The organism is Pseudarthrobacter scleromae (assembly GCF_014644515.1).
GTDB classification, from domain to species: domain Bacteria; phylum Actinomycetota; class Actinomycetes; order Actinomycetales; family Micrococcaceae; genus Arthrobacter; species Arthrobacter scleromae.
In genome coordinates, this window is the sequence record NZ_BMKV01000005.1 from 284,266 (window position 1) to 399,608 (window position 115,343).

Here is a 115,343-nt window from a genome sequence, read left to right on the forward strand (position 1 = left end):
GCCAGGGGTGGCGGCCTTCGGGTAGAAGTACACGATGACGTTCTTGCCACGGTAATCGGCCAAGGCAGTCTCGCGGCCCTGGGCATCCTGAAGGGTGAAGTCAGGGGCCGGGGTTCCGGGCTGGAGCTTGGTGGTCAGGGTGGGGCTCATGGTGTTCCTTTGGAAGACTTTGTCATTACTGGCAAAACATCAAGTGAAGCGGCTTCCCGCTCAGTGGTACAACTCCGGCGTCATATGCAGTATTCCGCCGGCCCGCGGACGGTGGCGCAGGAACCGGGCACAAACTGGTAGCCGCCGCCCCTGACGGTGGCCACGGCATGGCGGGCATTCCCGAGCTTGCGGCGGATCCTGCCCACGTACACGTCGATGGACCGGGCCGAGGCGCCGGGGGTTTCGAACGAGTCCAGGAACTCCTGCAGTTCCTCCCTGCCCACAGTGCGGGACAGGTGCGTGACCAGGTACCGGAGGACCTTGAATTCGACGCCGGTCAGCGGCACCCGCCGCCCGTCCAGGAGGACCTGGTCAGCGGCGAGGTCCACCGCCATGCGGCTCACGGGGCCGGCCGACGGCGGCAGTCGGGTGCCGCCGTCGTCCTCCCCTGGTGCCCCGGATGGGGCGCCGGCAGGGTCCTCCGCCGCGGAGGGAGAATGAGAGGAGTCGTCTGCGGCTCCCCCCGTGTCAGCGGAGGACCCCGGCGTGGGAGCTCCGGCGGCGGGCCAGTGGACTTCCGCCTCCGGAGCAGTTTGAAGGGCCCTGGCCAGGACCAGTTGGGCGGCGCGGGCCAGGAGTTCCGGGCTGGTGCCTTCCTCCGGGACCACCCACACGGCGAGGCCGCGGGCGGCTGCCCCGGTGAAGGCAGGCCTGGCGATGGTTCCGGGACGTGCCCCCGTCCTCGGATGGTGGGCTTCCACTGCCATGGCGCGTCCTTAGACTCCGCCGCGGCGGATCAGCTTGCCCGTGGGGGTCTGCCCGTCCACGACGGCCCCGCGCAGGAAGGTCTTCCGGACCACACCGGAGAGGGCCTTGCCGTCGTACGGGGTGATGGGGTTCTTGTGCTTGAGCTTGGAGACGTCCACCACGAAGGCCTCATCCGGGGCGAAGACGGCGAAGTCGGCGTCGTAGCCCAATGCCAGCTGTCCCTTGGTGGAGAGCCGGGCCAGGGCGGCGGGCTTCTCGCCCATCCAGGACACCACCTGCTCCAGCGGGATGCCGCGGTGGCGGGCCTCGGTCCAGATCAGCGAGAGCCCCAGCTGGAGCGACGAGACGCCGCCCCAGGCGACGGCGAAGTCACCGTTCTCCAGGTCCTTCAGGTCCAGGGTGGAGGGGGAGTGGTCCGAGACGATGCAATCGATGGTGCCGTCCAGCAGGCCCTGCCACAGCAGCTCGCGGTTGGAGGCTTCACGGATCGGCGGGCAGCACTTGTAGGCGGTGGCGCCGTCCGGGATTTCCTCGGCCATCAGCGTGAGGTAGTGCGGGCACGTTTCCACGGTGAGCTTCACGCCGTCGCGCTTTGCGCTGGCAATCATGGGCAACGCGTCCGACGACGAGAGGTGCAGGATGTGTGCGCGCGCGCCGGTCCAGCGGGCCCGTTCAATGACCTCGGCGATGGCCTTGTTCTCGGCTCCGCGCGGGCGGGAGGCCAGGAAGGTCTGGTAGTGGTCGCCGCCGGGGTGCGGGGCGCGGTCGATGGCGTGCGAGTCCTCGGCGTGGACGATCATGAGCGAATCGAATGACTTGAGCTCGGCCATGTCCTCCTCCATCTCGTCCGCGTCCAGGTGCGGGAACTCGTCCACGCCGGAGTGCAGGAGGAAGCACTTGAAGCCGAACACGCCTTCGTCGTGCAGGGCACGCAGGTCGCCCTTGTTGCCAGGGATCGCGCCGCCCCAGAATCCGACGTCGACGAACGCCTGGTCCTCGGCCACCTCACGCTTGAGCTTGAGGTTTGCCACGGTGGTGGTGGGCGGGACGGAGTTCAGCGGCATGTCGATGATGGTGGTGACGCCGCCGGCCGCCGCTGCACGGGTGGCGGAGGCGAAGCCTTCCCACTCGGTGCGGCCGGGCTCATTGACGTGGACGTGGGTGTCCACCAGGCCGGGGATGAGGGTTTCGTCGTCAGCCAGTTCGATGACTTCCGCGCCTGCCAGGCCGTTGCCCAGCGGCTCGAGGGCCACGATCTTGCCGCCGCGGACGCCCACTTCACGGGGAGCCAGGCCGGCGGTGGTGAGGATGCGCTGGCCGCGGATGACCAGGTCAAAACGTTCTTCAGACATGGAGGTCCTCCTTGGTGGTTGCGGAGCGGGACAGCGTGGTGGCTGCCAGCCTTCCGCTGATCTGTGTGCCTAGCTGCTCCAGAAGCGGCGCTGCCTCTGCTATGCACCTGTCTACATTGCTTTCAAGCTCGGTCAAAGCGTAAACGTCCTCGAATCCGGCGGCGGCCGCTGCCAGGGTGCTTCGCCCGCAGACGGCAACCACCGGGACGCCCTGCGCCGCGGCTGCCCGGGCCACGCCCATGGGGGTCTTGCCCAACAGGCTTTGTTCGTCCAGGCTGCCTTCGCCGGTGATCACCAGGTCGGCGCCGGCCAGCCGTTCGGCGAGGCCGGTGAATTCAAGCACGACGTCGATGCCCGGGCGCCGGGTTGCGGCCAGGACGGCGATGGCTGCGTAGCCAACGCCTCCTGCCGCTCCGGCGCCTGGGGCTTCCGCCGCTTTGAAGGCCCTGTTGTACGGGCCTTCCGAACCGATTTCCCTGGCCAGGACTTCGACAAACCTGGCCAGGGCGGCGTCGAGCATGCCGACGTCCTGTTGTGTGGCGCCTTTCTGCGGGCCGAAAATCGCCGCGGCGCCCTGGGGGCCCAGCAAGGGATTGTCGACGTCGGACGCCAGCACAAAGCGTGTGTCCTTCAGCCGGGGTTCGAACCCGCTGAAGTCGATCCGGTCCAGGCGGGCCAAGGCGGCACCGCCGGCCGGAAGGTCGTTGCCGGCGGCATCGAGGAGCCTGGCGCCGAGGCCCTGCAGGACTCCGGCGCCGCCGTCGGTATTGGCACTGCCGCCCACGCCCAGGATGATGCGGTTGCAGCCGGCATCCAGGGCGGCACGGATGAGCTGGCCAGTGCCCATGCTCGTGGCCGTGGCGGCCGCCGCCGGGCCCGGACGCCCGTCCACCAGGACACTTGCGGGAAGAAGCGCCAGGCCCGAGGCCGCGGCCATCTCGATGACGGCTTCATTGCCCCGGACGGCGAACTCGGCCGTGACCGGTTCCCCTGTTGGTCCGGCCACCACGGCGCTGCGGCGGGTGAAGCCCGAGCCGACGGCGGCGTCGAGGGTGCCCTCACCGCCGTCGGCCACGGGAATCCGGATCACCTCAAGGTTCCCGCCCGCGCCCCGCTGCAGGCCCTTTTCCAGGTGCGCACAAACTTCGGGGGCGGACAACGACCCCTTGAACTTGTCCGGGGCAATGACAATGCGCATGGCTGTCTTTCTTTTGAGGGCCGCAGGGTTTAGGCCTGCAGCGCCAGGATGGCGGTGGGGGCGTCGGCGGCGGTCTCGGCCAGTTCCTCGAACTCGTTCACGGCGTTGATTTCCACGCCCATGGAGATGTTGGTGACCTTCTCCAGGATCACTTCCACCACCACGGGAACCTGGAACTCGCCCATGAGTGCCTTGGCCTTGTCGAAGGCGGCGGCGAGGTCGTTGGGGTCCTCCACGCGCACGGCCTTGCAGCCCAGGCCTTCAGCAACCTTGAGGTGGTCCACGCCGTAGCCGTTGGTCTCTGGCGAGTTGATGTTGTCAAAGGCCAGGGAAACGTTCTGTTCCATGTTGAACCCGCGCTGGGACTGGCGGATCAGCCCCAGGTAGGAGTTGTTCACCACCACATGGATGTAGGGCAGGTTGAACTGTGCGCCCACGGCCAGTTCCTCGATCATGAACTGGAAGTCGTAGTCGCCGGAGAGGGCCACCACGGTCTCGTCCGGCTTGCCGCGGACCACGCCGAGCGCGGCCGGGGCCGTCCAGCCCAGGGGACCTGCCTGGCCGGCATTGATCCACTTGCGCGGGCCGAACACGTGCAGCATCTGCGCGCCGGCGATCTGGGACAGGCCGATGGTGGACACGTAGATGGTGTCGCGGCCGAAGGACTTGTTCATCTCCTCGTACACGCGCTGCGGCTTGATGGGGATGTTCCCGAAGTGCGTCTTGCGGTGCAGGGAAGCCTTGCGGTCCTGGCACTCGGCAACCCAGGCGCTGTAGTCCGGCAGGGACCCTGCCGCCTTGCGCTCCTTGGCGAGCTCAACCAGCCCAGCCAGCGCCGCACCGGCGTCGGACGCGATGCCCAGGTCCGGCGAGAACACGCGGCCAATCTGCGTGGGCTCAATGTCGATGTGCACGAACTTCCGGCCGGCCGTGTAGGTCTCCAGGCCGCCGGTGTGGCGGTTGGCCCAGCGGTTGCCGATGCCGATCACGAAGTCGCTCTGCAGGTAGTTCTCGTTGCCGTAGCGGTGGGACGTCTGCAGGCCCACCATGCCGGCCATAAGCTGGTGGTCGTCCGGGATGGTTCCCCAGCCCATCAGGGTGGGGATGACGGGGATGTTCAAGGTCTCGGCCAGTTCCACCAGCTGCGCGGAGGCGCCTGCGTTGATGATGCCGCCGCCGGCAACGATCAGCGGGTGCTGGGCTGCGGTCAGCATGTCCAGGGCCTTTTCCAGCTGCTTGCGGGAGGCCTTGGGCTTTTCGACGGGGAGGGGCTCGTAGGTGTCGATGTCGAACTCGATCTCGGCCAGCTGCACGTCGATGGGCAGGTCCAGCAGCACGGGGCCGGGGCGGCCGGAGCGCATCAGCTGGAACGCCTTCTGGAAGGCGCCGGGAACCTGGCCGGGCTCCAGGATGGTCATGGCCATCTTGGTGACGGGCTTGGCGATGGACTCGATGTCCACGGCCTGGAAGTCTTCCTTGTGCAGCTTGGCCACGGGGGCCTGGCCGGTGATGCAGAGCATCGGGATGGAATCGGCCCACGCGGCGTACAGGCCGGTGATCATGTCCGTGCCGGCCGGACCGGAGGTGCCGATGCAGATGCCGATGTTGCCGTCCTTGGCCCGGCTGAAGCCGTCCGCCATGTGGCTGGCACCTTCAACGTGGCGGGCCAGGGTGTGGCGGATGCCGCCGTGGGCGCGCATTGCGGAATAGAAGGGGTTGATCGCGGCGCCTGGCAGGCCGAACGCCTCGATGGCGCCTTCCTTTTCCAGGATGGCAACCGCTGCATCAACGGTACGCATCTTGCTCATGGTGTGCTCCTACTAAAAGTCTGGTGGGAAAAGCCTGTTTTTGGGTGTGCTGAAGTACCCCCACGAACCGTCGCGGGGCACTTTGGGGCTGGCCGCCGTCGTAATTGACGACGGCGACCGGCGAGCCTGTGTCGAAGTGCCCCGTTTCGGCGGGGCTGGCTTAGCTGCTGCCCGGGATTACTTCCGGCCGCTGAGCTGGAGGACCTGCTTGAAGAGTCCTGAGTGGTCCAGTGCGCCGTCGCCCTGGTTGACGGTGGCGGCGACGAGCTGGGCGACGACGGCGCCGAGGGGGACGGCGACGTTGGCTTCGCGGGCGGCGGAGGTGACGATGCCCAGGTCCTTATGGTGCAGGGCCAGGCGGAAGCCGGGGTCGAAATTGCGGTCGAGCATTTTCTGGCCCTTCTGGTCCAGGACCTTGGAGCCGGCGAGGCCGCCGCCGAGGACCTTGAGGGCGGCGTCGGTGTCCACCCCGTAGGCCTCGAGGAAGGCGATGGCCTCGCCGAGGACCTCGATGTTGACGGCGACGATGAGCTGGTTGGCTGCCTTGACCGTCTGGCCGGAGCCGGAGGGGCCCACGTGGACGATGGTCTTGCCGACGGCGTTCAGGACGTCCGATGCTGCGTCGAAGTCTGCCTTGTCGCCGCCCACCATGATGGAGAGGGCGGCGTCGATGGCGCCCTGTTCGCCGCCGGAGACGGGAGCGTCGAGCGGGCGGATGCCGGCTTCGCGGGCGTCGTCGGAGAGGCGCTTGGCGACGTCGGGGCGGATGCTGGAGGCGTCGATCCACAGGGTGCCCTGCCTGGCGTTGGCGAAGACGCCGTCCTTGCCGCTGACAACACCCTCGACATCGGGGGAGTCCGGCACCATGGTGATGACGACGTCGGCATCCTTGACGGCGTCAGCGATGCTGGTGGCACCCTTGCCGCCTTCGGAGACGAGCTTGTCGATCTTGTCCTGGCTGCGGTTGAAGCCGGTGACGGTGTGGCCGGCCTTGACCAGGTTGATGGCCATGGGCAGGCCCATGATTCCGAGTCCGATAACTGCAACGTTGCTCATGATGGTTCTCTTTTCTGGAAGTCTGTGGTGGTGCGGCAGGATTCCAACTAGGTCGCAGTAGATGTTGTTTTGGGGGCCGTAAACGACATCTGCTGCTACCTAGTTGGGCGGGCGGGGATTACTTGGCGGCGTGTTCGCGGATGGCCCAGCTGAAGGCCGTTTCCTGCGGTTCCTTGTACTCGAGGCCGATGTAGCCCTCGTAACCGAGTTCACGGCTGCGGGCGATCCACTCGCCGAGGGGAAGGGTGCCGGTGCCGGGGGCGCCGCGGCCGGGGTTATCCGCGATCTGGATGTGGCCGAAGTCCTTGGCGTGGTTTTCGATGACGGACTCGACGTCGTCGCCGTTGACTGACAGGTGGTAGAAGTCGGCGAGGAGCTTGATGTTGCCGACGCCGGCCTCCGCCTTCACCCGGGCGATGACCTTGAGTGCGTCGTCGGCGGTGAGGAGCGGGTATTTGGGTGCTCCGCTGACCGGTTCGAGGAGGACGGTCCCGCCGATCCGGGCGACGCCTTCTGCTGCTGCGGCGAGGTTCTTGACCGCCAGTTCGTCCTGCTCCTCGGGAGTGAACTCCTCCTGCCGGTTGCCGTAGAGGGCGTTGAAGGCCTTGCAGCCCAGGCGCTCGCCGATGCCGGCCACAACGTCGATGTTGTCCTTGAACTCGGAGCAGCGTCCCTTCCAGGAGACCAGGCCGCGGTCGCCGCCGGGCATGTTGCCGGCGTTGAAGTTCAGGCCGGTGAGCTGCACCCCTGCGTCCTTGATGGCGTTCTCGAATTCGGTGATCTGGGCGTCGGACGGAACGGAGCTTTCAAACGGCCACCAGAACTCCACAGCGTCAAAGCCGGCTGCCTTGGCTGCGGCGGGGCGCTCGAGCAGGGGCAGCTCCGTGAGGAGGATGGAGCAGTTCACTGTGTACGTCATCGTAGGTCCTTCCAAGGAGGGCTTTGATCCATCTTCCCTTGCTTCGAGTTCTTTCAAACTTTCCGCTATGTGGAATTAAGATTCTGCTTTATGAAAAGTGTAGGGAATGAGGGGTGGGGGAGTCAAGGGGCGCATGGCCCACGCAACGTGGTCCAGGCCGCACACGACAGAGAGCCAGGGGCGGTGGCCCCTGGCTCTCTTATATTTCTGTCTACGGAAAGTCCCGCCCTGTCAGCGGCCTCTCGTAACTTCAACCACGTCGCTCTTCTTCCAGTCGGACCAGTCGGACCAGTGTCCGTTGTCCTTCTTCACCCGGTAAGACACCATGTGGTACACCTCTTCGGCGCCCCTCTTGTCCAGGTTGCGGACTTTGTCAACGCTGTGGATGATCCTGGCGTCGTCCTTCTTGTCGAATTCCTCGTAGAAGTGGGAGCTGCCCAGGAAGTCGTCCGTGCGCCGCGGGCCCTTCTCGTCCTCGTAGCGGAGTTGGCGGATATGGACGGTCTTCTTGCCGTCGCAATCGGCCTTGATCCTGAAGTCGACCTTGTTGCCGCGGAGGTCCTTGGGGTCCAGCGGCTTGACGGTACACCCGTGCCGGTCGTCACGCCGGTCGTCATGTGCCTGGACCGGGCCGGCGAATGCCACGGAACCGCCGAGCAGGCCCAGGGAGAGGAGCGGAACCAGGGCGATCCTTGCCCGGGTTGAGCGGATTCCTGTTGATGGAGTGATGGACATTTGTGCTCCTGAAAAGGATGCGATTCACCAATTGTGTTAGGGCGCGATTCCCCATGTGGGGCAGGTAAGCCAGCGCCTGACTGAGCATCGCGGTTGGTCAGCGGCGGCCGCAGCCTGCCCGTCCCCTTTTCAAACTGCACGCCCTGCTAGTGGGGGCGCGTATCCGGCCTCATTGAATGTTTGTGATCCGGTACTTAAATCGTGCACCTGCGCTTCGGCACGCGCTAGGGCCGCGTCTACCCTTTTTGGTTGCGTTTAAAGCCTGCCCCTAGTGCGTCAGGTCCTTGCCCTTGGTCTCGGGAATGGTGAACACGAACGCCGCGCTCACGGCCAGGAGCACCACTGCGTAGATGTTGAACAGCTGTGGAACGCCCATGGTGGTTCCGAGCCACTGCTGCAGGTACGGTGCGGTGCCGCCGAACACTGCCACGCAGATGGAGTACGGCACACCCACGCCGACGGTACGGATGGACGTGGGGAACAGCTCTGCGTAGACGGCCGGCACAATGGCGGCGCTCGCAGCAATGAAGACCAGCATGACGGACATGCCCACGGCCAGCTGCCAGGCTGAATCCTTGAGCAGCCAGGTCATGGGGAAGTGCATCACTGCAGACCCGATGGCGCCGGACCACAGCACCTTCTTGCGTCCGATGCGGTCGGACAGTTTCCCCCAGAAGGGAAGGGCGGCGATGAAGACGATGTTGGCGATGACGGCCGCCCAGAGTGCTTCGCCGCGGTCGATCTTCAGTGCGGTGGTGGCGTAGCTGGGCGCCACGACTCCCCAGACGTAGTAAATGACGGTCAGTCCAACCGTCAGGCCGATGACCTGCAGTGCCTGCTTGCGGTGGCGGACAATCTGCGGCCAGAGCGGCGCCCGCTTTTCGGCCAGCGATTCGCCCTCGAACGCTTCGGTCTCGTGCAGCCGTGACCGCATGATCAGCGCGTACAGCCCCATGGCCGCGCCCAGCAGGAACGGGATGCGCCAGCCCCAGGCGTTCATGGCCTCCGCCGTCAGGGTCATGTTAAGGACGGCGCCCAGCAGTGTGCCGAACAGGATGCCCACGGTTCCGGAGGTGTAGATCAGGGTGGCCCAGAAGCCGCGGTGCTCCTTGGGTGCCATCTCGGACAGGTAGGTCTGCGACGACGGCAGCTCGCCGCCGTGCGCCAGGCCCTGGATGAGCCGTGCCACCAGCAGCATCAGGGACGCCCAGGCGCCAATGCTCGCGAAGGTCGGAGCGATGCCGATCATCAGGCTGCCCAGCGAAGCGAGTCCGACGGCTAGGGTCATCGAGGTCTTGCGGCCCACCCTGTCGCCGATCCAGCCGAAGAGGAAGCCGCCGAAGGGCCGTGCCACAAAGCCGACGGCGAAGATCGCCAGCGTGGACAGTACCGCCGACGCCGGGTCGGCCTTGCTGAAGAGCTGGCTGGCTATGAAAGGCGTGAACGTGGCGTAAATGGCCCAGTCGTACCATTCGACGGCATTGCCGATGCCGGTTCCGACGATGGTCTTGGTGGTGGACACGCGTCCAGTCTGCTGCTTGGTTACTGCAATGGACATGGTTACTTCCTCAGGTTCGTGGTGAAGAGGATGGGGATGGGAGGGGCGACGGCGGGTCAGGCCGCCGCCGCCAGGGCGGCAAGGCGCGAGGTGGCCAGTTCGGTGTAGAGCGCAGCTCCATCAGCCAGCACGCCGTCGTCGAACGTTGCATAAGGGGAGTGGTTGAACGGTGAGGCGGCCGGATCGCCGCCCGGGGCGACGGCGCTGAGGCCGACGAACGTGCCGGGCACCTCGGCGAGTACCCGGGAAAAGTCTTCCGAACCGCTCAGGGGAGTGGCCCAGCGGGAAAGGCGGCGCTCGCCGAAAAGTCCAGCAATGACCTTCTCCGCCGTGTGCGTTTCGTCCTCGTTGGTGATGGTGAGGGGGTATTCCTCCTGGTAGTCCACGTGGACCTCCACCCCGTGCGCGGCCGCTATTCCCTGGAGCAGGCGCGGCACGGCCTCCATCATCCTGAGCCGGGAGCTTTCCGAGAAGGTTCGGACCGTCGCCTCGATGCGGGCAGTCTCGGGGATGATGTTCCGTTTGGTGCCGGCGTGCAGCACACCCACCGAGAGCACCACCGGATCGAACATGTTGAACTGCCGGGTCACCATGACCTGCAGGGCGGTGACCATCTCGGCAACCACTGTGACGGGATCCTTCGCGGCATGCGGGGCGGAACCGTGGCCGCCCGCTCCCAGCACCGTGACCTCCAGCCCGTCCGAGGCGCTAAGCATCACGCCGGGCTTCGTGCAGAACGTGCCGTGGGGCTCGAGCGAGGAAAACACATGCATCCCGTAAGCCGCCTGCACGCGGGTTCCGGCGGAATCCAGGACGCCTTCGCGGATCATGTAGCTGGCACCGTCGCATCCCTCTTCGCCGGGCTGGAACATCAGGACGACGTCGCCCTGCAGCAGGTGCTGCTTCTCGGCAAGGAGAGTGGCGGCTCCGGTGAGCATCGAGGTGTGCAGGTCGTGGCCGCAGGCGTGCATGGCGCCGTCGGCCTGGGAAGAGAACTCCACGCCCGTCTTCTCCTGGACGGGAAGGCCGTCCATGTCGGCGCGGAGGAGAACCGCGGGCCGCTGGGCGCCCGTGCTGCCTGCCGCGGCCTTGCCCCCGCGAAGCACTGCGGTGACGGAGGAGGTTTCCTCGCCCAGGGTGATCTCGAAAGGAAGCCCGTCGAGGGCCTGGAGGACTTTCTCCTGGGTCCGCGGGAGGTGCAGCCCGATTTCCGGGTGCCGGTGGAGGTCGTGGCGGAGACGGATGAGGTCCCCATGCAGTTCCTTGGCGTCTTCAATTACGGGCACTGTGCGGCTCCTGGGCTTAGCTTTCGTGGTCTGTGGACTATTCTGGAGTGGCGCAACTCACATCCAGAGAAAGCGCTGGAAATATCCTTCCTGTACCGGCTATGTGCAGGATTCGTGCATGAGGAGGTGGACCTGATGGAACTCAGTGAGGAAGACCTGGCCCTCATCCAGGTGCTGCAGACGTATCCCCGGCTCGGCTGGGCGGACGCCTCCAAGGTGCTGGGCGTGCACGCCACCACCCTTGCTGCCCGCTGGGAACGGCTGACCTCAAGCGGGGCAGCGTGGGTGACGGCTCACCTCGCGGGGGATCCACAGCAGATGCTCCTGGCCTTCGTGGCGGTGGACTGCGACATGAACCTGCGGGACAGCGTGACAGCGCAATTGGCCGGCATCCCCGGGATCATTACCGTCGAGGAAGCGGCAAGCAACCGGGACCTTATGCTGACCGTGGTCACCAGGTCCCTGGAGGAGTTCAGTGCCTCGGTGGTCGCCCAGTTGAAGGGCATCGAGGGGCTGATCAAGTACCAGGCGGCCCTGTGCACGCGGCTTCACACCAGCGCCGACGAGTGGCGGCTGAATATCCTGGACAAGCATCAGCTGGCATTGCTTCGGACGCTCGGGCGCCAAAGCGGCCCGGACGCCCGCCATGCGGAAGCCGGGCAGTTGCCGCAAAGCCACCTGGACCTGTTGCCGTTCCTGGCCCGCGACGGAAGGGCAACCGCGGCCCAGATAGCTCGGGAATTGGGGCGTCGTCCGGCAACGGTGCAGCGGCAGCTGAACCGGGTGCTGGCCAGCGGCGTCCTGCTGTTCCGCTGTGAAATTGCGCAGGCCTTTTCCTCCTACCCCGTGACATGCCAGTGGTTCGCCAATGTTCCCGCGGGACAGCATGAGGAAGCGGCTGCCGCCATCCGGACCATTAAGAATGTTCGACTGAGCGCCTCCACCACAGGGCCCACCAACTTCGTGATCATCATGTGGCTGCAGTCCCTTGCGGACGTTATGACCGCCGAACTTTCCCTCCAGCAAAAGGTCCCCGGCATACACCTGGTGGAAAGCGTGGTGATGCTGCGGACGGTTAAACGGGTGGGCTGGATGCTGAACGAGGACACCACGTCCAGCGGCGCGGTGGTGGTCCAGTCCGCGGCACTGCCGGCTGCGGACTGAACAGTGGACGTCCCGGCCCGCCTCCCGGGAAGGAGGCGGGCCGGGGGCATTGGCGCTGCTACTGGGACAGCTCGGCCACCTCATGCGCCTCGAGGCGGCCCCGGCCCTGTGGAGCGGGTGCAGCCGAAACCTTGCCGCGCGCGCTCTTGGCGAACGGCTTCCGGGACTTGGACGGATCAACAGAAATCGGCTCGGGGACTTCGCCGGCCGGGTTCGCGGGGCGCCGCAGGTGCCAGTCGGTCACCGCCTGGTAGGCGGCGGCCACGGCCAGCAGCCGGTCCTCGGCGAAGGGCTGGCCGCCAAGGATGGTGCCCACCGGGACGCCGGCCGAGTCAAAACCGATGGGCAGAGCGAGCTCGGGCAGCCCAATCGCGTCGAAGGGGTTGGGGCTGGTCTGCAGCACCACATCGCACTGCTCGAACAGATCGTCCAGGACGCGTTCCAGCAGCAGGACCTTGGCGCGTTGGCCCAGGACGTACTCGTTGGCGCCCAGCATAGAGCCCTGCAGCCAGCCGGTCACAGACACCCCAAAGCTGCGGAGATCCTTGCGCAGTATGGGCAGGAACGGCTCACTCCGTTCCGGCAGCCGCACATTGTTGAAGGCTGTGCTTGTCAGTGTGTCCCAGTCCTCGGGCAGTCGAACGTCCACAATCTGGATTCCTTCAATGCCGGCGAGCTTGTCCAGGAAGGCCTTGCGTGCCGCTGCGGTTTCCGAGGATCCTGCGGTGAAGTCCGGGATCACGCCCACCCGGGTGCCCCAGCGCATAGCCACCTTGTTGCCACGCTTGACTGGAGTCGCGGCCGTGATCAGGTCCGGGACGGGCGGAAGCCCCAGGGTGCGAGGGTCGTTGGGATCCTCCCCGGCCATTGCGCTCAGCATGATGGCTGCGTCCTTCGCATCCCTGGCGAGCGGTCCCGGGTGGTCGCGGGTATAGCTCAGCGGGATGATGCCGTACAGCGAAACCCGGCCCATGGTCGGTTTAAGCCCCGTGAGGTTTTGGGCGTTGGACGGCGCGGTGATGGAGCCGCCGGTCTGGGTTCCCACGCTGGACGTTGCCATCCGTCCGGCCACTGCAGTTGCTGAGCCGGACGAGGATCCGCCCGGATTTGTCCGTGGATCCGCAGGGGTCCAGGCATTGACGGTGGTGATGCGGCCGTCCGGAGTGGTGGCACGGGTGGTGGCCAGCGGACCCATCTGGGTTTTTCCGAGGACAATGCCGCCGGCGCCGGTCAGCTTGGACACGGGCGTTGCGTCAAACGGGGGCGTGAAGTCCTTGAAGATGTATGAGTTGGCTGTGGTGGGGTAGGCGCGGGTGTAGTAGTTGTCCTTGATGGCCAGCGGGATGCCATGAAGGGGTCCCTTGTAGGCGGCGCCGGCCAGGGCCCGGGCGCTTGCCAGGGCATCGTCTGCTGCCACCAGGTTGAACGCCTGGTAGTCCGCGTCGAACGCGCCGATCCGGTCAAGGTAGGCCTCCACCAGCAGTTCGGCGCTGAGCCGGCCCTGCCGGATGAGGCTTGCGGCTTCCGCGATGGTCAGCTCGGTAATGTCCGCCAGGGCTTCGGGCCGGACGTCCCCGTACGCGTTCGGGTTGATCCCGGCGGGCACCACCGCTGTTGGCGCGGCGTGGGCAACAGCGGGAAGCGCCACCGCACCCAGCGACGTAGCTGCTGCAAGAACGGCAAACCTGTTGACGAAGGACCGGCGGTCAATGGTGCGGTCCGTCGGCTGGCTGTCCACGCTGTCCACCGGGTTCATGCCGTCCTCCGTGCAGTATCGATTGAGGGGTACAGAGCGGGAGGAGCTGCCTGCTGGGACAGGAGCGCGGGGTCCGCAGTTCCTGCCGCGCCGGCAAAGGGCACCTGGTAGGCGCTCAGTTCAGCGACCGTGGTGCGCATGAAGGAACGCAGGCTGGCCAGGACCGACGCCTGTCCGGGGCTTCCGGTCTCGGGGTCGCTGGCGGTTCCGGCGGGAAGCTGGTTGAGGTCGATGCCGAGGGATGCCAGTCGTGCCCGGATCATGATGTCCAGTTCGGCGTCGGATGGGGGAGTGAGGGGCATGATGCTCCTTCTTCTACGTTGCTGGTGTTGCAGCAGGTACAGCTGAGACACAGTGATACTTCCACTGGCTCGTGGCGCTGTCATGTCATGGAAGTTGCGGGCAGATTTCCCGCCGCGTGGCTGGCGCGGCTTAATAGTTCCGCATTATGGATTTATCTTTCCGGAAACATGCGGTCCCTAACGTTGCTCGTGACCCTGCGGCATCCTATGTGCCGCCGTCCTCCAACGAACAGGCAACGGCATGAATGTCACCGCGCCCACGGCAGCACCTCCCGCTTCCAGGAAGCCGCTCTACAAGTCCCTTTTCTTCCAGATCCTGGTGGCTGTTGTGGCCGGTATCCTCATCGGACACCTCTGGCCGGACATCGGCGCAGGGCTTCGCCCCCTGGGTGACGGCTTCATCCAGCTGATCAAGATGATCATCGCTCCGTTGATCTTCCTGGTGATCGTCACCGGCATCGCCGCGGTCAGTGACGTCAAGGCCGTGGGCCGCACCGGCGTCAAGGCGTTGATCTACTTCACGGCGGCCACGCTGTTTGCCCTGGTCTTTGGCCTGGTGGTGGGGAACGTGGTCCAGCCTGGCGCGGGACTGAATATCGATCCGGCGTCGCTCTCCCAGGACGCCCTCAACGCCAAAACCGCCACCGCGCCGCCGAAGGACGCTGGCGCCTTCATCCTGGGCATCATTCCCACCAGCGTGGTGGGAGCTTTTGCCAGCAACAGCCTGCTTCAGGTGTTGTGCTTCGCCGTCTTCTTCGGCGCGGCGATCGTCGTCGTCGGCCGTGAACGCTGCATGCCGGTCGTCACGCTGATGGAGACCGTGCTGGAGCTGTTCTTCAAGATCATGGGCTGGGTCATGCGGGTGGCGCCGGTGGGTGCTTTCGGTGCCATGGCATTCATCATTGGCCAGTACGGCCTCAGCTCCCTGAGCACGTATGGCCTGTTGATCGCGGCCTGCTACGGCGCGGCGATTGTGTTCATCGGACTGCTGTTCGTGGTGGCGTGGGTTTATCCGCGGGTGCCGCTGTGGCAGTTCATGAAGTACACCCGCGAGGAATTCCTACTCGCTTTGGGCACAGCCTCCACCGAATCCGTGCTGCCGCGCATCATGACCAAGCTGACCAACGCCGGTTGCTCCCGCGCCACCACCGGCCTGGTGGTCCCCACCGGGTATTCCTTCAACCTCGACGGCGCCGCGCTGTACCTCTCCATTTCCCTCCTGTTCCTGGCGCAGGCCTTCGGCTACAACCTGGATCTCGGCCAGCAACTGGCCGCTCTGGGCATCCTCATGCTGACGTCCAAGGGCATGGCCGGTGTGCCCGGATCAGCGTTCCTGGCCCTGTCCGCCACGGCGGGTGCTTTGGGAATCTTCCCGGTGGCGGGCGTTGCCCTCCTCCTGGGCGCGGACCGGCTGATGGACTCCATGCGCGTGGTGGTGAACCTGCTGGGCAACTGCGTTGCCACCTTCGTGGTGGCCAAGTGGGAAGGCCAGTTCGACCGCGCCGCCATGCTCCGCGCCTTTGCAGGTGAAACCACGACGACGGATGCGGCCTTGGAGCCGGCCGGAACCAGTGTGCCTGGCAGCGTGGCGGCGGGGACCGCCGTCGAACAGTCGCCGCTGGGGACGTCGGCGCCGGCGGTGCGGTAGCCTCCGGCCTTTGCCGCCCTTGTACTGCACACTGTTTCTATGACCTTTGCGAATGTGGGAAGCCTCGAAACCAAGCCCGGCCAGCGCGATGCCGTCCTCTCAATCCTGGTCCGGCCCATGGCGGGGCTGAAGGAGGCCGGCTGCCTGCTGTACGAGGTGGGCGTGAACGACGCCGTGCCGGACACCGTGTTCGTCTGTGAACTGTGGGAATCGCCGGAGGCGCACCGGGCGTCCCTGGGGCTGGAGAGTGTGCAGGCGGCGATTGAGGAAGCCATGCCCCTGCTCACCGGTGAAATGGGCGGCAACCAGTTCACGGTGCTGGGTTCCCCGCTCCGTTAGGTTTTGCGCCGGTAGCTGTCTGCGCTGGCAGGGTTATAACCCAAGGGGCCCTGTGCTGCGCCTGCTCCGGCAAGTAAGCTTCCCGGCATCGACTGGACATGGAGCAAAGGGGTAAGGGAGACACATGAAACCGCTGCCTGCACTGGAACTTGTTACCCGCCTGGAAGATGCGGAGTGGCTGGACCCCGTTTCCAAGAAGGTCCGAAAAGTGGTGAAGCGGGCCATCCGCCCCAAGTGGGCACGCGACGTCCTGCATGGCGTTCCCATTGGACACCCCGTGCATCCGCTGGCGGTCCAGGTGCCCATGGGTGCGTGGATCTCCGCGGCCGTGCTGGACGCCCTGCCTGGTAACGACAAGGCCTCAGCGCTCCTGATCGGTGTGGGCGCCGGAGCCGCCGTGCCCTCCGCGGTGGCTGGCTTTACCGACTGGACGCAACTGCACCCCCAGCAGCAGCGGGTGGGGCTGGTCCATGCCGCTGCCAACATCACGGCCACGGGCCTCTACGCTGCCTCGCTGGTTGCCCGGGCCCGGGGCAGCCGGGGCGGAGGCAAGGTGCTTGCCTACCTCGGCCTGGCCGTTGTGGGTGCGGGCGGGTTCTTGGGCGGCCATCTCACGTACCGGCAGGCGGCGGGCGTGAACCACAGCGAGGAGATCCCGCACCGCTTCCCGAGCGGATGGCAGCCGCTGGCTCCGCTCGCGGATCTGCCCGACGGGAAGCTCCACAAGATTGTTGTGGCCGAGATTCCGCTGCTTGCCTATCGGGAGGGGGAGGCCGTCAGCGTGCTGTCCGACGTCTGCAGCCACCTTTCCGGGCCGCTGCACGAAGGCAAGGTCAAGGGCGGCGGGCTCCGGGACACGGTCGACCAGAACGGCGGCCCTGGTGACGGTGGCGACCCGTGTGTGGTGTGCCCCTGGCATGGAAGCACCTTCTCGCTGCGCACGGGGGAAGTGCAGTCTGGCCCCGCCACCGCGAAGCAGCCGCTTTTCGAGACGCGGGTGAGCGGTGGCCTCGTGGAAGTCTGCCTGCCCGGGGCTGAGTAGGCGCTCGCTGATTCGTTCGTCCGGCGTACTTGGGCTGTCTTTCCGGCTCGGGGCTGGCGACCCACGTGCGCCGGGCTGCCCGTGTCTGTGGGCGTTTGGTGCCGGCTAGGTCAGTGCCGGGTCCCAGTCCGTTATTGCGTCCCAGTCACTTATGGGGTCCTTTGGCAGGACGGGCGGCAGGGCGTAGAAGTCGTCCCATAAGGGGTCGTCCGCTGGTATGTCGTCCAGGTCTATGAGGTTGTCATCTTCAGGTTCCTCCGGTGGAGGTTCCAGGTGCAGGAGGTCTGCGGCAGGGCAGGCCTGGGCGACGGCCATTGGCGGATAAGGCAGCACGCCGGGAACTTGCCCGTTGTGATGCTCCTCCGGATTCAACCGCGCCGGCATGGCGGACAGGACAGATTCGGGCCAGTGGGGTGGTTCCCAGTCCTGATGTTCGCTTTTGTAGTGCCGGCCGGTGGGTGAGGTCCAGCCGGGTGGTTCGTTTGTGGTGGCTGGTGTTGGTGTCCAGCCGGTGGTGTGCCGGAGTTTGTGGTGCTTCGGGCAGGGGTGTCCGAGGTTGCTGATGCCGGTGGTTCCGCCGTGCTGCCAGGCCAGGAGGTGGTCTGCCTCGTTATCCAACGACGGGTTGTTGCAGCCGGGGAAGGGGCATTTGCCGTCCCGCAGCCGCAGCCAGTTCCGCATGGCTTTGGTGACCCGGTAGCTGGTCCGCCCGATCTCCAGCGGCGCCCCGTCCCGCGGATCGACAAGGACCCGGTGGAACGAATCCGCCCCGTTCGCGACCAGGTCCCTCGCCATGGACGCCGGGATCGGCCCGTACCCGTCCAGCATGGCGGGCTCGTCCGTTACTCCCATCAGCGCGACTACCGGGACCATGACGAGCACCTGCGCCCGGACCGCCGACGACAGCCCGGCAAGATCCGTCCCTGCACCTGCCCCGTCGCTGGTACCCAACCCGTCACCGTCGCCGTTGCAGTTACTGGCCCGGTCGCCGTCGCCGTTATTGGCGCCGCCGTTGCGGGCGGTGTTGCCTGCACGGAGGCTGGAACTGTCTCCATTACCGCGACTGCTGCTGGTATTGGTGCCGCTGGTGAGGATGGCTGCGGCGAATTGGTCGGCCCGGATTTGGGTGAGGGTGCGGAGTTCGTCGGGTCCCTGTATGCCCCGGGCGACGGCGTTGAGCCGGTTCCAGCCCGCCATTGCCCGGTGGGCGGGGAGGTAGGCCGAAAGCCAGGCCATGCCGTCCTGGTCCGGCCTGTACTCCACCCTCCGGTCCGCCAGGCCCTTGGCATGGCGCTTCTCGATCGATTCAGGGTGGTGGCGTTCCCGCCAGATGCGGGCCTTGTGCCGGAACCGATAGGCGGGCATCTCCCCGATCGCGGCCGCGGTGGCAGGCCTGGGGGTGTCGGGATCGAGGAAGTGGGCCTCCATGGCGGCGGCGCCTGCCGGATCGAGGGTGACTGCCTCGTCCACCATCCCCCGGGCATGCGCCCAGGAGATCGAACCGCCCTGCAAAGCTGCGAGCGTCCGGGGCAGAGTGGTGGTCAGTGCGTGGGACTCGGCCAACAGGGCACCGGCGGCACGATCACCGATCACCAGTGCACACCCGACCTCGGCCACCAGGCTCCGGTCCTGCGCCGTAGCCTCATGCGGCGAGGACGCCGGACCGTTCAGCACACTCGTGGCGGCAGCGAACACCTGAACCGCCTGCGCCTTCAATGCCGCCAGCTTCGCCTCGGACCGTGCCAGCCCTGCAAGAACTTCCAACGCCCCGTCAGCAATCCGCTGCAACGGATCATCACCAGCGCCAGCACACGCGCCAGTGACAGGCTCAGCGGTACCAGTACCGGAAACAGCCGCAGCGCCGCTGAGCACGGCCGTAAAGGCAGCCACAGAAGCGTCAACCGCTGCCTCCGCCTCCACCACCGCCGTCGTGCTTTCCATAAACCCATCTTGGCAGTGGGGTCTGACATTCAACGGTCAGGCAGTCGAACAGCGCTAACCCAGCGGCCTGACCCACTCGCCCCCGCGCAGGACTCCTGCAAGATCCAGGTCCCGGTCAACAATGACGAGGTCAGCCCGCATGCCGGCACGGAGATCGCCTACCTGCGTGGAAAGTCCCAGCACGGAGGCAGGAACGGCCGTCGCCGCCTGGACCGCATCCTGGAGGGGCACGCCCGCCGCCACCGTGGACCGCACCACGTCGAGCAGGGTGGCGGTTCCGCCGGCGATCGCCCCAGTGCTGTCCACACGCGCGACGCCACGGTCAACGGTGACGGCCAGCGTACCCAGCCGGTACTGGCCATCCTGCAGGCCGGTTGCGGCCATCGAGTCAGTGACCAGTGCGATGTTCTCCGCCCCCACCAGCTCGAACACCATCTTGACCGTCTCCGGGGCCAGGTGGACGCCGTCGGCAATCAGCTCCACCACTGCATCGCCGGAGTGGGCGGCGCTGATGCTGGCTGCTACCGGGCCGGGGGAGCGGTGGTGCAAGCTGGGCATCGCGTTGAACAGGTGCGTGACGGTTGGGCGGATCCTTCCAGTGGAGTTCCCCGGCCCGGCCAGCCCAGCGGCAGCCTGCTCCAGGAGGGAAGCCGCGGTGCCGTGGTCCGCAGCAGTGTGGCCCAAGGATGGAATGACCCCGCGCGCAGTGAGCATGTCCACCAGGGCCGTGGCGCCCGGAAGCTCGGCTGCGAGCGTCATGGAAACCAGCGAGGAACCGGCCGCCTCAAACAGGTCGGCCACAAGCCCGGCGTCGGGTTCGAGCAGCAGCGTGGGATCGTGGGCGCCGCACTGTCCCGATGCGAGGAACGGACCTTCAAGATGGGAACCAGCGATCAGCCCGTCATCCGCCAGCGTCTTCAGCGCCATGAGGTTCCGGACCAAGTGTTTCGGTGACCCCGTGACGAGGCTTGCGAGCAGCGTGGTGGTGCCGCGGCTGCGCAGATACTGTGCCGCTGACCGGGCGCCCTCGGCGGAACCTTCAGAGAAATCCGAACCCAGCGCGCCATGGCAATGCAGGTCCACCAGTCCGGGCAGGATGATGCGCGCATGGTCCGTGGGCCCGGGGTCGCCGGGAAAGTCCGACGCCGGACCAGCATAGGTGATCACGCCGCCGTCGATCGCTACTGCACCATCGGGGACGTCCATGCTTCCGGTGACGATGCGGCCGCGAAGTATCAAAGTAGCGCTCATGGTTCCAGGCCTCCGGTTTTCAGTGCTGCCGCCAGTTGGGCTGCCAGGGCAGGATCGGCGTTTTCTACCCGGTCCGTACCGGAACCGCCACCCAGACGTTGCCGTGCCGAGGTATGCACGGCGTGGACGCCGATGCCGAGCAGCGACGGTACCAGTCCAAGCGTCACTCCTCCGCCGGCCATGATCTGGACCGTCGGAGCGTATGTGCGTCCCAGCTCCACCAGACGGCCCAGCATAACCAGGCCGGCGGCGCAGTCCGGGCTGCCCCCGCTGGTCAGGACGCGGTCCACGCCTGCCTGCTGGAGCCGGGCCAGCGCGTCAGCAGGGTCGATGCCAGCCGCGAGGGCAGCATCGAACGCCCGGTGGAACGTGATTTCCGCAGCCGGGTTGGACCGGCCTGCCGCTGCAACAATCCGGCGGAGGGCAGGAACGTCCGGCCCGCCGTCGGGCGCGAGAACTCCCACCACGACGCCCGCGGCACCGGCGGCCAGCGCAGCAGACACGTCGCGCTCGATGACGTCGAGCTCGTCACTCGAGTAGGCGAAGTTGCCCGGCCGCGGCCGCACCAGGACGTGGACTGGCAGCCCAACGCGGCAGGCCTGTTCCGTCATCCCGATGCTTGGCGTGATGCCCTCCGTTTCGGCGAGGGCTGCGCAGAGCTCCACGCGGGCCGCGCCGACGGCGGCAGCCAGACGCACGCCGTCGGCATTTTCCACGGCAAGCTCCAGCTGGGGCCGGCTGACAGCAGCGACCGGCGCGCCCTGGCCCGTGCTCAGAGTCCCTGCCACGCCGGCTTCCGCCCGAACGTGTCCGTGTAGTAGTCCCGGTGGGCCAGCCGTGAGGCCGCGGCCTCGTCCACCAGGACAGAGACGTGCGGATGCAGCTGGAGCGCGGACGCCGGGCAGATAGCGGCGACCGGGCCCTCGACGGCGGCCGCAATGGCTTCCGCCTTCGCCTCGCCCATGGCGAGCAGCAGCAGGTGCCGGGCCTCCCGGATGGTGCCAAGACCCTGAGTCAGTACGTGGTCCGGGACGTCGTCCGCGTGGTCGAAAAAGCGGGCGTTGTCCTGCCGCGTCTGGCGGGTGAGGGTCTTGATCCGGGTGCGCGAGCAGAGCGAGGACATGGGTTCGTTGAAACCCACATGCCCGTCCGTGCCGATGCCCAGGATCTGGAGATCCACCCCTCCCGCAGCTGCAATCCGCGCCTCGTACTGCTCTGCCTCGGCCTGCGGGTCCTCAGCCATGCCGTCCAGGCCATGCACCGCGTCAGCAGCGAAATCCACGCTGGCCGTGAACTCGTCCCGGATCACCGAGTGGTAGGACTGCGGGTGAGCACTAGGCAGGCCCACATACTCGTCGAGAAGAAAAGCCTGCGCCTGGGCGAAGCTCAGGCCGCCGGTCCGGTGCCGTTCGATGAGCTCCTGGTAGGTGCCCAGCGGGGTTGACCCGGTAGCGAGGCCCAGGACGGACGGGCCACGGCGGACCTGCTCCTCGATGGCGTCCGCGGCCGTGCGGGCCACGTCGGCAGGAGTGGGAAGGATGATGATTTCCATGCGGTGAAACTGCTTTCGGTTGCTGGTGCTGGTGCTGGTGCTTGTGCGGCCGCGGCGGCGGGGTGAGCGGGAGGGGGAACGCCGCTACTTGGCGGCGTCTGTCTCCACGGTGACCTCGTCGTCCTCACGGCCGGGCGTCCGCAGGTTCCAGCGTTTGATGACGATGGAGAAGAGGAAGTAGTAGATCACGGCGTAGCCCAGTCCGATGGGGATGAGCAGCCAGCCGTTCTCCGACTTACCGAAGTTGAGGACGAAGTCGATCAGCCCGGCGGAGAACGTGAATCCATGGTGGATGTCCAGCGCGTTGACCAGGGCCATGGAGGTTCCGGTGAGGACTGCGTGGACGATGTAGAGCGGGAAGGCGACGAACATGAAGGAGTACTCAAGCGGTTCGGTGATGCCGGTGAAGAACGCGGTGAGGGCGGTGGAGAGCATGATGCCGCCCACGATCTTCTTCTGCGAAGGCTTGGCGTGGCGCCAGATGGCAAGGGCTGCTGCCGGCAGGCCGAACATCATGATGGGGAAGAATCCGGTCATGAAGATGCCTGCGCTGGGGTCGCCGGCGAAGAAGCGGTTGAGGTCGCCGCGGACCAGCTGGCCGGACGCGTCGGTGTAGTCGCCGATGAGGAACCAGACGGCGGAGTTAAGGATGTGGTGCAGGCCGGCCGGGATGAGCATGCGGTTGGCGAAACCATAGACGCCGCCACCAACCACGGCGTTGCCGGCTACGGCTTCACCTACTGCCGAGAGGCCGGCGTTGAAGAGCGGGTAGAACAGGGCAAGGACGACGCCGGCTGCCAGGCTGGTGACGGACGTCAGGATGGGCACCAGGCGGCGGCCGCTGAAGAAGCCCAGGAAGTCCGGCAGCTTGGTGCGGTAGAACCGCTGCCAGAGCATGGCGGACAGCAGGCCCACCACAATGCCGGCCAGGACTCCGTAGTTGATCATGGCGGGCTTGCCGGCAGGGTCAACCTGCCCGGCCAGGACCAGCGGGGACATGGCTTTGAAGACGCCATCGATCACCATGTACCCCACCACGGCCGCCAGCGCGGTGGAACCGTCGGACTTCTTGGCCCAGCCGATGGCGATGCCGACGGCGAAGATGAGCGGCAGCCAGGTGAACACAGCATTGCCTGCGGCGGAGATAACGGCGGCGCCGCCTTCGAAGCCGGGGATGGCGCCCAGCAGGTCGCCCTGCCCGATGCGCAGCAGGATGCCGGCTGCCGGGAGGACGGCTATGGGCAGCATCAGGCAGCGGCCCAGCCGCTGGAGGGTGGCGAAGGCCCTGTTCGGCTTCTTCTCGGGAGCCAGGGCGGCGGTCTCGGACGTTGACATGGTTACACCTCTGCGGGATCGGTGGGGGCTTGTGGAGAAACGGTTCCAGCCGGTACTGTCTGGTTATGACCAGTTCAGTGTGATTCATCCCACGAGCGCCTGTCAAGGGAGAAGATCTTCCAGACGGGGCGCTGACAGTTCGGACGAACGGGCACATAATTGGTCGCACCCGGGCCGCCGGTCCTGGTGCTGAAGCAGTGCTCCCCGGGGCACCGTCAGAAAGGGCAGCCATGTCCAAAGCAGAAAAGATCATTGAGGGCCTGGGCGGAGCCGCCAACATCGTGGAGGTCGAGGCCTGCATTACGCGCCTCCGCACCGAGGTCAAGGATGGGTCGCTGGTCAACGAAGCAGCCCTGAAAGCCGCCGGAGCCCATGGCGTCCTTGCAGCCGGCACGGCAGTCCAGGTCATTGTGGGGCCGGAGGCGGACAACCTGGCCGAAGACATCGAGGACCTGCTCTGATGCCGGAGACGCTGGTTGTCCATGCGCCCATCAGCGGCACCGTGGTTCCTCTATCCGACGTCCCGGACCCTGTCTTCGCAGGCCAAATGGTGGGTTCGGGCGCGGCGGTTGAGCCGCCGCCAGGCGAGGCGTTCGACGTCGTGTCCCCCGTCGCCGGGAAAGTGGTCAAGCTCCTGCCGCACGCCTTTGTTGTGGTGGAGTCAGCCGGGCGGGGAGTGCTCACCCACGTTGGCATCGATACGGTCAAGCTCAAAGGCGAAGGCTTCAAGCTGCTGATTGCCCAGGGCGACACCGTTGGCGCCGGCGAGCCCGTGATGCACGTGGACCCCACCGCCGCCCTGGCTGCCGGTTACTCGATGGTGAGTCCCGTCGTCGTGCTCGACACCAAGCCGGATACGGCAACGCTCATGGCAACCGGTGCAGTATCCGCCGGCGCCGCCCTGTTTTCACTGGACTAAAGCTTCACTGGATTAAAGCGCTGACCGGGCAAGCCTGCTAAAGCCGCACTTCCATGGTGAGGGAGTAGCGGTCCGAGCGGTACCAGGAGCGTGAGTGCTCGATGGCAAGGGGGCCTGAGTAGGACACCCGGTCGAAGGCCAGCACCGGTGCACCCGTTCCGGTTCCGAGGAGCGCCCCCACATCGGCGGGGGCGCCCTCGGACCGGACGCTTTGCCGGGCCCGGTCAATCTGGTGGCCAAACTGCGCCGCCAGCGCTTTGTAGACCGAGCCCGTCAGGTCGATGTCCAGGAGGCCGGGGGCGTGCTCCGGGTTGTACCAGGCGTCATCGACGCTGACCGGGCGCCCGTCCGCCAGCCGGAGGCGCCTCAGGTGGATGGCCTCGGACCCCGGTGCCAGGCTGAGCGCTTCCGCGGTGTCCTCCGGAACGGCAGCGGCTTCCGCCACCAGCACCACGGTGCTGGGGACATGGCCCATCGCCTCCATTTCCTGGGTGAAAGAGGCGAGGTGCAGTGTGGACTGCACGGGGGAATCCGCCACGAACGTGCCTTTGGCCGGAACCCGGACCAGGTGCCCCTCGTTGACCAGGCGTCCGATCGCGGCACGCACCGTGATTCGGCTGACACCGTAGGAATCCATGAGGGTCCGCTCGCTAGGAAGCCTGGCGCCCGGCTCCAGCTCTTCCCTGGCGAGCTTGAGGATGATTGTCCGCAGCTGTTCGTGCTTGGGGATCTGGGAGTTGTTGATGGCCGTGCCCGCCGCCTCGGCGGTGCTCCTTGGTGTGACGGACAATGTGGCCCCTCCTAGTCCTGGAGCGGTCCGGTAAGGACCACTCCTCGGATTATTCCACAGCAAGGGTCCCGGAAGGACTTTCCATTCCCGGCCCGCTGCCGCCCTTAGGCAACCGGCTCGGCATCGGAGGCAAGCGGGGCTGGCGGCATCCGGGTCCAGCGGAGGCGGACCAGCCGGGTGCCTGATCCAGGCGTTGCGGTGTGACGGGGAGTCCCTTGAAAGTTACAGCCCCGTTATGTCCGGCGGCCGCCAAACCCCTTAGGCTGATAAACACTAAGTATGCTTCCTATCTCTAAAGGGGTTGTACCAATGCGAAAAGTACCAGCGCTTGGATTGATGACGGCAGCAATGTTGGCCCTTGCGGGCTGCACGGGCGGTGGCGGAGAAGCTGCGAGCCCCTCGGCCTCGGAAACACCCTCACCAACGGCGGAGGCAAAGGTGTACAGCGAGGACGAGCTCCGCGAGTTGATCTCCGGCATGACGGACGACGACGGCAACGAGCTCATGCTGTACTCCAAGGAGCAGGTGGACCAGGGAGGCAACATCGCCAACCTGCTCCTGAGCACCGCGACCATTGACCCTGAAGACTGCAAGGACATCGCCACAGCGGGACTGCTGGACACCGTGGAAAGCGGCGAGATCGCCGTCGCGCTCTCCGAAGGCGACCAGCCGCGGACGCTGTCCGCACAGTCCGGCAGCGAGGGGCCGGACGCCGTCGAGGTCCTGGATGAGATCAGCGGCAAGATGGACCAGTGCGCCAACTTCTCGGTCCAGGCACTGGGGCAGACCTACGAGGTGACCAGCGAGGAGGTCCAGGCGGACACCGACGCTGAAAAGACCTTCGCCACCCTCAGCTCGCGCAGCGGCGAGAACCAGCAGAAGCTGATGCAGGTCTCCGCTGCCGAGGGCACGCTGCTGGTGGTTGCCACCAAGAGTGGCGCCAACCTGGGCGATCCGGACCAGAAGGAACTTGAGGACCTCATCAATGAGGTGCTGGAGAAGGCCGACGGCGGCAGCGCCACGTCCAGCCCGACGTCCACCAGCACGTCCGGTTCCACGAGCACGTCGTCACCGAGCGGGTCGGCCTCGCCGTCCGAGACGGAGAGCGAGCCAGAGGAAAGCGAAATGTCCTCGCCTTCGCCGACTGCCTCGAGCTAGTAACTGCACGTCTTGGGGAAGGCGGGTGGACCTTGGGTCCACCCGCCTTCCGTGTATTACAGCCTGCGCCCGCTACGTGGAGGCCGGGTGGCGTCCCTCCACAGGGGCCGTCCCAGACCGCGCACCACTTCGGCCAGGCGGCGCGCCAACTCCGGACTGGAGATCGAGGCATCCACCTTTTCGAAGCTCCCGTACTCGGGCAGTTCGCGGTAGGCGCGGGCGAAAGCAATCAGGTCCTCCAGCGCCTCGGCATCCGTGCCGCGGGCGGAGATGCGCCGATGCGCAACGGCCGGGTCCACGTCCAGGTGCACCACGGCGTCAGGGGCAGGGAGTGCACCGAGCAGCCAGGGAAGCAGGCGGCCGCGCGGCAGCCCCTTCGTGGCGCGCAGGGCCAGCTGGCAGTACAGGTGCCGGTCCATCACCACCAGGCCGTCAGCCCGGTTGGCCCGCAGGTGGTTCACCAGCACGTTCCACACCCGGAACGTGGTCTCCAGGGCATCGGCAACGCGGGGCGGCAGACGGATGCCCAGCCTGGTGCCCAGGACCGACATGCTGCGCCGGCCCGCGTGGTTGTTCAGCAGCGTGGCTGTGCCGCCGTCGGCACGGATGGCGGACACCAGGGCCTGGGCGGCCGTGGACTTCCCGGAACCGTCGATTCCGGTCAGGACAATAAGCAAGTGGCCTCCTTCCGCCATGGGGTTTAACGCAGGGTGTGCCGTGGAAGTCCCGGCTGAGTCCCAATTCACAGGTTCACCGCCCAATTCACAGGTCCAGGCCGGCGACTCATGGCCCGGGCTGCGGAAAAACCAGGGCTGGCGCTTCCTGCTGCCGGCAGCGCCAGCCCGTAGGCTGGAGTGCGGTGCGGGGACAACCCCGGCCGAACGCCGCAGTTCCCGAGCGAAAGGCAGAACCATGACTGCTAGCAATGACGAGCCGCAGAACGCCGCAGACCTTCGGGGGCCGGGTGATCCGGACGAAGCCAAGGAGCCCAAGCAGGCCCCCCAGAGCGGCCAGCATCCGGAACTGCCGGGTGCCAGCAATATCCGCGAGGAGCAGCAGGGCCACGCCGCCGGGACCGTCCCCGCGTCCTACTCCGGCAGCGGCGACCCGTCCCAGAAAGACAAACCGGAGGATGCCCTGCAGGAACCGGGAACCTGGGACGACGAGGTCTGATACACCGATGATTACCCGCGCCGACGTGGAACAGGCAGCACGAAGGACTGCCGGCCTGACCCGGCTGACGCCTGTCCTGGAAGGCGACCCGGGAGACTTTCCCGGCCCGGTGTGGTTCAAATGCGAATTCATGCAGCACACGGGAACTTTCAAGGTCCGGGGCGCCCTGAACCGCGTCCTCGCCGCCAAGGAACGCGGTGAGCTGAAACCGGAGATCGGAGTCGTGGTTGCCTCCGGAGGCAACGCCGGCCTGGCCAATGCCTATGCGGCCGCACAGCTCGGCATCCCTGCAACAGTGTTTGTCCCTGCCGCCGCCCCTGACGTGAAAGTTCGCAAGCTGAAAGCCATCGGAGCGACGGTGGTGCAGGGCGGCGCCGAGTACGCGGATGCCTACCAGGCGGCCGTCGGGCATGCCCGGGAAGCGGGTGCCGTCTATTGCCACGCCTATGACCAGCCCGAAATTGCCGCCGGCGCCGGAACCGTGGGACTGGAACTTCTCGACCAGGTGGGCGGGGTGGACACCGTGCTGGTTGCAGTGGGAGGAGGCGGCCTGATGGCAGGAATCGCCGCGGCCGTGGAGGGCAGGGCCAAGGTGGTGGCCGTGGAGCCGGAATCGGCTCCCACGCTGAACACCGCGCTGGTGGCGGGGCAACCGGTGGACGTCCCGGTGGCAGGAATTGCGGCGGACTCCCTCGGGGCCCGCCGCATCGGCGACATCGGATACTCCGTGGCGGTCCGCGCCGGCGTCGAAAGTGTCCTGGTGTCCGACGGTGACATCATCGAAGCGCGTACGAAGCTGTGGGACGGCTACCGGATCGTCGTGGAACACGGCGCGGCCGCGGCCTATGCCGCGCTTACTTCCGGCGCCTACACGCAGGGCGTGGGCGAACGGGTGGCGGTCATACTGTGCGGGGCGAACACGGACCCGGCCACCCTCAAGTAGCCGGGTCCGCTGGCACATTACCCGTCTGCAGCAGGAATCAGCTGCAGAACTGGCTGTACGTGCTGCCGGCTTCCTCGTAGTCTGCCGTCAGTTCGGCGAGCTTGTCCTCGTCCGGAGTCTCTTTCGCCTGCTCATCCGTGTATTCGATGATCGACTCAAGCGCACCCTTGAGGTCGTCCGAGGCAACGGCGTGGATAGGCCGGATCTGGTTGGCCAGGCGGTTCATGCCGGTCTTGCCGGCGTTGTTGGCCGGGTTCGACACAACGGACTGGATCCGCTCGCAGGTTTCCGCGGTGGTGAGCTGGTTCGAGGCGGTGCAGGCCGTTGCGGAGGCAACGAGGCCGGCGGCGATCAGGGCTGTGGCGAATTTCTTCATGGATCCCTCAGTAGTTGATTGAGGTTTCGATTGTAAGCAGAATCCTGAACTGTACGCCGGTTTCCGGCGCTGCCCCCTCCACTGTGAAGGGGGCACCACGCTCTGGCGGGGCCTTCGTGGGGGAGCTTAAAATGGGATCACCATCGTGCGGAGCTGCCGCAGATTGGGCCCCGCGCATCAGCCCAATTCCAGGAAACTATTATGCGCAAAACAGTACGACGCCGTGCCGTTGGTGGACTCACCGCACTTCTGGCCTTGCTGCTGCCCACGGCAGTGCCGGCAGGCGCATCCATTCCTTCCAAGGACGATGTCATCGTCCTCCGCGGAGCCACTTCCGCCGAAGGCATCGCGGCGGGCGGGGGAACAACCTTCTACGCCGGAGAACTGCTTACCGGCGACATCTTCCGCGGCGACATCCGTGATGGAAAGGCCAAGCGGTTCATCGACGTGCCGGAAGGCCGGATGGCCGTGGGCATGAAGGCGGATACCCGCAACGACCTGCTGTTTGTGGCAGGTGGTACCACGGGCAAGGCGTACGTGTACAACACTGACACCCGCAAGCAGGTCAAGGAATACGACCTGGCCCCCGGCTTCATCAACGACGTCACCCTCAGCAGCGACGGCGTCTGGTTCACCAATTCGGCCGCTCCCGAGCTCTATTTCGTCCCCGTGAGCAGGCAGGGCGAGCTGGGAGGAGCAGCAGATGTAGAGACACTGAAAGTGGGCGGTGAGGCGGGCAAACCGCTGCAACCCGGCCAGTTCGGATTCAACGGCATCGCAGCAGCCGACGATGACGACGTCCTGATTGTGGCCCACACACAGAACCAGGCCCTTTATGCCGTGGATCCGGACACGGGAAAGAGCAGCAGGATCAAGGGGCCGGACCTGCAGTTCGTCGATGGCATCCTGGTCAAGGACCGCACTGTATGGGCGGTCCAGAACATGGCTAACCAGGTCAGCCGCCTCAAACTGTCCGAGAACTTCTCTTCCTTCAGGGTTAAGGACGTCATCACCAGCAAGCACTTCAATATCCCGACGACGGTGGCCAGGTTCGGGGACACGCTCGCCGCGGTCAACGCCAAGTTCGGACAGCAGCCACCGCCAACCCAGTATGAAGCAGTCCTGGTTCCGGCCTGGGACTAGGACTGGGCGCCGGTTGTTGTGTGTCCCTGGTGGAGGTTATGCCCGCCAGGACGCTCCCGCTCCTGCAGGCGGCAACCGGCCGCCCCCGCGGCCACGCTGGCGCGAACTGAACGCAACGGAACAATATCTCCCATATAGTCCCGTCAAACCCTTGACCAGACTTGTAAAGCGCTGATAGAAGTTAAGGGCAGAAAACGCTTTCCGCCGCATCCTAAACCTCACCCCTCCTTCGTGGTAGGCGGCCCTTGAGGTGCAGTGAAACGTTCCAAACTGTCGTGCGGCAGACTCAGCTGCCGCCGCATCAAAGGAGATGTTCTTTTGGCTTATCCCTCGAAATGTTCCCCCACGCTCCGCCCAGGTTTGCGGTCCGGCCGCGCCTGGAAAGCCGCCCCCCTGGCGGCGGCTGCTTCCCTTACCGCCGCTGCGCTGGCGTTTACCGGCGTACCGCTCGCGCAGGCCAACCCCAGCACCGCACCCGGGCAGTCCGGCAAGGCAGAGCTGAAGCGCCAGGTGGAGAACCTGGACCGGGCACCTGTCGCCGTGCTTACGGACCAGGGCGTCACGCTGGGCTGGCGCATGCTGGGCCTGGACCAGGACAGCGTGGGCTTCCACGTGATCCGCGACGGCGTCCAGCTCACCGAACAGCCCATCCGCAACACCACCACGTTCGTTGATCCGGCCGGAACCGCAGCCTCCACGTATGTGATCAAAACCGTGGGCAATGGCAACGGGCAGGACAAGCTCAGCGCGGAATTCACCCCGCTGGCCCAGAACTACCTGTCCATCAAGCTGGACAAGCCCGCCGACGGCGTCAGCAAGGACGGAAAGCCCTACACCTACGCGGCCAACGACTCCAGTGTCGCGGACCTGGGCGGGGACGGCAGCTACGAGATCATCCAGCTCTGGAACCCCTCCAACGCGCAGGACAACTCCAAGTCCGGATTCACCGGAAACGTCTACGTGGACGCCTACAAGATGGATGGCACCAAGCTGTGGCGCATCGACCTGGGCCACAACATCCGCGCCGGTGCCCACTACACCCAGCTCCTGGCGTATGACTTCGACGGCGACGGCAAGGCCGAGGTGTCCATGAAGACGGCGGACGGCACCAGGGACGGGGCCGGAACCGTGATCGGCGACCCCGCAGCGGACTACCGGAACAGCGCCGGTTATGTCCTGTCCGGTCCGGAGTTCCTCACAGTATTCAACGGAGCAACCGGCACGATCATGGACACGGTGGCCTACGATCCGCCGCGCGGCAACGTCTCAGCCTGGGGAGACGGCTACGGCAACCGCGTGGACCGTTTCCTGGCCGGCGTCGCCTACCTCGACGGCGAAAAGCCGTCCATGATGTTCAGCCGCGGCTACTACACCCGCACCGTCCTGGTCACCTATGACCTGGTGGACGGCAAGCTGGTGAAGCGCTGGACCTTCGACTCGGACATCGCCGGCGCCGAATACAAGGGCCAGGGCAACCACAACCTCTCGGTCGCTGACGTGGACCAGGACGGCAAGGACGAGTTTGTCTTCGGCTCCATGACCATCGACGACGACGGCTCTGTCCTCTACAACACCAAGCTGGGCCACGGCGATGCGATGCACACCAGCGATTTTGATCCTTCCCGCCCAGGGCTGGAGGTCTTCGCCGTCCATGAAAGCATGAGCCAGAGCGGCAACCGTGGCGCCACCTTCCGCGACGCCGCCACCGGTGAGGTGCTCTGGAGCATCCCCGCCCTCCGGGACACCGGCCGCGGTGCCGCCGGCGACATCGATCCCCGCTACGCCGGCGCTGAGGGCTGGGCGGTAGGCGGCGACGCCTCCTGGAACTCCCCGCGGGGCCAGCTGATGTCCGCCCGGGGCGAGCTGATTGCCGAGAGCATCCCCGCCGCCAACTTCCTGGCCTGGTGGGACGGCGACCTGCTCCGCGAGATCGTCGACCACGACTTCGACGCTGCCGCCGGCGTCGGCGTGCCCACGATCTCGAAGTGGAACTGGGAAACGGAGTCCAGCGACAGGCTCCTGACTGTCACCGGCGCACGCACCAACAACCACACCAAGGGCAACCCGTCCCTGCAGGCGGATTTGCTCGGTGACTGGCGCGAGGAGCTTGCCTTCCCGTCGTCGGACAGCACTGAGCTGCGGATCTACACCAGCACCTCACCCACCGAGGTCCGGCTCCGCACCCTGATGCACGACACCGTCTACCGCACCGCGGTGGCCCGCGAGAACGTGGCCTACAACCAGCCGCCGCACCCGAGCTTCTTCATCGGCGAGGGCATGGAAACCCCGGCCGCGCCGTCGGTGGTTTACACGGGCGCCGTTAAGTAACACGGCCTGCACGGACGGTCCTGCCCCGCACGAACGGTGCCCGGCAGGACCGTTCGTGCGGTCCCGGGCCGTCTTTAGGACCTGCACAAAAGCGCCGCCCGCCTCTGCAATGAGGCGGGCGGCGCTTTTTATTGCGCTGTGGCTAGACCCGGTTAGTGCGTTCCGAGGTTTCCGCCGATGGGCGGCAGGCCGCCATCTCGACGGCGGTCGTCGCCTTCGCGCTCGGCGGCGCTCAGGTTCTCGCCTTCGGCCGTCTCGTCCGACTCGCCGCTCGTGTCCACCAGGCCGTTGGTCTGGTCGAACTGGTGCCCAATCCTGTCATCGCCCAGATCGGCGACCGAACCGGTGGAGCCGGCTGCCGCCGTCGTACCCGCTGACGTGTCCGTGGTGGTGGTGGTGGTTGTGTCCGTCGGAATCGGGGTGACGGTGACCGGCTCTCCGGGAGTCGCTGGAGTTACCGTTTCGTCGGCAACCGCAGTTGTCTCCTTGTTGCCGCCTGCTGCCATGGCAGCTGCCGCGCCGGCTACTGCGGCAACGCCCAGGCCCGCGGCAACCTTGCCGGAGACGCCTGCCTTGCCGGAATCGCCCCGGGATCCGGCAGCATCCTCCACGCCCGGCGTGCCAGCCGGTGCACCCGTGCTCACGCGGCCGCGCCAGGCACCGCTGGCGTAACCCTCATCCTCGATGAATTCCTTGAACCGCTGCAGGTCGGCCTCGGCCTGGCGGTCAACCACGTTGAGCTTGTCGCCCACCTTTTCGATAATTCCTTCGGGCTCGTACTCCAGCGTCAGCCGAAGGGAAGTCTGCCCGCCACCCACGTCCTCGAACTCAACCGCACCGGCGTTCGTGGCGCCGTCCGTAGCGGCCCAGGCGACCTTCCGGTCCGGGACCTGCTCAAGGATCTTCGCTTCCCACTGCCGGCGGATGCCGCCGATCTCAGCCACCCACTCCAGCCTGTCGTCGCTGACCTGGGTCACGCTCTTGACGCCGCCCATGAAGTGCGGGAACTCCTCGAACTGCGTCCACTGGTTGTAAGCCGTGCTTACCGGTACGTTCACCAGAATGCGTTTTTCCACCTTCGTGCTCATAACGTCTCCTTCGCTTTGTTACCGGAAGCCGATGTTTCAGTAAAAATCATCAGCATGCTTACCAATGTACCTGCTGGGCACGCCGGATTCCAGAGCGTGGGTTCACACGTCCCGTCGGCCAGTGGGGAGTCAGTGCTGGCCCAGGCTGCCGCCGAAGGGTGGGACATTGCCCTCGTCATGGCGGCGCCGCCTGCGTTCACCGGAACTGTAGTTCTCGCCGTCGGCGGTTTCGTCCGATTCGCCCTCCAGGTCCACCAGGCCGCCGGTCTGGTCGAATGGGTGCTCGAACCTGTTGTAGGGCCGGCTTTCCGGGGCGTTGTCCACAGTCCCTGCTGCAGCCTCACCGGCGGAAACACCGCCAGCCGTGGTGGTGCGCGGCTGGCGCTCGATGTACTCCTTGAATTTCTTCAGGTCGTGCTCAGCCTGCCGGCCCACCACGTGGAGCAGGCTCCCCACCTTCTCCACCACTCCGGCGGGCTGGTACTCCAGCGTCAGCGCCAGTTCGGTCCTGCTGCCGCCGAGGTCCCTGAACTCGATGCTGCCGGAGTTCGTGGCGCCTTCGGTGGAGGCCCAGGCAACCTTGCGGTCCGGGACCTGCTCAAGGATCCTTGCCTCCCACTGCCGGTGGACTCCGGCGATGTGCGCCACCCACTTCAGGCGATCGCCATCGAGCCGGGTCACACTCTCCACGCCGCTCATGAAACGGGGGAACTCCTCAAAGCGGGTCCACTGGCTGTATGCCGCGCTGACCGGTACCTCCACCACGATCCGCTTCTCCACTTTGGTGCTCATGATGTCTCCTTCGACTGGACCGAACCTGATGAGAAAAATGAGGTCATCAGTAGTTTCAGTTTGCTCCGCCCGGACCCGCCTCACCACCCCAACTAAGTAGCAGCAGATGTCGGTTTGAGGGCTCATAACAGCATCTGCTGCTACTTAGTTGGGATGGGAGGGGGAGCGGACGACGGCGGCACCTGGCTGGTGCAGGCACCGCCGCCACCAGCGCGCAGGACTACGGCAGGTGGTTGCCGATCAGCGCAAGGTTCTGGATCACGGCGAGCCCGAACTGGGAGGCGTCGTTGGTGGACACGGTGGGGGCCTCATCCACCGGCAGCAGCACGTGCGGCGGCTCGATCGTCCGCAGCGAGAAGGCCGACTCGTGGTTGAGGTGCTCGCCTCCCTCGGCGAAGCTCGTCCAGGCGCGGGCGGCCAGGTCCGGATCATCCAGCCGGGCGGCGGCGTAGGCGGTGAGCCGGCTGTGCGCCTGGGTGAGGTAGATGCCCTCCAGCGGCTGTCCCACGGCCGCCACCTGCTCCTCCTTGGTGGCCAGGAAGAGCCGGCAGTACTGCAGCCAGGCGCGCTCGAAGTCCGGGTCCGGGACCAGGTCCACCAGTTCGCTGCAGATCTCCACCAGTCCGAACACAGCGCTCAGGTGCGAAACCTGGATCAGTTCCCGGCCGGTGTCGAACCGCCCCTTGTCCAGGTCGTAGAGCGCTTCGCCGGTGAGGAAGCCGTACTTGAGGGCGCCGATGTCCGCCATGGTGCCCAGGAGCCGGTCGCGTGAGCGGGGATTTCCGGTGCGTTCCCAGTCGGTGAGCCAGGTGGCGGCGAGCGAGCCCCAGTCCGTTCCCAGGCCCACGCCCAGGGCGCCCCGGTTGGGCCGGTAGGTGGCGGCGTCGGGGCGGACCTTGCGTACGGGGTCCAGGCCCAGGAAGTTCTGGTCGCTGTCCACCAGCTCGGTCAGCAGGTCCCCGGTCCGTTCATCCGCCGTGAGGTAGTAGTAGAACCGGCGGTAGGCGGGCGTGCTGATGCGGAGCTGCTTGGCGCTGCAGCCCCAGTGCTGGACGTTGTGCCGCGAACCGAGCCCGCGCCACGGGCCCACATGGTAAACGTCCACCTCGCCGGTGTGCCGGGTCATGGCCTCCGCGAACCGGAAGATGTCCGCCCGGCCGGAGCGCAGGTAGGAGTACCAGAGCCAGAGGTCGGGGGAGAGCTCGGAGTTGTCCCACGCATAACCGCCCACGTCGTAACGCCACACGTGCCGGTCGTGATCATAGGTGTGCATCACGTCGCCGTAGTTCCAGAACCCGTACCAGCGCCGCTGCTCCACCTGGCCGGCATAGAAATCGAAGAGGAAGTCCAGATGGTCCTCAAGTTCAGCGCGGGCGGGGGTGCCGCGGTCCACGGGATCCCAGTCGCCGAATACGCCCACGGAGTGCAGGTACTCCGGGGTGGCCTGCAGCAGGGCAGGGGCGGAGGCCGCAGCGGCGTCGGCCGCGAGGCTCTCGGTTGCCGGCGTTCCGTCGTAGGCAAACAGCGTCAGCTCATGGGTGCGGGCAATCCCGTGCGCGTTTCCGAAGCCCGGCTCGTAGTCCTCATAGGTGATTTCGAGCCCTTCGAGCTGTTCCTCGAACGTGTCCTGGCCCAGGCCGTCGTGGTAGAACCGCAGGTCCATGGGCTGGGCTTCGGGGGAATACAGCCACGCGGTCAGGGTGGCGTTGTCCGCAGCGGCATTGCGGATGTCCAGCTGGCCGGGGTGGGACTGCCAGAAGTCCTTGACGCCCACGCCGAAACCGCCGCGGGTATCGGTCAGGGAGCAGAAGCCGGCAGACCGGGTTCCGCCGGAGATCCCCACCCAGGCCCGGCCGGGGGAGGTGCGCTTGCGCAGTTCAAAGCCGTCGGCGCTGAGCTGGCTGAGCGTGTAGTCGCTCCAGGCCGGAACCAGGTGCAGCCGTTCTGACACCTCCGGGTTCCAGCCGGCCAGGGGTGGCGTGGCGCGGCCTTCCACCTGGGCCTGGCGGACGTCCTCCCCGGGGTCCCGGCGCAGGCCGGTGAGGCCGCGGACCGCCTCGGTGAGGAAGCCGCCGTCGGCCCCTGCCATCCGGATATGCCTGTTGTGCAGCTCTGCCTGCAGCGGGACCGTGAAGCGCACGCCGAGCCCGGCGAGGAAGTCCCGGTCCGCGTCGCCGTCCCAGATGAAGGAGTGCACCATGCGGACGCTGCGGGCATTGGCGTGGAAATAGAACCTCACCACGAAAGGCAGCCAGCTTTCCTTGCCGCTGTCCCTGCTGATTCCACTGTCCTGTGCATCCGGCCGGTGCTGACCCTCCAGCCGCACCACCGCGCGGACAGGTCCGTGGTGTTCAAGCACGACGGCGGTGACCTCGCCGGTGAAGGCGTCCCGGGTGAAGGTTCCCGCGCCGTCGCCGCCCTGGTCATCAGCCAGGCCGTCCTGCAGGTGGCTCACCAGGCGCGCGTCCCGGGCCACCTCGACGCCGCCGCGGGTGAGGCTGCTGAAGAGGGTGGAGCCGCCGCGTTCGATCACCATTTGCAAGGTTCCGGTGTCCACGGTGAGGGCGCGGTCGGTTTCGGTGACGGTGACGCTGGTACCGCCCGACGGTGCATGGCTGGCGTCGCGGGGTGACGCGCCGCCGTCGGACACCACGTGGTAAACCTCCGACGGCGAGCTGGTGGCGGGGAGTGCGATGCCCGCCCATTTGAGGGAGCCGTCCGGCCAGGTGGCCAGGGGCCAGGACTGGGAGGCGACGGTGCTGCCGCCGGCATCCGTGACGGAGAGGGCCTCCGCCGCCGGCACGGAACCGCGCGCAAAGGGCATGCCCCACGTTGTCCCGCCGCTGATTTCCGCCGGTGCTCCGCCGTCGATCCACTTGATGGGGGTGCTGTCCGTCATGTGATCCAATCCTGTTGTCTTCACGTCCGCCGGGCGCAGCTGGCCCCGCCAGCAAGCCAAGGCGGCTCACCGGAAAGCGGTTTCTGATTCGTTTCAAAATAGGCGAGTCAGCGCATGACCGCAAGGGCCGGCCGGGATTCGGAAGGTTTCCAGCTGCCCTGCGCCACCCCGAAACCCTCTGGCACTGCAGGGGCTTCTGTGCTGGACTGGTGGGTGCAGTGACCACCGGCCGCAGCCTCAACATGACGGGCGGCACCAGCTCCAGATGAACATGGACGGCCAGTGTTGACCGTCCGTTGGAAGGAACACTCATGGCACCGTTTAAGATCGGATACTTCGTAGGCAGCCTGGCCACCGGCTCCATCAACAGGGTCCTCTCCAAAGCATTGATCAAACTTGCTCCGGAAGACCTCGAGTTCACCGAGATCCCCATCAGGGACCTTCCGCTGTACAGCTACGACTACGACTCTGACTTCCCGCCCGCAGCACGCGCCCTCAAGGAGGCCATCGAGGCGTCGGACGGCATCCTGTTCGTGTCCCCGGAATACAACCGCTCGATTCCCGGCGCCCTCAAGAACGCCATCGACTGGGGCTCCCGGCCGTGGGGAAGCAACTCCTTCGCCCGCAAGCCCGCCGGGATCATCGGCGCTTCCGTGGGCAGTATCGGGACCGCGGTCATGCAGTCGTCCATGCGGAGCGTCCTGAGCTTCCTGGATGCGCCGCAGTTGAATGCCCCGGAGGCCTATATCCATTACGACGCCGCAGTGTTCGGCGACGACGGCGAGGTCAAGAATGAGGGCACCGCCAAGTTCCTGCGCCACTACATGGACGAGTACTGCGCCTTCGTTCAGCGCGTCTTGGCTGCCAACGCGCCGGGCCACATCGGTGACCTTGAGCCTGATACGGCCAAGCTGACCCGCTAGTTTTACGGATGCCCGCCGTCCCAGCAACGGCGGGCATCCGAGCCTTAGTCCAGCGGCAAAGTTACCGTCACGCTGGTGCCCTGCCCGGGGGCGGAACGGATGTCCACGGTGCCGCCGGCCTCGTGGACGGCCACCGACATGAGCCGGAGGCCGTAGCCGTGGTGGCGCCCGCCGGTGGCGAGCTTGCTCTCAAAGCCCGCGCCGTCGTCGGCTACCACCAGGCGGATGCCGTGGTCCACAGCGGCGAGCTGGACGGTCAGGTGCGACGCCCCGGAATGCTTGTAGACGTTGCTGAGGGCCTCGCGTGCCGACTGGTAAAGAAGGGACGCGCAGTCCTTCGGGATCTCGATGCCCCAGTGCGGAGTGTCCCAGCGGACGCTGGTTCCCCGGTGGCGGAGGGGGCCCGTGAGCCGGTCGATGCAGCCGGCCAGTCCCAGGGTGTAGAAGTCGAGCGGATGCTGATCCGTGAGCACGCCGTCCACGGCGGTGACTTCCCCGTCCAAAGCTGTTCTATTTCCCATTGTCTCCTGCTCCCCACAAGCTGGTTGGTCCATGGCTCCAGCGTGGACCCGCAACTTCAGCGGACGGCAAGGTTTGCCGCAAGATCAGATCAATTCCTGGCGCCGCGCGGAGTTCCACTACTCTGGCTGTTTAGCGCTCACCGGCTCCGGGCAATCAGGGGCCGGCAACAGGTCAGTTGGCTTCCGCAGGGGAGCCGGGAAGCGGTGCACATGCCGTTGTGGTTGCAGGCTTTAGGGTGGGGCACCGCGGCAGGAGCTGCCCTGGTCCTCGGCGCGGCATTGTCATGGCGCTGGAACCTGCCGAGCAAGCTGGTCTCCTCGATCATGTCCTTCGGCGCGGGTGTGCTGATTTCCGCCCTGGCCTTCGAGCTGGTGGGCGAGGCCGTGGAGGGCGGCGGGCTGTGGCCTACCGTGGCCGGGTTCTTGGCAGGCGCCGTGGTGTATGTCGGCGCGAACATGATGCTGTCCCGGGCCGGCGCAAAGCACCGCAAGCGTTCCGGCAACCAGCAGCCCTCGGAAGCCGACAGTCCGGGCAGCGGCAGTGCCATTGCCGTGGGCGCGCTGCTGGACGGTGTGCCGGAATCCGTGGTCCTTGGCGTTGGACTGCTGGCAGGTGGTGCCGTCAGCCCCGCGATGATGGCCGCCGTCTTCATCTCCAACGTCCCCGAGGGCCTCTCCGGAAGCGCCGGCATGAAGAAGGCCGGCAGGAGTGCCCGCTATGTTTTCGGTTTGTGGGGCGGCATAGCGGTGCTCTGCGGGGTGGCCTCGCTGATCGGGTATGTGGCGCTGGAGAACGCTCCAGGCAGTGTGGTGGCCTTTATTACCGCCATAGCAGCGGGAGGAATCCTGGCCATGCTGGCGGACACCATGATTCCTGAGGCCTTCGAGGAACACCACAACCTCACGGGCCTTACGGCCTCCGTCGGTTTTCTGGCGGCCTTCACCATCCATCACCTTGGGGGATAGGGCCGCGGCGGGACATGGCCCCGGCGGGACATGGCTCCGGCGGATTTCCCGCCGGGGCCGTCCGTGCCTCAGACGCCGGTCAGCACGGGGGCGGTGAGCGCCCCGTCCCGCATGGTGGCCACCGCATCGGTCAGCGGAACAAACTCCGTGTCATGCGTGACCAGCACGGTGCCCACGTTGAACTCAGCGGTCACCCGGCACAGCAGCCGGATGATCGAAGCGCTGCGCTCGTGGTCCAGTGCCGCCGTCGGCTCGTCCACGAGTAAGACTTTCGGGTTCCCCATCAGTGCCCTGGCGATGTTGACCCGCTGCCTCTGCCCGCCGGAGAGCTGGTGGGGGCGCTTCCCGGCGCTCGCGGACAGGCCGACGACGTCAAGGAGTCCGGCGGCCTTCTTCCGGGCGGCTTTTACGGGCTTTCCGCGGAGGTGGTCGCCGATGATGAGCTGTTCGGCAGCCGTGAGCGACGGGAGCAGGTTGGGCTGCTGGAAGATGATGCCCACCTTGCTGCGCCGCAAGGCCGTGAGGGCCCTGTCCGGAAGGCCTGTTGTGTCAGTGCCGTCGATGATCACCTGCCCGCTGGTGGGGCGGACCAGGGTGGCGGCTGCGGCAAGAAGGCTCGATTTCCCGGAGCCGGACGGACCGACGAGTGACACCACGTGCCCGGCGGGGACTGCCAGGCTGACGCGGTCCAGCGCGGTGGTGGTGCCGCCGCCGTCCGGGTATTCGAGGGTGACGTTGAGCAGTTCCAGCGGAGCAGGGGTGAAGCAGGCACGCATCGGGTTCCCTTTCACAGGATTGGAGTTTGGGGAGGGGGTTGGGGTGTCAGTTCCCGCCGAGGGCCAGCAGGGCATCGACTTTGGTGACGCGGCGGACAGCCAGCGCTGCCCCGGCCAGGCCCAGGGCAACAATCCCGACGACGGGAAGCAGCGTGGTGGCAGGGCTGAGGAGGAAGGGGGCCGCCTGGGCGGCAAGCAGGCCGGCCGCGACGCCGACAACCCCGCCCAGGCCCGCGCCGGCCACCAGGACGATTGCCGCCTGCGTGATGGCATCGCGCAGGATGTAGGCCCCCGGCGCTCCCATGGCTTTCAGGACGGCGATGTCGCGGGTCCGCTGGATGGTCCACACGGTCAGGAACGCCACGATCACCAGGGATGAGATGCCGTAGAGGAAGGCCTGCATCAGGGTCAGCGAGCCGTTCTCGCTCTTGAACGAGCCCAGCGCCTGGAAGGACTCCGTCCGTGAGGCACTTACCGTATTCGCCGCGGCATCCGCGGCAGCCTCGTCCACTGCCGTGCCGTCCTGGTGGGTGACGGCAATAACAGTGGCAACCTGGCCGCCGTCGGACACGTGGGCCAGCCCGGACCAGGACGGAAGCGCCGTCCACACGACACTTGTATGGGCGTACCACTGGTCCTCAACAACCGCGGCCACAGCAAGTTCCACCCCGCTGATGCTCAGTGCGTCGCCCTGCTCCAGGGACAGGGCTTCGGCCACAGAAGCGCCCACCACAGCGGTGCCGGCGGCTACGTCCACGGGCGCCAGCCCGCTGCCGGGCGCCACCCCGAACACGGCCACATTGGTGGTGCCCGAGCCGGCGCCCGCACCCTGGGCCCGGGTCTGGGTGATCCCCACCGGCTCGGCAGCGCGGACACCCGGCCGGTTCCGCCAGCTCTCCGCCTGGGCGGCCGTCACGGAGCTTTCGGTGAAGGAGGCTTTGGGGGTGTTGGAGCCGGGTGCGCCGAACACCACGGTGTCCACGGGCGCGCCGGCGGCAGCCCCCAGCTTTCCGATCGCGGAGGTTGACTGTTCAGCCAGCCCGGCGGTCAGGCCGGACAGCATCACGAGGAGCAGGGTGATCAGGGCCACCACGCCGCCCATCATGGCGAACCTCCCCTTGGCGAAACGGATGTCGCGGATTGCCAGAAACACGTTGTTCTTCTCTCGGTTGGTTCCGGTGGATAAGGTCTCCATCCACTGTCCCGGCAGCCCGCCCGCGGTCCATCGGGCGGGCAGTTGATCTGCCAGGGATGAAAGGTTGAACCGGGGGTCAACCTTTTGATTGACCCCCCGCCGGCCGGGCGCGCATAAGCTGGTGGCATGTCCGCCACCCCTGCCCTGCACTCTTCCGGCGGACCCGGCGCCCACGCACCCAAGGACCCCCTGAGCGCAGTGGAATCGGCGTCCTCGGAAGCGATCCTGCGGGTGCTGAGGGTGACGCTCCACACCGGGTTCGCAGCCCTGCTGGTAGTGGGCGTGGTCCGGCTGCTGGCACCCGGCTCCCGGGACTCCTTCCCGTTCTTGTGGGCGGGCCTGGCGCTTGTCCTGGCGGCGGTGTACCTCACCGGGACCGTCCTGGAACACCGCCATGCCGCGGGCCGGATCCGGTTCAATCCCCGCCGCTACGGCCTCCAGTGGCTGGTGGCCGTGACAGCGCTTTGGGTCCTCCTGCTGGTGGGGAGCGCCGACTTTGCCTGGCTGGCGTTCCCCCTGTTCTTCCTCCACCTGCACCTGCTGCCGCGGCGGGCCGCGCTGCTGACCATCGCACTGATGACCGCCGCGGTCATCGCCTCCCAATGGTCCGCCAGCGGTGACCCCGTTCCGCACGCGGCCGCCGTCGTCGGCCCGCTGTTTGGCGCCGCCTTCGCCGTCATTACCGGCCTTGCGTACGTTGCGCTGTACCGGGAGGCGGAGAACCAGCGGCGGGCCGCGGATGAACTGCGCCGCACCCGCCAGGAACTGGCGGCGTCCCAGCACGAGGCCGGGGTGCTGGCGGAACGGGAGCGGCTGGCCCGGGAAATCCACGACACCCTGGCGCAGGGCCTCTCCAGCATCGTGCTGCTTGCACGGGCTGCGGAGCAGTCGCTGGCCCACGGGGATCCGGTAACCGCAGCGTCGCGGGTGGCGCTGATGCAGCAGACGGCTGCAGGCAACCTGGCCGAAGCCCGGAGCTTTGTCCGCGGCCTCTCCTCCCCGCAGCTGCACGACACCACGCTGGTGGAGGCCCTGCGCCGGCTCTGTGAGGAGACCGAACGGAGCGCAGCGGCCGGGGGTGCGGCGCTCCGCTGCCGGCTGGAGGTGGACGGGGAGCCGGCCGAACTGCCTCAACCGCACCAGGTGGCGCTGCTCCGCGCGGCCCAGGCGAGCCTCGCCAACGTCCGCGACCATGCCAACGCCGGCAACGCCGTGGTCACGCTCACCTTCCTGGGCACGGAAGTCACCATGGACCTTTACGACGACGGCGTGGGCTTTGACCCTGACCTCACCGCCGGGGCAGGGGCTGCTGGGGCAAGAGCCGCGGGGACAGGAACTGCCGGGGCAGGAACTGCAAGGGCAGGAACCGCCGGGAAGAGGCACGACGGCGGCGCTGACGGCGGCGGATTCGGCCTCCGTTCGCTGCGGGAAAGGGTAGAAGCCCTCAGCGGTTCCCTGGAGTTGGAGACCGCCAAGGGCGAAGGAACCGTGGTGGCCATCCGCCTGCCGCTCGATCATGCCGGGGGAGACGTCCGTGACTGACGTGCGTGTCCTGTTGGTGGACGATCATCCGGTGGTCCGCGCCGGGCTGAGGGCCATGCTGACCGAGTTTGACGGCATCTCCATCGCCGCGGAGGCTGCGGACGGGAAAGCCGCCCTGAAGGAACTCTCGCGCCTGGCGGTCCTGGGCGAAGCCGTGGATGTGGTGCTGATGGACCTGCAGATGGGTGCGGGCATGGACGGGGTGGCGGCCACCGCCGCGATCCGGAAGCTCGCTGCGCCCCCGCCCGTCCTCATCCTGACCACCTACGACACCGACGCCGATATCCTCTCTGCCGTGGAGGCCGGCGCCAGCGGCTACATGCTCAAGGACGCCCCTCCGGAGCAGATCCGGCAGGCCGTGTTCGCTGCGGCGGCGGGGGAGACTGTCCTGGCACCGCGGGCCGCCGCCCTGCTCATGAACCGCATCACCAACCCGGGCACCTCACTCACCCCGCGGGAGGTCCAGTTGCTGGAACTCCTGGCCACAGGGCTGTCCAACCGCGCCATCGCCAAACAGGTGTTCATCTCGGAGGCCACGGTCAAGACGCACCTGGTCCACATCTACGGGAAGCTTGGCGTGGACAACAGGACGGCCGCCATCGCGGCCGCCACCCGGCGTCGGATCATCCGTCCGCCGGGGCAGGCAGGCTGAGCGGCCTTCAGCGCACGGGAAGGAAGACCCTACTCCCGCCGGTTCACGGAGGCCTAGACTTCGGGCCATGGAGAACTCACCCTCGGGACCCAAAACCGAAATCCTGCCCGAGGAGGAATGCTGGAAGTACCTGCGTTCCTCCTACATCGGCAGGCTGGCAGTCATTAACGGAACCACCCCGGAAATCTTCCCCGTGAACTTTGTGCCCGCTGAAGGGGCCCTGTTCTTCAGGACCGCCCCCGGCACCAAGCTGTACTCCCTGCTTGCAGGACCCCTTGTGGCCCTGGAGGCAGACGGGCTGAACGCGTACAGCACGGAAGTCTGGAGCGTGGTGGTCAAAGGGATACCCGAGCCCGTGGCAGACGGCAATGTGCCCCTGGAACTGTCCGATCCGGATCGTGAACCGTGGGAGTCCGGCCTCAAGGAGCACCTCATCCGGATCAATCCCACGGAAGTCACCGGCCGCAGGTTCCACGTCCGGGCGCGGACCCGGTGGTGGCCGCCGCAGGATTTCTCCGCTGACTGGATCTAGGAACCCTGGATCCAGGGAACGTGATGCAGGAACCCCTGTCTAGAGATCCTGGCGGGACAGGTCCTCGGCCACCAGCCGCGCCAGTTCGGAGGCGCCGGCCCGGTTGGGGTGCAGCGTGTCGCCGGTCATGAACAGTGCCAGGGTGGCGTCCGGGCCAATCTCGGTGAAGTAGGCGGACGCCAGGACGTTCAGGTCAACCAGGTGGACGCCTTCCTCCTCCGCCAGGGCAACCGTTGAGTTGCGGTACCAGCGGTTGACCGAGGTGTGCACACCGTCCACGAAGTCCGTGGCGCGGCCCTGCGGGGTGACCAGCACCGGCGTCGCACCGGTGGCAGCCACCTGGCGGACCATGTCACGCATGATCTCCTTGAACTCCGCCTCGGTGGTGGCGTTCTTGGCTGCCGTGTCGTTGATGCCCATTTCCAGCAGGAACAGGTCGCACGGCTTGATGTACTGGAGGATGGCTTCGAGCTGGCCGTCATTGCGGAATCCGCGGGCAATCTGTCCGCCGGTGGCCATGTTCCGGATGTCGAACGCCGCCGGGTCAACGTACTGGGGGAGCATCTGGCCCCAGCCTCCCTGGATGCTGTTTTCCAGGGGGTAGTAGCTGGCCACGGTTGAGTCCCCGCCCACCCAGATGGTGGGGTCCATCTCCGGGTGGCGTGAGACCTTGTCGACCTCCAGCGAGCTCAGGGTAAAGGACGTACCAACCTTGCCCTCCGTAACCAGGAGGTTCAGCTGGCCGTCAGTAATAGGAATTTCAAAGGAGGCCGTGGCGCCGTTTCCGGTCAGGTTCATCTCCTGGAACACGCCTTCGGCCGCGATGCTGGCCCGGGAGGTGTCGCCCAGGGTGACGGTGACCTTGTAGAGGCCTTCCTTCAGGTCCACGTTGAACGTGTTGGCGCTCTTGGTCCCGAACTGGAGAAAACGTACGGCATCGCTTCCGGCTCCGGCGCCCTTGGCGGAAACGTTGGCCATGTGCTCCGGGGTGTTGAAGCCATAGCGGGTTTCGGGGCTGTAGGCATCGGTGGCGCCAACTCCTGTGTACCCGTGCTCCACAGGCCCGTTCCCGAAGTCGAAGCGGTAACTGCTGGGTTCGGCGTAGGCGGCCGGCGCGGTAACGGCCACGCCGGCCCCACCCAGCAGGGCTGCTGCGGCGAGGCCGGCGGCCAAGGATTTCCTGGCCGACCCGCCATGGGTGGGTGAAGAGCCTGGGTTGTTCGATGTTCGGGCAGCAGCGGTCACTGTCATCTCCTTTGATGAGGACAAGGGTTTGTATCGTTTCAGCACGGGTGTTACACAAGTTGTAACAGCGCTCGCTGTGAGCAGTCAAGAGTTTTTGTGCGTTTCTTGTGCGCTTCTGCTTCTTCTTGTGAACCCCTGGGCGGGGCGCTTGCTGACATCGGGGACACTGGTGCCCGCCCTCAACCTCAGTGCTACCGCATCCTGAGCTTGAGGTGCGTGCGGCCATCTTGATTGAAGCTTGCAGTTTTGTTGCCGCTTCTGTGCAAGCGATTTGAGTTGGCGTTGAAACACTCAAAGCCAATAGAACTTCAAATGGTTTCAGCGGGGAAAAATGTGCGCGGCGTCGCAATTGCAGGCATCATTCATGCTTGAGCTTCTGGCAGGGGAAACCCTGTGATCACGGTCATCATCCCGGCCCACAACGAGGCCGCCGGAATCGGCGGGACCCTTTTGTCCCTGCAAAACCAGACAATTACCCCGGACCGGGTAATTGTGGTTGCAGACAATTGCACCGATGAAACGGAAGCTATTTCCCTGGCGGCCGGCGCCGAGGTGGTGTCGACCGTTGGGAACACGGACAAGAAGGCCGGTGCCCTCAACTTCGTGCTCGCTGATCTGCTGCCGGAGGCTGCGCCCGAGGACATGGTCCTGGTGCAGGACGCCGATTCGCAGCTCTCACGGGACTTCATTGAGCGCTCGGTGAGGCACCTCACGGCTGATTCGCGGCTGGGTGCCGTGGGTGGTGTCTTCCGGGGAGGGGACGGCGGTGGATTTGTTGGCCACCTGCAGAGGAATGAATACGCCCGGTACGCCAGGGACGTGCGGCGGCTGCACGGCAAATGCCTTGTAGTCACCGGCACGGCCGCCCTGTTCCGGGTCCGGACGCTCCGCGACGTGTCAACGGCCAGGCTGGACGGCACGCTCCCTCCCGGCAACGGCAGGGGCGGCGTCTACGACACCTCGGTCCTGACGGAGGACAACGAGTTGTCCTTCGCACTGCTGACGCTGAAGTACCGGATCAAATCCCCCGCCGATTGCACCCTGGTCACAGAGGTCATGCCCACCTGGCGGGAACTCTGGGCGCAGCGCCTGCGGTGGAAGCGCGGGGCGGTGGAGAACTGCGTCCAGTACGGCTGGACGCGGGTCACCAGGCCCTATTGGGGGAGGCAGGTTCTTTCGGTGGCGGGTGTCCTGGTGACGCTTGGCTATCTCAGCACGGTGGCGGTTGCACTGGGCACGGGGGCAGGGCTGCACATCCAGCCGTTCTGGCTTGCCGTGACCGGTGTCTTCGTGATCGAACGGGTGGTAACGGTGCGGCTCCGGGGATGGAAGTACATGCTCGCGGCCGCCACCATGTACGAGCTGGTGATCGACCTTTTCCTGCAGTTGGTTCACGCGAAGGCGTACACAGACGCAGCCTTTAACAGAAAGAAAGCCTGGTAAGAACCATGTATAACAATCCAGCAGTTCCCGCAGCAGCCGGAGCCGGTTCCGGAACCCTCGCAATGACCGGCGCGGGGGACGTGTTCTGGTTCGCCCTTGCAGCCTTTGCGCTCCTTGCGCTGGGCCTGGCCATCAAGAGGATCGTCCCCGTCCGCGGTACCAAGGCCTAGGCATTAGGCGGTCCCTGGGCTCAGCCCAGGGAAAAACGCAGGGCGTCCGCACGGGCGCCCTGCGTTTCCCATGCCGGGCACGGTGGCAGGTTTGCCAGGTAGTCCAAGCGGGTCAGGTCACCACGCTGACCATATTGGAGCAGCCCGCGGCATCGCACACTTTGTAGGACGTGGTTTTTGCACCCTTGATTTTGTTGACGTAGGAGCCTGTATTGGGCACGGACTTTTGTGTCCCGTTGATCCACAGCGTGACGCTGGTGCCGGTGGCCCCTGTCCACGCCAAGGTGGTAGTGCTGATGGACTTTGCCTTGGTGGTGGCGGCACTCAGCTTGATGGCCGAGACAGGTTCCGCGGGCGCTGGACCGGAAGCGGCGACGAAGGAGAAATCCCTGATCACCACGCTTTCCGGTTTTACATGCGCAGGATCCCCGCCGCCGCCCCCGGTGACCCAGAGGTTGAAGTGGACCTGTTCCTGGGCCGGCACCGGGACAGTGGCCCCTTCCAGGACGGTGCGCTTCAGCAGGCTCCCGGCGAATCCTTCGCCGGCGAAGGATTCGAACGTGATCTTCCCCGGCTCCCACACCATCCGGTGGGTGGTGATCGGGTCCGGCGTGACATCGAAGACCGTGGTGTTGTTACCCTCGCCGGGAGGCTTGGTGGCATCAAACCAGTAGCCGTGGCCCTGGGTCACAGGCCAGGATTGCCCGTACGCGGCGCCGCCGCCCCACGCGGAGGCCTCACAGAGATCGATTTCGTTGTATCCCGGTTCGGCCAGGGGATCGTAGGTGAACAGGCAGCCCCACACCACCTCTTTCTGCAGAGTTTCCAGGTTCTTTTCCACGGTGGTGCTGTAGGTCCCGTAGCCGAACCCTTTCCGCGTGGACTGGAACTCGGCTCCCACAGGGGCACCGCCGGTGGGATTGGTCAGGTTCATCGTGATGTGGCCATTGGCGTCCGGGTTGCTGACGTTCGCGGCTGCGAAGGCCTTGTTGTACTGCGGGGCGCCGCCCCAGAACCGTTTCTCCCAGTTGAATCCCTTCCAGGCGAAGTTGCCTGAGGGCCCCGGATTGGGATCCATCGGCGTGGTGTCCGCTGCCTGGGCGGGCGGCACGCAGGCAAGCATTGCGACGGCGGCCGCTGCCAGCATTGCCAGCGGTGTGGTCCGGCGCTTGGGATGTGAGACAAAAAAGCGAAAGTCAGCCATGAAACGCCCCTTTTCGGTTGCTCCCAGCGAGCAATTGCGCCCCTGAGGAGCACAGGTTGATCTTCAGCCAGGAACTCTGCAGAAGGCAATAGCTCAACGGACTTAATTTTTAGTGAGGCAAATCTCAGTAAATACGCAATATTTGCCAAAGCTCAAGAACTGCTCAATTTAGACGAAGCAAATAAGCCCACTTGCAATTCCTTGGGCTAGGCTCATAGCGGTCCCACGGTGCGGAATAATAAAAGCAATCCATATTGCCCGTTTCTCCGAATGTTCCTTGAATGTGCCTGAGGAAAACCTGGGCGCAAAATGAAGTGAAGCTTGGGGGAGTGCATGGTGGAGCGCGGTGTTGCCGTGGTGGTGGAAGACGACGACGACATCAGGACAACGCTGACGGAAGTGCTGCAGCAGTCGGGGTTCGCCGTCCATTCCACAGCCTCGGGCGTTGCAGGCGTGGATGCCGTCCGTGAACACAACCCGGACATCGTCACCATGGATGTTGGCCTTCCGGACTTCGACGGCATTGAGGCGTCCCGGCGGATCCGGACGTTCAGCGACGCCTACCTCATCATCGTCAGTGGCAGGGTGGACGAAGCCGATACCCTGATGGGGTTCGAGGCCGGCGCGGACGACTATCTCACCAAACCCTTCCGCCCCCGCGAACTGCGCGCGCGGATTGCGGCCATGCTCCGGCGGCCGCGGACCCTGCGGGAGGCGCCGGCGGAGCGGCCGCTTCCGCCGCGAAGAGGCGAACGGCTCTCACCGGCGCAGGCCTCGCACGGTGATCTTCACGGGCCGCACGAGGGGCCGGAGGGTGAAGCGGGTTCGCCTCCGGCGCCGGGCTGCTGCGATTTCGCCCACCGGGGACTGACCCTCCATGAGGCGTCCCGCCAGGCGTCGATCAATGGGGAGCCCGTGGACCTGACGCGCACCCAGTTCGACATCCTCTTGGTCCTGATGGAGAACGGGCGGACCGTCCAGACCAAGGCGGACCTGGTGCGGCGGCTCCGCAACGAGCCGTACAACACCGGATCCTTTGTCACCGCCGGGGAAGAACGCGCCGTCGAGGTCCATCTTGGCAACCTGCGCAAGCGCCTGGGTGACAGCTCGCAGAATCCACGCTGGGTAGAGACCGTCCGCGGTGTGGGCTACCGGATGACGCCGTAGCAGCAGAGTTCCTTGGCGTACCCTCAGTCAGTAGCCGGCGTCCACCACCGGCCCTGTGGAAGAGGCGGAAATGACCTGGGAAACCGTCGCCGGGGTTGCGGCCGGCCTGCTGCTGGCGTACGCCGTGCTCCTTGTGCTCCTGTGGATCTACGCGCGGCGCCACCCCGAGACCGTCACCATGAAGGACGCGCTGCGCCTGCTCCCGGACCTGCTCCGGATGGTCCGGAGGCTGGCCGCTGACCGGACGCTGGCCGCCGGTGTGCGGGTGCGGCTGGTGCTGCTGCTCGCCTACCTGCTCCTGCCCATCGACCTGGTGCCGGACTTTGTTCCGGTGATCGGCTACGCGGATGACGCCGTGATCGTGGCGCTGGTGCTGCGTTCGGTGCTCAAACGGGCGGGTCCCGGGGCGCTTGAGCGGCACTGGCCCGGAAGCCCCGCGGGACTGGAGATCATCCTCCGCGCGGCGGCGCCGGTCCGCCGTCGGCCTTAAATTCTTTTGCTGTATCCGCGCCTTTCCTGGCGGGGGCTGTTAGCGTGAAGGACCGGTCAATGAAGGAGGAGCGATGACTGTCAACTCACCAGATTCACTGCCTGAGGATGATCCGCAGGAGGGTACGGCCACTGCGCAGGGAAAGGGCGACGGCGGTGTTCCCGGCCAGAAGGATGGCGTGGGGATCGGTGCGGATGCCGAACCGAACACCTTTGAGCCCGAAGAGGATCCGGACGCCACGGAAGCGCCGTAAACCGATTAGGGCTTGACGCCCGCAGCGTTCATTTACCGTTGCCATGGACAAGCGGTGCGCCGCTTGATTCGCGGGGGATGAGCGAAGGCATTGACTTCCGGACCTGCGGTTCCGCACCCGGCTCAACGATGAGGTCGATCGCCGTCCTCGCGATCTGGTCCAAAGGCACGTGGACGGACGTCAGGGGAGTGGGGAGCCTGGCCGCCAGGGGCGTGTCGTTGTACCCCACCAGCGCCAGGTCCTCCCCAATCTTCAGTTCGTGCCTGTGGGCCGCGGCCATGATCCCCATGGCAATGTTGTCGTTCGCCGCAAAGACGGCTGTGGGGCGGTTATCCCGACCCAGAAGTGCCTCGCCGGCGCTGAATCCATTTTCGATGCCGTAGCCCCCGGTGATGATCCACTCCTCGCGGGCCGTGAGCCGCGCTTCGCCCAGGGCCCTGCGTGCCCCGGCCAGGCGGGCGATTCCTGTTGACGTGAATGTCGGCCCGGTGACCACGGCAATGTCGCTGTGTCCCAGGTCGACGAGGTGCCGGACCGCGAGGTAGCCTCCCACCTCATCGTCTCCGAGGGCCGAGGGGCTGACTCCGTCGGTGCGGAGCACCAGCGCGTGCGCCACCTTGCGCTCACGCAGCCGGCGTGGAAGTTCGTCGTCGAGCCTTGCCGTTGCCAGGATCAGCCCGTCCACGTTCCGGTCCAGCAGCGTCTCTGCCGCGCGGCGCTCGTCGTTGGGGTCATCCCCGCTGGTGGCCACCATGGCGAAATATCCGCGCGAGGACGCTGCCCGCTCCAGTTCTTCGAACATGAGCGCCATGACAGTGTCGCTCAGGCGGGGAACAAGGACGCCCAGCGTCCTGGTTTCGCCCCGGCGGAGGCCGGAGGCGAAGGAGTTCCGGCGGTAGCCGAGCTCCTCGGCGACCTTCCTGACATGCGCCGCCGCGGCAGACCGCGAAGCTGTCCGCTCGTCCAGTGCGCGGCTGGCCGTGGAAATGCTGACGCCGCTGGCTGCAGCAACATCCTTGAGCGTGACGATCGAGCCGGATGCCACGGGTTCCATGACGGTTCTCCTCTTCTGCAGCAAGCGTGTACAGACACTCTATTCCCACTTTCTGCAAACGTTCTCTTGACAGCGAGCTGCGACACGCGTCACAATGAAAACGTTCCCGCAAACGTTCTCACAAGGAGAAGAAACACTGGCGGGACTGCCGACCATCAATGAAGACAGAGGTAGTGAAATGACCATCGATCTCCGCGGGCTGGTTCCCGCCCCCGTCACCCCGTTCAACCGCGACGGCAGCGTCGACGTCGACGCCATCCACCGGCTGGGAGGCTGGCTGGCAAGCGTCGAAGGCGTCAAGGGCCTGGTGGTCCTGGGCCATGCCGGTGAGGGCACCTTCCTCACCCAGGACGAACAGGCCCTGGTGATCCGCGAATTCAAGAACGCCGTGAACGGCGAGATCCCGATCATCGCCGGCATCACCGGCGAAGGAAACACCGTCGCAGCCCTCGAGGCCAAGCGCGCAGTGGAGGCGGGCGCGTCTGCCGGCCTGGTCTACCCCTCGCACGGCTGGCTCCGGTTCGGGTACCAGAAGGGCGCGCCCCAGACCCGGTACAAGGAAATCTACGAGACGTCCGGCCTGCCGCTGATCCTTTTCCAGTACCCGGACGCCACCAAGGCCACCTACGACCTGGAAACCCAGCTGGAGATCGCCGGCCAGGAAGGTGTGTTCGCCACCAAGAACGGCGTCCGCAACATGAAGCGCTGGGACACGGAGATTCCCGTGCTCCGCGCCACCTATCCGGACCTGCAGATCCTTACCTGCCATGACGAGTACCTGCTGCACACCATGTTCGACGTCGACGGCGCCCTGGTGGGCTATGGCGGACTCGCACCCGAACCGCTGGTAGAGCTGATCGCGGCAGGCAAGGCCAAGGACTACCCGGCAGCCCGTGCCATCCATGACCGCCTGCTGCCCGTCACCAAGAACGTGTACCACCGCGGTTCACACATGGAGGGCACGGTGGCGCTCAAGGAGGGCCTCGTTGCCCGCGGCATCCTGGAGCACGCCACGGTCCGGCCCCCGCTGCTTCCGCTCGCTGAAGGCGCCGGCGCAGAGATCGCCCTTGCCCTGAAGTCCGCAAACCTCGGCAGCGTCACGGCCACTGTCTGATCCTTCTTCCGGATCCTTACGGGGTGGCGGGCCCACCGCCCGCCACCCGGTCCCCGCTTTTACTCTCCACCCGGTCAACGACGACCCACAGCACTGCAGCTGTAGAAGGAGGACTCGCAGATGCGCGAGCACAATAGGACCATCATCCATCCCGGACAGATGGAGCAGCAGATGGCCGCCCCGCACGTACACCCCGCGCCCGCCGGAACGGGAAAGCGCCGAACCTTCCTCGGCTACCTGGCCCTGATGGGCCCGGCGTTTGTGGTGGGCGCCTGGCAGTTCGGCCCCGGAAACCTGACCACCGCCGTCCAGGCCGGCAGCCGTTTCGACTACAGCCTCGTCTGGGTCATCGCGGTCTCCACCATCCTCATGATCTTCTTCACGGACATGAGCGTCCGGCTCGGAATCGTCACCCCGACCTCGCTGATCACCTCCATCAAGGAGCATCTCGGCAAGCCTGTGGGCATCCTCGCAGGCTTCGGTGTCTTCGGCATCACGCTGATGTTCTCGGTGGGCAACGCTGTTGGCTCCGGACTCGGCCTGTCCCTGGTGTTCGGCGGCTCCCCGGTGGTCTGGACGGTCGTCTGCACGGCCGCCGTCGGATTTGTCCTGGCGTTCCGCAATGTCTACGGCCTGGTGGAAAAGGCCCTGCTGGTCATCGTGGTTCTTATGGGGATCGCCTTCATCGCCAGTACCGTCGTGGCCCAGCCGGACTGGTACCGGTCCATGGAAGGCATGGTTCCGTCCCTTCCGCCCGGAAGCGAAATCCTCATCGTGGCACTGGTGGGAACCAACTTCTCCATCAACGCTGCGTTCTACACCTCGTACGGCATCAAGGAACATCGCCGCACCCGCGCCGACTACCGGGACATCACCCTCGCCGACACCATTCCGGGGATCATCGCCCCAGGCATCATGACAACGCTGGTCATCCTGGTGGCCGCGTCCGTGCTGGGCAAGACCGGCGCCGAGGCGGGAACCATCAACGCCCTGGCCTCCGTTTTCGCACCCCTGGCCGGTCCGGTCGGATCCATGCTGTTTGCCCTGGGCCTCTCCGGTGCCGCCTTCTCCTCAATGATCGCCAACGCCACGGCCGGGGGCACCATGCTCTCCGATGCCATGGGCCGCGGCACCCATGCCGGATCACCGGCAGCACGCATCGTCACGGGGATGATCCTCGCTTTCGGGCTGATCATCACCCTCTCCTTCCAGTCCTCCCCGGTGGGACTGATCGTCATCGCCCAGTCCCTCACCGTGCTCATCGCCCCGCTGCTGGGCGTGCTGATCCTCGTCATGGCCAACAGGTCATCGCTGATGGGAGAGCTCCGCAACCGCTGGTGGCAGAACGTCTTCGGCGCCATCGGCCTGATCGCGATCGTGGCCTCATCCATCCGCCTCATCACGCTCCTCATCGGCTAGGACGGCCAGGACCACCCAGCAGCAGTGCCCCCGCCGTCCTCCGGCTGGGGCACTGCTGCTTGTGTAGGGCGCGGCGTGTGGAGGTGCTGCGAGTGGCAGCAACTGCATGTGGACACACTGCTCGTACGGGCCCTGCTCAATGTTTAATCAAGATTTGCGGCAACCCTGCGAAATGGACGTTCGGGGCAGAGTAGGCGGCTGTAAGTTCTATCTGTTTCCACGTTATTCCCCAACACGGAAGCACAGGGAGCCCCCGCGCTCGAGCCAGACTCGCGCGGGGGCTCCGCCTCATGTGGCAGGTTCCCCTGCCGGAGCAGCGGGGAGCAGCTTCTGGAGCGCCCCGGCGAGGAGCTGCGCCGTCCCGGCATCCGGGTGCCCCGGATTGCTGCTGCTCTGCTGTTCCAGGGTGAACCGGAGTATCCCCGGAATGAGGTGGGCTATCAAGGCGCTCTGGGTCCGGGTTTCCTCCGGAGGTTCAGTTGCGGGCGCGGAGCGGCGCAGCCGGAGATAGAGGACGTCCTTCAACTCCTCGTACACGTCGGAAAGCCGTTCAATCTCCTTCTGCATCAGGGCCGGAGTGCGGCTGATAATGCCCATCCGGTCTGCTGCCAGGGCCCTGTCGTCGGTGCCCACCGGAGCGAGGGTCGCCAGGAGATCGAGGATTCCAGCCAGCAGATCAGGTGAGTCCGAGGCCAGGAACTCCCGTACGCGCCGTTCATCCAGCCTGCCGGGTTCGGCCCCGAGGATCGCCTGGTCCTTTGTCTTGAAGTAGTTGAAGAATGTCCGCTGTGAGACACCGCTGGCAGCGCAGATCATGTCCACTGTGACGGCCTGGAAGCCGTGCTCCTGGACCAGGGCCACGGCGCTCCGCTCAATGGTGAGCGCCGTCGCGGCCTGCTTGCGCTGGCGCAGGCCGGGTTCCCGCTGGTCTGTCATGCGTGGTTCCTGCCTCTTATTCGTAGCGAAGGGAGTCGATGGGGTTCTTCCTGGCAGCCCTGCTCGCCGGCAGGGTCCCGGAGATAAAGGCAATAGCCATGATGAGCAGCATAATGCCCATGATGGCGCCCGGCTCGAACAGGAGGATGTTCAGCCCGGGCAGGGAAGACAGCGGTCCCGCGGACAGCGCCGCGTTCAGCGCGCTGCCTGCCAGCACCGCTGCCGCGACCCCGATCAGGCTGCCGAGGAAGCCGATGAAGGCAGCTTCGAGGCTGAAGAGTGCGAAGATTTTGCCGGCCCGCATGCCCATGGCTTTCATGAGCCCGATTTCACGGGTGCGTTCCTGCACGCTCATCAGCAGCGTGTTGACAATGCCGAAGGCCGCGGCCACCAGGGCGACGATGGCGAAGGCGTTGAGTACGCCGATGATCCCGTCAATGACCGTTTTGATGACGCCCAGCTGGTCCTGGATGGTCTGGGCCGCAAAACCGGCAGCCGCCACACTGTCCTGGAGGTCGCTTACCTGGGCGCTTGAAAGGGCCGGATCGAAGTAGGCGACGGCGAGGGGGTACCGGGCGGGGCCGGTGTCGATGCCGGCGCTTTGCGCTTCGGCCAAGGCTGACACCATGGCAGGGTTGGCCCCGCCGCCGGAGGACAGCAGGCTCTCCTGGGAGATTCCGACGACGGTTCCGTCCACCTGGTGCCGCGCGCCGAGCACGTCCGTGATGCCCAGTTGGACCACCGCGCCGACGGCGTCCTGGGCGTCGGCGAACCCCAGCGCGTCTACATAGTCGGCGGGAAGGACCAGTTCGCGCGTCCCGGAGGACTCGGAGAGCTGAGTGCCGGCGAGGAGGTCTGCCCGGGTGATCGAGGATGTGGGATTGACGCTGAGCTCGAATTGCCCGCCGCCGTTGTACTGCACAAAGTCAACAGCCACCGCCTGGACAGGTTCAACCCGGGAAATGCCGCTTATCCCTGCGAGTTTTTCCAGGTCAGCCTCCGTCAACGGGTCGCTTTGCCCGGCCCCGGGGAGGGCGGGGCCACCCGTGGCGGACGATGCGCTGGATGTCCTCGGGTCATAGGCGCGGGGGCCTTCCGTTGTCTCCTCGGCGGTCCTGGTGACAATGAAAACGTCATCGGCTCCCAGTGACGCCACCTGTTTGGTGACGTAGTCCGTGACACCCGCACCCACCGCCGTCGTCAGCGTCAGGGTGAACGCCCCGATGAACAGGGCCAGCACTGTCAGCGTGGTGCGGAGCTTGCTGCGCAGGGTGTTGCGGGCAGCGGACCCGACCAGATCGGCGGCTTTCATGCGGCACCCACTCCCGCCCCGGAGGGAACAACCACGCCATCGCGGATGAAGACCTGGCGGTCGCAGCGGGCGGCGAGATCCTCGTCATGGGTGACGATGACCAGGGTAATGCCGCGGTCCCGGTTCAACTGGAAAAGGGCGTCTTCAACAATTGCTCCTGTTGCGCTGTCCAGGTTGCCGGTTGGTTCGTCGGCAAAGATGACCGTTGGCTCGTTGATGAGGGCTCGGCTGATCACCACCCTTTGCTTCTGCCCTCCCGAGAGGTCATTGGCGTTGCTTGCGGCCTTGTCCTCGAGTTCGAACTGCCGCAGTACGGCCAGGGCGCGTTCCCTGCGTGCCCTGGGGGACACCCCGGCGATCTTCAGCGGAAGGGTCACGTTGTCCATGACGCTGGTCCCCGGCGTCAGGAAAAACTGCTGGAAAACGAACCCGAACTCCTTGTTGCGGAGCTCGCTGGCCTTCTTCGGCGGCAGCGCCAGGGCGTCGCGGCCGTTGAACGAGAGGCTGCCGGAATCCGGCGTGTCCAGCAGCGCGATGATGTGCATCAGGGTGGTCTTGCCGGACCCGCTCTTCCCGACGATGGCTACGCATTCCCCTGGCGCCACCTGGAGCGTGACGTCCTTGAGGGCGTGGAACGTGCTGGATCCCTTGCCGTAGCTCTTGCTGATGTTCCTGGCGTCGATGACCAGCGGGGAGGTCATTCCGGGCGCCTTGGGAAACCTGACATGTCGTTCTCCTGTCAATCAAGGTGCAGTAACTGCAATTTAGCATGCAGTGACTGTAATTTTCTAGAGTAGGAGGTATCAGGGGCTCAGCGGACCACCCGGACGTCAGCCATCTTTCCGGCGGACCATCTCGTTGATCCACGCGGGGGCGAAGGGGGACGTGCAGCCCGGAGACGTGGGATAGTCCTTGAGCACCTCCAGGCGCTCGCCGATCTCCAGTGCCCGGGCCCGATGCCCCGCGTGGTGGATCCCGATCTGGGCGAGGCAGGTGTTCATGGCCCACTGCAGCCGGTCCGGGGCGTTCTTCATCTCCGCCTCGATGACGTCCAGCAGCCCCGGAAGGTCCAGGCTCTCGGGCGCTTTGGCCACGCGCTCGCTGGTCAGGGCCCAGCCGGCAGCGGCCACCACGGGATCCGGGTCGGCCAGCCAGGCCACGCGCAGGTCTTCGGCGTGCGGGCCCTTCTTCACCACGTAGTTCACCAGCCAGTCCTGCACCTTGGCCGCGCGCGCCTCGCGCAGCATGGCATCCAGCTCATCCCGCCCGAAGGCCTTGGGCCGGCAGACAAGGAGCGCCAGCAGCCTGGCCGCTGTGTCGCCGGTGGCCCACAGCTCGCGGGCAAGGTCCTGCTGGGTCTTCAGCCGCTTGGCGATGGCGCGGAGCTTGCTGAGGTTCACGCCATGGTCATCGCCGTGCCGCTCGTTCACCTCGCGTGCCCTCGGGTCCTCGAGCTCCGCCAGTTCGGCCATCAGCTCCGCCACCGTTGTTCCTGTCAATGCTGTCCCGGCCACCGCTTGTCTCCTGTCCGCCGCCTGCGGTTTCAGCCTACGGCAGCCCGGGCAGCCCGAAACCTAGTCCCGCCCCACCTAAAGCGCAACCAGTCGAAAGACCCTACTCGCCCGCCGGAGCCGCACCTACCGTGGCAGCATGGCTGAGGAGCGTTTTGTCCCGGGGGTAGACGGAGCAGCATCGGATGCAATGCTGAAGGTGGGCAGGTTCTTCACGAAGTGGGACCAGACCGACGACGGCAGGGCAGTCTTCCGGGAGGGCGGCCGCAAGGGGGACATCTTCTACCGCGACAGGTGGAGCCACGACAAAGTGGTCCGCTCCACCCACGGCGTGAACTGCACCGGGTCCTGCTCCTGGAAGGTGTACGTCAAGGACGGCATCATCACCTGGGAATCCCAGCAGACCGACTATCCCTCGGTGGGGCCGGACAGTCCCGAATACGAACCACGAGGCTGCCCCCGCGGGGCGGCCTTTTCCTGGTACACCTACTCGCCCACCCGGGTCCGCTTTCCCTACGCCCGCGGGGTCCTCGTGGAGATGTACCGAGAGGCGAAGGCCCGGCTCGGCGACCCCGTGCTCGCCTTCGCCGAGATCGCCGCGGACCCGGACAAGCGGCGCCGCTACCAGCAGGCCCGCGGCAAGGGCGGCCTGGTCCGGGTGTCCTGGCAGGAGGCCATCGAAATTGCCGCCGCCGCGCACGTGAACACCATCAAGACCTACGGCCCGGACCGCTGCGCCGGCTTCTCGCCCATCCCGGCGATGTCCATGGTTTCGCACGCGGTGGGCACCCGCTTCATCCAGCTCATCGGCGGCGTGATGACCTCCTTCTACGACTGGTACGCGGACCTTCCCGTCGCAAGCCCGCAGGTGTTCGGGGACCAGACGGACGTGCCCGAATCCGGCGACTGGTGGGACGCGCGCTACCTCATGATGTGGGGCTCCAACGTTCCCGTCACCCGTACCCCGGACGCCCACTGGATGGCCGAGGTGCGCTACCGCGGCACCAAGGTGGTCACCGTCAGCCCGGACTACGCGGACAACACGAAATTCGCGGACGAGTGGCTCCCCGCCCAGGCCGGAACCGACGCGGCGCTGGCCATGGCCATGGGCCACGTGACGCTCAAGGAATTCTTCGTGGACCGGCAGGTGCCCTTCTTCACGGACTACGTGAAGCAGTACACGGACCTGCCGTTCCTCGTCAGGCTGGAAAAGCGCGACGACGGCGCCCTCACGCCGTCGAAATTCCTCACCGCCGGTGACCTCCCGGGGGAGTCCGGGGCTGAGGACGCTGCTTTCCGCACCGTCCTGTTCGACAAAAAGGCGGCCCGTCCCGCCGTCCCGAACGGTTCCATGGGGTTCCGCTACTCCGGCAGCGGCGAGGGCAAGTGGAACCTGGACCTCGAGGGGATGGAACCGGCGCTTTCGCTGCGGGAGGTTTCGGGGGAAAGCGCCGAGATCCTGCTCCCGTGCTTCGAGCAGGCGGACGGCACCGGCAGCGTGCTCCGGCGCGGCGTGCCCGTCATCGAAGTGGAAGGCCAGCTGGTCACCACCGTGTTCGACCTTATGCTCGCGCAGTACGGCGTGGCCCGGGAAGGCCTCCCCGGGGACTGGGCCGCAGGGTACGATGACGCCGCCACCCCCTACACCCCGGCCTGGCAGGAGGAGATCACGTCCGTTCCCGCCCAGGCCTGCATCCGCGTGGCCCGCGAGTTTGCCCGCAACGCCGAGCAGTCCAAGGGCCGCTCCATGATCATCATGGGCGCCGGTATCTGCCAGTGGTTCCACGGCGACACCACGTACCGGGCCATTCTGGCGCTGGTGATGCTGACCGGCTGCATGGGCCGGAACGGGGGCGGCTGGGCGCACTACGTGGGGCAGGAGAAGACGCGCCCCATCACTGGCTGGGTGTCGCTGGCGAACGCCCTGGACTGGTCCCGGCCGCCGCGCACCATGATCGGCACCGGGTACTGGTACATGCACACGGACCAGTGGCGCCAGGATGGATATTCGGCGGATGCGCTGAAGTCCCCGCTGTCCACCGGCGCCCTTGACGGCCTGCACACCGCGGACGCGATCGCCCAGTCTGCCCGGCTTGGATGGATGCCGTTCTACCCGCAGTTCGACCGCAACCCGCTGGACCTGGCAGATGAGGCGGAGGCCGCCGTCGCCGCCGGAACCGCCAAGGACACCCCCACCTACATCGCGGACGCACTCAAGAACCGGACCCTGAACCCGGCCATCGAGGATGTGGATGCCCCGGAGAACTGGCCGCGCACCCTGGTCCTGTGGCGCTCCAACCTCTTTGGGTCCTCGGCCAAGGGCAACGAGTACTTCCTGCGGAACCTGCTGGGCACCCACAACAACGTTATGGGGGAGGACCATGCGGAGGGGCTCAAGCCCACGCACGTGAAATGGCACGAGCAGGCGCCGGAAGGGAAGCTGGACCTGCTGGTCTCCGCCGACTTCCGGATGACCTCCACCACCCTGCTGTCCGACGTCGTGTTCCCCGCCGCCACCTGGTACGAGAAACACGACCTGTCCTCCACGGACATGCACCCGTTCGTGCACGCGTTCACCCCGGCCATCGACCCGCCCTGGGAAACCAAGACCGACTTTGACACCTTCCACCTGCTGGCCCGCGAGTTTTCGAAGATGGCCAAGACCCACCTGGGCGTGAGGCGCGACCTTGTGAGTGTGCCGCTGCAGCATGACACCCCGGGCCAGCTGGCCCAGCCCGGCGGGACGGTCCGGGACTGGCGGGAGACGGACATCCCCGCCGTTCCCGGGCAGAACATGCCCGTCTTTTCCGTGGTGGAGCGGGACTATACAACCATCGCGGACAAACTGGCCGCCGTTGGGCCCCTTGCGGACAAGCTGGGATTCACCGTCAAGAACATCACCTACAAACTCGAGGGGCCGCTGAATCGGCTCAGCCACTCGAACGGCGTGATGCTCGGCGGCGCCGCGGACGGCCGCCCGGCCATGGACACCGACGCCAAGATGGCGGAGGCCATCCTGGCCTTCTCCGGCACCACCAACGGCGCACTGTCCGTACAGGGCTTCAAGGACCTGGAAGTCCGGACCGGGCGGAAGCTGGCAGACCTGTCCGAGGGGTCCGAGGAAAAGTTCATCACGTTCGCCCAGACCCAGGCGGCCCCGGTGCCGGTGATCACGTCGCCGGAATGGTCAGGTTCTGAGACAGGCGGCCGCCGGTACGCGCCGTTCACCATCAACATCGAACGGCTCAAGCCGTTTCACACCCTCACCGGCCGCATGCACTTCTTCCTGGACCACGACTGGATCACGGACATCGGGGAGGCGCTGCCCATCTACCGGCCGCCGCTGGACATGCACCGGCTGTTCGGCGAACCCAAACTGGGCCCGAACGGTCAGCTGGAGGTGGTGGTCCGGTACCTGACGCCGCACTCCAAGTGGTCCATCCACTCCGAATACCAGGACAACCTGCTGATGCTCTCACTCTCCCGCGGCGGACCCACCGTCTGGATGAGCCCGGCTGACGCCGACTCCATCCAGGTTCGGGACAACGACTGGGTGGAATGCCTGAACATCAACGGCGTCCTGGTGGCACGGGCCATCGTCAGCCACCGGATGCCCTCCGGTGTGGTGTACGTCCACCACGCCCAGGAGCGCACCATCGATGTCCCGAAGTCTGAGGCCACCGGCCGGCGCGGCGGCATTCACAACTCGGTGACCAGGCTGCTGGTGAAACCCTCGCACCTGATCGGCGGCTACGCCCAGCTGGCGTACGCGTTCAACTACCTCGGCCCCACCGGAAACCAGCGCGACATGGTGGCCACGGTCCGCCGCCGCTCACAGGAGGTGCAGTACTGATGCGAGTCATGGCTCAAATGGGCATGGTGATGAACCTGGACAAGTGCATCGGCTGCCACACGTGTTCGGTCACCTGCAAGCAGGCGTGGACCAACCGGGCGGGCACCGAATACGTATGGTTCAATAACGTGGAAACGCGTCCCGGGCAGGGGTACCCGCGCCGCTATGAGGACCAGGACAAATGGCGCGGCGGCTGGGATCTCAACAAGCGCGGCAAACTGGTGCTGAAGGCCGGTGGCCGGGTGAAGAAGATGTTCGGGCTGTTCGCCAGCCCGGTCCAGCCCGAGCTCAAGGACTACTACGAGCCGTGGACGTACGACTACAAAACCCTGGTGGACGCGCCCCTGGGCGACGACTTTCCGGTGGCCCGGCCGAAATCCCTGATCACCGGGGAGGACACCAAGGTCACCTGGTCCGCAAACTGGGACGACAACCTGGGCGGCTCTGCGGAGCACGGCCACCTGGACCCGCTGGTGGAGAAGGTCCGGCGGGAGTCCGAGGACAAGATCAAGTTCGCGTACGAGCAAACTTTTATGTTCTACCTGCCGCGGATCTGCGAGCACTGCCTGAACCCGTCCTGCATGGCCTCCTGCCCTTCCGGCGCCATCTACAAGCGGGTGGAGGACGGGATTGTGCTGGTGGACCAGGACAAGTGCCGCGGCTGGCGGCAGTGCGTCACCGGCTGCCCGTACAAGAAGATCTACTTCAACCACAAAACCGGCAAGGCCGAGAAGTGCACCTTCTGCTACCCCAGGGTGGAGGTGGGGATTCCCACGGTGTGCTCGGAGACCTGCGTGGGCCGGCTGCGGTACCTGGGGCTGTTTTTGTACGACGCCGATGCGGTCACCGCGGCGGCGTCCGTCACCGACCCGAAGGATCTCTACGACGCCCAGATGGACGTCCTGCTGGACCCGAACGATCCCGCCGTCCAGGCCGAGGCCCGGGCGCAGGACATCCCGGAAGACTGGATCGACGCCGCCAAGCGCTCGCCGGTGTACGCCCTGGCCAAGGTGTACAAGGTGGCCCTGCCGCTGCACCCGGAGTACCGGACCATGCCGATGGTCTGGTACGTGCCGCCGCTCTCCCCGGTGGTGGACCTGCTGCGGGACCAGGGGCACGACGGCGAGGACCACGGCAACCTGTTCGGCGCCATTGATGCCCTGCGGATCCCGGTGGAGTACCTCGCCGAGCTCTTCACCGCCGGGGACGCAGACCGGGTCACCGCGGTGCTGAAGAAGCTGGCGGCCATGCGTGCGTTCATGCGCGGCATCAGCCTGGGCAACGATCCGGACGAGTCCATCGCCGAGGCCGTGGGCATGGACGGGCAGACCATGTACGAGATGTACCGGCTGATGGCCATCGCCAAGTACGACGAGCGGTACGTCATTCCCAAGGCGCACGTGGAGCAGGCGCATGACCTGGAGGAGATGGGGTGTTCGCTGGATTTCGACGGCGGCCCGGGCATGCAGGATTCCTCGCCTTTCGGTGAGGCGAGCGGCAGGCCGGTGCCGGTTGCCGTGGACACCTTCAACGCCCTGCGCGACCGGCAGACCAGCGATGAGGTATCAGCGGGAACGAATCTGAAGGGCAGGGTGAACCTGCTGAACTGGGACGGGCGCGGGGCGCCGCCGGGGCTCTTCCCGGACAAGGGGCCCGAACCGGGAACCCTGGCCGCGGCGGAGGACCAGCCGTGAGCCGCCGGGACCAGGTGGTGTACATGGCCTGTGCGTGGTGCCTGTCCTACCCGGACCAGGACCTCCTGGGCAAGGTGCCGCTCATGCGCGCCGCGCTCGCGGAGTTCGCGGGCGCCGTCGAACCCTTCGGGGAGGTGCTGGACGCGCTGGAAGCCACGCCGCTGATGGAGGCCCAGGCTCACTACGTGCGGGAGTTCGACCTCAGCCGGCGCCACGCCCTGCATCTGAGCTACTGGACGGACGGTGACACCCGGCGCCGCGGCGAAGTGCTGGGCAGCTTCAAGAAGGCCTACCGGCAAAGCGACATCCTGGTGGACACCCAGGGGGAGCTTCCGGACTACCTGCCCATGGTGCTCGAGTACACCGCGCTGGTGGATTTCGCCGCAGGGCGGGAGCTGCTGATCCGGTACCGGCCAAGCCTGGAGATGCTGAAGTTCGGGCTGCTCCGGGACAAGCTTCCGCACGCCCGGATCCTGGAGGCCATCTGCGCCACACTGCCCGGAAAGTCGCCGGCGGATGAACAGGCCGTGATGCGGATGGCAGGCTACGGGCCGCCCACTGAGGCGGTTGGCCTTGACCCCTACGATCCGCGCCTGCTGCCCGTGAAGGGGGCCTGACCATGGTGGCCCTTGAAACGCTGCCCTTGGAAACACAGCCCGGTGCCGCCGTCGAACTCACCGCCCTGGACATTGTGCTGTGGGGCGTCCTGCCCTACGTGATGGTGGTGGTCCTGGTGGGCGGACTGGTCTGGCGCTACAGGTACGACCAGTTCGGGTGGACCACCAGGTCCTCCCAGCTCTACGAGTCCAGGCTGCTGCGGATTGCCTCGCCGCTGTTCCACTTCGGCCTGCTCGCCGTGGTTGCCGGGCACTTCTTTGGGCTGGTGATCCCGATGTCCTGGACGGAAGCGGTGGGGATGAGCCAGGACTTCTACCACTTCAACGCCCTGTTCGTGGGCGGGATCGCCGGCATCGGTACGCTGGGCGGGATCATCCTGCTGATCTACCGGCGCCGCACCACCGGGCCGGTGTTCATGGCCACCACCAAGAATGACAAGGCCATGTACGTGGTGCTCACGGCCGCCATCGTGTTCGGTTTGTGGACCACCCTGGCCAGCGTGTTCGAGGGCGAACACGGGCATAACTACCGCGAAACCGTGGCGCCGTGGTTCCGGTCCTTGTTCATCTTCCAGCCGGACATTGCTGCCATGGCTGCCGCGCCGTTCTCCTTCCACCTGCACACGCTGGTGGGGATGGCGCTGTTCATCATCTGGCCCTTCACCCGGCTGGTCCACGCCTTCACCGCGCCGTTCCACTACCTGTTCCGCCCGTACATCGTGTACCGCTCGCGGGATCGCGACGGCGGCAGGACAGGCGGGCGCGCGGGTACACGGCCCGCAGGGAGGGCCGGGAGCAGGTCCCGCGGCAATGCCGCGCAGAACCCCAACGCCCCCGCCGGCAAACGCGGCTGGTCCGCCGTCGGGACCGAGGACCGGGACACCCGGAACCGGTGAGGGGAGCACACCATGACTGAAGCCGCACGCCCCGCGAATCCCGTGCCGTCCGCGGAGACGTCCCATCCCGGCAAGGGCCTGAACCTGGCGCTCGCCACCAGCGCGTCCGTCATGGCCTTCTGGGCGTGGAACATCGTGGCGCCCCTGGGCGCCCGGTACACGCAGGAGATGGGGCTGGACTCCACCGCCACCGCGGTCCTTGTGGCCATGCCGATTTTCGTCGGATCGCTGGGCCGGATCGTGGTGGGCGCCATGACGGACCGGTTCGGCGGGCGGGTGATGTTTACGTTTGTCCTGCTGGGCAGCGTGCCTCCCGTCCTGCTGGTGGCGCTCGGCGGCACGCTCGGTTCCTATGCGGTGGTGCTGGGCGCCGGCCTGCTGCTGGGGATCGCAGGTACCGTGTTCGCCGTCGGAATTCCCTTTGTTTCCGCCTGGTACGAGCCGTCGCGGCGAGGTTTCGCCACCGGCGTGTTCGGTGCCGGGATGGGCGGGACCGCGCTGGCGGCCTTCCTGACCCCGCGGCTGGTGACCTGGATCGGGTACCTGCCCACGCACCTGCTGATTGCCGGGCTGCTGGTGGTGATGGGGGCCGTGATCTGGTTCAACCTGAAGGAGTCGCCGGACTGGCACCGGAACACCGCGCCGGTGATCCCCAAGCTCAAGGACGCGGCCGGGCTCGCCGTCACCTGGAAGCTGTGTTTCCTCTACGCGATCGTCTTCGGCGGGTTCGTCTCCTTCGCCACCTACCTGCCCACGTACCTCCGGGACATCTACCAGTTCGATCCGACCGCTGCCGGCACCCGGACCGCCGGGTTTGCCCTGGCGGCGGTGCTGTTCCGGCCCATCGGGGGAGTGCTGGCGGACCGGATCGGGTCCAAGCCGGTGGTGCTCTCGTCCCTGGCGGGCATCGCGGTGCTGGCGTTTGTGGTGAACCTGCGGCCCGACGGCGAAATACCGGCCGGACTTACCTTCGTGGCGATGGCCGCCGCACTTGGCCTGGGCACCGGCGGCGTGTTCGCGTGGGTTGGGAGGCTCTCACCGCAGGGGAAGGTGGGCAGCATCAGCGGCATTGTCAGCGCGGCCGGGGGGATGGGCGGCTACTTCCCGCCGCTGGTCATGGGCGCCACGTACAACGCGGCGGACAACAGCTACTTCATTGGGCTGATGCTGCTGGTGGTCACGGCCACGGTCGCCTTCGTGTTCACGCTGGTTGCCATCCGCTCACCCAAACAGCCCGCACCGCAAGGTGCGTTGAAGGGGACGTAGATGAACGACGGCGGGCGGCCAGCCCGGCCGGGCTTGGTTTCGTTACGCGCTGCAACAGTTCGGCTCCAATGGGTTGACTAATGGATCCCGCGAGCCGCCGCAGCTGCACAATGGGAGGATCACAACGGCTTCCAGGGAGGCGGACATGCAGCGGTCACGGCGGCCCGGCGTGGCAGTACTACTTTTACTTTCGCTCACTGCCTGCGGTGGGCCGGCCGGCTCACCACAGGCGTCGCCGTCGAGCGTTACCTCCCCGGTGACGGCGACGGCAACGGCAACAACTACGGAAAGAGCCCCGGCGTCAGCGCCGCCGACTGAGACAACAAGCGCCCCGGCGCCGGCCTCCTGGACCACGTACACGACGGCGGCCGGCGACCTGGCGTTCGACCTGCCGTCCAGCTGGAACATCACGGACCCGGCGGGGGAGCTGGCTGAAGGCGGCGGGGCGTTCGCGGAGGTGACCAGCGAGGACGGGCGGCTGCTGGCGACGCTTCGCACCAACATGGCCACCGGGTCCACGTGCACTGAGAAGTACCCGTACTCGGTCCTGGAGTCCGAGGAGATGCCGCAGCTGGCCCAGTACGGCACCGTGCCGCGGTACACGTTCGAGACCCGCGGCATCGACGCCGCTGCCGGCCCGCCGGACACCCCGGCAGCGGCCTACGGCATCACCACTGCGCCCCTTCCCGAAGGTGACTCGGCCTGTTACATGTTCCACTTCTTCAACTGGCCGCCCAACGCCGCCATGTTCGGCGCGTTCTACAACCCTGAACTGAACCTGACACCGGGCGACCCGTCGCTGCCGTACCTGGAGAAGGCCAAGCTGTATGCGGGGACGCCGGAGTACGCGGACATCAAGCGGATGATCACGTCGTTGCGGCCGGCGGGGTAGAAACGGAACCGTCGTCGCACATGCTCTGGAACCGCGACTTATCCAGAGACTTGAATAATTCTTTCGGGTTGGAGGCGCGCCCTAAAGGACCCTATGAATGGCGCTTGAGACTGCTCTGACCAGCCACGACAGGTATTTGAGGCCGCACCGGTGGTTCCCAGTTCCCCGCCGTGATCCTCTCGGAGTTTGCGGAGACCGTAGGCGTACCAGCGTTTAGAGCGTAGAGTCCGCAAGTATCGCTCCCTCACAATTTGTCAGGCAGTGCTTCGGGGCGTTTGCCCGCTGGGGGAAGGAACTGCCATGCAACATTGCTCTGCGCAACAACGCGGGTCACAGCGACACACTTCGGGGCTGTCCCGACGCCGGCAGACGGCAATGGCAGGGGGTGCGGCAGGAGCCGTTTTCCTGGCGGTTGCTTTGGTTTGGCAGCAGTCACCCGCCTTCGCTGCCACTCCGGTGGGCTTGGGCACTGCCGCCTCCTACTCCGTACTTGCCGGCTCAGCCGTGACGAACACCGGCCCATCCACCCTTCAGGGGGACCTGGGCGTCAGCCCCGGGACTGCGATCACAGGCTTTCCGCCGGGCATTGCGGCGGGGGCCACTCACGCGGCAGATGCGGTTGCCCTGCAAGCGCAGTCGGACTTGACCACCGCCTATAACGCCGCAGCAGGACAGCCGTTGACCACCAGCGTTGCAGGGGACCTTGTGGGCATGACCCTGACGGAAGGTGTTTACAGGTCCACCAGTTCGCTGGCCCTCAGCGGACAGCTCACCCTGGACGGGCAAGGCAACCCCGGCTCGGTATTCGTGTTCCAGGTGGCATCGACCCTGATCACCGCTTCGGCCAGCAGCATCATCCTCATCAACGGCGCCCAGGCCTGCAACGTGTTCTGGCAGGTTGGCAGTTCAGCGACCCTGGGTACCGCGTCGAGTTTCAAAGGTTCCATTCTTGCCCTCACCTCAATAACGGCGGAGACCAACGCCGTTGTGGAGGGCAGGGTGCTCGCCCGTAATGGTCAGGTCTCCCTGGACACTAACGTGATCACCAGCCCGGCCTGCACGCCAGCCGCAACCACGCCGCCCATTTCGGGCACCCCGACTCCAACGACCACGGAGACCGCCTCCCCGACGCAGACAGCATCAGCCACGGCGTCGGCGACTGCGACCAGCACACCAACTGCTACGGAAACCGCATCGGGGTCCGCCACAGCGACGCCAACTGCAACAACCACCGGGAGCCAGACGGCGACGGCCACAACAGCGCCTGGCACCGTTACCGAAGCGCCGGGTTCCAACGGCAGTGAATCTGCTGCTCCTGCAACGGCAGTGCCGCTGGCCGGGACTGGTGGAGGGGGCAGGAACCAAGGGACGAACATCGATACGGCCGCGAGCCTCCCAGTGGGAGGTCCGGCGGCCCTCGGAATACTCATGGCAGGCCTTGCCGTGACCGCGGCAATCGTCTTTACAGCCAGGCTGGTGCTCGGAAAGCGTCGGAGCAGTTAGGACCAAGGGCTTGCGGCGGGGAGCCGCGCTTTCCCTCCTCGGAGCGGCAGGTTTAGCGGCGGCTCTCCTGGGCGGCGGGTCCGCGCAGAGCCCGAGTCCAGAGGCCCTGCCGCAATCGTCCCTGTCGGCTGGACCGCACACTCCCGGTCCAGCAATTCCTCCGCGGCCGGCGGCGGCCAGTTCGTCGACGCCCCCGCCGGTCGCCGCAAAACCGCCGTCCCCCGTGCCGGAACATGAATCAGTGCAGGAAGCTGCCGCCTCACAGCCTGTGCACATCGCTTATCCCGCGGTGGGGATGGACCAAGCCGTCCTGCCGCTCTCTCCTACGGAGCAGGAAGCGAGCCTTGGCTCCCTTATTCCTCCCCCTACTCCGGACGCTTACTGGCTGACCCCGTACGGCACACCTGGTCAAGGTTCCACCAACACCACGTACATCGTCGGGCACAGCTGGGAGGGGCGTCCTTCCCCCTTCAATGAGATCAGTTCACGTGCGCAGCCTGGTGATCAGTTGACCATATCTACCGCGCAAGGGCCGCTGGTCTTCACCGTCGATGAAATCACCACGGAGTACAAGGACACCCTGAGGGACAGCGCGATCTGGGACAGGGTCCCGGGCAGGCTAATCCTGATTACCTGCTTTACCGAGGATCTGTGGGGGACCAACATCATCATCCAGGCCAGCCCCTTGCCCGCGGGTTAGCGCAGACCAGCGGCTGGAGCATCGAGGCGACGTGCGGCATGTGCCGACAGGCCTGTCGGCGGACGGATTACACCGTGTGGATCCAGTAGCGGCGCTTGCCGTTGCGGCTGTCCTCGTAGACGCCGCCGTTCCTTTCGATGGTCGCCCGGGAACCAAAGTTGTCCTCATCGCAGGTCAGGAGCACCCCGCGGATTCCCAGTTCCCTGGCAATGGGCAGGGCGTCAGCCAGGGCTTTGGCGGCGTGGCCGCGGCGCCGGGCGGAGGGCCTGACGCTGTAGCCGATATGGCCACCCTCGTTGAGGAGGAACTCGGTCAGTTCATGCCTGATGGCCAAAGACCCAAGGAAGGTGTCATCTTCCACAATCCACAGGTAGGTGCAGGGCACGTGCTCCGGTTTCCGCGGGGTCTCCGGCAGTGCGTCCTTGACGAGCCAGTCAACAAAGCGGCTGAACGTCTGGGGGTCTCTCAAATCTTCCAGGGGCCAGTCCTCGGCGCCAGCGCCGTCCCGACGGGTGCCGTTGAAATCCGCCGCCCCTTCCAGCCAGGAGGAGTGGTAGCTAACGTCCGGAGCGATAAGGCGGGCCATCACACGAGCGTACTTGAATCATTCTCCGCACCTGTTCCTGCGCCAAGAAGCGGGATAAGTTCTGAGAGGCTTTGGATCGTGCCTTCCGGTCCGCCAGCGTCCCGGTTGAGCAGGATCGCATGCAGCCCCGCGTTCCTGGCCCCTTCGACGTCAACGCGGAAGTTGTCACCGACGTAGAGGGCTTGGGCCGGGGAGATTCCGAGGATTTCGCAGGGTTGCATGAATGCCTCGGAAGAGGGTTTGGCATGGCCCATGGACTCCGAGCTGAAGATACGGCCTATCACCGGGCCGAGGCCTATCTCGCTGACTTTGAGTGCCTGCTGGCGGTGGTTCCCGTTGGTTATGACGCCGACCCGAATGCCGCCGTCGTGAAGGCTTTGCAGGGCGGGCCCCGCGTCCGGGAACGCGGCCCACGCATCCTGGTAACTCTGAAGGTAGACGTCGAAGAGTCCGTCCAGCAGCCTGTCCGTTGTGGGTACGGCGAGCCCGGTGAGCGGGAGAAACTGTCGGAGCCGTTCCCGGCGCTGTTCGTGGAAGGAAAGTTCGCGGGCAAGAAAGCGGTCGTAGGTGGTTCCCTCCAGCTGGAACCACGCACGTGCCAGATCGTCCGTGGACGTCGTTCCGAGGTGTTGAAGGAAAGCATCCAGGCCTGCACGGGCAGAAGCTGCATGGTCGAACAGGGTGTTGTCCAGGTCGAAGAGGACAGCTCGAATTTCCACTCCCCAAGGCTAGCGGCGGTTCTCCTCCAACGCTGCCCCTGGACGCTCCGCCGGTCACGGCCGGGCGAGGGCCTGCTCCCACGCCGATTGATGCTGCCGGACATATTGGGCAGCGCCACGCCAGTGCTCCCCGTGGCCGTTGACGAACATGTCCGCCCACGGCTGGAACCCGGTCTCGTGAGCAGACTCCAGAAGTTTGAACATTGCCGCAGTTCGCTGCACCATAGCGGCCGGCAACGCGCTGCGGAGCGATTCGTCAGCCTGGTACCCGTCAACAAGGGCGGACAGTCTCGCTGCCGCGTCTTTCACGGGCTGTCCTTCGAACAGCATGCCGAACGACTGGGCGGCGTAGGCCAAATCCCACAACCGCGTGCTGGGGCCGGCCCCGTCCCAGTCGATGAAAACCCACCGGTCGCCCCTGACGAGGTTCCAGGGAGCGAGGTCGTTGTGGCACATCAGGTCCGGGTTCTCGGCGGGCAGCAGCATGTTCCACGCTCCTGGATTAGGGATCACCACAGCTTCGCTTGCGTCGTGGATCCGGCGGATCATGCGGCCAACCCGCAGAAGATCGACCTGGGTGAGCGGCAGCTCCTCCAGCGCGAGGACGCCTGCCACGAACTCCACAACGCTCCGGCCGTCGTCGTCCTTTCCCAGAGGTTGGGGAACATCCACCCCGGACGAGCGAAGCACGGCGAGATAATCCTGCACGGCTGCTGAGTTTTCCAGCCAGGGTTTCCTTACGGTGTTACCGACGCGCACAACCCTGCCGGACCCGTTTCCGCCTGCAAGTTCCTGCTCGTCCGGGACCATCACAGCAGGCTATCGGTGGAGTCCCGTGTCCAAATAATCCAACTCGAAACCATCACCGACAACGACATCGATCCAGCCGCCCAGATTGCCGGTAGGTGCCGCTCAATGAGGGGCCCGTTGGGCTGCGGCACGTCCTAGCCTGACAAACTGCCAGTTCCCGAACAACGGTGCGAAGGCCATAGTTAGAGTACAGAGCCCTGCGATTAGAATCGGAGGCTGCCATGCTCCAGGCCCTGCTGTGCAAGCTGAACATTCGACACGACTGGCATCTCGAACATGCCGAAGACGGCGGTGTGTATAAACGCTGCCGCCGATGTGGCAAGGATGACGATCAGCGCGGCGAAGGAACAGGAGGCAACTACAGCGCCTGGATAGGGCCGACGGCAGGAGGATGAGGCCGGCCGTCCGCACGTCGCTACCCGGCAGCTCTGAGGTGTTCCAGCTAGCACATGCGCCTGGCTGTCTGTTGGATAGCGTCCTCCATCTCGGGGACGAGCGGAGGCGCATCTGTGACGTTCAGTTCCCGGGGCGGAAGGACCGTAGCCACCGTCACCTGCTGGTGCCCTTCTAAGGAGGAAACAGATTGGACACTGTACGGGCCCCCGCCCCCGGAGACGAAGACGTGTCGTGTGCCCGGGCAGATGTCGTCGCTCAGACGGATGCCTCCTAAAGGAGATGGCTCGGCCTCGATCATGCTCTTCCACGTTTCCTCGCGAATGAATCGGCCCGTGGTGAGCGCCGCCACGAACCTGCTGAGGTCTTCAACCGTTGAAATGACCCCTGAATCGGCTGATCCGGCGATCGCGTCAATACGCGTGAAGTCGCGCCTGTTCCCGTCCTCCAGCACGTACCCATGGAGCATGGGTTCGGGCGGCTGCCCTCTGGCCGCCAAGCGGGTGTTGCCCATTCCTGCCGGCTCGAACACATCCTCGGCGAGAATCTCGTCGAGTCCGCGGTTGTGTTTGCTTTCCAGCAGCCAGCCCAGCACTTCCCAGTCCGTTGCAGACCACGCAAAGTAGGGCACGGGCCCTGGCGGAAGGTCCACCCCCGCTGCAATCCTGAGCCGTTCCTCGAAGGTCAATACGCGCGTTTGGAGCTCGTCCAGGCTCGCGGATTCAATCAGGGGTGGAAAGTAGTCAGGGAGGCCGGAGGTACTGCCCAGAAGGTCCCGCACCGTGACCCGGTCCCACGCCGGGAAGATTGCTGTGAACTCGGGCAGATGAGCGGAGACGGGATCGTCAAGGTGCACGGCGCCGGCCTCCACCAGCTTCATCACGGACACGGCGACCATGGGCGTACCCGCCCCGATGATCCACGTTTTGTCCGTGGGGATCGCCATGCTGTTGGACTTCAGGTCTCTCACCCCGGTGGCCATTAGCTCTTCTTGGTCTCCGTTCCGAACATGGAAGACCACAGCAGGCGCTCCATGCGCGGACGCGTCGGCCGCAAAAGCTTCCAGCGTCGCGGCGAGGTTTTCAGCCGGGGTGGTTGCTGCTTCGTCGGGGGTGCTAGACGAGCAGCTCGAAAGCACAAGAGCCACGGCCAGCACCGCAGCGTGCTTGTTCATCAGGGAACCGGCCCCATCGGATTTCGTGGCCGGTCTCCAGCCTCCAGGTGCCCCGACCATCTCTGGCCGCGGCGACCGTACTTCCCACACTTAGTGCAACGCCGACGGAAGCCGCCGTCGGGCGTCCTTTCCACCAGCCAGTGGTGCCCGACATTGAGCCTGCACATTAGGGCCCGGATCATGACCACTCCTCTCCGAGAATGTGTCGCCCAGCCCACTTCCAATTATGTTCCCGAAACTTGTCATTGGGTCCTTCGGGAACCGAGCTCTTTGACTGCTTCCTCGATCGGGATTTACTCGCTTTCGTCGGTCGAACCGGTGGGGATTGGGCTCGGAATAGCGGCATGCACAAAGTGCCAGCGCCGTCGCGGCCAGCGCGCTGAGGAAGGACCTGAGTGCCGTTCGCATGACGCCCCCGGGGGAGAAGCCGCAGTTGTGGGACGGGCCACAAGCGCGCAGCCCCCGGGTCAAGGGTTGCCCGGCGCAGCAGTCCCAGCTCCTGAAGTTTAGGAGTGGTGTGACGCGGGGTCGAGGAATATCTCCCCGTGCCAGCGGCTTGCAGCTAGAGGCCATTGCGCGCACGCGTAATTCAGCAGCACATACCAGAAGGAGCTCCATGACTATTGGCGCAGGAACAACCGCAGGGACCGAAAAGACTGCTCTTGTTGTGGGAGCGACCGGCATAGCGGGGTCTGCCCTGGTCGATACGTTGTCACGCCAGGGGTGGAGCGTGCTCGCCCTCTCCCGGAAGCCCGGTACTGAGCGTCCCGGAGTTCGGTGGCTCTCCGCGGACCTGACCTCGGCTGCGTCGCTGGCCGCTGCGCTCGGTCCGGAGAACCCCTCCCATGTCTTCTTCACAGCATGGTCGCGGCAGGACACCGAAGAGGAGAACATCTCCGTCAACGCCGGCATGGTGCGGGACCTCCTGGCGGCACTCCGCGGCAAGGACGTAGCGCACGTTGCATTGATGACCGGACTGAAGCACTACCTCGGTCCCTTCGAGGCGTACGCGGCGGGGGAAATGCCGGACACTCCTTTCCATGAGGAGGAGCCGCGCCTGCCGGTCCCGAACTTCTACTACGCCCAGGAGGACGAGCTCTGGGCGGCCGCGGCGGCGCAGGGCTTCACCTGGTCCGTGCACCGCGCACACACGGTGATCGGGCACGCCGTCGGCAACGCCATGAACATGGGCCTGACGCTCGCCGCCCAGGCCACCCTGTGCCGGGATAGCGGTGAGCCGTTCGTCTTCCCGGGTTCCGAGACACAGTGGAACGGCCTGACGGACATGACGGATGCGGGCCTGCTCGCCGAGCACATGCTGTGGGCGTCCACCACGCCGGCGGCCGCGAACGAGGCCTTCAACATCGTCAACGGCGATGTGTTCCGCTGGCGCTGGATGTGGCCGAAGCTTGCCGCCTACTTCGGCGTGGAGTGGGAGGGATACGAGGGATCACCCCGCCCCCTGGAGCAGTCGATGGCGGGCCGGGAGGACCAGTGGCGGGACATCGCCGCGCGCCATAACCTCAGCGAGCCGGACCTGAACCGCCTGGCGTCCTGGTGGCACACGGACGGCGACCTGGGGCGTGGCATTGAGGTAGTCACTGACATGGGGAAGAGCCGGGACACCGGGTTCACCGGATACCGGCGGACGCTGGATGCCTTTACCACGCTCTTCGACCGCTACCGGGCGGAGAACCTGATTCCCTGAGTTGCTGCTAACCAGTGGCAAACGTCCGGGCCGGCCGCAAACGCAGCCGGCCCGGACGCAGTGGTCAAAGGAATAGGATCACTTCAGGTCGAAGCGGTCCAGCTCCATGACCTTCACCCACGCCGCCACGAAGTCGTTGACGAACTTCTCCCCGGCGTCGTCGCTCGCGTAGACCTCGGACATCGCCCGGAGCTGGGAGTTGGAGCCGAACACCAGGTCCACCGGGGTGGCGGTCCACTTCAGCTCGCCGGTGGCGACGTCGGTGATCTCATAGACGTTCTCCTCATTCTCCGACGCCTTCCACTTGGTGCCGGGGGAGAGCAGGTTGACGAAGAAGTCGTTCGTCAGGACCTGCGGCCGGTCCGTGAGGACTCCATGCTTGGAGCCGCCGATGTTGGTGCCGAGCGCACGCATGCCGCCAACGAGCGCCGTCATCTCCGGTGCGGACAGGTCCAGCAGGTACGCCTTGTCCAGCAGGAGGGTTTCCGGCTGGAGCTTCTCGCCGGGGCGCACGTAGTTGCGGAACCCGTCAGCCCGCGGCTTCAGGTACTGGAACTGCTCGACGTCGGTCTGGTCCTGGGCGGCATCGGTGCGTCCCGGACGGAACGGCACGGTGACGGGGAAGCCGGCGTCGCCCGCTGCCTTCTCCACCGCGGCGCAGCCACCGAGGACGATCAGGTCCGCCAGCGAGACCTTCCTGCCTCCCGCCTCGGACGAGTTGAACTCCTGCTGCACGCGCTCAATGGCCTGCAACGCCGTCGCAAGCTGCTCAGGTTCGTTGACCTCCCAGCCGCGCTGGGGCTCCAGCCGGATCCGGGCACCGTTGGCGCCGCCGCGCCGGTCGGTCTTGCGGAAGGTGGAGGCGGCGGCCCATGCCGTGGTGGCCAGCTGGGAGACGGACAGTCCCGAGTCCAGGAGCCGGGCCTTCAGGGATGCGATGTCCTGCTCGCCGATCAGTTCATGGTCGACGGCGGGAACGGGGTCCTGCCAGAGCTGGGCTTCCGGAACCCACGGCCCCAGCATGTGCGGGCCGACGGGGCCCATGTCGCGGTGCAGCAGCTTGTACCAGGCCTTGGCGAAGGCGAGCTGGAACTCGTCCGGGTTCTTCAGGAAGCGCTGCCCAATTTCCTCATAGACAGGATCGAAGCGAAGCGACAGGTCGGTGGTCAGCATGGTGGGCCGGTGCTTTTTGTTGGGGTCGTGCGCATCCGGGATGATCTCCGGGGCGTCCTTGGCAACCCACTGATGGGCGCCGGCGGGGCTCTTGACCAGCTCCCACTCGTACTCGAACAGGATCTCCAGGAAGCGGTTGCTCCACTGGGTGGGCTTGTCGGTCCAGGTAACTTCCAGGCCCGAGGTGATCGTGTCGCCGCCCTTGCCGCTGCCGTACGTGCTGAGCCAGCCCAGGCCCTGGGCCTCAAGGTCGGCGCCTTCGGGCTCTGGACCTACGTGCGCGTCGGCGTCGCCTGCGCCGTGGGTCTTGCCGAACGTGTGGCCGCCAGCAATCAGCGCGAACGTCTCTTCGTCGTTCATGGCCATCCGCTTGAACGTCTCGCGGATAAACGCTGCCGCGAGCTTGGGATCCGGGTTGCCCATGGGCCCCTCGGGGTTGACGTAGATCAGGCCCATTTCCGTGGAGCCGACTTCCTCCGACATCTGGCCTTCGCCGATGTAGCGCTCGTCGCCCAGCCAGGTGTCCTCCGGACCCCAGAAGATCTCCTCGGGCTCCCACACGTCCTCGCGGCCGAAGGCGAAACCGAAGGTCTTGAAGCCCATGGACTCCAGGGCGACGTTGCCGGCGAGGACCAGCAGGTCGGCCCAGGAGAGCTTCTGGCCGTACTTCTGCTTGACCGGCCACAGCAGCCGCCGGGCCTTGTCCAGGTTGGCGTTGTCCGGCCAGCTGTTGAGGGGCGCAAACCGCTGGCTGCCGTCCCCGGCGCCGCCGCGGCCATCGTGGACGCGGTATGTGCCGGCGGCGTGCCAGCTCAAGCGGATCATCAGGCCGCCGTAGTGGCCGAAGTCAGCGGGCCACCAGTCCTGGGAGGTGGTGAGGACCTCGGTGATGTCCTGCTTCAGTGCCTCGACGTCGAGCTTCTGGAACTCCTCGCGGTAGCTGAAGCCCGGGCCGAGGGGGTTGCCCTTGGGGTGGTTGGCGTGAAGCACGGAGAGGTCCAGCTGGTTGGGCCACCAGTCTGCGACGGTGCGGGGCCGGTGCCCCTTGGGCTGGGGTGAGTCGATGGCCGGGTTTTCACTCTCGCTGCCGTGCGAGGTCACGCTGCCATGGTCCACCGGGCATCCGCTCTCGACCTTGCTGTCCAGGCCTTGGGCGCTTCCGGGAGTGGGTATCGGAGGGTGTTCCGGACGATCGGTCATGTGCTTCCTTCCATCTGGCCGAGGCCGTGGAGCGGACTCGGGCGGCCGGTTCAACCTTCCCATTTGAACACAGTCGGCTGGACTGGGGGAGGGGGCAGTCACATGGCGGGTGGGTGGCCCTGCTGAGGGACCGAACTGACCAGGTTGTAGTGCTCGACGACGGGAAACGGCTCATAGAACCGGTGCAGGAGGGCGCGCCACTGCTGGTACTCAGGGGATCCCCGGAAGCCAACGGTGTGGTCCTCCAGCGTGTCCCACTCCACGAGCAGCAGGTACGTGCCGGGGGACTCGACGGACCGCGAGAGGGACAAGGAGAGGAACCCTGGCATGGAGGCAATGATGGGCTGGGCTTGGGCGAACGCTGTCTCGAATGCCTCTTCCCGGCCGGGGACAACAGGCAGCAGGGCGTGTTCAGTAATCACCCAGCAAGTCTTGCAAACTTCCGGCGCGGGAATTGAGTCCATGGCCAGGACCGGCCGTACGGCCCGGACACGTGGGACCGGTTTTCTGGCTAGTGCGCCGCGCCCAGCTCGATCAGCAGGACCCCGCCGATGATGAGGCCGAGTCCCAGCATCATGACGGGGGTGATTGTCTCCTTGAAGAAGACACGGCTGGCCAGGGCGGTCAGTGCGACCCCGGCCGCGGCCCAAATGCCGTAGGCGACTCCGAGGTTCATGCCCTGTTCGAGGGTCAGCGTCAGGAGGGTGAAGGCCAGGAAGTATCCGACGGCGACAGGCACGTACCAGCGCCGCTTGCCAGTGGACGCGACCCGCAGCAAAAGGGTGGCGGTCACCTCGGTGAGGATTGCGGCCGTCAACAACAGCCACATCATGAGCGGACCATTTCTTTTGCGGGTTCTGCTGCTGGCTCCTTGTGCGACCCCAGTTCAACGCAGAGCACGCCGCCGATCACCATGGCGACGCCGACCATCATCACGGGAGTCAGCGCTTCACCAAACAGGAGGGCAGCCAGCAGCACGGTGAGTGTCACTCCCAGCGCGGCCCAGATGCCATAGGCGACGCCGAGACCCAGGCCTTTACGGAGGACTCCGGCGAGGAAAGCGAAGGACGCGGAATAACCGAGAACCACCACGATGAAGAAGGCAGGATTATCGAGGGCCGCTTTCAGGGAGAGGGACGCCGTCACCTCACTCAGGATCGCGCCGGCGAGAAGAATCCACTTCATTTTCAGTCCTTGAATTTCGTTGGGGCTTGGTCCCCGGTGGGTGCAACGGCAGGAGTGCTGCTGGTGTTCCCGGGCTTCCCACGTGCGATGGCAGGCGGGAGGCCCGGGACGGCTAATTACACCTGCGGGACGAGCTCCAAACCGGCCACAGCGGAGCTGCCCAGGTCACTCCCTGCAAGGGCCTGATTCGCAGCCAGGGCACTGGTCCAGGTGTCAGTATCCGCTACGGCTGCCCAGTTCGAGTTCAGCAGCGCGAGCAGGGTGGTGTGCACGGTCTTTGCGTCGGCGGAGCCTGCGTCGTTGGCGAGGTTGATGGCGCCGGTGGCATCGGAGAGAACTTCGGTGGTGAAGCCGAGGAACTCGGCCTCCACGGCGGAGGCGAGCACGCAGTTGTTGGTCATGTAGCCCGCCATGGTGACCGTGTCGACATCGTGCTTCCGCAGCCATTCGGCGAGGTCCGTGCCCGCGTAGACGGAGCCGAACTGCTTGACCAGCGACTTCCATTCGCCGGTCCTGCGGCGTTCAATTTCGGGGTGCAGTTCGAACTCGGGTGTGCCGGGTGCGAACACGGGTGCACCTTCGCCGGCGGAATGCTGGATCACGGCAACGGGAATGCCCGCGGCGGTGGCGGCGTCCACTGCCTTCGCGATCGCGGGCAGGGACTCCTGGTGCGGCGGGTACTGGATTTCGAGGGGGCCGCTGAAGTACTGCTGCTGCACGTCAATGAGGATGAGGGCGCGGCGGGGGGTGCTCATATCTTTGTTCTCCCTGGTGGTTCTCTGGGCTGCCTTCTGGCAACTGTTCCAGTCTTCCGGCTGCCGGTCTCCGCCAACAGTGGCACGGCGGCCGATGTACGATGGATTTGGGCCAAGATGCTTGGAAGGGGCCGGATGAAGATTGCGGTCTATGCGTTCGATGGGGCAACGATGTTCCACCTCGCCGTTCCGCAGATGGTCTTTGACGAGGTTGCCCGCCAGGGCCTTGCCGGCTGGAAAACGGTTCTGTTCTCTGACCGGGAGGGCGAGGTCACCACCGCTGAGGGCTATCGGCTGGGCGAGGTGGAAGGGCCGGAAGCCGCAGAGGCGGCGGACGTGGTGGTGGTGCCTTCATGGTTCGACGACGGGCGCCTGCCGAGTGATTCGCTGCGGCAGGTGCTCCAAGAGGCGCACGGGCGCGGGGTGCCGATCTTGGGTTTGTGCCTTGGGGCAATCCCCGTGGCCGACGCCGGCTTGCTCGCTGGGCGTCGGGCGGTCACGCACTGGCAGGCGTTCGATTCCCTTGCCGGACGGCACCCTGATATCGCCCTGGACCAGTCCGTGCTCTACATCGACCACGGCGACGTGCTGACCTCGGCCGGAACCGCCTCCGCGCTGGACGCATGCCTGCACCTGGTGCGGGCCCGGCTCGGCGCGGAGGCGGCGAACCAGGTGGCACGCAGCCTGGTCATCGCACCGCACCGGGAGGGCGGGCAGGCGCAGTACATCGAGCGCCCTGTTCCTTCCCGCTCCACCGACGATCCGATCTCGCGCCTGCTGGAATGGGCCCTGGGCCGCCTGGGTGAACCCCTGACCATTGACCTGCTGGCGGCGCAGGCGCACCTGACCCGCCGGACTTTCGTCCGTTCCTTCCGGGCAGCAACAGGAACGACGCCCGCCGCCTGGATCCGGGCCCGCCGCCTTGACGCAGCCCGGCGGCTGCTCGAAACCTGCGACCTGTCCATCGAACAGGTCGCAGCCGACTGCGGCTTCGGGAACGCCGTCACCCTCCGGCAGAACTTCGCGGCCGCCTTTTCGACGACGCCAACGGAGTACCGGCGGCAGTTTGATACCCGGGCTGGTTAGCACCTCGCTTTTCACACGGCGCTCAGGTGCGGTCCCGGGCCATGGCCGCTTCCGTATTCCGGGTTCCGGTTGCTGCTCCGTGGGGTGAGGCTTCGTCGATTTCGGCGAGGTCCTCCGGTGTGAGCTCGACGTCCGCTGCGGCCGCGTTCTCTTCCACCCGATGGGTCTTGGTGGTCCCTGGGATGGGGGTGGTGCCATTGTGGATCACCCAGGCAAGCGCGAGCTGCGCCGGTGTGATGCCCTTGCGCCCGGCGAGCGTCCGCAGCACGTCGACGATCCGGAGGTTGGCCTCGATGGCTGAGTCCGAGAATCGGGGCAAGTTCCTGCGGGCATCGCCTTCCGGCAGGTCGTCCTTCCTGGTGATTGTCCCGCCGAGGAAGCCCCGGCCCAGCGGTGAGAAGGGAACAAACCCGATGCCGAGTTCACGTGCGGTATCAAGGACGCCGTTGTGCTCCGCGTCCCGCTCGAACAGGCTGTATTCCGACTGGATGGCAGTGATCGGGAACGTCGCGTGGGCCTTTCTCAGGGTTTCGGCGGAAGTTTCAGATACGCCGATGTAACGGACCTTTCCGGACTCTACCGCCTGCCCCATCGCCCCGATCGTTTCCTCGATCGGTGTGGCCGGGTCGACGCGGTGCAGGTACCAGAGATCGATATGGTCGGTTCCCAAATGGCGAAGGGACCGGTCGAGTGCCCTGCGTGCGTACTCAGGGGAACCGTTCGGCCCATGAGGCGTCCCGTCGTCGTCGAACTCAATGGCGAACTTCGTGGCAATGCCCACGCGATCGCGGTCTCCGCCAAGCGCCTTCCCCAGCAATTGCTCATTGGCGAAGGGGCCATAAGCCTCTGCAGTGTCGAACATGGTCACTCCGAGGTCCAGCGCACGGCGGATGGTCCTGATGGATTCGTTCTCCGCGGCACCGCCGTAGAAGGCGCTCATGCCCATACATCCAAGTCCCATGACTGAGCTGGTCAGGCCCTGCGCGCCCAATGCAACCTGTTTCATATGCTGTCCTCCAAACACAAGCTCCGGAACATCCGGATGCGTCCAGCGTCGATGCTGGTGTGCACACCATGTCAAATGCGAAACTTGGAAGCATGCCTTCCCTGACACCGGCCGGACCCGATGCTGGCCTCACGATCAGTGAGGCTGCAGATGCCCTCGGCATCACCGTTGACACCATTCGCTATTACGAGAAGGAAGGGATCGCCCCCGCGCCGGAGAGAGGCCCGAGCGGATGGCGCCGGTACGATCCTTCCACCATGAGCTGGCTCGCGGGCGTGCTCATGCTTCGCGGTACCGGCATGAATATTCAACAGATGCGCGACTACGCCGCCGCATACCAGGCCGGGGCATCCACCGAAGACCGGCTGGCGCTGCTTGAACAGCACCACGCTGCCGTTCTTGAACGTCTTGCCGGCGTGCACCGGCACCTCAGTGCCCTGGAACGGAAAATCGATGCCTACAGGGAAGCCATCCACTCCGGCAGGCAGGTGCCAAGCCCTTAAGCTCCGTCAGTCACGCCGAGGTCCTTGCCGCAGTTCCACGGCCAGCAAGTCCTCGGTGGCGAAGCCGGGCTCAGCGTGCACCGCGAACACGAGTGCCACTGAATCCTTGATCCGTGCTTCCACCGGAATGGCGTACTCGGTTACTTCGCAGTCATAGTCTGTTCCGGAGCGCAGTATCTTCGTCAGCGGTGAGCCGTTGAGGGTGAGCCGCTGGTGGCGTCCCGGATTCCGCCGGACCTTGACCCTGAGGAAAGCTGCTTCACAGTTGGGATCCTTGAGGGTATAGGAGAACCAGCCTGTGGCGGTTCGCCAATGCAGCCCGTCCTGCCCTCCGGCCTTCGTGCCTTCGCCGGCAAAGAAGTGGTCAGCTTCTGGTTGCTGCTCGCCGGCAGTGACGGCGTCGACGACGGCGGCCAGTTCCGCTGCGTCGGCGTCCATTGCGGCGAGTTCGGCAGTCCGCGCGGAGGGAACGGAGCCGGTTGGCCAGTAGACCGTGTAGCGCTCATCGTGGATCCCTGCGAACGGTTCGAGCCGGACCCGGATGGGAGAACCATCCTGTGTGGCGGTGAGTTCCGCGGAAAGCGCTTCGCGGTTGACCATGACGACGGCGTCTGCCGGCTTTTGCGCGGAGACCACCGGGGTATGTGCCAGCGCCAGCTGGCGGCCGCTGGCAACATGGCCCATGCGTTCGTCGGGTGCTTCGAAGCTTTCCAGCCCGGCGTTTCCTTCCCTGGCGGCAAGGACCACTGGTCCGTAGCGGAAGGAGACCCAGGGCGAGCCGTCCGGAAGAGTTTCGGCCCGGACTTCCGCGCCGAGCCGGATGGAGACCGTGGTGGTGCCTTCCCAGACGCGCTGGATAAGTACGGAGTTTCCCTCTTCATCGGGTCTGGCCTGTGGAGGGATGGCCCCGATGCTGTCGGGTACGCGGACTTCCATATCGGTGGCCCACGCGGGGCGTCGAAGCCGCAGGATGAACTCTGTGGGGGCGTCCGCGGTGACGGTCAGTGTAGCGACGTCCGAGTGCGGGAAATCTGTCTCCAGTTGAACGTGTATTCCGCGTTCGGACCAGTCCAGCGTGGAGGCAATGTAGAGGTTGACGGAGAGGCTGTCGCCGCTGTGGCTGTAGATAAGTTCTCCGTAGCTGGCATGGTTCTCCATTCCGGAGCCCACACAGCACCACATTGACTCATGGACTTTGGAGTACACGCGGTAGTGGGTCGGCCTCATCGGAGTGAAGTACACGAAGCCGCCCCGCTCGGGGTGCTGGGAGGAGAGGATGTGGTTGAAGGTGGCGCGCTCGTAGAACTCCACCGCCGCGGGTTCACCGGTTCGTTCGAAGCGCAGCTTGGCGAGCTTCAGCATGTTGTACGTGTTGCAGGTTTCCGGGCCCTGGACGTCCAGGACCATGGGAGTGAAGTCCCGCGAGGGATGGAAATGCTCGCGCACGCTGTTGCCGCCGATCGACACGGTCCGCTGCCGGGTGACAACGTCCCAGAAGTGATCGGATGCCTTGAAGTAGTGCGCGTCCCCGGTAGCCTGGGCAAACCGTTCGTAACCCACAACTTTGGGAATCTGCGTGTTGGCGTGAAGTCCATCCAGGCGGTCGTCACCCGCAGCCAGCGGATCAAGGAGTGCCTGGTGCGAGAAACGGCGGGCCTCGCGCAGGTAGTCTGCCCGGCCGGTCAGCCGGGCAAGGGATGTCCAAGTGTCGTTCATGCCGCCGAACTCCGTGCTGAGCACTTCCTCGAATGAATCGTCGTCGAGGTGGCGCGAGACCGTGAGCCACCAGTCCGCCAGCCGGGTGAGTACGGTCAGGGCTTTTTCGGAACGGGTATAGGTGTAGGCGTCCAGGAGGCCGGCAAAGGTCTTGTGCAGGTTGTAGAGCGGGACCCACCGGCCGTTGAGCGTAAAGAGATCAGCGTCGATGTTCCCGGCCGCCAGCTCTTCGCCGAGCCGGCGTCCACCGGGAACGCCGCCAAGGTAGCCGTTTCCGGCTGCAGCCTGGCATTGTTCCAGGACCTCCACAACGTACTGCACCCGTTCGAGCAGCCGGACGTCGCCGGTGGCGGCGAAGAGCCGGGCGCAGGCCGTCAGGTAGTGCCCGCCGATGTGTCCGCCCATGCCGTCGGATTCCCAGCCGCCGTAGGGTTCCGCTGCCGTCTCAAGTCCCGCTTCCTGCAGGTATGGCGCGCAAAGACGGTCGGCGTCGAGCTCGAGGACGTAGCGGACGTCAACGTCCTGCGCGGTCTTGAATTGGCCGGGCAGCAGCCGGATCCGGTCCAGGGGAAAGGACGACGGCGGTAGTTGCGTGATTGCCGGGGGACTGGTGAGGTGCATGGTTGCTTTCTTGGGTTGCTTCGGCGGCGTAGGAGGACGTGTGCGCTCAGCCCTTGACGGCGCCGGCTACGAGGCCGCGCACATAGTATCGCTGGACTGCCGCGTACAGGATGATGCAGGGAAGCATGAGCAGGACGGCCCCTGCGATGACATAGCCGTGGTTCACCACGCCGAACGCACCGGAGGCGAGGTTCTGGACGGCGACGGGAAGAGTGAACAGTTCCTGTTTGGTGAGGAACGTCAGCGCGCCCAGGAAATCCCCCCATCCGCCGAGGAAGGCGAAAAGGAACACCGTGACGGCGCCCGGAACGATCATGGGCCTCAGCACCGAAAGCAGGATCCTCAGTGGACCGGCACCATCAATCCGTGCTGCTTCCACCACTTCCCTGGGGATCTGGGCGAAGGAGTTCCGCATCAGGAAGACACCAAAGGGCAGGTTGAAGGTGATGTGGAAGACGATGATGCCGGCAAGTGAGTCCGTGAGGCCGAGGGCGTTCATCTCCAGGAAGAGCGGCGTCAGGATGGCCTGGAACGGGACCATCATGGTCAGCAGGATGAGCGCGAAGGCAATGTTGGACCCCTTGAACGGGAAGTTCACCAGGGCGTAGGCGGCCAGGGTGGTGATGATGACGCTGAACACGGCGGCGCCCAGGGCAATGGCCAGGCTGTTCCAGATGTAGGACCCTGCCCCGATGTTGGCAATGAGCCCCGTGTAGTTTTCGAAGGTCAGGTTGTCGAATGACTGTTCCGATGAAGGGGCCGCGATCTGGGATCCTGGCTGAAGGGACCGGAGGAAGGACCACGCCACCGGGACAACAAAGGCTATGGACACTGCGGTGCCGATGACAGCATAGATGGCGGTCCTCAACCGGGCAGCTGTCCGTGCCCGGGAGGCAGTTGGAGGTGTGGTGGGGCGGGGCTTGTGCTGCGTCACCTGCGGCGGCGCTTCGACGGACGTTGTCATGGCATCTCCTGTTCGGGGCTGGGCCAAAGAAGTGGGTGGGTCAGTCCTCGCGCATGACGCGGAACTGGATGAGCGTGAGGATCGCCGCGATGATGACCACCACGAAGGACAGGGCGGTTGCGTAACCCACCTGCAGGTCGCCGAAGGCTTTGTTGTAGACGTAGAGCATCACGGTCAGGGTGCCGGTTCCCGGGCCGCCGCCGGTGATGATGAAGAACTGGGTGAAGGCCAGGATGGCCCCGATGAATCCCATGACCGTCAGGAGCCCCAGGTAGCGCTTGACCAGCGGGACCGTCACCTGGAATTCCTGCTGCCACCGTCCGGCGCCGCCGATCTGCGCCGATTCGTACAGTTCGTCCGGGATGCCCTGCATGCCGGACATGAGGATGATCATGGCGAAACCGGACCCCACGTAGGCACCCAGCAGGACTATGAGGACCGTGGCGCTGGTTGCGTCCAGAAGCCAGGGAGTAGGCGCAGAAGTGATGCCGAGCGCCAGCAGGATCTGGTCCAGGACGCCGCTGTCCGGCCGGAACTCCAGCAGGGCAACGAAGCTGAATGAGGTGATGCCGATGACGTACGGAAGGAAAACGGCGGTGCGGATGAGCCCGGCACCCCGCCGGTTCGAACGAACCAGCACGGCCAGGAGGTAGCCGACCACCACCCCCAGCACGGTGGAGACCACCGCAAAAAGGAGCGTGTAGAGAATGGATCCCCAGAAGGTGGTGTCGGTGAAGGCAGTGAGGTAGTTTTCGACGCCGGTGAACTCAACGTCGCCGACGAGCGGCCAGTTGGTGAGTGAGATGACCACTGCGAACAGCAGCGGAAAGACGACAAAGGCGGCGACGAGGAGCATGGCCGGCGCGAGCATGAGCATTCCGGTATAGGAATCGCGGCGCGAGGCAGGCCTTGGGGCGCGTGTGCGCTTGTCCCGGCTGAGGGAGGGGGTTGCTGTGGTCATGCCTGGTTCACCTTCAAAACTCGGGCGGTTTCCTGATGCCCGCGTTGGAGGATGTCCTCCATCGCCTCCTGGCCGAAAACTGCTTCGCGGAACATCGCAGGCCACGGTGACTGTACGGTGTTGGTGAGTTGTGTGTAGAGCGTTGTGGGAGCGGCGAACCCGTCGTTCATCCGTTCCATGCCCGGGACCATCAGCGGGAATTTCTCGCTGAAATCCGTCTGCAGGATGTCGCTGCGGACCGGGTACCAGCCCAGCGCCGCCAGTTCCGACTGCTGTTCAAGTTCACCCACAAAGCGGATGAAGTCCCACGCCGCCCCAGGGTTGGGGGCACCCCGAGGGATGGACAGCACCGCACCACCGGAAAACTGGGAAAAGTTTCCGTCCGGCCCTGGAAACGCACTCACGCCGAGCTTGTCCAGGAACTCCGGCTTGGCGCTGCCCACCACCAGGTCGTAGGAACCCGGAAACAGTCCCACGGTTCCGGCGAGGAAGTCCTGGCCCCAGGCAGCTCCGGAGTCTGCTGCTGCCCCTGGTTGCGAGAGACCCTTCCTGTGGAATTCCCGGTAAAGTTCCAGGGTCCGGCGGAGCGGATCATTGCCCAGCACTGCTGCTTGTTGCCGGCCCAGTGGCCCGTCGTAGAAAGGGCTGTGGTCTGCCCAGAAGTGCGGCTGGATGACATAGCCCAGGATGCCGGCGGAGTTGCCGGTGAAGGTCACTCCGGAGACGCCGTCGATCCCCTGCAGGGCCGTGGCGTGCTCCAGGTACTCTGCGAAGTTTCCGGGTCCTTTCTCAGGGTCCAGTCCGGCCTTCGCGTAGAGCTCTTTGTTCCAGAACAGCTGTGAGACGTTGGAAAGTGCCGGTAGCCCGTAGATCTTTCCCTCGTAGGAGGCAACGTCCAGGAGCGGCTTGTTGAGGTGGGCGGCGTAGGGGAGTCCCGTCACCAGGGAGGTGAGGTCCGTGAATGCTTCCCGGATGGTGAAAACCGGACTTGTGACGGAATCGGGGGCCACAACGTCCGGAACGGCGCCGCTCCGGATGGAGGTGGCGAGCTTCGTTGTCATCTGCCCCTCCGGCAGCACGGTGAGCTGGATCCGCACCGCCTGCTGGGCCTGGTGGTATTTGTCCACAATGAGCTGCGCCGGTTTGAACGCCGTGCTTCGGCACCAGAACCGGATGGTGCCTGATGGGTTCTTCCCGAAGCCGGCGGCGGTGACGCTGGCTTCCGGCAGCACGGCGGAACATCCCGTCAGGCCAAGGGCCGCGGCTGCGGCTCCCAGGGTAAGGACGGAACGCCGGCTGGGGCCGCTGATGCCATCCGCGCGGCGTTTTTGGGCGCGCTGAAGGGAGGGTGGTGGGTACATCATTGTTCCCTCGTGTTCTGTAGGGGTGAATGGAAGGGGCTAGGTGGAATCGCGCACGATCAGCTGGCAGGGCAGCGCATCTATCCCGGGCCTGGAATTTCCGGTGATGGCTTCGAGCACGCGTGCTCCTGCCGCGCGGCCCAGTTCTTCGAGGTTCATGTCGATGGTGGTCAGGGCGGGGCGGCTGTTCAGGGCTGCCGCTGCCCAGTTGTCAAAGCCGATGATTGAGACGTCATGGGGTACAACGATGTTTGCCTCGCGCAGACCATCAGCTACGCCGCGGGCGATTTCGTCGCTGCCGCAGAGCACCATGTCCACGGGTTCCACCCGCTGGCGGAGCATCTGGGCAGCCTGCCGGCCCCACGCCTCGGACCAGTTTCCGTAGAGTGCTCGTTCGCCCACGAGGGTGAGCCCGAAGGTCGGGGCGTGTTCCTGGACGGCCTGGGCGCGGATCCTGGCAGAGTAGTCCTGGCGGGGGCCCGCCACGTAGGCGATGTTCTGGTGCCCCAGGTTGGCTGCATGTTCCAGGGCCAGGAGCATGCCCTGGACCTGGTCCACCACCACTGACATGTCTTCGGGGTCTGAAGACTGTCCCATGACATAGACGATCGGCACTGATGTCTTGGGTAGTGGGGCGCGGGGGCCGGTGTGGTTGGTCATGACGACGATTCCGTCGACATTCCGCGAGGCGAGCGTTTCAACGCAGTGGCGCTCGCGGACCAGGTCACCCCGGGAGTTGCTGATGAGCACCGACGCCTGGTCAGGGCCGAATGAATCCTCGAGGCCGTACATCACCGGAATGCTGAAGCGCCCGATGTCATCCGAGGTGACCAGGCCTATGGTGATCACCTCGCCGCTGCTGGTTTCGGCAGGCAGGGTTTCGAAGCCAAGCTTGTGTGCTGCAGCCAGGACCCTGTCCCGGGTATCTTCCCGGAGCTGGCCCCGATTGTTGAGTGCCTTGGAGACCGTGCCAATTGATACCCCGGAGGCATTGGCGACGTCGGCCAGGGTGACCCGGCGGGAGGGAAAGCTCACGGTTCTCCTGAGATGGGGGATGTGCTCGCGAAGCAAGCCTATGTTGCCGTCATTTTCCTGTCAACGGAAATGTTTCTGGATTTTTCCGTATTGGACTGATACGTTTCACAACGTGTAATCCAGGTCACCTCACAGAGGAATGTCCGGACCATCAGGCAACACACTGAGCAAGGAGGCTCCCATGATCAACAGAAGGCATTTCCTCACCACCGTGGCCGTCGGCACCGCATCTGCCGCAGCTTTGGCTGCGTGTGGAACGGGATCCAGCACCAGCGCTGGAGAGACGGGCTCCGCGGAGAACCCGGTTACCATCAACTACACCTGGTGGGGTAACGACGACCGCGCCGAGCGCACCCGCAAGGCGATCGCGCTGTTCGAGGAGAAGAACCCGGACATCAAGGTCAACGGCAACTTCACCGACTTCGCCGGCTACTGGCAGAAGCGCGCCACCGAGGCCGCCGGCGGCGGGCTGCCCGACGTGATGCAGTGGGACCTGTCCTACCTGCGCGATTACGGCCAGCGCAACCAACTCCTGGACCTGGGCACCGTGAACATCAACACGGACGCGTTCGAGAAGTCCCTCCTGCCCTCCGGGCAGATCAAGGGCAAGACCTACGGCATCCCCACCAGTACCAACGCGTTCGCCGTCTACTACGACCCCGCCAAGCTGGCGCCCCTGGGCATCGCGGAGCCCACCGGCACATGGACCTACAAAGAGTTCAACGACTTCATGACGGAGGTAGGCACTAAGAGCAACGGCGCTATTTACGGCGGCGGCGACTACACGTCCGTCTGGTGGATGTTCAACATCTGGCTGCGCCAGAACAATATCGAGGCCTTCACCGAGGACGGCAAGCTCGGCTTCACCAAGGACGATATGAAGAAGTGGTGGAACCAGACTGCTGCCCTGCGCGGCACCCCGGCCATGATTTCCGAAGAGCGCGTCACCCAGCTCGCCCCCAAGTCCCCGTTCGGCTCCAACGTCACCGCCACCGAGGTCACCTGGGACAACTTCATGGCCGGCTACCTCTCGGACACCGGGGCGAAGGAGCTCAAGCTGGTGCCGCCGCCGTCGGACGATCCGGACAACCTGGGCCTGTTCCTGAAGCCCTCCATGCTGATGGTTGCCAGCGCCAAGACCAAGTACAAAGACGCTGCCGGCCGGTTCATCGACTTCATGGTCAACGACCCCGAGGTGGGCCAGATCTTCAAGACCTCCCGCGGTGTCCCGGCGTCGAAGACCCAGCGCGACGGGACCACCTTCGAAGGTACGGACAAGCTCGTGGTCGATTACGAGAAGTCCATCGAGCAGTACCTCAAGGACGCACCCGAGCCGCCGATCGTCGGTTTCGGCACGCTCGAGGCGTCCTTCAAGCGTGTTGCCTCCGACTTGAACTTTGGCAAGCTGACTGTCGACGGCGCCGCCGACGCATGGTTCAAGGAAGCCGAAGACCTCATTAAGCAGAACGCCTGACCAGGCGCTGTCGCTGGACCGTGGCGGCGCCACCTGGCGGACGGCGCCGTTACGCGGGCATTCTCAAATGATTCTTCGAATAACGCCACGCGGGCATCTTTGATGAGTCAACGCGGGGGGTTGTGGGCCTGTTGACCGGCTGCTACTTTGTTGGCACTCACTCACACAATGGCGTGCGGAGGGCCGGAAAATGAGCGAACCGTCCAGGAGGGTAATTCCCGAGCAAGGTGAGTTCGACGAGGAACCCGGCGAAGGCCGGCCACCCCGCCGGGCAAGCCGTACATGGCTGGTCCGCGGCCTTGGAGTGGCCCTCGGCGTCATCGTCTACTTCCTCCTCAGCGGCTCCGGACTGTCCAACGACGCCCGCGTGGTGGCCGGCGTCGGCACCCTCATGGCGGTCTGGTGGATGACCGAGGCTGTGCCGTTGTCCGTCACGTCGCTGCTGCCCATCGCGCTGATGCCCGTGTTGACGGAACGGACCATTGCCGAGACCACCGCTCCCTACGCCAACCCGATCGTCTTCCTGTTCCTCGGCGGCTTCCTGATCGCCATTGCCATGCAGAAGTGGAACCTCCACCGCAGGATCGCGCTGCTGACCCTGCGGCGCGTGGGAACCCACCCGCGCCAGATCATCCTGGGCCTGATGATCTCCACCGCCTTCCTGTCGATGTGGGTGTCCAACACCGCCACTACGCTGATGATGCTGCCGATTGCCCTGAGCGTGCTGACCCTCGTGGTGGAGAACAGCAAGCATGGCGCGGAAGCCGCCGTCGGTACTGGTGGAAGAGACGTTGGCGAGGAACTCCGGGCGGGCGGGGCCGTCAGTGACCTCATCGAGAACCGCGAAGTGCGCGTCTTCGGCGTCGCCCTGGTCCTCGCGGTGGCATGGTCCGCCACCATCGGCGGGCTGGGAACCCTCCTCGGCAGCCCTCCCAACGCCATTGTGGCCGGCTACATCAGTGACGAACTTGGAAAGACCGTCGGTTTCGCCCAGTGGATGATGCTCGGGGTCCCCATCGTTGTGGTGTTCATCGGACTGGCGTGGCTGCTCCTCACACGGTTCATCTTCCGTTTCCACCTGGACGAGGTGCCCGGCGGCAAACAGCTCATTAATGACGAAATTGCTGCCCTGGGACCCATGAGCCAGGGCGAGAAGATTGTGCGTGCGGTGTTCGTTGGCGCCGCATTTTTCTGGATCGTGCCAGGCCTGCTGTCCAACATCGGCGACCTGGGTGACCAACTGCCCTTCCTGGACATCTTCGACGACACCGTGGTAGCCATCGCGGCCGGTGCGCTGCTGTTCATTATTCCCGGCGACAAGCAGGGGAACATGACCCTCAACTGGAAGGACGCGGAAGAGGGTCTGCCCTGGGGTGTCCTCCTGCTGTTCGGCGGCGGGCTGTCGCTGGCTGCGGCGGTGGCGGGCACCGGCCTGGACGCCTGGTTCGGTGAACGGGTCAGTGGCCTCGGGGCACTGCCGATCATTCTGCTGCTGGCCACGGTGGTCCTTATTGTCCTGTTCCTTACCGAGATCACCAGCAACACCGCCACAGCGGCCACCTTCATTCCCATCCTGGGCGGGGTGGCCATCGGCATCGGTATCGACCCCATGGCGCTCCTGATCCCGGCGGCACTGGCGGCAACCTGCGCGTTCATGCTGCCGGTGGGAACACCTCCCAACGCCATCGTCTTCGCAACCGGCAACGTCAAGATCAGCGAGATGGTCCGCGGGGGCATCGTGCTCAACGTGGTGGGCGTCCTCCTGATCACCATCTTCACCGTGCTCATTGGCCCGTTCGCGTTGGGCCTGGTGCTCTAGAGAACTTCCCAGCCTCCGGACGTAAACTGACCTTCGCACCACCTCTTGTGGACACTGTGTCAGGAGCCGCCCATGCTCTGGAAGCTGCTTGTTGAATACTTGCGGCCGCACCGCACGCTGCTGCTCGCCGTCGTTATTTTCCAGCTGGCACAGTCCGTCGCGTCCCTGTACCTGCCCACCCTGAACGCGGACATCATCGACGAGGGCGTGGCCAAGGCGAACATCGGCTACATCCTCAGCCTGGGTGCCGTGATGTTGGGGATCACCCTGCTGCAGATCGTGTGCGCGGTGATCGCGGTGTACTTCGCGGCGAAGGCGGCCATGGGCGTGGGCCGGGACCTCCGCGGCGCGATCTTCAAACGCGTGGGGGAGTTCTCCGAGCAGGAAGTCACCAGGTTCGGCGCACCCAGCCTCATCACCAGGTCCACCAACGACGTCCAGCAGGTCCAGCAGCTGGTGCTTATGTCCGCCACCATGCTGGTCACCGCGCCCATGCTCAGCATCGGCGGCGTGATCATGGCCGTGCGGCAGGACGCGCAGCTGTCCTGGCTGATCGCCGTCGCCGTCCCGGTGCTGCTCACCGCCGTCGGCCTGATCACCGCCCGGATGGTGCCGCTGTTCCGCAAGATGCAGAAGCGGATCGACACCGTGAACCGTGTCCTCCGCGAGCAGCTCACCGGCATCCGCGTGGTCCGCGCCTTCGTCCGCGAGGACATCGAGACGGAACGCTTCGCCCGTGCCAACGAGGACGTCACGGACACCGCCCTCCGCGCCGGCCGGCTGATGGCGCTCGCGTTCCCGGTGGTGATGCTGGTGCTGAACGTGTCCAGCGTGGCCGTGATCTGGTTCGGCTCGTTCCGCATCCAGGACGGCTCCATGCAGGTGGGCACGCTCATCGCGTTCCTGAGCTACCTGATCCAGATCCTGATGTCCGTCATGATGGCCACGTTCATGGCCGTGATGATCCCGCGCGCCGCCGTCTCCGCGGACCGGATCGGCGAGGTGCTGCGCACCGAGTCGAGCGTCCGGCCGCCCGCCAACCCCCTGAGCAGTGCTGTGTCTCCCGACGGGCGGCGCCGCGGCGAGTTGGAAATGCGCGACGTCGGATTCGCCTACCCGGGTGCCGACCAGCCCGTCCTCTCCGGCATCAGCTTCACCGCCAGGGCGGGGCAGACGACGGCGATCATCGGCAGCACCGGCTCCGGCAAGACCACCCTGGTGAACCTCATGCCCCGGCTGTTCGACGCCACGGAAGGCTCGGTGCGGATGGACGGCGTGGACGTGCGCGAGCTGCACCCGGACCTGCTCTGGGGGCACATAGGCCTGGTCCCGCAGCGGCCCTACCTGTTCAGCGGCACGGTGCGCAGCAACCTGCTCTACGGCAAGCCGGACGCCACCGAGGACGAGCTCTGGACTGCCCTGGAAATCGCCCAGGCCAGGGACTTCGTGGAGCGGATGGACGAAGGACTGGACGCGCCCATCAGCCAGGGCGGCACCAACGTCTCCGGCGGGCAGCGGCAGCGGCTGGCCATTGCCCGGGCCCTGGTGAAGCGGCCCGAGCTGTATATCTTCGACGATTCCTTCTCCTCTCTGGACACCGGCACCGACGCCCGGCTCCGCCAGGCCCTCAAGCGCAGCACCGCCGGCGCCACGCTGGTGATCATCGCCCAGCGCGTCTCCAGCATCGTGGATGCGGACCAGATCCTAGTGCTCGACGACGGCAGGATCGTGGGGCGCGGAACGCACAGTGAGCTGCTGGAGACGTCGGAGACGTACCGCGAGATCGTCTCCTCCCAGCTGGCGGCGGAGGAGACGGTATGAGCCGCCAGCCCTCGCCCGGAACCGGCACCAAAGCCGCACCCGCCTCCGCAACCGGAGGCGCCGGCGTCGTACGCATTCCCCGTCCGGTGGGCGGACCGGGAAGGGGCGGGCCGTTCGCGGGAATGAACGTCCCGGCGGAGAAGGCGATGAACTTCTGGCCGTCCGCCAAACGGCTACTGGGGAAGCTGCGGCCGGAGCGGGCGTGGCTGCTGCTGGTGTTCGTGACGGCGGTGGCCGGGGTGGCGCTCTCGGTGATCGGACCGCGGCTGCTGGGGGAGGGCACCAACCTGATCTTCGCCGGGGTGGTGTCCCGGGAGCTGCCCGCCGGGGTGAGCAAGGAGCAGCTGATCGCGCAGCTGCGGGCGTCCGGGGAGGGGCAGCGCGCGGACATGCTCAGTGCCATGAACCTGACGCCGGGGCAGGGGATCGACTTCGCCGCGCTGGGCAATGTGCTGACGTGGGCGCTGGTGCTGTATGTGCTGTCGTCGGCGTTTATGTGGGTGCAGGCGTATGTGCTGAACGGGGTGGTGCAACGGACGGTGTTCGGGCTGCGCGGGGAGGTCGAGGCGAAGATTCACCGGCTGCCGCTGCGGTATTTCGACTCGATCCAGCGCGGCGAGCTGCTCAGCCGGGTGACGAACGACGTGGACAACATCTCGCAGAGCCTGCAGCAGACCATCAGCCAGGCGGTCACGTCCGTGCTGACGGTGCTGGGCGTGCTGGTGATGATGTTCATCCTTTCGCCCACGCTGGCGCTGATCGCGCTGGTGACCATTCCGCTGACGCTGGGGATCACGGCGCTGATTGCCAAGCGCTCGCAGAAGCTCTTTGTGGCGCAGTGGAAGAACACAGGTGAGTTAAATGGGCAGATCGAGGAAACGTATACCGGGCATGCGCTGGTGAAGGTGTTCGGCCGGCAGCGCGAGGTGGAGGAGCGGTTCCGGCAGAAGAACGCGGAGCTGTATGAGGCGAGCTTCGGCGCGCAGTTCATTTCCGGGCTGATCATGCCGGCCATGACGTTCATCGGGAACCTGGTGTACGTGGGGATCGCGGTGGTGGGCGGGCTGCAGGTTGCGTCCGGCGCGATGCAGCTGGGCGATGTGCAGGCGTTCATCCAGTACTCGCGGCAGTTCACCATGCCGCTGGCGCAGCTGGGGTCCATGGCGAATGTGCTGCAGTCAGGGGTGGCGTCGGCGGAGCGGGTGTTCGAGCTGCTGGATGAATCTGAGGAATCGGAGGATCCTGCCCCTTCTGCCGGGCCGGTGTTCGGGCGGGGGCGGCTGGTGTTCGAGGACGTGTCCTTCTCGTATTCGCCGGACAAGCCGCTGATCTCCGGGCTGTCTTTGGTGGCGGAGCCGGGGCAGACGGTGGCGATTGTGGGGCCCACCGGGGCGGGCAAGACCACGCTGGTGAACCTGATGATGAGGTTCTACGAGCTGGATGCGGGGCGGATAACGCTCGACGGCGTGGACGTCACCTCGGTGCCGCGGCGCGAGCTGCGCTCGCGGCTGGGGATGGTGCTGCAGGATACGTGGCTGTTCGGCGGGACCATCCGGGACAACATTGCGTATGGTCGCCCCATTGCTACTGAGGACGAGATTCTGGAGGCGGCGCGGGCGACGTATGTGGACCGGTTCGTGCGGTCGCTGCCCGACGGGTACGACACCGTGCTGGACGACGAGGGCGCCAACGTGTCCGCGGGGGAGAAGCAGCTGCTGACGATCGCGCGGGCGTTCCTCGCGCAACCGTCGGTTCTGATCCTGGATGAGGCGACGTCTTCGGTGGACACCCGGACCGAGGTGCTGGTGCAGAAGGCGATGAGTGCGCTGCGGTCCGACCGGACTTCCTTTGTGATCGCGCACCGCCTCTCCACCATCCGCGATGCCGACCTCATCCTGGTGATGGAGGCCGGCCAGATCGTGGAGCAGGGCACGCACGCGTCGCTGCTGGCTGCCGGCGGAGCGTATGCGCGGCTTTACGAGGCCCAGTTCGCGGCTCCGGCGGCGGAGGTGTAGCTCGATAGAAACAGGGTGCCCACAGTTCTGCCTGTTGCATGTTTAGCCAAGTTAGGTGGAGTCGTATGTGTGTGAAGCCGCGCTGACTCCGTAGCCTCGTTAAGGATCTTGCAACCATCGTCAGGAAAAGTGACGCACATATTCCTAATGCCAGTCAGTGCATACAGAGTGCTTGGGAAGGTAGGGCACGCCGACCATCGGCTCAGTCCACACAGTCATAGCGGCTGGTTGCGATGCACTCTGAAAGACACGGGTACGATCAAGCTAAAGAATCACGTATGCAGGAGGAATGACGTGGCGCTAACAGCCTTGGAGACACGTCTTCAAAGAGTCAGCAAAGCTCCCTCAAAAATGTTGGAGCTCTGGAAGGAAGGCGTGACAATCGAGGCGGCACTGTCGCGGCCTCTGGACGACGTTATGGCACAAACTGTCGCCGACCGTCTTGATCTCGCTGATGAGTTCATCGACATGGCTGAACGTCTTATGCGATCGAGATTTGATATGTCGCGCCCCGCTATAGCTAGGTACTACTACGCAATGTACCACTCGATGCGGGCTGCATCATTTCAAAGCCTAGGTGGGGACGATCATGAGCAGCACACGGTGTTGTCCCAGAAGGGCGTACCAAATGATTATCCGAATCAAAGTCTTGCAAGCAATGAACTTAAGAACGCGCGCTTACTACGCAACGAAGCCGATTATGAGCAATATCCAAAGGCTAGTTCTTACTTCAAAGCTGCGGCAAGGGACCTACGTCCAGTCGCGCTGGCGTTTGTCCAAAATTCTAGACATTATGTCACTTCGAAGGGCAATCCCTACTCATGAGAAAAACAGCGATCACAATTGATGAAGCTCTTCGCACGGTCTTCGCTCGTGAGGGGATTGAGCTATCTTCGATTGAATTAAAGCCATACCCTGATGAAATCAACGTCGTTGTATACGTCAAGGCATCTGATTTTCCTCGAGCTGTGGATATTTCTGGCAGTATAGAAAACGAATTCCAAGACGAAGACTCCCTGCCAATATTTCTGGTGATTCGAAAAGTCAATGAAACTGGTCCAGTATCTAAGGCGAGTCAGCTTACGGGGATGAATGATCCTCGCGTTGATGACCTCATACGCTTGATCAGCGCAAAGTCGCGCGTCTCAAGCGTGGAGCCCAGCCTCGTCTACGTTCCCGATGCGAGAGCAAGCCTTTCTACTGTTACAGCAAGCCGGCATCATCTCGTGTTCGGTCGCCGTGGAGCTGGAAAATCTGCTTTGATGATGGAGGCGCGCAGGCAGCTTGTTGGTGAGGATGCAGTGATGTCTTGGACGAACGTCCAAACCCTCCGGCATGAAACACCTCAACGAATTTTCCTATTCATCCTTGACGATATTTTCAGTTCAGTGATTGCGGAGCGGCAGATGGTTTCTGCGCGCTCGTCGCTGGCGTTAACTCTCACTGAAATGCACGAACAGATACGCTCAATGTTGGCCAAGGATGTTACCTCAACTGATGAGGCTCAGCGGCTAGTCCCTCGTGCTCAGCGTGCACTTGCCCAATACCTAGGGGTTGAGGGTGTACGGGTCTTCGCCTTCATTGATGATTTTTACTACGTGCCCAGGGATACGCAGCCGCTACTCTTGGACATGATCCACGGTGCTGTGCGCGACTCGAATATTTGGTTGAAGATCGCTTCAATCCGACATCTTACAAATTGGTGGCAAGCGTCCCCGCCGATGGGGCTGCAGAGCGGTCAGGACGCCGACTTGATTGACTTGGATGTGACGCTACAGGATCCAGAAAAAGCAAGTAATTTTCTCGAAGGAATACTGGCGGAATACGCGCGCCGCGTGGGAATCTCAGCGCTTTCACGCATTTTCACCAGGTCTGCACTTGACCGACTAGTCTTGGCGTCCGGGGCAGTCCCGAGGGACTACATGGTGCTAGCTGTGAGCGCCATAAACCGGACGCGGCGACGGGTGAATGCTCGGGCTACTGGTGTCCAAGACGTCAATCAGGCCGCAGGGGATGCCGCAAGCTCAAAAATACAGGAACTTGAAGAGGACATGGCCGTGAATAGCGGGGTCGCCGAGCGAACTCTCTTGACGCTCAGGAAGGTCAGAAGTTTCTGTCTGGACGAAGAGTCCTATACGTACTTTCTGGTTGCATATCGAGACAAGGAACAGGCCCCCAAGCTATACAGTCTCCTGACGGATCTAATGGATGTCCGAATGATTCATCTTGTAGACTCAGGTGTCTCAGATGCGCATCAGGCGGGTTCGCGCTTTGAAGCTTACATGTTGGATCTGAGCCAGTTTTCCGGGTCACGGCTCAAACAGCGAATCACTGTACTTGACTTTGAAGACGGTCACTTTGTGAGCAAACAAACTCGAAGTGGCGTAGCCCCACAGCGTGGGGGGACTTCTTTGCAACTGATTGGACTTCTTCGAAAAGCCCCGGTGTTGCCTCTCAAGCGACTCTTGTAGTTGACCGGACATAGATAAGGTGTTTCACGGAGCGCCCACGCCCCGAAGAGTCGGTATCGTCCGCAGGGCTTCTCCTTGTTACAAGTCAACAGGACGGGTATTTGAGGAGTAGTCGACTGTAGGAAGGTCGACCCGCAAGTTTCGTGAGCGACCTGTACGAGCAAACATTGACTTAGCAGCGTGAGCTTCCCGTTCAAGCAAGCTTCAGAAAGAGTTGCCGGAGGTCCTCGTCCGTGCCGTCGAGGTCCTGTGACGACCGCTTCGGATTCCAGCCAGGGGAGTCATAGTCAGGTTGTGAAGACCCCTTAATTTCATCGATACGTTCCTGGATTGAATCGAGGTAGACGGGGACGTTCAGTTGTTCAGCGACTGAAGCCAGTTCGTCGAGCATGGATTGCATCAGTTCAGCGTCGGGGCTCTGTTGTCGGATTGCGTCCTCCTCCCAGTCAAGAGCTTGTTGCAGGTTATGGTCGCCCGCTTCTTTGTACGGTCCGTTCCGAAACCAGGCAGGGACGCCCTCGTAGGCCAGAAGTTCACTCGATTGAGTCACATTTTCAAATGCCTTGTCCAGCAAATGAGGAATCGCGGCCAGAGTCAAGGCTGGAGCATTCTCGGATGCAAGGTATGAGGCCAGACGGAAGAGTTGTGGAGCATCCGGCGCTGCCCTGCCATCCAAAAGTTCGTCGAGAATCACTAGTTGGCGTTGAAGAAAAGCAATACTGCGTGATAAATCAAACGGAGAGTCAAAGACGATGGCAGCGACTTCCGTCAAAGCAATAAGCCGTTCAAGATGGGATTCTAACGACCAGTGTCCAGATTCGCCTTTAGCCAGTGCCTCCGATCGTTTCAGCTGCCGGTTGATCTTGCGAAGGCTCTCCTCGCGCTCGGCGTTGTTGATCTGCTTGACTCCCGTGTCGCGAACGAGCTGGTCCAATTCCAGCAGATGATGAGAGAGACTCTGCTTCAATTGGGATCGCGGGGTCTGCAATGGTTCGGAGAGACGATCTTCCAGATAGCCGGACAAACGAAGGAGATAGGCGAGCTGACCGCAATCTGCCAGGCTGCCCAGCACCGCTTGGAGATAGTGTGGTTCTTCTATTCGGCGAAGTAGGAAGTCTCTTCGGCTGGCGTCGAAGAGTGAGACGAAGGCGACTGGACCGGATGTGGGATACAGGCGAATCCAGGTTGACTCAAGAATCTTCAATGCAGGAATCCAGTCACGTTCGTCGGTGATCGATACTGCTAGGCGAAGCTCGTCAATCCGCATATGCGTACCGGGGTGTGCCGCTAGCTGCAACAAAATATCGACGGCCAAGCGAGGCAATTGCTGAAAGCTTCCAGACCAAATCAGGTCAGGGTTCGCTAATGCTCCAAGCATTGCCGTATAGAACTCATCAACGGTCTTGTGTTTAGTTAATAGGGTAACGGATTCAAGTATTCGCGGATTGAACCCTCCATGGTCGACAACTTCCCTGTATCGCATATCAGTAGATAGCTGAGTGCGCACGTTTTCATCTTCGAAGCCAAAATATAGGTGATTGAAAAGCATTTCTGCCTTATTTTGCCGACTGACAGCTGAAAGTTCAATGCGGAGTTTTGACCCGTTATCCGCCATTCGCCTCAAGCGATCATCGCTTCCTGTTATAGCTGCACCAAACAATTGTTCGCGGCTAGTCAAAATAACTCTGGATCTTCCTCCGTGGCGACGAACGGCATCTAGGAGACTGGATATTTCACCGCCTTCGTTCTTGTGCAGTTCTGCGGTGCTTGCCTGACCGAGAAAGTCATCGTAAAAGAAGATGATCCTTTCTTCATCGTCGCGGATCTGACGCCAAGCTTTATCGACGTCAGAAGTTATATTGGCAACACGCCAACCGTTGTGCCAGTGAGCCAGTAACAACATCTCGGCAATGGTGCTTTTTCCCACCCCTGGAGGCCCGGTGATTATCAGAGAATTGGTTTCATCGAGGATTCTTAGTGCTTCGCCGTATGCCGGGGTATGGACGTAAAGGCGAGCTCTTTCCACTACCCGATGGACCAACTCTTCGCTTCGTTTCCAAGCGCCTCCGTTAACCAAGCGGTCCAAAGCGGTGGAGCTGCACAACCATAATTTAAAGTGCGTCTCTTCGACCCGCCGATTATCGGTTAGTACTTGGTTCAACTTGCCTTTATGCCAGATTTGGATGCTTGTGGTGTCCAACTCGGCAAGCTCATTTAGAATTTCTAACTCTGCATCAGGACTCAACGCCGCTGAGACTACGAACAGGTATTGGGCGAGCTTGGTTCCCTCAAGCTTTTCCACTTCCTTGCGGGCAGCTGCTTTCAGGGCTGCCTTAGTCGCATCAGGTCTATGTTTGCACTGTGCCACTATTGGAAGTTTGTGAGTCGTGGCATCGCGTAGGTCAATCCCGCCATCGGGCCCTATAGCAAAAGTCACCATCTCCAGCCCTAGGTGGGCATTGACTAGATCCCGCACAAAGACTTCAAAATCAATGGGTGAGAGCGAGCGGAAGTCATAGTCAGGCATAAGCAAGATCCTAGTCCTTGCCACTACTAATAGATCTCCTCGACGAGCAAGTCCTCCCGTAGGCACACGACTGGAATACGCCCGAAAGTCGATGGAGCGGCTGATGACGCTGCCGTGCGCACGTACGGCAGTGAGGACGGCTTATCGTCGTGGGAATCAAATCGTGGGCGATGCCGGCAAACACGGTGCCGGAGCCCTCTGATGTGGCGGGGACGGTGCTGGAACTACCGGATGACGGAGAAGCCGGGGGAAGAGGAATGCCACCTTACGTATCCGCACTTCATTCCCTCGGCTGTAGGCGTGGTTCTCGCGGGCATCCCACGAGAACCACCCTCCCCCGCCGTCGTAGCACACTGACATACGAAGCAATGTTTCGGCGTGTCGCCCGTAACCTGTTTAGATGCCTCGTTTTGCGCTTGATATTGAGTCCGTGCCCTGCCCTGCCCGTTCGCAGGAACTCCTGGACGCCGTGAACCACCGGGTCGTTATTGCCGATGGCGCGATGGGCACGATGCTGCAGGGCCGGGACCTGTCGCTCGAGGACGACTTCCAGGGCCTGGAAGGCTGCAACGAGATCCTCAATGACACCCGCCCGGACGTCCTCGCGGATATCCATGACGCCTACTTCGCCACGGGCATCGACGCCGTCGAAACCAACACCTTCGGCGCCAACTGGTCCAACCTCTCGGACTACGGCATCGACGACCGCATCGAGGAACTCGCCCGCAAGGGTGCCCAGATCGCCCGCGACCGCGCCGAAGCGGCAGAAAAAACAGACGGGCGCATGCGCTGGGTCCTGGGCTCCATGGGCCCGGGCACCAAGCTCCCCAGCCTCGGCCACACCACCTACGACTACCTTAAGCAGACCTTCGCCCTGCAGGCCGAGGGCCTCATCGACGGGGGAGCGGACGCCTTCCTCATCGAGACCAGCCAGGACCTCCTGCAGACTAAAGCCGCGGTCAACGGCTGCAAGCAGGCCATCGTGTCCCGCGGCATTCGGCTCCCCATCTTCGTCGAGGTGACCGTCGAGACCACCGGGACCATGCTGATGGGCTCCGAGATCGGCGCCGCGCTCACCGCGCTCGAGCCGCTCGGCGTCGACGCCATCGGCCTGAACTGCGCCACCGGCCCGGACGAGATGAGCGAGCACCTCCGCCACCTCTCCAAGCAGTCCTCCGTCGCCATCGCCTGCATGCCCAACGCCGGCCTGCCCATCCTCGGCGCCAACGGCGCGCACTACCCGCTCACTCCCACTGAACTCGCCACCGCACACGAACAGTTCGTGCGCGAATTCGGCCTGGGCCTGGTGGGCGGCTGCTGCGGCACGACGCCGGAGCACATGGCCGCCGTCGTCGAACGCCTTGCGCCCTTCCGCAACGCCGCCAGAGGCACCAACACGGCCGCCGCCGGGGACGGCAAGACACAGCCCGCCCGCGTCCCCACCGAGCGGGAAGCCGGCGTCGCCTCCCTCTACCAGCACGTGAATTTCGACCAGGACGCCTCCTACCTCGCCATCGGCGAACGCACCAACGCGAACGGCTCGAAGGCGTTCCGCCAGGCCATGCTCGAGGAGCGCTGGGACGACTGCGTGGACATCGCCCGCGAGCAGATCCGCGTCGGCGCGCACCTGCTGGACGTCTGCATCGACTACGTGGGGCGCGACGGCGTGGCCGACATGAAGGAGATCGTGTCGCGTTTCGCGTCGGCCTCCACCCTCCCCCTCGTCATGGACTCCACCGAACCGGCCGTACTTCAGGCCGGGCTCGAGCACATCGGCGGGCGCCCGGTGGTCAACTCCGTCAACTACGAGGACGGCGACGGCCCGGACAGCCGCTTCGCGCGCATCATGCCGCTCGTGAAGGAACACGGCACCGCCGTGATCGCCCTGACCATCAACGAAGAGGGCCAGGCACGCACCACTGAGGGCAAGGTGGCCATCGCCTCCCGCCTCGTTGACGCCCTGGTGGGCGAATGGGGGATGCGCGTCGAGGACATCATCGTCGACTGCCTGACCTTCCCCGTCGCCACCGGCCAGGAAGAAACCCGCCGGGACGGCATCGAAACCATCGAGGCCATCCGCCAGATCACCGCGAAGTACCCCGGCATCAACACCACGCTCGGCGTCTCCAACGTGTCCTTCGGCCTGAACCCCGCAGCGCGCGTCGTCCTGAACTCCGTGTTCCTGCACGAGGCCGTGCAGGCTGGCCTGACCAGCGGCATCATCGACGCCGCCAAGATCGTGCCGCTCGCCTCCCTGCCGGAAGAACAGCGCAAGGTGGCCCTGGACCTTGTCTGGGACCGCCGCGAATACGATGCCGACGGCAACACCACCTACGATCCGCTGGCCATCATGCTGGACATGTTCGCCGGCGTCGACACCGCAGCGCTCAAGGACCAGCGCGCCGCCGAACTCGCGGCGCTGCCCACGGGCGCCCGCCTGGAACGGCGCATCATCGACGGCGAGGGCAAGGGCCTTGAAGAGGACCTGGACCTGGCGCGCAGCGAGGGCATGACCCCGCTCGGCATCATCAACGACCACCTGCTCGAGGGCATGAAGGTGGTGGGCGAGCGCTTCGGCGCCGGCGAGATGCAGCTGCCGTTCGTGCTGCAGTCCGCCGAGGTGATGAAGAACGCCGTCGCCCTGCTCGAGCCGCACATGGAGAAGTCGGATTCCTCCGGCAAGGGCACCATGGTGATCGCCACCGTGCGCGGCGACGTGCACGACATCGGCAAGAACCTGGTGGACATCATCCTCACCAACAACGGCTACAAAGTGGTCAACATCGGCATCAAGCAGGGCATAGCGGAGATCATGGCCGCAGCTGAGGAACACAACGCGGACGTGATCGGCATGTCCGGCCTGCTGGTGAAATCCACCGTGGTGATGAAGGAAAACCTCGCCGAGCTGCAGTCCCGCGGCCTGGCCAAGAAGTGGCCCATCATCCTCGGCGGCGCAGCCCTCACCCGGGCCTACGTGGAGCAGGACCTGGCCGAGCAGTTTGACGGCGTGGTCCGGTACGCCAAGGACGCCTTCGAGGGCCTTTCCCTCATGGAGCCGCTGGTCCGCGTGGCCCGCGGCGAATCGCCGGACGACGTCGGCCTGCCGCCTTTGAAGAAGCGCATCCACAAAGGCGGCGCGAAGTTCACGGTGACCGAGCCGGAAGCGATGCCCGGCCGGTCCGACGTCGCCACCGACAATCCCGTGCCCGCCCCGCCGTTCTGGGGCACACGCATTGTGCGCGGCGTCTCGCTCCACGACTACTCAGCATTCCTCGACGAGCGCGCCACGTTCATGGGGCAGTGGGGGCTCAAGCCCGGGCGCGGCGAGGACGGCGCCTCCTACGAGGAACTGGTGGAACGCGAGGGCCGGCCGCGCCTGCGCTACTGGCTGGACCGCATCCTCGGTGAGGGCATGCTGGACGCGTCCGTCGCCTACGGCTACTTCCCCGTCGTCTCCGAGGGGGAGCAGGTGGTGGTGCTGCACCACGGGGAGGATCGCGACGGCGTCCTGGGCACTGCGGGGCTCCTCGCCCCGGACGGTGGTTCAGGCGGTCCGATCGGCACCGACCGGCTGAGCTTCGATTTCCCGCGCCAGCGCCGAGACCGGCACCTGTGCCTTGCCGACTTTGTGAAGTCCCGCGAATCCGGGCAGATCGACGTGCTGCCGGTCCAGCTGGTCACCGCCGGCTCGAAGATCGAGGAGTTCACCTCCAAAATGTTCGCCGCCAACCAGTACCGCGACTACTACGAGCTCAACGGCCTGGTCATGCAGCTCACCGAGGCGCTGGCCGAGTTCTGGCACGCCCGCATCCGCAAGGAGCTGGGCTTCGCGGCCGAGGAGCCGAAGGACACGGCAGGGTATTTCAAGCTCGACTACCGCGGTGCCCGGTTCTCGCTCGGCTACCCCGCCTGCCCGGACATGGAGGACCGCCGCAAGGTAACGGAGCTTCTGAAGCCGGAGCGGATGGGCGTGATCCTCAGCGACGAGCTGATGCTGCACCCTGAGCAGTCCACGGACGCGTTCGTGTTCCACCACCCGGAGGCGAAGTACTTCAAGGTGTGAGTGCAGTTGCCGCTGTGAAAGGCTGCAGTTATGGACACCTCATCTCGGGAGTATGACCTCGTTCTCTATGGAGCGACGGGTTTCGTTGGCAGGCTGATCGGCGCCTACATCGCCGAGCATGCACCGGCCGGTCTCCGGGTTGGACTCGCGGGCCGGTCCACGTCCAGGCTCGAGGCGGTTCGGTCGCAGTTGCCGGCCGCGGCGCGCGGATGGGCAATTATCGAAGCCGACTCGGAGGATGCGGACTCAATCGCCGCCCTGGCTGCGAGCACACGCGTGCTCTTCACTACCGTCGGTCCCTACGCGAAATACGGACTGCCCGTCGTCGAGGCCTGTGCCGGGGCCGGTACCCATTACGCCGACCTCGCCGGTGAGGTGTCCTTCATCCGGGAGGCGATCGATCGCTATGACGCCCTGGCCAGGGCGACCGGGGCCAGGATCGTGCACTCCTGCGGCTACGACTCCGTGCCGTCCGACCTCGCCGTACTGCTGCTGCATCAGGCGGCAGAAGCCGATGGCGCTGGCGGTTTGGTCGAGGTCCAGCTCGTTGCTAAGGCCAAGGCCGGCATCAGCGGCGGCACACTCGAATCGATGCGCGGGCAGCTCGATGCGATGCGATCGAGCACCGCCCTACGGACATTAGCCGCGGACCCCTACGCCCTGAGCCCCGACCGCACCCGGGAGCCGACAACACCACAGCCGCCTGACACAGGTCCTGTGCGCCGTTCCGCTGACGGCACCTGGACCGCACCTTTCATCATGGCCCCGTTCAACACCCGGATAGTGCGCCGCAGCAACGCACTGCAGGGCTGGGCCTACGGCCGCTCCCTTCAGTACGGCGAGGTGATGGGGGTGGCCCCCGGGCCGGCAGGAGCGGTCATAGCCAGGGCAATGGCACTCGGGCTCCGGGCATTCACGGGCGCGATGGCCTTCCCGCCCACCCGCAGGGTGCTCGACCGCTTTCTTCCGGCCCCGGGGACGGGTCCGAGCACCAGCACGCAGCGCGCGGGCTGGTTCCACTCCCAGGTGAGCGCCCGCACCGAGCACGGCCAGCGTTACCAGGCGATTGCTGCTGGCCCCGGTGATCCCGGCTATGCCGCCACCGCCGTGATGGCAGGAGAGACTGCACTCGCTCTTGCCCTCGACGGTGACCGGCTGCCGCCCGCGAAAGGGTCGCTGACACCGGCCACCGCACTCGGCAACCTGCTCACAGAGCGACTCCGCGCGGCCGGCCACACGTACCAGGTAACCAAACTCGCCTGAACCCGGATCCTGCAGGTCACCTGTCAGGAGTGGGTGTCGAGGTAGTGCAGAATCGCCCGGGCCGTTTCCTCCGGGGCGCTGACATGGGGGCAGTGTCCGGTGGCCTGGAGCTGCACTATGGTGCTGTGTTCCAGATTCTCGTGCAGGTAGGCGCCCACTTCCGGCGGGGCAAGCCGATCGTTGGAGCACTGCAGAATCAGGCAGTTGGTGTGTAACTTTTTCAGTTCAGGGCGGGTGTCGGAGAAAAAGGTTACCCCGGCGAAGTGCCGTGCAATAGACGGATTTGTCTGACAGAAGCTGACGCGCAGGTCCTCCGCTAATTCCGGCTCCTGCGGGTTGCCCATCACCAGCGGCGCCAAGGCCGCGGCCCAGGCGAAATAGTCGCTGTCCAGGGATGCCAGCATGCCCTCGATGTCTTCCCGCGAAAAGCCGCCCACGTAGCCGTCGTACGGGTCATCCGTATGACGGGGTGAAGGAGCAAGCAGCACCAGGTGGGAGAAACGGTTGGGGTCCTGCACTGCGGCGATCACGGCGATCATCGTGCTGACACTATGGCCCACCAGGATGACGTCCTCAAGTTCAAGGGCGGCGCAAATCTCCAGCAGGTCCGACGCGTACCCGTTCAGGGACCCGTACTTCTCCCAGTCATAGGCGCTGATGTCGGAGTGCCCTGCACCTACATGGTCAAAAAGCACCAACCGGTAATCATCAACGAAATAGGGCAGCAGCTTCCGCCACATAGCCTGATCGCAGCCGAAACCGTGGGCAAACATCATGACAGGCCCATCATCCCGGCCGGATATGGTGACGTTGTTCCGGCCGATTACGGCAGCAACTGCTTCCATCACGTTCTCACTGACCCTCCGTCGGGTGGCGTCCTGTCCCAGACTATCCACGGGAAATAGCGAATCCTAGGGATCCTCCTTTATGACCTTCAAGGCGACGTCCCTTCAGCCCATTGAATGCGACGCGGCTTGCGCGACTCCCCGACAGGGACCAGGGTGTCCGGTGTCGGGTGTCCTCAAACTCCAATGTGCAGCCGGTCCCTGTCCTGGTCGGATGAAGCCCGCGCGGCGTGCCCGCCGGCACCTCCGCCCGCGCTGGAGACCGGCTTCACCCGCCGCAGCGCCGCGAGGATCGCGCGCCCCACCACGGCGATGCCGATGATGGTGGTGACGGCGCGCAGGGTGTCCCAGCCCGCCGTCGACGTCACCAGCGAGTACAGCAGGAAGCTGCTCAGGTTGGTGCCCAGCGGCGCGCCGGGCACGTAGGAGATGCCCGTGCCGGCGCCCACCGCGAACGGCCAGAACCACAGGTTGGTCAGCAAGCCGAACAGGTAGGACGCCACAATGCCGTAGCCGCACAGCATCCACAATTCCGCCTTGCCCCGCACACGGCGGGGGAGCAGTCCGGCACCGGCGCCCACCCACGCACAGGCGAAAATCTGGAAAGGTGTCCACGGGCCGATCCCGCCCCACAACGCACTTGAGAGGGCGATGGTGGCGGCACCGAGCAGCATGCCGAACTGGGCGCCGAACGCCCGGCCGGCCAGGATCAGCAGGATAAACACAGCCTCCACACCCCCGACGCCGGTGCTCGCCAGCCGCACCGCCGAACCGACAGCTGCCAGGACGCCGAGCAGCGCCACCGTGTGCGCCGAGCGGACCGAGCCGTCCAAAGACACAACAATGGCGACGACGGCGAGCGGCGCGATTGCCAGCGCCGCGTAGGGGAGGGCGGCGGCTGCGTCCTGGGGAAGTGCCGCGGCGAGCAGCGGCCAGCAGAACGCGGCGAGGGCCAGGAGGTTTGCGGCGGCGAGGACGGCGAGTTCGACACCGCGCGGCATCCGGAGGCGGCGCTTTCGTGCCGCGCTGTGGGTGTCTGGTTCGCTGCGCCTCGGTTCCGGTCCGGTGGCTGCGTGCCGGGGGAGCGGGAGGAGCGGCTCGGGTTCTTCGGCGGGTGCCGCTTCGGACGAAGGTGCGACGCCGTCACGCATCGGCAGGGTCCGGGCGCCGAGGCTGTGGGCAAAGTCGTGGTCATGGGTGGCGATCAGGACCGCCGCGCCGGAGTCCGATGCCGCCTGGAGCGCCTCCGCGACGGCCGTCCGTGCCGCAGGATCGAGTCCGCGGGTGGGCTCATCGATCAGGAGGACCTGGGGATCGTCCATGGTCTGCAGCGCGATGGCAAGGATCCGGCGCTCGCCTGCAGAGAGGTCCCGGGGGTGCTCGTGTCCGATGGGGACCGTGACGCTGCCCCGCAGCCGGGCCAGGCGCGACGCCGCAAAACCGGGCGCGGGCTGTCCGCCGTTCTTTCGTCGCGCAAGGCGACGCTCGGCCGCATGCAGCTCGCCCGCCACCGTATCCCTGGTGAAGAGGTCGTCCGAGGCGTCCGGCACCAGGGCGACCCGGCCGCCGTCGGCCATTCCTTCACCTAGTGTTCCTTTTTTTCCGGTGCCCTCGCCCAGTGCCAGCGCCACCAGGAGGGACGACTTCCCGGCACCGTTCGGTCCCACCAGGGCCACCACTTCACCGCGGTGCAGGGTCAGGGACGCGTCGCGCACCAAGGGGGTGCCCTTGCGGTGGACGGCGAGGTTAGTCGCCGTCAGCACCGGTGCGATGTCAGCGGGCGGAGAAAGGATCTGGCGGGCTTCGACAGGCTGCGAAGTTGACGTTGCGGCACCCGGAACCCCTGCAGCCGGGATCAAGGTGCCGCCGTCGATGGTCCACCAGGAGTCGGCCACCGGGACGAGCGCTGACGCCCGGTGCTCCGCCACGATGACGCAGACGCCGGCGTCGCGGGCCAGGGTGTTGAGCACGGCGATGACGTGCCTGCGGGCTGTGGTGTCGAGGTCGGCCAGGGGCTCGTCCACCAGGAGCAGGGCCGGATCTTCCACCACCGCGGCGGCGATAGCGACAAGCGTTGCCTCGCCCGCGGAGAGGGTGCTGACGTTCCGGTCCAGGAGTGCCGTCACGCCGATGCGCTCCGCCACCTCCAGCACCCGGGCTTTGGCGGTCCCGGACGGCACGCCGCGCAACTCAAGGGCCAGGGAGATTTCGTCCCGGACCCGCGTGGTGGCGAAGGCGGCACGGGGATTCTGCAGGACGACGCCGACGGCTTGGGCGGTATCGCGCGGCGGCGTGGTGGCGCGGTCCAATCCGGAAACGCGCACTGTGCCGGAGATGTCTCCGCCGTCCACGTGGGAGAGGAGCCCGGCGATGCCCCGCAGGATGGTGGATTTACCGGAACCCGTGGGCCCGGTGATCACCGTGATGGACCCGCTCCGCGGTGTGAAGCCAGGGACATTGACCCGCGCATCACCAATGCGGAACTCGGCGTCGCGCACGTGAAGCGGGCCGCCGTCGTCGTTCCCGGGCCGGTGCGCGGCACTGCTCCCGAAGCCGCGCAGCTCCAGGGCCGCGGCAACCCTGCCCGCGTGCTCAAGGGTGCGCTCGAGGACGGGCACCAGGGCGCGGGGGCCGAAGCGTTCGCCCCGCAGCCGGAACGCCAGGCGGACGGAGGCGACGGCGTCGGCCAGTGCGGGGAGCGCCGCCCAAGCCACCACGAGCATCCGCCCCACGCCCTGCATCGGGCCGCGGCGGGCCAGGTGGACAAAGCCGCGGGCCACGTCCACAAAGGCGTTGAGCAGGCCGAAACCGAGGAACATCGCGGCAATCGGCAGGGCGGACAGGACCGCCGACCACAGTCCGGGTCCGCTCACCGGGCCGAGGAAAACCACATGGGCGTACGGGGCAGGCAGGCGCATTGCCGGCAGGTCGAGCAGGACCGGCTCGCCGATGCCCGCCCCGTTGAAAAGGATGCGGTAGATGACCCGCGCCACGATGAAGACGACGGCGAGAGCCGCCGCGGCGCGTAATGGCGCGGGCCGGAAGGTCATGCCGCGGGGGCGGCCGGTTCGCCGTCGACCGTGAAGAGGAGTTCCAGGCTCTCGCCGGGGCTCACCTTCAGGGTGGCCAGGCCTTCCTGGGCGTAGGCCCAGTCACCGGAGGCCGGCTTCACCCAGAGTGCCCAGTAGGCGAAGGCGGCGGGCATGCTCTGGCATTCTTCGCGGTATGTGCCCTCCTTGTGGGTGATGTCGAAGTCCGCGGCGGGCACGCCGTTGACGCGGCACACCAGTTCGCTGGGGTACTGCGTGGTGCCCTCGGTTTCCACGTCTGCCTCTTCGAGGATCTCGGCAGCGACCGTGGGCCCGTCCACGGGCACGCAGACGTTGGTGTCAGCGGCATCCTGCTTCAGGGCGCCCGAATCGACGATGACCTTCACGCCGTCGCAGGGACCGGAAGCATCGCTGGAGGAGGCAGCGGCCGAGGGCGACGGTGCGGAGGTGGTTGGCTGGGTGGTGGCCGGCGCGGAACAGGCGGCGAGGGAGAACAGGAGACCGGCGGCGGCGAGGGAGCTCGCGGCGGCGGTGCGCATCTTAGTCAAAGTCACCTGTTAAGGGTAGGGCGTTGCCTGGCCGGATCCGGAGGCGGTCGCGTTTTGTGACGTTGGGCTTCAGGCAGGCTGGCAGGTGCACCTCTTGACGCCAGCGGACGACGGCGGGAGGTGCCGCCGTCGTCCTTTTGCTTCCTTGGGGACGCGTTCCCGCCGGTGTGGGCCACAATGTCACACCCTCCTGCCATGCTGTGGTTATGGAAACCGGTGTGGTGGTTGAGGCAGGGGGCAGGGCCGAATTGGCGGCTGCCGTCGGCTCGATGGCCGGGCTGGTTGACGAGCTTGCCGCTGTTGTTGCCTTCCCTCCGGCCGCCCCGGATGGGCCCAGCCGCCTTCCCGGCTCTGATGCTGATCCGCTGCAGGAATCTTCCGCGGCGTGCCTGGACGGTTTGGGACTGGTGGCTCGGCTTGAGGCCGTGACGGCGGCTCTAAAGGTCCGGCTGGTGGCCGCCTACGCGGAGGCCACGGACGCGATGGAAGGCCCGGCAGCCAGCGCTTATGAGTCAACGGCGCGGGAGGTGAGCAAGGTGGCACAAGTCGCCTGCGCGCTCACCATCGGCGAACGCGCCGCATCCGCCCTGGTGGGAGAATCCCACGCGCTGACCACCTCGCTGCCGGCGGCACTCGATGCGCTGCAAACCGGCGCCATCGGCTGGCAGCACGCACGCACCGTGGTGGATGAGACAGCCGGACTCACTCCCGCAGCAGTCTCCGCCCTGGAGGCCCACTTCTTCGGCCCGGACGCGGGCCGCGGCGCCGCGCCCGGAGAGCTGGTGCCCGCCCGGTTCCGGCGGAAGCTCCGGGCCTGGCGTGAACGCCACCACCCTGAGTCCCTCGAGGAACGCCATGCGAAGAGCGTGGCGGACCGCCGAGTGGAGTTCAGTCCGGACCGGGACGGCATGGCCTGGTTGTCGCTCTATCTTCCCGGCGACACGGCCTTAGCCGTCTGGAACAAGTCGACGGCACTGGCCCGCGGCCTGCAGGGCCCGCGGGAACCCCGCAATCTCAGCCAGTTGCGCGCCGACATCGCGGCAGGGCTGCTGCTGGGCAGCGCGAACCAGGACGTTGGAGACGTGCCTTCCCCCAAGGCTGATGTCCTGGTTACGGTTCCGGTCCTCTCCTTCCTCGGCGTTACCGACGAACCCGCCGAGATCGACGGGCTGGGGCCGGTCCCGCCGTCGATGGCACGCAGGCTCGTTGCCAACGGTGCCAAATCCTTCTACCGGGTCCTGGTGGATCCACGCGACGGGGCTCCACTGGAAATCGGGCGCACCAGTTACCGGCTCCCGGAAGCGCTGAAGCGCTGGCTCAGGATGCGGGATGGCCGATGTACCTTCCCGGGCTGCAGCAACCACAGCCTGGACAATGAGGCGGACCATCTCACCGCCTGGCAACACGGCGGAGTTACCGGGATCAGCAACCTCGGACAGGCATGCCCAAAACATCACCGGCTCAAACATTGGCGGGAATGGACACCAACGGCGGCTACGAAGGATGAGCCACCAGGCTGGATTTCACCGGCCGGCCGGTACTATCCGGCCGAGCACCCGGACCGGGAACCTCCGCTCATCCCACCCGACTGCCTGCCTGTTGTTAGCCCCCTCGAGCAGCTGTTGCTGACGCGGCTCGCTGCCTGACGGGTTGCGGTCTGATCGCTGAATTGCTGCCTGACCGCTGTGCCGCCTGACATTCCGCGCTGTCTTGTCGGTCTCCGCCGTGCCTACTGGAGCGCGTCCTACAGGCGGAGCTCCATGAAAACGCTGTTGGGATCAAGGGTGTAACCGGCAAACGGCGGGCACTCCGTGAAGCCGTTGCGGGCATAGAGGCGCCGGGCCGGAGCGAAGTAGTCCTCAGTACCGGTCTCAAGGTAGACGCGCTCGAGGTTCCGGGCGCGGGCGTCGTCGAGGATATGGCGGAGCATCAGCGTGGCCACGCCGCGTCCCCGTGCGCTTGCCGCAGTGCGCATCGACTTGATCTCGCCGTGCACCGGCGAGCAGGGAGGGGAATCAAGGAGCTTGAGTGCGCCGCACCCCAGCAGCCCGCCGTCCTCACGGGCCGTCCAAAACGTGATCGACGGCGCGGACAGCGCGGAGTGGTCCAGGGCGTGGACGCTTTCGGCCGGCGAGGTGGCGAACATGTCCGCCAGGTGTTCGCTGAGGAGCTGATGGACGTCGCCGCGTGAGGGGTCGTCCCGGTCAATGGAAATCACCGAGCCAAATTTACCGGCTGACGCCGCGGACTCCATACGCCACTAACCGAGGCCGGTTCGCCGCAGGGACCCTTTCGCGTCGTGTCCCATGGGGGCTCTGGCAGAACCAGCCTCAGCAGGGACTCCCGCCGTCCATCCCGGCCGTGGTCTGCTCGAAAGGACGACGACGTCCAACCGCATACGTAACCGACGAATCACGAGGATGAAGACGATGAGCACGGACTGCAACGCAAATAACACCACTTCTCAAGGAATCCAGGCCGGCGTGTCACGCCGCAACATCATCAAACTGACAGGTGCAGGCGCGGCTGCAATCGGGCTCTCCAGCGCGGCAGGGCTGGCAGGAGCCGGGCCGACTTTCGCCGCCCCCGCCTCCCGGAAGGACCTGGAACCGGGCGACACTTCCAACGGTGCCGACAACTTCTACACCAGCGACCAGGTCACGGTGAAGAAGATCTCGTTCAAGAACAAGTACGAAATGAAGGTCGTCGGCAACCTCTTCGTCCCCAACAACCTGGACCGGGGGACCACCCACCCGGCGCTGGTGGTGGGCCACCCCATGGGCGCGGTGAAGGAACAGAGCGCCAACCTCTACGCCACCAAGATGGCGGAACAGGGCTACGTCACGCTCTCCTTCGACCTCTCGTTCTGGGGTGAGAGCGCAGGCAAACCCGGCAACTCCGTTTCACCGGACATCTACGCCGAGGACTTCAGCGCCGCCGTCGACTACCTGCGGGCGCAGGCTTTCGTTGCCAAGGAACGCGTGGGGGCCATCGGGATCTGCGGCAGCGGCAGCTTCGTGATCAGCGCGGCAAAGATCGATCCCCGGATCAAGGCGATCGCCACGGTGAGCATGTACGACATGGGCGCCGCCAACCGCGACGGGCTGAACAAATCGGTATCCCTGGAACAGCGCAAGGCGTTCATCGCCACGGCCGCTGCCCAGCGTGACGTCGAGTACGCCGGCGGAGCGATTGAGTACACCGGCGGCACACCGGAAGAGCTCACGGCAGACTCCACTGCGGTGGACCGGGAGTTCTACGACTTCTACCGGACTGCGCGCGGCTACCACCCCAACACCACCACGCACCCGGCCCTGGCCACCAACACCAAGTTCATGAACTTCCACCCGTTCAACGATCTGGACCTGATCGCCCCGCGGCCGCTGCTGTTCATCACCGGTGACCAGGCACACTCACGGGAGTTCAGCGAAGAGGCCTACCGGCTGGCCACCGGGCCCAAGGAACTCTTCTGGGTTCCCGGTGCCGGCCACGTGGACCTCTACGACCGCACCGGCCTCATCCCCTTTGACAAGCTCACGGACTTCTTCCGTTCACAGCTCTAGGAAGGAAGGGGGCATCGGGGAGGGGGTCCTGAAAGGGACTCCCTCCGCCGCAAGACTTGGCCTAGCGTGAATGGCATGGACAACCGAGCTGAAGTACGCGAATTCCTCGTTTCGCGGCGGGCCCAGGTTTCCCCGGAGCAGGTTGGCTTGCCTGCGGGGGCGAACCGGCGTGTCAAGGGTCTACGGCGAAGCGAAGTAGCAATCCTTGCCGGTTTGAGCGTTGAGTACTACACCCGCCTGGAGCGCGGCGCGATCAGCGGCGCCTCTGGCCAGGTGCTCGAGAGCATCGCCAGGGCTTTGTGCCTGGACGACGCCGAGCGGGCGCACCTGCTCAACCTCGCCAACGCGTCCAGCCCGGCTGCCCGGCGGCCGCGGCGCCGAACGTCGAAGTCCTATGTGCCGCACCAGAGCCTGCAATGGGCGCTTGATGCGATCACGGCCGGTCCCGCGTTCGTCCGCAACGGCCGGATGGATCTGCTCGCGGTCAATCCGTTGGCACGCGCGTTCTACAAGGACTGCTACGAGATGCCCGGCCAGTCACCGAACATCGCCCGGTTCACGTTCCTGGACGAACGTGCCTACCAGTTCTACCCGGACTGGGACGCCTTCGCGGAGGTGACCGTTTCCATCCTGCGGACTGAGGCTGGCCGGGATCCGCGCAACAAAGACCTCCATGACCTTATTGGTGAGCTGGGAACCCGCAGCGAGGAGTTCCGCCGACGCTGGGGTGCGCACAACGTCCGCCACCACGGCACTGGATTCAAGACGTTCAACCACCCCATCGTGGGCGAAATGACTCTCGCTTTCGAGGGGTTGGAGATGGCCGCCGAGCCGGGACTGACGCTCACCATCTACACAGCAGAGCCCGGATCGCCGTCGGCTGAGCGCATGCAGCTGCTCGCCTCGTGGGCGGCCAGCGAGTATGGGAATGCCTTCCAGGCTGCACCCGCTAAGACCCGGACGGACGGCTGACGGTGCCGGCCACCAGCTACGAAAAACGGCCGACGCCGGGCATCACCGCCGGGGGCACCGAGGGGTCCCTGCCAGTACCCCTCACAACAGGGGCTCCTACACTTCTTCTCCAACTGCTTTGCTGGAATGGACCGAACTTTTCTGACTGGAACGGATCAGCTCCCATGCACCTGAAGACATTGGCCCTGGCTGCGATCATCGCGCTCGCGTTGCCCCTGGCCGGGTGCAACACTTCGCCAAACGGACCGGCCCCCATCACTGAGCCGCCGTCCTCACCGCCGGAAACATCTTCGACGGCGGCCGACGGGTCCTCGTCGCAGCCTTCACCTGTCCCGTCCGCCGCGACAGCGGCAGACGGCACACCGATCACCATCGACATTGATGGCGGGACCGTGACAGGTACCCTTTCCAGCAACGCAACTGCACGCTCCCTGATCCAGCAGCTTCCCTTGACGCTCTCCTTCAGGGACTACGGCGGCCAGGAAAAGATCGCCGACCTGCCGGAGGCGCTTTCGCTCGACGGCGTGCCCGCCGGCGACAGCGCAGAACCACTGACCATCGGCTACTACGCGCCCGATCAGGCCCTCGTCCTTTATTACGAGAGCGTCGGGTACTCCCGCGGAATTGTGCGGATCGGATCGTTCGATGACCTCGCGGCCATCCGAGACCAAACAAGCGGTTTTACCGCCAGGCTGGCTCCCGCTAACTGAGCGGGATGACACGGCTCCTCCAAACATTCTCCACAAAAGAACGGAACCGTTTTGACTCGAGCAACCCTTGAGGATGGCGCCCGCGAAGCGCCCATCGATGCCCTGCACCACGAGAACATCAGCACTATTGAAGAAACCAAGAGTTCCGCCCCGGCAAGCGATCCTTCCGTGCCGGCCGGGCGCTTTCCTTGGGCGGCCCTGCTGGTCATGGCCTTGATGGGATTCCTCCTGATTTCCACCGAGACCATGCCCGCCGGACTGCTGCCGCAGATTGCCTCGGGACTGGACGTCACCGAGGGGACCGCGGGACAGTTTGTCAGCGCCTACGCCCTTGGAACAGTCCTTGCGGCCATGCCCGCCATCGCGTTGACGCGGGGCCTGCGCCGGAAGCCTGTTTTCCTCGTCGGGATCCTCGGCTTCCTGGCCGCGAACCTCGTCACGGCATTCTCCACGGACATCGTCCTCTCCCTGGGGGCGCGGCTCCTGGCCGGTGCATTCTCCGGCCTGCTGTGGGGGATGACTGCCGGCTACGCCCGGCGTATCACGGCGCCGCACCATGCCGGCCGCGCCTTGTCCGTTGCGTCGGTTGGAACCCCCGTGGGCCTGGCAGTGGGAACGCCCTTCGGCTCCT

The 115,343-nt window shown here is 65.4% G+C and carries 100 protein-coding genes (2 of these 100 only partly in view); 47 read left to right on the forward strand and 53 right to left on the reverse strand.

Annotated elements, in window-relative coordinates; translation table 11 throughout:
- The 10 genes from bcp to IEX33_RS14630 form a co-directional block, all read right to left on the reverse strand.
- On the reverse strand, positions 1-150 hold the 5' portion of the coding sequence (gene bcp / locus IEX33_RS14585) for a thioredoxin-dependent thiol peroxidase (RefSeq protein WP_188731331.1). The gene continues 330 nt to the left of window position 1, outside the view; the window shows 150 of its 480 coding nt (coding positions 1-150); its start codon is at positions 148-150; the stop codon falls past the left edge of the window.
- Positions 151-230: 80 nt separating this feature from the next.
- Positions 231-917: a winged helix-turn-helix domain-containing protein gene (locus IEX33_RS14590; RefSeq protein ID WP_188731333.1), complete on the reverse strand. Its 687-nt coding sequence runs from the start codon at positions 915-917 to the stop codon at positions 231-233.
- Between the two features lie 9 nt (positions 918-926).
- Positions 927-2,270 carry an allantoinase AllB gene (gene allB, locus IEX33_RS14595; RefSeq protein WP_174175124.1) on the reverse strand — a complete coding sequence of 448 codons (1,344 nt, stop codon included), beginning with the start codon at positions 2,268-2,270 and terminating at the stop codon, positions 927-929.
- Positions 2,263-3,468, reverse strand: a complete 1,206-nt coding sequence (locus IEX33_RS14600; RefSeq protein WP_188731335.1) for a glycerate kinase — start codon at positions 3,466-3,468, stop codon at positions 2,263-2,265. The genes allB and IEX33_RS14600 overlap by 8 nt, the downstream gene beginning before the upstream one ends.
- 29 nt (positions 3,469-3,497) lie before the next feature.
- Positions 3,498-5,276 carry a glyoxylate carboligase gene (gene gcl / locus IEX33_RS14605; RefSeq protein WP_188731337.1) on the reverse strand — a complete coding sequence of 593 codons (1,779 nt, stop codon included), beginning with the start codon at positions 5,274-5,276 and terminating at the stop codon, positions 3,498-3,500.
- 177 nt (positions 5,277-5,453) lie between these two features.
- Positions 5,454-6,332 carry a 2-hydroxy-3-oxopropionate reductase gene (locus IEX33_RS14610; protein WP_188731339.1) on the reverse strand — a complete coding sequence of 293 codons (879 nt, stop codon included), beginning with the start codon at positions 6,330-6,332 and terminating at the stop codon, positions 5,454-5,456.
- A gap of 118 nt (positions 6,333-6,450) precedes the next feature.
- Positions 6,451-7,251 carry a hydroxypyruvate isomerase family protein gene (locus tag IEX33_RS14615; protein ID WP_188731340.1) on the reverse strand — a complete coding sequence of 267 codons (801 nt, stop codon included), beginning with the start codon at positions 7,249-7,251 and terminating at the stop codon, positions 6,451-6,453.
- Between the two features lie 231 nt (positions 7,252-7,482).
- Positions 7,483-7,986, reverse strand: a complete 504-nt coding sequence (locus IEX33_RS14620; RefSeq protein ID WP_188731342.1) for a hypothetical protein — start codon at positions 7,984-7,986, stop codon at positions 7,483-7,485.
- 268 nt (positions 7,987-8,254) lie between these two features.
- A complete protein-coding gene (locus IEX33_RS14625) occupies positions 8,255-9,544 on the reverse strand; it encodes an MFS transporter (protein ID WP_188731344.1) in 1,290 nt (429 codons plus the stop codon).
- A gap of 56 nt (positions 9,545-9,600) precedes the next feature.
- Positions 9,601-10,830 (reverse strand): M20 metallopeptidase family protein, encoded by a 1,230-nt coding sequence (locus tag IEX33_RS14630; RefSeq protein WP_188731347.1) that lies wholly within the window; start codon positions 10,828-10,830, stop codon positions 9,601-9,603.
- Positions 10,831-10,965: 135 nt separating this feature from the next.
- Here IEX33_RS14630 and IEX33_RS14635 point away from each other — a divergent pair, with 135 nt between their 5' ends.
- Entirely contained in the window at positions 10,966-11,994 is a 1,029-nt protein-coding gene (locus IEX33_RS14635) for an Lrp/AsnC family transcriptional regulator (protein ID WP_188731349.1), read from the forward strand.
- 58 nt (positions 11,995-12,052) lie between these two features.
- On the opposite strand, the gene IEX33_RS14640 is transcribed toward IEX33_RS14635, so the two are convergent.
- On the reverse strand, positions 12,053-13,750 hold the full coding sequence (locus tag IEX33_RS14640) for an amidase (RefSeq protein ID WP_188731351.1): 1,698 nt from the start codon (positions 13,748-13,750) through the stop codon (positions 12,053-12,055).
- Positions 13,747-14,052, reverse strand: a complete 306-nt coding sequence (locus IEX33_RS14645; protein WP_188731353.1) for a hypothetical protein — start codon at positions 14,050-14,052, stop codon at positions 13,747-13,749. The genes IEX33_RS14640 and IEX33_RS14645 overlap by 4 nt, the downstream gene beginning before the upstream one ends.
- A 241-nt stretch (positions 14,053-14,293) precedes the next feature.
- Between IEX33_RS14645 and IEX33_RS14650 the strand changes: the two genes are divergently transcribed.
- The 3 genes from IEX33_RS14650 to IEX33_RS14660 all read left to right on the forward strand — a co-directional run bounded on the left by IEX33_RS14650 (position 14,294) and on the right by IEX33_RS14660 (position 17,081).
- The gene (locus IEX33_RS14650) at positions 14,294-15,700 is read left to right on the forward strand and encodes a cation:dicarboxylate symporter family transporter (RefSeq protein WP_188731355.1); all 1,407 of its coding nucleotides are present in this window, start codon (positions 14,294-14,296) and stop codon (positions 15,698-15,700) included.
- Between the two features lie 39 nt (positions 15,701-15,739).
- Entirely contained in the window at positions 15,740-16,039 is a 300-nt protein-coding gene (locus IEX33_RS14655) for a putative quinol monooxygenase (RefSeq protein ID WP_066279483.1), read from the forward strand.
- Positions 16,040-16,163: 124 nt separating this feature from the next.
- Positions 16,164-17,081: a Rieske 2Fe-2S domain-containing protein gene (locus tag IEX33_RS14660; RefSeq protein ID WP_188731357.1), complete on the forward strand. Its 918-nt coding sequence runs from the start codon at positions 16,164-16,166 to the stop codon at positions 17,079-17,081.
- Positions 17,082-17,186: 105 nt separating this feature from the next.
- Here IEX33_RS14660 and IEX33_RS14665 read toward each other — a convergent pair whose 3' ends face one another.
- The 5 genes from IEX33_RS14665 to IEX33_RS14685 all read right to left on the reverse strand — a co-directional run bounded on the left by IEX33_RS14665 (position 17,187) and on the right by IEX33_RS14685 (position 23,160).
- Entirely contained in the window at positions 17,187-19,022 is a 1,836-nt protein-coding gene (locus IEX33_RS14665) for an HNH endonuclease signature motif containing protein (protein ID WP_188731359.1), read from the reverse strand.
- 54 nt (positions 19,023-19,076) lie between these two features.
- A complete protein-coding gene (locus tag IEX33_RS14670; protein WP_188731361.1) occupies positions 19,077-20,273 on the reverse strand; it encodes an N-acetylglucosamine-6-phosphate deacetylase in 1,197 nt (398 codons plus the stop codon).
- Positions 20,270-21,061, reverse strand: coding sequence for a copper homeostasis protein CutC (locus tag IEX33_RS14675; RefSeq protein ID WP_188731362.1), 792 nt, complete (start codon positions 21,059-21,061; stop codon positions 20,270-20,272). The genes IEX33_RS14670 and IEX33_RS14675 overlap by 4 nt, the downstream gene beginning before the upstream one ends.
- Positions 21,046-21,825, reverse strand: a complete 780-nt coding sequence (gene nagB, locus IEX33_RS14680; protein ID WP_188731364.1) for a glucosamine-6-phosphate deaminase — start codon at positions 21,823-21,825, stop codon at positions 21,046-21,048. The genes IEX33_RS14675 and nagB overlap by 16 nt, the downstream gene beginning before the upstream one ends.
- Positions 21,826-21,909: 84 nt before the next feature.
- The gene (locus IEX33_RS14685; RefSeq protein WP_188731366.1) at positions 21,910-23,160 is read right to left on the reverse strand and encodes a PTS transporter subunit EIIC; all 1,251 of its coding nucleotides are present in this window, start codon (positions 23,158-23,160) and stop codon (positions 21,910-21,912) included.
- Between the two features lie 230 nt (positions 23,161-23,390).
- Here IEX33_RS14685 and IEX33_RS14690 point away from each other — a divergent pair, with 230 nt between their 5' ends.
- Complete coding sequence (locus IEX33_RS14690) at positions 23,391-23,621, forward strand: glucose PTS transporter subunit EIIB (protein WP_013602544.1); 231 nt, start codon at positions 23,391-23,393, stop codon at positions 23,619-23,621.
- Positions 23,621-24,079, forward strand: a complete 459-nt coding sequence (locus IEX33_RS14695) for a PTS sugar transporter subunit IIA (protein WP_188731368.1) — start codon at positions 23,621-23,623, stop codon at positions 24,077-24,079. The genes IEX33_RS14690 and IEX33_RS14695 overlap by 1 nt, the downstream gene beginning before the upstream one ends.
- 37 nt (positions 24,080-24,116) lie before the next feature.
- On the opposite strand, the gene IEX33_RS14700 is transcribed toward IEX33_RS14695, so the two are convergent.
- Positions 24,117-24,869, reverse strand: coding sequence for a GntR family transcriptional regulator (locus IEX33_RS14700; RefSeq protein WP_188731370.1), 753 nt, complete (start codon positions 24,867-24,869; stop codon positions 24,117-24,119).
- A 336-nt stretch (positions 24,870-25,205) separates the two neighbouring features.
- Here IEX33_RS14700 and IEX33_RS14705 point away from each other — a divergent pair, with 336 nt between their 5' ends.
- Complete coding sequence (locus IEX33_RS14705) at positions 25,206-26,027, forward strand: hypothetical protein (protein WP_229675398.1); 822 nt, start codon at positions 25,206-25,208, stop codon at positions 26,025-26,027.
- 56 nt (positions 26,028-26,083) lie between these two features.
- Here the strand turns inward: IEX33_RS14705 and IEX33_RS14710 are convergent, their stop codons facing one another.
- Complete coding sequence (locus IEX33_RS14710) at positions 26,084-26,704, reverse strand: dTMP kinase (RefSeq protein ID WP_188731372.1); 621 nt, start codon at positions 26,702-26,704, stop codon at positions 26,084-26,086.
- A gap of 235 nt (positions 26,705-26,939) precedes the next feature.
- Here IEX33_RS14710 and IEX33_RS14715 point away from each other — a divergent pair, with 235 nt between their 5' ends.
- Both IEX33_RS14715 and IEX33_RS14720 read left to right on the forward strand, forming a co-directional pair.
- Complete coding sequence (locus IEX33_RS14715; protein ID WP_104186413.1) at positions 26,940-27,200, forward strand: hypothetical protein; 261 nt, start codon at positions 26,940-26,942, stop codon at positions 27,198-27,200.
- A 7-nt stretch (positions 27,201-27,207) separates the two neighbouring features.
- Positions 27,208-28,143 carry a threonine/serine dehydratase gene (locus IEX33_RS14720; RefSeq protein WP_188731374.1) on the forward strand — a complete coding sequence of 312 codons (936 nt, stop codon included), beginning with the start codon at positions 27,208-27,210 and terminating at the stop codon, positions 28,141-28,143.
- A 37-nt stretch (positions 28,144-28,180) separates the two neighbouring features.
- Here IEX33_RS14720 and IEX33_RS14725 read toward each other — a convergent pair whose 3' ends face one another.
- Positions 28,181-28,519 carry a hypothetical protein gene (locus IEX33_RS14725; protein ID WP_188731375.1) on the reverse strand — a complete coding sequence of 113 codons (339 nt, stop codon included), beginning with the start codon at positions 28,517-28,519 and terminating at the stop codon, positions 28,181-28,183.
- Between the two features lie 201 nt (positions 28,520-28,720).
- Here IEX33_RS14725 and IEX33_RS14730 point away from each other — a divergent pair, with 201 nt between their 5' ends.
- Both IEX33_RS14730 and IEX33_RS14735 read left to right on the forward strand, forming a co-directional pair.
- A complete protein-coding gene (locus IEX33_RS14730) occupies positions 28,721-29,662 on the forward strand; it encodes an NHL repeat-containing protein (RefSeq protein ID WP_188731377.1) in 942 nt (313 codons plus the stop codon).
- A 318-nt stretch (positions 29,663-29,980) separates the two neighbouring features.
- Entirely contained in the window at positions 29,981-31,990 is a 2,010-nt protein-coding gene (locus IEX33_RS14735) for a rhamnogalacturonan lyase (protein ID WP_188731380.1), read from the forward strand.
- Between the two features lie 152 nt (positions 31,991-32,142).
- Here IEX33_RS14735 and IEX33_RS14740 read toward each other — a convergent pair whose 3' ends face one another.
- From IEX33_RS14740 to IEX33_RS14750, 3 genes are all read right to left on the reverse strand, one after another.
- A complete protein-coding gene (locus IEX33_RS14740; protein ID WP_188731382.1) occupies positions 32,143-33,078 on the reverse strand; it encodes an SRPBCC family protein in 936 nt (311 codons plus the stop codon).
- A gap of 129 nt (positions 33,079-33,207) precedes the next feature.
- Positions 33,208-33,870, reverse strand: coding sequence for an SRPBCC family protein (locus tag IEX33_RS14745; RefSeq protein WP_188731383.1), 663 nt, complete (start codon positions 33,868-33,870; stop codon positions 33,208-33,210).
- 220 nt (positions 33,871-34,090) lie between these two features.
- Positions 34,091-36,769, reverse strand: a complete 2,679-nt coding sequence (locus IEX33_RS14750; RefSeq protein ID WP_188731385.1) for an exo-rhamnogalacturonan lyase family protein — start codon at positions 36,767-36,769, stop codon at positions 34,091-34,093.
- Positions 36,770-37,080: 311 nt separating this feature from the next.
- Here IEX33_RS14750 and IEX33_RS14755 point away from each other — a divergent pair, with 311 nt between their 5' ends.
- Complete coding sequence (locus tag IEX33_RS14755) at positions 37,081-37,692, forward strand: NADPH-dependent FMN reductase (RefSeq protein WP_188731387.1); 612 nt, start codon at positions 37,081-37,083, stop codon at positions 37,690-37,692.
- Positions 37,693-37,736: 44 nt separating this feature from the next.
- Here the strand turns inward: IEX33_RS14755 and IEX33_RS14760 are convergent, their stop codons facing one another.
- The gene (locus IEX33_RS14760; protein ID WP_188731389.1) at positions 37,737-38,213 is read right to left on the reverse strand and encodes a sensor histidine kinase; all 477 of its coding nucleotides are present in this window, start codon (positions 38,211-38,213) and stop codon (positions 37,737-37,739) included.
- 210 nt (positions 38,214-38,423) lie between these two features.
- Here IEX33_RS14760 and IEX33_RS14765 point away from each other — a divergent pair, with 210 nt between their 5' ends.
- The gene (locus tag IEX33_RS14765) at positions 38,424-39,179 is read left to right on the forward strand and encodes a ZIP family metal transporter (protein WP_188731390.1); all 756 of its coding nucleotides are present in this window, start codon (positions 38,424-38,426) and stop codon (positions 39,177-39,179) included.
- Between the two features lie 68 nt (positions 39,180-39,247).
- On the opposite strand, the gene IEX33_RS14770 is transcribed toward IEX33_RS14765, so the two are convergent.
- Entirely contained in the window at positions 39,248-39,955 is a 708-nt protein-coding gene (locus IEX33_RS14770; RefSeq protein ID WP_188731743.1) for an ABC transporter ATP-binding protein, read from the reverse strand.
- 46 nt (positions 39,956-40,001) lie between these two features.
- Positions 40,002-41,108 (reverse strand): FtsX-like permease family protein, encoded by a 1,107-nt coding sequence (locus tag IEX33_RS14775; RefSeq protein WP_188731392.1) that lies wholly within the window; start codon positions 41,106-41,108, stop codon positions 40,002-40,004.
- A 168-nt stretch (positions 41,109-41,276) separates the two neighbouring features.
- Here IEX33_RS14775 and IEX33_RS14780 point away from each other — a divergent pair, with 168 nt between their 5' ends.
- The 3 genes from IEX33_RS14780 (at position 41,277) to IEX33_RS14790 (ending at position 43,876) form a co-directional block, all read left to right on the forward strand.
- Positions 41,277-42,692 (forward strand): sensor histidine kinase, encoded by a 1,416-nt coding sequence (locus IEX33_RS14780; RefSeq protein ID WP_188731393.1) that lies wholly within the window; start codon positions 41,277-41,279, stop codon positions 42,690-42,692.
- Positions 42,685-43,344: a response regulator gene (locus tag IEX33_RS14785; RefSeq protein ID WP_308421984.1), complete on the forward strand. Its 660-nt coding sequence runs from the start codon at positions 42,685-42,687 to the stop codon at positions 43,342-43,344. Before IEX33_RS14780 ends, IEX33_RS14785 begins: the two co-directional genes overlap by 8 nt.
- A 67-nt stretch (positions 43,345-43,411) precedes the next feature.
- On the forward strand, positions 43,412-43,876 hold the full coding sequence (locus tag IEX33_RS14790; RefSeq protein WP_188731398.1) for a pyridoxamine 5'-phosphate oxidase family protein: 465 nt from the start codon (positions 43,412-43,414) through the stop codon (positions 43,874-43,876).
- Between the two features lie 39 nt (positions 43,877-43,915).
- Here IEX33_RS14790 and IEX33_RS14795 read toward each other — a convergent pair whose 3' ends face one another.
- Entirely contained in the window at positions 43,916-45,127 is a 1,212-nt protein-coding gene (locus IEX33_RS14795) for a rhamnogalacturonan acetylesterase (RefSeq protein ID WP_188731400.1), read from the reverse strand.
- Positions 45,128-45,514: 387 nt separating this feature from the next.
- Between IEX33_RS14795 and IEX33_RS14800 the strand changes: the two genes are divergently transcribed.
- A complete protein-coding gene (locus IEX33_RS14800) occupies positions 45,515-46,564 on the forward strand; it encodes a glycosyltransferase family 2 protein (protein ID WP_188731402.1) in 1,050 nt (349 codons plus the stop codon).
- A gap of 5 nt (positions 46,565-46,569) precedes the next feature.
- A complete protein-coding gene (locus IEX33_RS14805) occupies positions 46,570-46,734 on the forward strand; it encodes a hypothetical protein (protein ID WP_174175030.1) in 165 nt (54 codons plus the stop codon).
- Positions 46,735-46,846: 112 nt separating this feature from the next.
- On the opposite strand, the gene IEX33_RS14810 is transcribed toward IEX33_RS14805, so the two are convergent.
- Positions 46,847-47,938: a LamG domain-containing protein gene (locus IEX33_RS14810; RefSeq protein WP_188731404.1), complete on the reverse strand. Its 1,092-nt coding sequence runs from the start codon at positions 47,936-47,938 to the stop codon at positions 46,847-46,849.
- A 333-nt stretch (positions 47,939-48,271) separates the two neighbouring features.
- Here IEX33_RS14810 and IEX33_RS14815 point away from each other — a divergent pair, with 333 nt between their 5' ends.
- The 3 genes from IEX33_RS14815 to IEX33_RS14825 all read left to right on the forward strand — a co-directional run bounded on the left by IEX33_RS14815 (position 48,272) and on the right by IEX33_RS14825 (position 49,848).
- Positions 48,272-49,105 carry a response regulator transcription factor gene (locus IEX33_RS14815; protein WP_188731405.1) on the forward strand — a complete coding sequence of 278 codons (834 nt, stop codon included), beginning with the start codon at positions 48,272-48,274 and terminating at the stop codon, positions 49,103-49,105.
- 70 nt (positions 49,106-49,175) lie between these two features.
- On the forward strand, positions 49,176-49,595 hold the full coding sequence (locus tag IEX33_RS14820; RefSeq protein ID WP_188731407.1) for a YkvA family protein: 420 nt from the start codon (positions 49,176-49,178) through the stop codon (positions 49,593-49,595).
- A gap of 73 nt (positions 49,596-49,668) precedes the next feature.
- The gene (locus IEX33_RS14825) at positions 49,669-49,848 is read left to right on the forward strand and encodes a hypothetical protein (RefSeq protein WP_188731409.1); all 180 of its coding nucleotides are present in this window, start codon (positions 49,669-49,671) and stop codon (positions 49,846-49,848) included.
- 28 nt (positions 49,849-49,876) lie between these two features.
- On the opposite strand, the gene IEX33_RS14830 is transcribed toward IEX33_RS14825, so the two are convergent.
- A complete protein-coding gene (locus tag IEX33_RS14830) occupies positions 49,877-50,902 on the reverse strand; it encodes a LacI family DNA-binding transcriptional regulator (RefSeq protein WP_188731411.1) in 1,026 nt (341 codons plus the stop codon).
- Positions 50,903-51,080: 178 nt separating this feature from the next.
- Between IEX33_RS14830 and IEX33_RS14835 the strand changes: the two genes are divergently transcribed.
- Entirely contained in the window at positions 51,081-52,016 is a 936-nt protein-coding gene (locus tag IEX33_RS14835; protein ID WP_066279417.1) for a dihydrodipicolinate synthase family protein, read from the forward strand.
- Between the two features lie 120 nt (positions 52,017-52,136).
- Positions 52,137-53,435 carry an Nramp family divalent metal transporter gene (locus tag IEX33_RS14840; protein WP_188731412.1) on the forward strand — a complete coding sequence of 433 codons (1,299 nt, stop codon included), beginning with the start codon at positions 52,137-52,139 and terminating at the stop codon, positions 53,433-53,435.
- 288 nt (positions 53,436-53,723) lie between these two features.
- Here the strand turns inward: IEX33_RS14840 and IEX33_RS14845 are convergent, their stop codons facing one another.
- From IEX33_RS14845 to IEX33_RS14860, 4 genes are all read right to left on the reverse strand, one after another.
- Positions 53,724-54,371, reverse strand: a complete 648-nt coding sequence (locus IEX33_RS14845) for a TetR/AcrR family transcriptional regulator (protein ID WP_188731414.1) — start codon at positions 54,369-54,371, stop codon at positions 53,724-53,726.
- Between the two features lie 16 nt (positions 54,372-54,387).
- Entirely contained in the window at positions 54,388-55,683 is a 1,296-nt protein-coding gene (locus IEX33_RS14850) for an ABC transporter permease (RefSeq protein WP_188731416.1), read from the reverse strand.
- A complete protein-coding gene (locus IEX33_RS14855; protein ID WP_188731418.1) occupies positions 55,680-56,384 on the reverse strand; it encodes an ABC transporter ATP-binding protein in 705 nt (234 codons plus the stop codon). The genes IEX33_RS14850 and IEX33_RS14855 overlap by 4 nt, the downstream gene beginning before the upstream one ends.
- Positions 56,385-56,513: 129 nt before the next feature.
- A complete protein-coding gene (locus IEX33_RS14860) occupies positions 56,514-57,155 on the reverse strand; it encodes a DNA alkylation repair protein (RefSeq protein ID WP_229675418.1) in 642 nt (213 codons plus the stop codon).
- Positions 57,156-57,333: 178 nt separating this feature from the next.
- On the opposite strand from IEX33_RS14860, the gene IEX33_RS14865 reads away from it, so the two are divergent.
- From IEX33_RS14865 to IEX33_RS14900, 8 genes are all read left to right on the forward strand, one after another.
- Complete coding sequence (locus IEX33_RS14865) at positions 57,334-61,047, forward strand: nitrate reductase subunit alpha (RefSeq protein ID WP_188731422.1); 3,714 nt, start codon at positions 57,334-57,336, stop codon at positions 61,045-61,047.
- Positions 61,047-62,741 carry a nitrate reductase subunit beta gene (narH, locus tag IEX33_RS14870; RefSeq protein WP_188731423.1) on the forward strand — a complete coding sequence of 565 codons (1,695 nt, stop codon included), beginning with the start codon at positions 61,047-61,049 and terminating at the stop codon, positions 62,739-62,741. Before IEX33_RS14865 ends, narH begins: the two co-directional genes overlap by 1 nt.
- Positions 62,738-63,358 (forward strand): nitrate reductase molybdenum cofactor assembly chaperone, encoded by a 621-nt coding sequence (gene narJ / locus IEX33_RS14875; RefSeq protein ID WP_188731425.1) that lies wholly within the window; start codon positions 62,738-62,740, stop codon positions 63,356-63,358. Before narH ends, narJ begins: the two co-directional genes overlap by 4 nt.
- Before the next feature lie 2 nt (positions 63,359-63,360).
- Positions 63,361-64,254, forward strand: a complete 894-nt coding sequence (narI, locus tag IEX33_RS14880) for a respiratory nitrate reductase subunit gamma (protein WP_188731427.1) — start codon at positions 63,361-63,363, stop codon at positions 64,252-64,254.
- 12 nt (positions 64,255-64,266) lie between these two features.
- A complete protein-coding gene (locus IEX33_RS14885; protein WP_188731430.1) occupies positions 64,267-65,520 on the forward strand; it encodes an MFS transporter in 1,254 nt (417 codons plus the stop codon).
- A 145-nt stretch (positions 65,521-65,665) separates the two neighbouring features.
- Positions 65,666-66,412, forward strand: a complete 747-nt coding sequence (locus IEX33_RS14890) for a hypothetical protein (RefSeq protein WP_188731432.1) — start codon at positions 65,666-65,668, stop codon at positions 66,410-66,412.
- Between the two features lie 375 nt (positions 66,413-66,787).
- On the forward strand, positions 66,788-67,915 hold the full coding sequence (locus IEX33_RS14895) for an ice-binding family protein (protein ID WP_188731434.1): 1,128 nt from the start codon (positions 66,788-66,790) through the stop codon (positions 67,913-67,915).
- 241 nt (positions 67,916-68,156) lie between these two features.
- Positions 68,157-68,615 (forward strand): class F sortase, encoded by a 459-nt coding sequence (locus tag IEX33_RS14900; RefSeq protein WP_229675400.1) that lies wholly within the window; start codon positions 68,157-68,159, stop codon positions 68,613-68,615.
- Between the two features lie 67 nt (positions 68,616-68,682).
- Here the strand turns inward: IEX33_RS14900 and IEX33_RS14905 are convergent, their stop codons facing one another.
- The 4 genes from IEX33_RS14905 to IEX33_RS14920 form a co-directional block, all read right to left on the reverse strand.
- Positions 68,683-69,201, reverse strand: coding sequence for a GNAT family N-acetyltransferase (locus IEX33_RS14905; protein WP_188731436.1), 519 nt, complete (start codon positions 69,199-69,201; stop codon positions 68,683-68,685).
- The gene (locus tag IEX33_RS14910; RefSeq protein WP_188731438.1) at positions 69,201-69,920 is read right to left on the reverse strand and encodes an HAD family hydrolase; all 720 of its coding nucleotides are present in this window, start codon (positions 69,918-69,920) and stop codon (positions 69,201-69,203) included. The genes IEX33_RS14905 and IEX33_RS14910 overlap by 1 nt, the downstream gene beginning before the upstream one ends.
- Positions 69,921-69,974: 54 nt before the next feature.
- Positions 69,975-70,730: a phosphotransferase gene (locus IEX33_RS14915; protein ID WP_188731440.1), complete on the reverse strand. Its 756-nt coding sequence runs from the start codon at positions 70,728-70,730 to the stop codon at positions 69,975-69,977.
- A 442-nt stretch (positions 70,731-71,172) separates the two neighbouring features.
- On the reverse strand, positions 71,173-72,297 hold the full coding sequence (locus tag IEX33_RS14920) for a serine hydrolase domain-containing protein (protein ID WP_188731442.1): 1,125 nt from the start codon (positions 72,295-72,297) through the stop codon (positions 71,173-71,175).
- Positions 72,298-72,913: 616 nt separating this feature from the next.
- Between IEX33_RS14920 and IEX33_RS14925 the strand changes: the two genes are divergently transcribed.
- Positions 72,914-74,005, forward strand: a complete 1,092-nt coding sequence (locus IEX33_RS14925; protein ID WP_188731444.1) for an SDR family oxidoreductase — start codon at positions 72,914-72,916, stop codon at positions 74,003-74,005.
- A gap of 78 nt (positions 74,006-74,083) precedes the next feature.
- Here IEX33_RS14925 and katG read toward each other — a convergent pair whose 3' ends face one another.
- The 5 genes from katG to IEX33_RS14950 all read right to left on the reverse strand — a co-directional run bounded on the left by katG (position 74,084) and on the right by IEX33_RS14950 (position 78,318).
- The gene (katG, locus tag IEX33_RS14930; protein WP_188731446.1) at positions 74,084-76,378 is read right to left on the reverse strand and encodes a catalase/peroxidase HPI; all 2,295 of its coding nucleotides are present in this window, start codon (positions 76,376-76,378) and stop codon (positions 74,084-74,086) included.
- Positions 76,379-76,476: 98 nt separating this feature from the next.
- Entirely contained in the window at positions 76,477-76,800 is a 324-nt protein-coding gene (locus tag IEX33_RS14935) for an antibiotic biosynthesis monooxygenase family protein (protein ID WP_188731448.1), read from the reverse strand.
- Between the two features lie 89 nt (positions 76,801-76,889).
- Positions 76,890-77,210 carry a DMT family transporter gene (locus tag IEX33_RS14940; RefSeq protein WP_188731450.1) on the reverse strand — a complete coding sequence of 107 codons (321 nt, stop codon included), beginning with the start codon at positions 77,208-77,210 and terminating at the stop codon, positions 76,890-76,892.
- Positions 77,207-77,563 (reverse strand): DMT family transporter, encoded by a 357-nt coding sequence (locus IEX33_RS14945; protein WP_188731452.1) that lies wholly within the window; start codon positions 77,561-77,563, stop codon positions 77,207-77,209. Before IEX33_RS14945 ends, IEX33_RS14940 begins: the two co-directional genes overlap by 4 nt.
- Positions 77,564-77,679: 116 nt before the next feature.
- Positions 77,680-78,318 (reverse strand): isochorismatase family protein, encoded by a 639-nt coding sequence (locus IEX33_RS14950; protein ID WP_188731454.1) that lies wholly within the window; start codon positions 78,316-78,318, stop codon positions 77,680-77,682.
- A 135-nt stretch (positions 78,319-78,453) separates the two neighbouring features.
- Here IEX33_RS14950 and IEX33_RS14955 point away from each other — a divergent pair, with 135 nt between their 5' ends.
- Positions 78,454-79,404 carry a GlxA family transcriptional regulator gene (locus IEX33_RS14955; RefSeq protein ID WP_188731456.1) on the forward strand — a complete coding sequence of 317 codons (951 nt, stop codon included), beginning with the start codon at positions 78,454-78,456 and terminating at the stop codon, positions 79,402-79,404.
- Positions 79,405-79,426: 22 nt separating this feature from the next.
- Here the strand turns inward: IEX33_RS14955 and IEX33_RS14960 are convergent, their stop codons facing one another.
- Positions 79,427-80,410 (reverse strand): aldo/keto reductase, encoded by a 984-nt coding sequence (locus IEX33_RS14960; protein WP_188731458.1) that lies wholly within the window; start codon positions 80,408-80,410, stop codon positions 79,427-79,429.
- A 92-nt stretch (positions 80,411-80,502) separates the two neighbouring features.
- On the opposite strand from IEX33_RS14960, the gene IEX33_RS14965 reads away from it, so the two are divergent.
- Positions 80,503-80,913 (forward strand): MerR family transcriptional regulator, encoded by a 411-nt coding sequence (locus tag IEX33_RS14965; protein WP_188731460.1) that lies wholly within the window; start codon positions 80,503-80,505, stop codon positions 80,911-80,913.
- A 6-nt stretch (positions 80,914-80,919) separates the two neighbouring features.
- Here IEX33_RS14965 and IEX33_RS14970 read toward each other — a convergent pair whose 3' ends face one another.
- Genes IEX33_RS14970 through IEX33_RS14990 form a run of 5 tightly spaced genes read right to left on the reverse strand, consistent with a single transcriptional unit; the run spans position 80,920 to position 87,571 of the window.
- Positions 80,920-83,250: a beta-L-arabinofuranosidase domain-containing protein gene (locus IEX33_RS14970; protein WP_188731462.1), complete on the reverse strand. Its 2,331-nt coding sequence runs from the start codon at positions 83,248-83,250 to the stop codon at positions 80,920-80,922.
- Between the two features lie 46 nt (positions 83,251-83,296).
- A complete protein-coding gene (locus IEX33_RS14975) occupies positions 83,297-84,214 on the reverse strand; it encodes a carbohydrate ABC transporter permease (protein ID WP_188731464.1) in 918 nt (305 codons plus the stop codon).
- 40 nt (positions 84,215-84,254) lie between these two features.
- Positions 84,255-85,175 (reverse strand): carbohydrate ABC transporter permease, encoded by a 921-nt coding sequence (locus tag IEX33_RS14980; RefSeq protein WP_188731466.1) that lies wholly within the window; start codon positions 85,173-85,175, stop codon positions 84,255-84,257.
- The gene (locus IEX33_RS14985; protein WP_188731468.1) at positions 85,172-86,539 is read right to left on the reverse strand and encodes an ABC transporter substrate-binding protein; all 1,368 of its coding nucleotides are present in this window, start codon (positions 86,537-86,539) and stop codon (positions 85,172-85,174) included. The genes IEX33_RS14980 and IEX33_RS14985 overlap by 4 nt, the downstream gene beginning before the upstream one ends.
- Before the next feature lie 36 nt (positions 86,540-86,575).
- Positions 86,576-87,571, reverse strand: a complete 996-nt coding sequence (locus tag IEX33_RS14990; protein WP_188731469.1) for a LacI family DNA-binding transcriptional regulator — start codon at positions 87,569-87,571, stop codon at positions 86,576-86,578.
- 181 nt (positions 87,572-87,752) lie between these two features.
- Here IEX33_RS14990 and IEX33_RS14995 point away from each other — a divergent pair, with 181 nt between their 5' ends.
- From IEX33_RS14995 to IEX33_RS15020, 6 genes are all read left to right on the forward strand, one after another.
- A complete protein-coding gene (locus IEX33_RS14995) occupies positions 87,753-89,045 on the forward strand; it encodes an ABC transporter substrate-binding protein (RefSeq protein WP_188731471.1) in 1,293 nt (430 codons plus the stop codon).
- 190 nt (positions 89,046-89,235) lie between these two features.
- Positions 89,236-90,864, forward strand: a complete 1,629-nt coding sequence (locus tag IEX33_RS15000) for an SLC13 family permease (RefSeq protein ID WP_188731473.1) — start codon at positions 89,236-89,238, stop codon at positions 90,862-90,864.
- A gap of 72 nt (positions 90,865-90,936) precedes the next feature.
- Positions 90,937-92,685, forward strand: a complete 1,749-nt coding sequence (locus tag IEX33_RS15005) for an ABC transporter ATP-binding protein (RefSeq protein ID WP_188731474.1) — start codon at positions 90,937-90,939, stop codon at positions 92,683-92,685.
- Positions 92,682-94,700, forward strand: a complete 2,019-nt coding sequence (locus tag IEX33_RS15010; protein ID WP_308421985.1) for an ABC transporter ATP-binding protein — start codon at positions 92,682-92,684, stop codon at positions 94,698-94,700. Before IEX33_RS15005 ends, IEX33_RS15010 begins: the two co-directional genes overlap by 4 nt.
- A gap of 294 nt (positions 94,701-94,994) precedes the next feature.
- Entirely contained in the window at positions 94,995-95,525 is a 531-nt protein-coding gene (locus IEX33_RS15015; protein ID WP_188731476.1) for a HEPN domain-containing protein, read from the forward strand.
- Positions 95,522-97,171 (forward strand): hypothetical protein, encoded by a 1,650-nt coding sequence (locus IEX33_RS15020; RefSeq protein ID WP_188731478.1) that lies wholly within the window; start codon positions 95,522-95,524, stop codon positions 97,169-97,171. The genes IEX33_RS15015 and IEX33_RS15020 overlap by 4 nt, the downstream gene beginning before the upstream one ends.
- A gap of 193 nt (positions 97,172-97,364) precedes the next feature.
- On the opposite strand, the gene IEX33_RS15025 is transcribed toward IEX33_RS15020, so the two are convergent.
- Positions 97,365-99,698: an nSTAND3 domain-containing NTPase gene (locus IEX33_RS15025; RefSeq protein ID WP_188731480.1), complete on the reverse strand. Its 2,334-nt coding sequence runs from the start codon at positions 99,696-99,698 to the stop codon at positions 97,365-97,367.
- A gap of 400 nt (positions 99,699-100,098) precedes the next feature.
- Here IEX33_RS15025 and metH point away from each other — a divergent pair, with 400 nt between their 5' ends.
- The gene (metH, locus tag IEX33_RS15030) at positions 100,099-103,761 is read left to right on the forward strand and encodes a methionine synthase (RefSeq protein ID WP_188731482.1); all 3,663 of its coding nucleotides are present in this window, start codon (positions 100,099-100,101) and stop codon (positions 103,759-103,761) included.
- Between the two features lie 30 nt (positions 103,762-103,791).
- Positions 103,792-105,024 (forward strand): saccharopine dehydrogenase family protein, encoded by a 1,233-nt coding sequence (locus tag IEX33_RS15035; RefSeq protein ID WP_188731485.1) that lies wholly within the window; start codon positions 103,792-103,794, stop codon positions 105,022-105,024.
- Positions 105,025-105,047: 23 nt separating this feature from the next.
- Here IEX33_RS15035 and IEX33_RS15040 read toward each other — a convergent pair whose 3' ends face one another.
- The 3 genes from IEX33_RS15040 to IEX33_RS15050 all read right to left on the reverse strand — a co-directional run bounded on the left by IEX33_RS15040 (position 105,048) and on the right by IEX33_RS15050 (position 109,473).
- Positions 105,048-105,872, reverse strand: a complete 825-nt coding sequence (locus IEX33_RS15040) for an alpha/beta fold hydrolase (RefSeq protein ID WP_229675419.1) — start codon at positions 105,870-105,872, stop codon at positions 105,048-105,050.
- A 173-nt stretch (positions 105,873-106,045) separates the two neighbouring features.
- Complete coding sequence (locus tag IEX33_RS15045) at positions 106,046-108,919, reverse strand: ATP-binding cassette domain-containing protein (protein ID WP_188731489.1); 2,874 nt, start codon at positions 108,917-108,919, stop codon at positions 106,046-106,048.
- Entirely contained in the window at positions 108,916-109,473 is a 558-nt protein-coding gene (locus tag IEX33_RS15050) for a hypothetical protein (protein ID WP_229675401.1), read from the reverse strand. The genes IEX33_RS15045 and IEX33_RS15050 overlap by 4 nt, the downstream gene beginning before the upstream one ends.
- 200 nt (positions 109,474-109,673) lie before the next feature.
- On the opposite strand from IEX33_RS15050, the gene IEX33_RS15055 reads away from it, so the two are divergent.
- Positions 109,674-111,113, forward strand: a complete 1,440-nt coding sequence (locus tag IEX33_RS15055; RefSeq protein ID WP_188731491.1) for an HNH endonuclease signature motif containing protein — start codon at positions 109,674-109,676, stop codon at positions 111,111-111,113.
- Positions 111,114-111,211: 98 nt separating this feature from the next.
- Here the strand turns inward: IEX33_RS15055 and IEX33_RS15060 are convergent, their stop codons facing one another.
- Positions 111,212-111,685 (reverse strand): GNAT family N-acetyltransferase, encoded by a 474-nt coding sequence (locus IEX33_RS15060; protein ID WP_188731493.1) that lies wholly within the window; start codon positions 111,683-111,685, stop codon positions 111,212-111,214.
- Positions 111,686-111,950: 265 nt separating this feature from the next.
- Between IEX33_RS15060 and IEX33_RS15065 the strand changes: the two genes are divergently transcribed.
- From IEX33_RS15065 to IEX33_RS15080, 4 genes are all read left to right on the forward strand, one after another.
- A complete protein-coding gene (locus IEX33_RS15065; protein WP_229675402.1) occupies positions 111,951-113,030 on the forward strand; it encodes an alpha/beta hydrolase in 1,080 nt (359 codons plus the stop codon).
- Between the two features lie 75 nt (positions 113,031-113,105).
- On the forward strand, positions 113,106-114,002 hold the full coding sequence (locus tag IEX33_RS15070) for a helix-turn-helix transcriptional regulator (protein ID WP_188731497.1): 897 nt from the start codon (positions 113,106-113,108) through the stop codon (positions 114,000-114,002).
- 164 nt (positions 114,003-114,166) lie between these two features.
- Positions 114,167-114,712: a cyclophilin-like fold protein gene (locus tag IEX33_RS15075; protein ID WP_188731499.1), complete on the forward strand. Its 546-nt coding sequence runs from the start codon at positions 114,167-114,169 to the stop codon at positions 114,710-114,712.
- Between the two features lie 51 nt (positions 114,713-114,763).
- Positions 114,764-115,343, forward strand: partial view of an MFS transporter gene (locus tag IEX33_RS15080; protein ID WP_229675403.1) — the beginning only. 692 nt of this gene lie beyond the right edge of the window; only the first 580 of its 1,272 coding nucleotides appear in the window; the start codon lies at positions 114,764-114,766; its stop codon lies beyond the right edge, outside the window.

Coding starts and splice junctions, on each gene's coding strand:
- IEX33_RS15025 (WP_188731480.1), bottom strand. CDS start 99,698: ATGCCTGACTATGACTTCCGCTCGCTCTCACCCATTGATTTTGAAGTC.
- IEX33_RS14960 (WP_188731458.1), bottom strand. CDS start 80,410: ATGAAACAGGTTGCATTGGGCGCGCAGGGCCTGACCAGCTCAGTCATG.
- IEX33_RS14850 (WP_188731416.1), bottom strand. CDS start 55,683: ATGAAAGCCGCCGATCTGGTCGGGTCCGCTGCCCGCAACACCCTGCGC.
- IEX33_RS15035 (WP_188731485.1), top strand. CDS start 103,792: ATGGACACCTCATCTCGGGAGTATGACCTCGTTCTCTATGGAGCGACG.
- IEX33_RS14635 (WP_188731349.1), top strand. CDS start 10,966: ATGGAACTCAGTGAGGAAGACCTGGCCCTCATCCAGGTGCTGCAGACG.
- IEX33_RS14915 (WP_188731440.1), bottom strand. CDS start 70,730: ATGGTCCCGGACGAGCAGGAACTTGCAGGCGGAAACGGGTCCGGCAGG.
- IEX33_RS14610 (WP_188731339.1), bottom strand. CDS start 6,332: ATGAGCAACGTTGCAGTTATCGGACTCGGAATCATGGGCCTGCCCATG.
- IEX33_RS14805 (WP_174175030.1), top strand. CDS start 46,570: ATGTATAACAATCCAGCAGTTCCCGCAGCAGCCGGAGCCGGTTCCGGA.
- IEX33_RS15005 (WP_188731474.1), top strand. CDS start 90,937: ATGCTCTGGAAGCTGCTTGTTGAATACTTGCGGCCGCACCGCACGCTG.
- metH (WP_188731482.1), top strand. CDS start 100,099: ATGCCTCGTTTTGCGCTTGATATTGAGTCCGTGCCCTGCCCTGCCCGT.
- IEX33_RS14590 (WP_188731333.1), bottom strand. CDS start 917: ATGGCAGTGGAAGCCCACCATCCGAGGACGGGGGCACGTCCCGGAACC.
- IEX33_RS14965 (WP_188731460.1), top strand. CDS start 80,503: ATGCCTTCCCTGACACCGGCCGGACCCGATGCTGGCCTCACGATCAGT.
- IEX33_RS14985 (WP_188731468.1), bottom strand. CDS start 86,539: ATGATGTACCCACCACCCTCCCTTCAGCGCGCCCAAAAACGCCGCGCG.
- IEX33_RS14925 (WP_188731444.1), top strand. CDS start 72,914: ATGACTATTGGCGCAGGAACAACCGCAGGGACCGAAAAGACTGCTCTT.
- IEX33_RS14765 (WP_188731390.1), top strand. CDS start 38,424: ATGCCGTTGTGGTTGCAGGCTTTAGGGTGGGGCACCGCGGCAGGAGCT.
- IEX33_RS14600 (WP_188731335.1), bottom strand. CDS start 3,468: ATGCGCATTGTCATTGCCCCGGACAAGTTCAAGGGGTCGTTGTCCGCC.
- IEX33_RS14660 (WP_188731357.1), top strand. CDS start 16,164: ATGAAACCGCTGCCTGCACTGGAACTTGTTACCCGCCTGGAAGATGCG.
- IEX33_RS14730 (WP_188731377.1), top strand. CDS start 28,721: ATGCGCAAAACAGTACGACGCCGTGCCGTTGGTGGACTCACCGCACTT.
- IEX33_RS14820 (WP_188731407.1), top strand. CDS start 49,176: ATGACCTGGGAAACCGTCGCCGGGGTTGCGGCCGGCCTGCTGCTGGCG.
- IEX33_RS14860 (WP_229675418.1), bottom strand. CDS start 57,155: ATGGCCGAACTGGCGGAGCTCGAGGACCCGAGGGCACGCGAGGTGAAC.
- IEX33_RS14740 (WP_188731382.1), bottom strand. CDS start 33,078: ATGAGCACGAAGGTGGAAAAACGCATTCTGGTGAACGTACCGGTAAGC.
- IEX33_RS14845 (WP_188731414.1), bottom strand. CDS start 54,371: ATGACAGACCAGCGGGAACCCGGCCTGCGCCAGCGCAAGCAGGCCGCG.
- IEX33_RS14895 (WP_188731434.1), top strand. CDS start 66,788: ATGGCAGGGGGTGCGGCAGGAGCCGTTTTCCTGGCGGTTGCTTTGGTT.
- IEX33_RS14955 (WP_188731456.1), top strand. CDS start 78,454: ATGAAGATTGCGGTCTATGCGTTCGATGGGGCAACGATGTTCCACCTC.
- nagB (WP_188731364.1), bottom strand. CDS start 21,825: ATGGAAATCATCATCCTTCCCACTCCTGCCGACGTGGCCCGCACGGCC.
- IEX33_RS14920 (WP_188731442.1), bottom strand. CDS start 72,297: ATGAACAAGCACGCTGCGGTGCTGGCCGTGGCTCTTGTGCTTTCGAGC.
- IEX33_RS14650 (WP_188731355.1), top strand. CDS start 14,294: ATGAATGTCACCGCGCCCACGGCAGCACCTCCCGCTTCCAGGAAGCCG.
- IEX33_RS15010 (WP_308421985.1), top strand. CDS start 92,682: ATGAGCCGCCAGCCCTCGCCCGGAACCGGCACCAAAGCCGCACCCGCC.
- IEX33_RS14975 (WP_188731464.1), bottom strand. CDS start 84,214: ATGACAACGTCCGTCGAAGCGCCGCCGCAGGTGACGCAGCACAAGCCC.
- IEX33_RS14760 (WP_188731389.1), bottom strand. CDS start 38,213: ATGGGAAATAGAACAGCTTTGGACGGGGAAGTCACCGCCGTGGACGGC.
- IEX33_RS14665 (WP_188731359.1), bottom strand. CDS start 19,022: ATGGAAAGCACGACGGCGGTGGTGGAGGCGGAGGCAGCGGTTGACGCT.
- IEX33_RS14940 (WP_188731450.1), bottom strand. CDS start 77,210: ATGATGTGGCTGTTGTTGACGGCCGCAATCCTCACCGAGGTGACCGCC.
- IEX33_RS14615 (WP_188731340.1), bottom strand. CDS start 7,251: ATGACGTACACAGTGAACTGCTCCATCCTCCTCACGGAGCTGCCCCTG.
- katG (WP_188731446.1), bottom strand. CDS start 76,378: ATGACCGATCGTCCGGAACACCCTCCGATACCCACTCCCGGAAGCGCC.
- IEX33_RS14755 (WP_188731387.1), top strand. CDS start 37,081: ATGGCACCGTTTAAGATCGGATACTTCGTAGGCAGCCTGGCCACCGGC.
- IEX33_RS14705 (WP_229675398.1), top strand. CDS start 25,206: ATGACGGCAGCAATGTTGGCCCTTGCGGGCTGCACGGGCGGTGGCGGA.
- IEX33_RS14620 (WP_188731342.1), bottom strand. CDS start 7,986: ATGTCCATCACTCCATCAACAGGAATCCGCTCAACCCGGGCAAGGATC.
- IEX33_RS14655 (WP_066279483.1), top strand. CDS start 15,740: ATGACCTTTGCGAATGTGGGAAGCCTCGAAACCAAGCCCGGCCAGCGC.
- IEX33_RS14995 (WP_188731471.1), top strand. CDS start 87,753: ATGATCAACAGAAGGCATTTCCTCACCACCGTGGCCGTCGGCACCGCA.
- IEX33_RS14840 (WP_188731412.1), top strand. CDS start 52,137: ATGCGCGAGCACAATAGGACCATCATCCATCCCGGACAGATGGAGCAG.
- IEX33_RS14945 (WP_188731452.1), bottom strand. CDS start 77,563: ATGAAGTGGATTCTTCTCGCCGGCGCGATCCTGAGTGAGGTGACGGCG.
- IEX33_RS14780 (WP_188731393.1), top strand. CDS start 41,277: ATGTCCGCCACCCCTGCCCTGCACTCTTCCGGCGGACCCGGCGCCCAC.
- IEX33_RS14725 (WP_188731375.1), bottom strand. CDS start 28,519: ATGAAGAAATTCGCCACAGCCCTGATCGCCGCCGGCCTCGTTGCCTCC.
- IEX33_RS14970 (WP_188731462.1), bottom strand. CDS start 83,250: ATGCACCTCACCAGTCCCCCGGCAATCACGCAACTACCGCCGTCGTCC.
- IEX33_RS15055 (WP_188731491.1), top strand. CDS start 109,674: ATGGAAACCGGTGTGGTGGTTGAGGCAGGGGGCAGGGCCGAATTGGCG.
- IEX33_RS14865 (WP_188731422.1), top strand. CDS start 57,334: ATGGCTGAGGAGCGTTTTGTCCCGGGGGTAGACGGAGCAGCATCGGAT.
- IEX33_RS15020 (WP_188731478.1), top strand. CDS start 95,522: ATGAGAAAAACAGCGATCACAATTGATGAAGCTCTTCGCACGGTCTTC.
- IEX33_RS14980 (WP_188731466.1), bottom strand. CDS start 85,175: ATGACCACAGCAACCCCCTCCCTCAGCCGGGACAAGCGCACACGCGCC.
- gcl (WP_188731337.1), bottom strand. CDS start 5,276: ATGAGCAAGATGCGTACCGTTGATGCAGCGGTTGCCATCCTGGAAAAG.
- IEX33_RS15000 (WP_188731473.1), top strand. CDS start 89,236: ATGAGCGAACCGTCCAGGAGGGTAATTCCCGAGCAAGGTGAGTTCGAC.
- IEX33_RS14645 (WP_188731353.1), bottom strand. CDS start 14,052: ATGCCCCTCACTCCCCCATCCGACGCCGAACTGGACATCATGATCCGG.
- allB (WP_174175124.1), bottom strand. CDS start 2,270: ATGTCTGAAGAACGTTTTGACCTGGTCATCCGCGGCCAGCGCATCCTC.
- IEX33_RS14685 (WP_188731366.1), bottom strand. CDS start 23,160: ATGTCAACGTCCGAGACCGCCGCCCTGGCTCCCGAGAAGAAGCCGAAC.
- IEX33_RS14885 (WP_188731430.1), top strand. CDS start 64,267: ATGACTGAAGCCGCACGCCCCGCGAATCCCGTGCCGTCCGCGGAGACG.
- IEX33_RS14825 (WP_188731409.1), top strand. CDS start 49,669: ATGACTGTCAACTCACCAGATTCACTGCCTGAGGATGATCCGCAGGAG.
- IEX33_RS14835 (WP_066279417.1), top strand. CDS start 51,081: ATGACCATCGATCTCCGCGGGCTGGTTCCCGCCCCCGTCACCCCGTTC.
- IEX33_RS15070 (WP_188731497.1), top strand. CDS start 113,106: ATGGACAACCGAGCTGAAGTACGCGAATTCCTCGTTTCGCGGCGGGCC.
- IEX33_RS14950 (WP_188731454.1), bottom strand. CDS start 78,318: ATGAGCACCCCCCGCCGCGCCCTCATCCTCATTGACGTGCAGCAGCAG.
- IEX33_RS15045 (WP_188731489.1), bottom strand. CDS start 108,919: ATGACCTTCCGGCCCGCGCCATTACGCGCCGCGGCGGCTCTCGCCGTC.
- IEX33_RS14905 (WP_188731436.1), bottom strand. CDS start 69,201: ATGGCCCGCCTTATCGCTCCGGACGTTAGCTACCACTCCTCCTGGCTG.
- IEX33_RS14745 (WP_188731383.1), bottom strand. CDS start 33,870: ATGAGCACCAAAGTGGAGAAGCGGATCGTGGTGGAGGTACCGGTCAGC.
- IEX33_RS14695 (WP_188731368.1), top strand. CDS start 23,621: ATGCCGGAGACGCTGGTTGTCCATGCGCCCATCAGCGGCACCGTGGTT.
- IEX33_RS14670 (WP_188731361.1), bottom strand. CDS start 20,273: ATGAGCGCTACTTTGATACTTCGCGGCCGCATCGTCACCGGAAGCATG.
- IEX33_RS14715 (WP_104186413.1), top strand. CDS start 26,940: ATGACTGCTAGCAATGACGAGCCGCAGAACGCCGCAGACCTTCGGGGG.
- IEX33_RS14830 (WP_188731411.1), bottom strand. CDS start 50,902: ATGGAACCCGTGGCATCCGGCTCGATCGTCACGCTCAAGGATGTTGCT.
- IEX33_RS14625 (WP_188731344.1), bottom strand. CDS start 9,544: ATGTCCATTGCAGTAACCAAGCAGCAGACTGGACGCGTGTCCACCACC.
- narI (WP_188731427.1), top strand. CDS start 63,361: ATGGTGGCCCTTGAAACGCTGCCCTTGGAAACACAGCCCGGTGCCGCC.
- IEX33_RS14790 (WP_188731398.1), top strand. CDS start 43,412: ATGGAGAACTCACCCTCGGGACCCAAAACCGAAATCCTGCCCGAGGAG.
- IEX33_RS14640 (WP_188731351.1), bottom strand. CDS start 13,750: ATGAACCCGGTGGACAGCGTGGACAGCCAGCCGACGGACCGCACCATT.
- IEX33_RS14750 (WP_188731385.1), bottom strand. CDS start 36,769: ATGACGGACAGCACCCCCATCAAGTGGATCGACGGCGGAGCACCGGCG.
- IEX33_RS14720 (WP_188731374.1), top strand. CDS start 27,208: ATGATTACCCGCGCCGACGTGGAACAGGCAGCACGAAGGACTGCCGGC.
- IEX33_RS14770 (WP_188731743.1), bottom strand. CDS start 39,955: ATGCGTGCCTGCTTCACCCCTGCTCCGCTGGAACTGCTCAACGTCACC.
- IEX33_RS15075 (WP_188731499.1), top strand. CDS start 114,167: ATGCACCTGAAGACATTGGCCCTGGCTGCGATCATCGCGCTCGCGTTG.
- IEX33_RS14815 (WP_188731405.1), top strand. CDS start 48,272: ATGGTGGAGCGCGGTGTTGCCGTGGTGGTGGAAGACGACGACGACATC.
- IEX33_RS14855 (WP_188731418.1), bottom strand. CDS start 56,384: ATGACCTCCCCGCTGGTCATCGACGCCAGGAACATCAGCAAGAGCTAC.
- narH (WP_188731423.1), top strand. CDS start 61,047: ATGCGAGTCATGGCTCAAATGGGCATGGTGATGAACCTGGACAAGTGC.
- IEX33_RS14890 (WP_188731432.1), top strand. CDS start 65,666: ATGCAGCGGTCACGGCGGCCCGGCGTGGCAGTACTACTTTTACTTTCG.
- IEX33_RS14795 (WP_188731400.1), bottom strand. CDS start 45,127: ATGACAGTGACCGCTGCTGCCCGAACATCGAACAACCCAGGCTCTTCA.
- IEX33_RS14810 (WP_188731404.1), bottom strand. CDS start 47,938: ATGGCTGACTTTCGCTTTTTTGTCTCACATCCCAAGCGCCGGACCACA.
- IEX33_RS14690 (WP_013602544.1), top strand. CDS start 23,391: ATGTCCAAAGCAGAAAAGATCATTGAGGGCCTGGGCGGAGCCGCCAAC.